At 36.2% G+C, this 115,343-nt stretch carries 116 protein-coding genes and 1 tRNA gene (2 of these 117 cut by a window edge); 15 read left to right on the top strand and 102 right to left on the bottom strand.

The genetic code is table 11. The annotated features are described in order from the left end of the window. The 12 genes from hslU to ACFCT9_RS01855 form a co-directional block, all read right to left on the bottom strand. Positions 1-1,095, bottom strand: partial view of an ATP-dependent protease ATPase subunit HslU gene (hslU, locus tag ACFCT9_RS01910; protein WP_412520375.1) — the 5' portion only. It extends 312 nt beyond the left edge of the window; 1,095 of the gene's 1,407 nt are visible here — the first part of the coding sequence; it begins with the start codon at positions 1,093-1,095; its stop codon lies beyond the left edge, outside the window. Positions 1,096-1,173: 78 nt separating this feature from the next. Continuing rightward, complete coding sequence (hslV, locus tag ACFCT9_RS01905) at positions 1,174-1,713, bottom strand: ATP-dependent protease subunit HslV (RefSeq protein WP_412520374.1); 540 nt, start codon at positions 1,711-1,713, stop codon at positions 1,174-1,176. Between the two features lie 2 nt (positions 1,714-1,715). Beyond that, entirely contained in the window at positions 1,716-2,606 is an 891-nt protein-coding gene (gene xerC / locus ACFCT9_RS01900) for a tyrosine recombinase XerC (RefSeq protein ID WP_412520372.1), read from the bottom strand. A 121-nt stretch (positions 2,607-2,727) separates the two neighbouring features. After that, the gene (gene trmFO, locus ACFCT9_RS01895; protein ID WP_412520371.1) at positions 2,728-4,035 is read right to left on the bottom strand and encodes an FADH(2)-oxidizing methylenetetrahydrofolate--tRNA-(uracil(54)-C(5))-methyltransferase TrmFO; all 1,308 of its coding nucleotides are present in this window, start codon (positions 4,033-4,035) and stop codon (positions 2,728-2,730) included. Between the two features lie 83 nt (positions 4,036-4,118). Then, the gene (gene topA, locus ACFCT9_RS01890) at positions 4,119-6,185 is read right to left on the bottom strand and encodes a type I DNA topoisomerase (protein WP_412520370.1); all 2,067 of its coding nucleotides are present in this window, start codon (positions 6,183-6,185) and stop codon (positions 4,119-4,121) included. Between the two features lie 142 nt (positions 6,186-6,327). Then, positions 6,328-7,218 carry a DNA-processing protein DprA gene (gene dprA, locus ACFCT9_RS01885; RefSeq protein ID WP_412520368.1) on the bottom strand — a complete coding sequence of 297 codons (891 nt, stop codon included), beginning with the start codon at positions 7,216-7,218 and terminating at the stop codon, positions 6,328-6,330. Positions 7,219-7,442: 224 nt separating this feature from the next. Then, the gene (gene sucD, locus ACFCT9_RS01880; RefSeq protein ID WP_412520367.1) at positions 7,443-8,357 is read right to left on the bottom strand and encodes a succinate--CoA ligase subunit alpha; all 915 of its coding nucleotides are present in this window, start codon (positions 8,355-8,357) and stop codon (positions 7,443-7,445) included. Positions 8,358-8,377: 20 nt separating this feature from the next. Continuing rightward, positions 8,378-9,544 (bottom strand): ADP-forming succinate--CoA ligase subunit beta, encoded by a 1,167-nt coding sequence (gene sucC, locus ACFCT9_RS01875; RefSeq protein WP_412520365.1) that lies wholly within the window; start codon positions 9,542-9,544, stop codon positions 8,378-8,380. Positions 9,545-9,771: 227 nt separating this feature from the next. Beyond that, positions 9,772-10,542: a ribonuclease HII gene (locus ACFCT9_RS01870; RefSeq protein ID WP_412520364.1), complete on the bottom strand. Its 771-nt coding sequence runs from the start codon at positions 10,540-10,542 to the stop codon at positions 9,772-9,774. Beyond that, the gene (gene ylqF / locus ACFCT9_RS01865) at positions 10,542-11,411 is read right to left on the bottom strand and encodes a ribosome biogenesis GTPase YlqF (protein ID WP_412520363.1); all 870 of its coding nucleotides are present in this window, start codon (positions 11,409-11,411) and stop codon (positions 10,542-10,544) included. Before ylqF ends, ACFCT9_RS01870 begins: the two co-directional genes overlap by 1 nt. 137 nt (positions 11,412-11,548) lie before the next feature. Further along, entirely contained in the window at positions 11,549-12,037 is a 489-nt protein-coding gene (locus tag ACFCT9_RS01860) for a GyrI-like domain-containing protein (RefSeq protein WP_412520361.1), read from the bottom strand. Positions 12,038-12,169: 132 nt separating this feature from the next. After that, positions 12,170-13,024 (bottom strand): ABC transporter substrate-binding protein, encoded by an 855-nt coding sequence (locus ACFCT9_RS01855; RefSeq protein ID WP_412520359.1) that lies wholly within the window; start codon positions 13,022-13,024, stop codon positions 12,170-12,172. Between the two features lie 237 nt (positions 13,025-13,261). Here ACFCT9_RS01855 and ACFCT9_RS01850 point away from each other — a divergent pair, with 237 nt between their 5' ends. After that, positions 13,262-15,880, top strand: a complete 2,619-nt coding sequence (locus tag ACFCT9_RS01850; protein ID WP_412520357.1) for a YfhO family protein — start codon at positions 13,262-13,264, stop codon at positions 15,878-15,880. A gap of 177 nt (positions 15,881-16,057) precedes the next feature. After that, on the top strand, positions 16,058-17,689 hold the full coding sequence (locus ACFCT9_RS01845; protein ID WP_412520356.1) for a hypothetical protein: 1,632 nt from the start codon (positions 16,058-16,060) through the stop codon (positions 17,687-17,689). Between the two features lie 94 nt (positions 17,690-17,783). Here the strand turns inward: ACFCT9_RS01845 and ACFCT9_RS01840 are convergent, their stop codons facing one another. The 21 genes from ACFCT9_RS01840 to ACFCT9_RS01740 all read right to left on the bottom strand — a co-directional run bounded on the left by ACFCT9_RS01840 (position 17,784) and on the right by ACFCT9_RS01740 (position 38,527). Continuing rightward, positions 17,784-18,611, bottom strand: coding sequence for a metallophosphoesterase (locus tag ACFCT9_RS01840; protein ID WP_412520355.1), 828 nt, complete (start codon positions 18,609-18,611; stop codon positions 17,784-17,786). A gap of 146 nt (positions 18,612-18,757) precedes the next feature. Further along, the gene (locus ACFCT9_RS01835) at positions 18,758-19,072 is read right to left on the bottom strand and encodes a YxeA family protein (protein ID WP_412520354.1); all 315 of its coding nucleotides are present in this window, start codon (positions 19,070-19,072) and stop codon (positions 18,758-18,760) included. Positions 19,073-19,247: 175 nt separating this feature from the next. Further along, entirely contained in the window at positions 19,248-19,598 is a 351-nt protein-coding gene (gene rplS / locus ACFCT9_RS01830) for a 50S ribosomal protein L19 (protein ID WP_107605327.1), read from the bottom strand. 105 nt (positions 19,599-19,703) lie between these two features. Then, positions 19,704-20,441: a tRNA (guanosine(37)-N1)-methyltransferase TrmD gene (trmD, locus tag ACFCT9_RS01825; protein WP_412520351.1), complete on the bottom strand. Its 738-nt coding sequence runs from the start codon at positions 20,439-20,441 to the stop codon at positions 19,704-19,706. Beyond that, positions 20,438-20,941 (bottom strand): ribosome maturation factor RimM, encoded by a 504-nt coding sequence (rimM, locus tag ACFCT9_RS01820; RefSeq protein ID WP_412520350.1) that lies wholly within the window; start codon positions 20,939-20,941, stop codon positions 20,438-20,440. The genes trmD and rimM overlap by 4 nt, the downstream gene beginning before the upstream one ends. Before the next feature lie 112 nt (positions 20,942-21,053). Next, positions 21,054-21,332, bottom strand: a complete 279-nt coding sequence (gene rpsP, locus ACFCT9_RS01815; protein ID WP_412520348.1) for a 30S ribosomal protein S16 — start codon at positions 21,330-21,332, stop codon at positions 21,054-21,056. A 161-nt stretch (positions 21,333-21,493) separates the two neighbouring features. Further along, complete coding sequence (gene ffh / locus ACFCT9_RS01810) at positions 21,494-22,861, bottom strand: signal recognition particle protein (RefSeq protein WP_412520346.1); 1,368 nt, start codon at positions 22,859-22,861, stop codon at positions 21,494-21,496. 13 nt (positions 22,862-22,874) lie between these two features. Then, on the bottom strand, positions 22,875-23,207 hold the full coding sequence (locus ACFCT9_RS01805; RefSeq protein WP_412520345.1) for a putative DNA-binding protein: 333 nt from the start codon (positions 23,205-23,207) through the stop codon (positions 22,875-22,877). Beyond that, positions 23,194-24,438, bottom strand: a complete 1,245-nt coding sequence (gene ftsY / locus ACFCT9_RS01800) for a signal recognition particle-docking protein FtsY (protein ID WP_412520343.1) — start codon at positions 24,436-24,438, stop codon at positions 23,194-23,196. The genes ACFCT9_RS01805 and ftsY overlap by 14 nt, the downstream gene beginning before the upstream one ends. Continuing rightward, positions 24,438-28,004 carry a chromosome segregation protein SMC gene (gene smc / locus ACFCT9_RS01795; RefSeq protein WP_412520341.1) on the bottom strand — a complete coding sequence of 1,189 codons (3,567 nt, stop codon included), beginning with the start codon at positions 28,002-28,004 and terminating at the stop codon, positions 24,438-24,440. The genes ftsY and smc overlap by 1 nt, the downstream gene beginning before the upstream one ends. A gap of 40 nt (positions 28,005-28,044) precedes the next feature. Continuing rightward, complete coding sequence (gene rnc / locus ACFCT9_RS01790) at positions 28,045-28,752, bottom strand: ribonuclease III (RefSeq protein ID WP_412521605.1); 708 nt, start codon at positions 28,750-28,752, stop codon at positions 28,045-28,047. Positions 28,753-28,911: 159 nt separating this feature from the next. Further along, positions 28,912-29,145 carry an acyl carrier protein gene (locus ACFCT9_RS01785; protein WP_002480667.1) on the bottom strand — a complete coding sequence of 78 codons (234 nt, stop codon included), beginning with the start codon at positions 29,143-29,145 and terminating at the stop codon, positions 28,912-28,914. Between the two features lie 124 nt (positions 29,146-29,269). Further along, positions 29,270-30,007, bottom strand: coding sequence for a 3-oxoacyl-[acyl-carrier-protein] reductase (fabG, locus tag ACFCT9_RS01780; RefSeq protein WP_412520339.1), 738 nt, complete (start codon positions 30,005-30,007; stop codon positions 29,270-29,272). Beyond that, entirely contained in the window at positions 30,000-30,926 is a 927-nt protein-coding gene (gene fabD, locus ACFCT9_RS01775; RefSeq protein WP_412520337.1) for an ACP S-malonyltransferase, read from the bottom strand. The genes fabG and fabD overlap by 8 nt, the downstream gene beginning before the upstream one ends. Beyond that, the gene (gene plsX, locus ACFCT9_RS01770; RefSeq protein ID WP_412520335.1) at positions 30,919-31,905 is read right to left on the bottom strand and encodes a phosphate acyltransferase PlsX; all 987 of its coding nucleotides are present in this window, start codon (positions 31,903-31,905) and stop codon (positions 30,919-30,921) included. The genes fabD and plsX overlap by 8 nt, the downstream gene beginning before the upstream one ends. A gap of 7 nt (positions 31,906-31,912) precedes the next feature. Then, entirely contained in the window at positions 31,913-32,470 is a 558-nt protein-coding gene (fapR, locus tag ACFCT9_RS01765; RefSeq protein ID WP_412520333.1) for a transcription factor FapR, read from the bottom strand. 177 nt (positions 32,471-32,647) lie between these two features. Further along, positions 32,648-34,702, bottom strand: a complete 2,055-nt coding sequence (recG, locus tag ACFCT9_RS01760) for an ATP-dependent DNA helicase RecG (protein WP_412520331.1) — start codon at positions 34,700-34,702, stop codon at positions 32,648-32,650. A gap of 1 nt (position 34,703) precedes the next feature. Further along, positions 34,704-35,573: an L-serine ammonia-lyase, iron-sulfur-dependent, subunit alpha gene (gene sdaAA, locus ACFCT9_RS01755; RefSeq protein ID WP_412520329.1), complete on the bottom strand. Its 870-nt coding sequence runs from the start codon at positions 35,571-35,573 to the stop codon at positions 34,704-34,706. 18 nt (positions 35,574-35,591) lie between these two features. Next, the gene (gene sdaAB, locus ACFCT9_RS01750) at positions 35,592-36,254 is read right to left on the bottom strand and encodes an L-serine ammonia-lyase, iron-sulfur-dependent subunit beta (RefSeq protein WP_412520327.1); all 663 of its coding nucleotides are present in this window, start codon (positions 36,252-36,254) and stop codon (positions 35,592-35,594) included. Positions 36,255-36,493: 239 nt separating this feature from the next. Continuing rightward, positions 36,494-38,140, bottom strand: a complete 1,647-nt coding sequence (gene fakA / locus ACFCT9_RS01745; RefSeq protein WP_412521604.1) for a fatty acid kinase catalytic subunit FakA — start codon at positions 38,138-38,140, stop codon at positions 36,494-36,496. Between the two features lie 12 nt (positions 38,141-38,152). Then, positions 38,153-38,527: an Asp23/Gls24 family envelope stress response protein gene (locus tag ACFCT9_RS01740; protein ID WP_412520326.1), complete on the bottom strand. Its 375-nt coding sequence runs from the start codon at positions 38,525-38,527 to the stop codon at positions 38,153-38,155. Positions 38,528-38,873: 346 nt separating this feature from the next. Between ACFCT9_RS01740 and rpmB the strand changes: the two genes are divergently transcribed. Continuing rightward, positions 38,874-39,062 (top strand): 50S ribosomal protein L28, encoded by a 189-nt coding sequence (rpmB, locus tag ACFCT9_RS01735; protein ID WP_000517908.1) that lies wholly within the window; start codon positions 38,874-38,876, stop codon positions 39,060-39,062. Between the two features lie 212 nt (positions 39,063-39,274). On the opposite strand, the gene ACFCT9_RS01730 is transcribed toward rpmB, so the two are convergent. From ACFCT9_RS01730 to ACFCT9_RS01690, 9 genes are all read right to left on the bottom strand, one after another. Beyond that, the gene (locus ACFCT9_RS01730; protein ID WP_412520321.1) at positions 39,275-39,919 is read right to left on the bottom strand and encodes a thiamine diphosphokinase; all 645 of its coding nucleotides are present in this window, start codon (positions 39,917-39,919) and stop codon (positions 39,275-39,277) included. A gap of 14 nt (positions 39,920-39,933) precedes the next feature. After that, positions 39,934-40,596: a ribulose-phosphate 3-epimerase gene (gene rpe / locus ACFCT9_RS01725; RefSeq protein WP_412520320.1), complete on the bottom strand. Its 663-nt coding sequence runs from the start codon at positions 40,594-40,596 to the stop codon at positions 39,934-39,936. Continuing rightward, the gene (rsgA, locus tag ACFCT9_RS01720; RefSeq protein WP_412520318.1) at positions 40,596-41,471 is read right to left on the bottom strand and encodes a ribosome small subunit-dependent GTPase A; all 876 of its coding nucleotides are present in this window, start codon (positions 41,469-41,471) and stop codon (positions 40,596-40,598) included. The genes rpe and rsgA overlap by 1 nt, the downstream gene beginning before the upstream one ends. A 134-nt stretch (positions 41,472-41,605) precedes the next feature. After that, a complete protein-coding gene (pknB, locus tag ACFCT9_RS01715) occupies positions 41,606-43,600 on the bottom strand; it encodes a Stk1 family PASTA domain-containing Ser/Thr kinase (RefSeq protein ID WP_412521603.1) in 1,995 nt (664 codons plus the stop codon). After that, on the bottom strand, positions 43,600-44,343 hold the full coding sequence (locus tag ACFCT9_RS01710; RefSeq protein ID WP_412520316.1) for a Stp1/IreP family PP2C-type Ser/Thr phosphatase: 744 nt from the start codon (positions 44,341-44,343) through the stop codon (positions 43,600-43,602). Before ACFCT9_RS01710 ends, pknB begins: the two co-directional genes overlap by 1 nt. Positions 44,344-44,349: 6 nt before the next feature. Next, on the bottom strand, positions 44,350-45,444 hold the full coding sequence (rlmN, locus tag ACFCT9_RS01705; RefSeq protein WP_412520314.1) for a 23S rRNA (adenine(2503)-C(2))-methyltransferase RlmN: 1,095 nt from the start codon (positions 45,442-45,444) through the stop codon (positions 44,350-44,352). A 3-nt stretch (positions 45,445-45,447) separates the two neighbouring features. Beyond that, positions 45,448-46,752 carry a 16S rRNA (cytosine(967)-C(5))-methyltransferase RsmB gene (rsmB, locus tag ACFCT9_RS01700; RefSeq protein WP_412520312.1) on the bottom strand — a complete coding sequence of 435 codons (1,305 nt, stop codon included), beginning with the start codon at positions 46,750-46,752 and terminating at the stop codon, positions 45,448-45,450. Next, the gene (gene fmt, locus ACFCT9_RS01695) at positions 46,752-47,684 is read right to left on the bottom strand and encodes a methionyl-tRNA formyltransferase (protein WP_412520311.1); all 933 of its coding nucleotides are present in this window, start codon (positions 47,682-47,684) and stop codon (positions 46,752-46,754) included. The genes rsmB and fmt overlap by 1 nt, the downstream gene beginning before the upstream one ends. After that, positions 47,677-48,165, bottom strand: a complete 489-nt coding sequence (locus tag ACFCT9_RS01690; protein ID WP_412520309.1) for a peptide deformylase — start codon at positions 48,163-48,165, stop codon at positions 47,677-47,679. The genes fmt and ACFCT9_RS01690 overlap by 8 nt, the downstream gene beginning before the upstream one ends. Before the next feature lie 188 nt (positions 48,166-48,353). Here ACFCT9_RS01690 and ACFCT9_RS01685 point away from each other — a divergent pair, with 188 nt between their 5' ends. Further along, the gene (locus ACFCT9_RS01685) at positions 48,354-48,644 is read left to right on the top strand and encodes a hypothetical protein (protein ID WP_412520308.1); all 291 of its coding nucleotides are present in this window, start codon (positions 48,354-48,356) and stop codon (positions 48,642-48,644) included. A 52-nt stretch (positions 48,645-48,696) separates the two neighbouring features. Here ACFCT9_RS01685 and ACFCT9_RS01680 read toward each other — a convergent pair whose 3' ends face one another. The 17 genes from ACFCT9_RS01680 to coaBC form a co-directional block, all read right to left on the bottom strand. Then, positions 48,697-49,899 carry an O-antigen ligase family protein gene (locus ACFCT9_RS01680; protein WP_412520306.1) on the bottom strand — a complete coding sequence of 401 codons (1,203 nt, stop codon included), beginning with the start codon at positions 49,897-49,899 and terminating at the stop codon, positions 48,697-48,699. 10 nt (positions 49,900-49,909) lie between these two features. Next, positions 49,910-51,103 (bottom strand): lipopolysaccharide biosynthesis protein, encoded by a 1,194-nt coding sequence (locus ACFCT9_RS01675; RefSeq protein ID WP_412520304.1) that lies wholly within the window; start codon positions 51,101-51,103, stop codon positions 49,910-49,912. After that, positions 51,100-52,215: a glycosyltransferase family 4 protein gene (locus ACFCT9_RS01670; RefSeq protein WP_412520302.1), complete on the bottom strand. Its 1,116-nt coding sequence runs from the start codon at positions 52,213-52,215 to the stop codon at positions 51,100-51,102. Before ACFCT9_RS01670 ends, ACFCT9_RS01675 begins: the two co-directional genes overlap by 4 nt. Continuing rightward, the gene (locus ACFCT9_RS01665) at positions 52,212-52,793 is read right to left on the bottom strand and encodes a CatB-related O-acetyltransferase (protein WP_412520301.1); all 582 of its coding nucleotides are present in this window, start codon (positions 52,791-52,793) and stop codon (positions 52,212-52,214) included. The genes ACFCT9_RS01670 and ACFCT9_RS01665 overlap by 4 nt, the downstream gene beginning before the upstream one ends. 10 nt (positions 52,794-52,803) lie before the next feature. Continuing rightward, a complete protein-coding gene (locus ACFCT9_RS01660; protein ID WP_412520299.1) occupies positions 52,804-54,030 on the bottom strand; it encodes a glycosyltransferase family 4 protein in 1,227 nt (408 codons plus the stop codon). A gap of 12 nt (positions 54,031-54,042) precedes the next feature. Then, positions 54,043-55,233, bottom strand: coding sequence for an ATP-grasp domain-containing protein (locus tag ACFCT9_RS01655; protein WP_412520297.1), 1,191 nt, complete (start codon positions 55,231-55,233; stop codon positions 54,043-54,045). 2 nt (positions 55,234-55,235) lie between these two features. After that, the gene (locus ACFCT9_RS01650) at positions 55,236-55,754 is read right to left on the bottom strand and encodes a GNAT family N-acetyltransferase (protein ID WP_412520296.1); all 519 of its coding nucleotides are present in this window, start codon (positions 55,752-55,754) and stop codon (positions 55,236-55,238) included. Beyond that, positions 55,726-56,349 (bottom strand): sugar transferase, encoded by a 624-nt coding sequence (locus ACFCT9_RS01645; RefSeq protein ID WP_412520294.1) that lies wholly within the window; start codon positions 56,347-56,349, stop codon positions 55,726-55,728. The genes ACFCT9_RS01650 and ACFCT9_RS01645 overlap by 29 nt, the downstream gene beginning before the upstream one ends. 2 nt (positions 56,350-56,351) lie before the next feature. Then, complete coding sequence (locus tag ACFCT9_RS01640; protein WP_412520293.1) at positions 56,352-57,566, bottom strand: DegT/DnrJ/EryC1/StrS family aminotransferase; 1,215 nt, start codon at positions 57,564-57,566, stop codon at positions 56,352-56,354. A gap of 22 nt (positions 57,567-57,588) precedes the next feature. After that, entirely contained in the window at positions 57,589-58,872 is a 1,284-nt protein-coding gene (locus ACFCT9_RS01635; protein WP_412520291.1) for a nucleotide sugar dehydrogenase, read from the bottom strand. A 105-nt stretch (positions 58,873-58,977) separates the two neighbouring features. Next, on the bottom strand, positions 58,978-59,748 hold the full coding sequence (locus ACFCT9_RS01630) for a tyrosine-protein phosphatase (RefSeq protein ID WP_412520289.1): 771 nt from the start codon (positions 59,746-59,748) through the stop codon (positions 58,978-58,980). Continuing rightward, positions 59,748-60,440, bottom strand: a complete 693-nt coding sequence (locus ACFCT9_RS01625; protein ID WP_412520288.1) for a polysaccharide biosynthesis tyrosine autokinase — start codon at positions 60,438-60,440, stop codon at positions 59,748-59,750. The genes ACFCT9_RS01630 and ACFCT9_RS01625 overlap by 1 nt, the downstream gene beginning before the upstream one ends. 18 nt (positions 60,441-60,458) lie before the next feature. Beyond that, positions 60,459-61,130 carry a Wzz/FepE/Etk N-terminal domain-containing protein gene (locus tag ACFCT9_RS01620; protein WP_412520286.1) on the bottom strand — a complete coding sequence of 224 codons (672 nt, stop codon included), beginning with the start codon at positions 61,128-61,130 and terminating at the stop codon, positions 60,459-60,461. Positions 61,131-61,375: 245 nt separating this feature from the next. Beyond that, positions 61,376-61,693, bottom strand: coding sequence for a hypothetical protein (locus ACFCT9_RS01615; protein WP_412520284.1), 318 nt, complete (start codon positions 61,691-61,693; stop codon positions 61,376-61,378). A gap of 188 nt (positions 61,694-61,881) precedes the next feature. Further along, complete coding sequence (locus tag ACFCT9_RS01610; protein WP_412520283.1) at positions 61,882-62,514, bottom strand: NAD(P)-dependent oxidoreductase; 633 nt, start codon at positions 62,512-62,514, stop codon at positions 61,882-61,884. A gap of 293 nt (positions 62,515-62,807) precedes the next feature. Next, the gene (gene priA / locus ACFCT9_RS01605; protein ID WP_412520281.1) at positions 62,808-65,216 is read right to left on the bottom strand and encodes a primosomal protein N'; all 2,409 of its coding nucleotides are present in this window, start codon (positions 65,214-65,216) and stop codon (positions 62,808-62,810) included. Next, positions 65,216-66,427 carry a bifunctional phosphopantothenoylcysteine decarboxylase/phosphopantothenate--cysteine ligase CoaBC gene (coaBC, locus tag ACFCT9_RS01600; protein WP_412520279.1) on the bottom strand — a complete coding sequence of 404 codons (1,212 nt, stop codon included), beginning with the start codon at positions 66,425-66,427 and terminating at the stop codon, positions 65,216-65,218. The genes priA and coaBC overlap by 1 nt, the downstream gene beginning before the upstream one ends. Positions 66,428-66,643: 216 nt before the next feature. Here coaBC and ACFCT9_RS01595 point away from each other — a divergent pair, with 216 nt between their 5' ends. Beyond that, positions 66,644-66,961 (top strand): thioredoxin family protein, encoded by a 318-nt coding sequence (locus tag ACFCT9_RS01595; protein ID WP_412520277.1) that lies wholly within the window; start codon positions 66,644-66,646, stop codon positions 66,959-66,961. 72 nt (positions 66,962-67,033) lie between these two features. On the opposite strand, the gene rpoZ is transcribed toward ACFCT9_RS01595, so the two are convergent. Both rpoZ and gmk read right to left on the bottom strand, forming a co-directional pair. Further along, a complete protein-coding gene (rpoZ, locus tag ACFCT9_RS01590; protein WP_412520275.1) occupies positions 67,034-67,264 on the bottom strand; it encodes a DNA-directed RNA polymerase subunit omega in 231 nt (76 codons plus the stop codon). Next, the gene (gmk, locus tag ACFCT9_RS01585; protein WP_412520273.1) at positions 67,264-67,887 is read right to left on the bottom strand and encodes a guanylate kinase; all 624 of its coding nucleotides are present in this window, start codon (positions 67,885-67,887) and stop codon (positions 67,264-67,266) included. Before gmk ends, rpoZ begins: the two co-directional genes overlap by 1 nt. A 168-nt stretch (positions 67,888-68,055) precedes the next feature. Between gmk and ACFCT9_RS01580 the strand changes: the two genes are divergently transcribed. After that, entirely contained in the window at positions 68,056-69,774 is a 1,719-nt protein-coding gene (locus tag ACFCT9_RS01580; RefSeq protein ID WP_412520272.1) for an NFACT family protein, read from the top strand. Positions 69,775-69,824: 50 nt separating this feature from the next. Here the strand turns inward: ACFCT9_RS01580 and ACFCT9_RS01575 are convergent, their stop codons facing one another. Together ACFCT9_RS01575 and ACFCT9_RS01570 are read right to left on the bottom strand one after the other, a co-directional pair. Then, positions 69,825-70,589 (bottom strand): tyrosine-protein phosphatase, encoded by a 765-nt coding sequence (locus tag ACFCT9_RS01575; protein WP_412520270.1) that lies wholly within the window; start codon positions 70,587-70,589, stop codon positions 69,825-69,827. Between the two features lie 148 nt (positions 70,590-70,737). Continuing rightward, positions 70,738-71,139: a VOC family protein gene (locus ACFCT9_RS01570; protein ID WP_412520268.1), complete on the bottom strand. Its 402-nt coding sequence runs from the start codon at positions 71,137-71,139 to the stop codon at positions 70,738-70,740. A gap of 274 nt (positions 71,140-71,413) precedes the next feature. Here ACFCT9_RS01570 and ACFCT9_RS01565 point away from each other — a divergent pair, with 274 nt between their 5' ends. Further along, positions 71,414-71,632, top strand: a complete 219-nt coding sequence (locus tag ACFCT9_RS01565; protein WP_412520266.1) for a DUF6007 family protein — start codon at positions 71,414-71,416, stop codon at positions 71,630-71,632. A gap of 321 nt (positions 71,633-71,953) precedes the next feature. Here ACFCT9_RS01565 and ACFCT9_RS01560 read toward each other — a convergent pair whose 3' ends face one another. From ACFCT9_RS01560 to bshC, 34 genes are all read right to left on the bottom strand, one after another. After that, a complete protein-coding gene (locus ACFCT9_RS01560) occupies positions 71,954-72,145 on the bottom strand; it encodes a hypothetical protein (RefSeq protein ID WP_412520265.1) in 192 nt (63 codons plus the stop codon). 26 nt (positions 72,146-72,171) lie between these two features. Then, positions 72,172-72,783 (bottom strand): orotate phosphoribosyltransferase, encoded by a 612-nt coding sequence (gene pyrE / locus ACFCT9_RS01555; RefSeq protein WP_412520264.1) that lies wholly within the window; start codon positions 72,781-72,783, stop codon positions 72,172-72,174. A gap of 1 nt (position 72,784) precedes the next feature. Beyond that, positions 72,785-73,489, bottom strand: a complete 705-nt coding sequence (pyrF, locus tag ACFCT9_RS01550) for an orotidine-5'-phosphate decarboxylase (RefSeq protein WP_002480623.1) — start codon at positions 73,487-73,489, stop codon at positions 72,785-72,787. Then, the gene (locus tag ACFCT9_RS01545; protein ID WP_412520262.1) at positions 73,489-74,406 is read right to left on the bottom strand and encodes a dihydroorotate dehydrogenase; all 918 of its coding nucleotides are present in this window, start codon (positions 74,404-74,406) and stop codon (positions 73,489-73,491) included. Before ACFCT9_RS01545 ends, pyrF begins: the two co-directional genes overlap by 1 nt. Then, positions 74,403-75,167 carry a dihydroorotate dehydrogenase electron transfer subunit gene (locus ACFCT9_RS01540; RefSeq protein WP_412520260.1) on the bottom strand — a complete coding sequence of 255 codons (765 nt, stop codon included), beginning with the start codon at positions 75,165-75,167 and terminating at the stop codon, positions 74,403-74,405. The genes ACFCT9_RS01545 and ACFCT9_RS01540 overlap by 4 nt, the downstream gene beginning before the upstream one ends. 57 nt (positions 75,168-75,224) lie before the next feature. Beyond that, a complete protein-coding gene (gene carB, locus ACFCT9_RS01535; RefSeq protein WP_412520259.1) occupies positions 75,225-78,398 on the bottom strand; it encodes a carbamoyl-phosphate synthase large subunit in 3,174 nt (1,057 codons plus the stop codon). Further along, entirely contained in the window at positions 78,391-79,491 is a 1,101-nt protein-coding gene (locus tag ACFCT9_RS01530; protein WP_412520258.1) for a carbamoyl phosphate synthase small subunit, read from the bottom strand. Before ACFCT9_RS01530 ends, carB begins: the two co-directional genes overlap by 8 nt. A 6-nt stretch (positions 79,492-79,497) precedes the next feature. Then, a complete protein-coding gene (locus tag ACFCT9_RS01525; protein ID WP_412520257.1) occupies positions 79,498-80,769 on the bottom strand; it encodes a dihydroorotase in 1,272 nt (423 codons plus the stop codon). Continuing rightward, a complete protein-coding gene (locus tag ACFCT9_RS01520) occupies positions 80,756-81,664 on the bottom strand; it encodes an aspartate carbamoyltransferase catalytic subunit (protein ID WP_412520255.1) in 909 nt (302 codons plus the stop codon). The genes ACFCT9_RS01525 and ACFCT9_RS01520 overlap by 14 nt, the downstream gene beginning before the upstream one ends. Positions 81,665-81,694: 30 nt before the next feature. Next, the gene (locus ACFCT9_RS01515; protein WP_412520254.1) at positions 81,695-82,996 is read right to left on the bottom strand and encodes a uracil-xanthine permease family protein; all 1,302 of its coding nucleotides are present in this window, start codon (positions 82,994-82,996) and stop codon (positions 81,695-81,697) included. Positions 82,997-83,220: 224 nt separating this feature from the next. Next, a complete protein-coding gene (gene pyrR / locus ACFCT9_RS01510) occupies positions 83,221-83,748 on the bottom strand; it encodes a bifunctional pyr operon transcriptional regulator/uracil phosphoribosyltransferase PyrR (protein WP_412520253.1) in 528 nt (175 codons plus the stop codon). A gap of 478 nt (positions 83,749-84,226) precedes the next feature. Beyond that, entirely contained in the window at positions 84,227-85,060 is an 834-nt protein-coding gene (locus tag ACFCT9_RS01505) for a hypothetical protein (RefSeq protein ID WP_412520251.1), read from the bottom strand. Positions 85,061-85,329: 269 nt separating this feature from the next. Further along, a complete protein-coding gene (locus tag ACFCT9_RS01500; protein WP_412520249.1) occupies positions 85,330-86,292 on the bottom strand; it encodes an exonuclease domain-containing protein in 963 nt (320 codons plus the stop codon). A 163-nt stretch (positions 86,293-86,455) separates the two neighbouring features. Next, complete coding sequence (locus ACFCT9_RS01495) at positions 86,456-87,373, bottom strand: RluA family pseudouridine synthase (RefSeq protein WP_412520247.1); 918 nt, start codon at positions 87,371-87,373, stop codon at positions 86,456-86,458. Between the two features lie 12 nt (positions 87,374-87,385). Further along, positions 87,386-87,868, bottom strand: a complete 483-nt coding sequence (lspA, locus tag ACFCT9_RS01490; RefSeq protein ID WP_412520246.1) for a signal peptidase II — start codon at positions 87,866-87,868, stop codon at positions 87,386-87,388. Between the two features lie 129 nt (positions 87,869-87,997). After that, the gene (locus ACFCT9_RS01485; RefSeq protein ID WP_412520245.1) at positions 87,998-88,483 is read right to left on the bottom strand and encodes a CHAP domain-containing protein; all 486 of its coding nucleotides are present in this window, start codon (positions 88,481-88,483) and stop codon (positions 87,998-88,000) included. 6 nt (positions 88,484-88,489) lie between these two features. Beyond that, the gene (locus tag ACFCT9_RS01480; RefSeq protein ID WP_412520243.1) at positions 88,490-89,284 is read right to left on the bottom strand and encodes a VOC family protein; all 795 of its coding nucleotides are present in this window, start codon (positions 89,282-89,284) and stop codon (positions 88,490-88,492) included. Between the two features lie 177 nt (positions 89,285-89,461). Next, positions 89,462-92,209 carry an isoleucine--tRNA ligase gene (gene ileS / locus ACFCT9_RS01475; RefSeq protein ID WP_412520241.1) on the bottom strand — a complete coding sequence of 916 codons (2,748 nt, stop codon included), beginning with the start codon at positions 92,207-92,209 and terminating at the stop codon, positions 89,462-89,464. 233 nt (positions 92,210-92,442) lie between these two features. After that, complete coding sequence (locus ACFCT9_RS01470) at positions 92,443-93,057, bottom strand: DivIVA domain-containing protein (RefSeq protein WP_412520239.1); 615 nt, start codon at positions 93,055-93,057, stop codon at positions 92,443-92,445. 26 nt (positions 93,058-93,083) lie between these two features. Then, positions 93,084-93,809: an RNA-binding protein gene (locus ACFCT9_RS01465; protein ID WP_412520237.1), complete on the bottom strand. Its 726-nt coding sequence runs from the start codon at positions 93,807-93,809 to the stop codon at positions 93,084-93,086. A gap of 117 nt (positions 93,810-93,926) precedes the next feature. Continuing rightward, a complete protein-coding gene (locus ACFCT9_RS01460; RefSeq protein WP_412520235.1) occupies positions 93,927-94,220 on the bottom strand; it encodes a YggT family protein in 294 nt (97 codons plus the stop codon). An 11-nt stretch (positions 94,221-94,231) separates the two neighbouring features. Further along, a complete protein-coding gene (locus ACFCT9_RS01455; protein WP_412520234.1) occupies positions 94,232-94,834 on the bottom strand; it encodes a cell division protein SepF in 603 nt (200 codons plus the stop codon). A 5-nt stretch (positions 94,835-94,839) separates the two neighbouring features. Next, the gene (locus tag ACFCT9_RS01450) at positions 94,840-95,514 is read right to left on the bottom strand and encodes a YggS family pyridoxal phosphate-dependent enzyme (protein ID WP_412520232.1); all 675 of its coding nucleotides are present in this window, start codon (positions 95,512-95,514) and stop codon (positions 94,840-94,842) included. A gap of 19 nt (positions 95,515-95,533) precedes the next feature. Beyond that, positions 95,534-96,322, bottom strand: coding sequence for a peptidoglycan editing factor PgeF (pgeF, locus tag ACFCT9_RS01445; protein ID WP_412520230.1), 789 nt, complete (start codon positions 96,320-96,322; stop codon positions 95,534-95,536). 223 nt (positions 96,323-96,545) lie between these two features. Continuing rightward, positions 96,546-97,712 carry a cell division protein FtsZ gene (ftsZ, locus tag ACFCT9_RS01440; RefSeq protein ID WP_412520229.1) on the bottom strand — a complete coding sequence of 389 codons (1,167 nt, stop codon included), beginning with the start codon at positions 97,710-97,712 and terminating at the stop codon, positions 96,546-96,548. Positions 97,713-97,741: 29 nt separating this feature from the next. Beyond that, positions 97,742-99,160, bottom strand: coding sequence for a cell division protein FtsA (ftsA, locus tag ACFCT9_RS01435; RefSeq protein ID WP_412520228.1), 1,419 nt, complete (start codon positions 99,158-99,160; stop codon positions 97,742-97,744). Positions 99,161-99,262: 102 nt separating this feature from the next. After that, positions 99,263-100,192 (bottom strand): cell division protein FtsQ/DivIB, encoded by a 930-nt coding sequence (locus ACFCT9_RS01430; RefSeq protein ID WP_412520226.1) that lies wholly within the window; start codon positions 100,190-100,192, stop codon positions 99,263-99,265. Between the two features lie 14 nt (positions 100,193-100,206). Continuing rightward, complete coding sequence (murD, locus tag ACFCT9_RS01425; RefSeq protein ID WP_412520224.1) at positions 100,207-101,556, bottom strand: UDP-N-acetylmuramoyl-L-alanine--D-glutamate ligase; 1,350 nt, start codon at positions 101,554-101,556, stop codon at positions 100,207-100,209. A 3-nt stretch (positions 101,557-101,559) separates the two neighbouring features. Then, positions 101,560-102,525 (bottom strand): phospho-N-acetylmuramoyl-pentapeptide-transferase, encoded by a 966-nt coding sequence (mraY, locus tag ACFCT9_RS01420; RefSeq protein ID WP_412520222.1) that lies wholly within the window; start codon positions 102,523-102,525, stop codon positions 101,560-101,562. 80 nt (positions 102,526-102,605) lie between these two features. Further along, positions 102,606-104,759 (bottom strand): penicillin-binding protein, encoded by a 2,154-nt coding sequence (locus tag ACFCT9_RS01415; protein ID WP_412520221.1) that lies wholly within the window; start codon positions 104,757-104,759, stop codon positions 102,606-102,608. After that, positions 104,740-105,138 (bottom strand): cell division protein FtsL, encoded by a 399-nt coding sequence (ftsL, locus tag ACFCT9_RS01410; protein WP_412520219.1) that lies wholly within the window; start codon positions 105,136-105,138, stop codon positions 104,740-104,742. Before ftsL ends, ACFCT9_RS01415 begins: the two co-directional genes overlap by 20 nt. A 20-nt stretch (positions 105,139-105,158) precedes the next feature. Continuing rightward, positions 105,159-106,073, bottom strand: coding sequence for a 16S rRNA (cytosine(1402)-N(4))-methyltransferase RsmH (gene rsmH, locus ACFCT9_RS01405; RefSeq protein ID WP_412521602.1), 915 nt, complete (start codon positions 106,071-106,073; stop codon positions 105,159-105,161). Between the two features lie 35 nt (positions 106,074-106,108). Continuing rightward, positions 106,109-106,540: a division/cell wall cluster transcriptional repressor MraZ gene (mraZ, locus tag ACFCT9_RS01400; protein ID WP_412520217.1), complete on the bottom strand. Its 432-nt coding sequence runs from the start codon at positions 106,538-106,540 to the stop codon at positions 106,109-106,111. A 143-nt stretch (positions 106,541-106,683) separates the two neighbouring features. Further along, positions 106,684-108,297 (bottom strand): bacillithiol biosynthesis cysteine-adding enzyme BshC, encoded by a 1,614-nt coding sequence (bshC, locus tag ACFCT9_RS01395; protein WP_412520216.1) that lies wholly within the window; start codon positions 108,295-108,297, stop codon positions 106,684-106,686. A 149-nt stretch (positions 108,298-108,446) separates the two neighbouring features. On the opposite strand from bshC, the gene ACFCT9_RS01390 reads away from it, so the two are divergent. Continuing rightward, positions 108,447-108,893, top strand: coding sequence for an N-acetyltransferase (locus tag ACFCT9_RS01390; protein WP_412520215.1), 447 nt, complete (start codon positions 108,447-108,449; stop codon positions 108,891-108,893). A gap of 90 nt (positions 108,894-108,983) precedes the next feature. On the opposite strand, the gene ACFCT9_RS01385 is transcribed toward ACFCT9_RS01390, so the two are convergent. Further along, a complete protein-coding gene (locus tag ACFCT9_RS01385; protein ID WP_412520214.1) occupies positions 108,984-109,664 on the bottom strand; it encodes a YjjG family noncanonical pyrimidine nucleotidase in 681 nt (226 codons plus the stop codon). Positions 109,665-109,849: 185 nt separating this feature from the next. Here ACFCT9_RS01385 and ACFCT9_RS01380 point away from each other — a divergent pair, with 185 nt between their 5' ends. The 3 genes from ACFCT9_RS01380 (at position 109,850) to ACFCT9_RS01370 (ending at position 111,633) form a co-directional block, all read left to right on the top strand. Continuing rightward, on the top strand, positions 109,850-110,743 hold the full coding sequence (locus ACFCT9_RS01380; protein ID WP_412520213.1) for a hypothetical protein: 894 nt from the start codon (positions 109,850-109,852) through the stop codon (positions 110,741-110,743). 133 nt (positions 110,744-110,876) lie between these two features. After that, positions 110,877-111,056, top strand: a complete 180-nt coding sequence (locus ACFCT9_RS01375) for a hypothetical protein (protein WP_412520211.1) — start codon at positions 110,877-110,879, stop codon at positions 111,054-111,056. 73 nt (positions 111,057-111,129) lie between these two features. After that, a complete protein-coding gene (locus ACFCT9_RS01370) occupies positions 111,130-111,633 on the top strand; it encodes a hypothetical protein (RefSeq protein ID WP_412520209.1) in 504 nt (167 codons plus the stop codon). Between the two features lie 40 nt (positions 111,634-111,673). On the opposite strand, the gene ACFCT9_RS01365 is transcribed toward ACFCT9_RS01370, so the two are convergent. Next, positions 111,674-111,747 (bottom strand) — tRNA-Arg (locus ACFCT9_RS01365). A gap of 313 nt (positions 111,748-112,060) precedes the next feature. Between ACFCT9_RS01365 and ACFCT9_RS01360 the strand changes: the two genes are divergently transcribed. From ACFCT9_RS01360 to ACFCT9_RS01350, 3 genes are all read left to right on the top strand, one after another. Then, a complete protein-coding gene (locus ACFCT9_RS01360) occupies positions 112,061-112,195 on the top strand; it encodes a beta-class phenol-soluble modulin (protein ID WP_412520207.1) in 135 nt (44 codons plus the stop codon). A gap of 252 nt (positions 112,196-112,447) precedes the next feature. After that, complete coding sequence (locus ACFCT9_RS01355) at positions 112,448-113,110, top strand: PolC-type DNA polymerase III (RefSeq protein ID WP_412520206.1); 663 nt, start codon at positions 112,448-112,450, stop codon at positions 113,108-113,110. Positions 113,111-113,124: 14 nt separating this feature from the next. Beyond that, positions 113,125-113,523 (top strand): YkvA family protein, encoded by a 399-nt coding sequence (locus ACFCT9_RS01350; protein WP_412520204.1) that lies wholly within the window; start codon positions 113,125-113,127, stop codon positions 113,521-113,523. A gap of 99 nt (positions 113,524-113,622) precedes the next feature. Here ACFCT9_RS01350 and ACFCT9_RS01345 read toward each other — a convergent pair whose 3' ends face one another. Then, complete coding sequence (locus tag ACFCT9_RS01345) at positions 113,623-114,066, bottom strand: VOC family protein (RefSeq protein WP_412520203.1); 444 nt, start codon at positions 114,064-114,066, stop codon at positions 113,623-113,625. 121 nt (positions 114,067-114,187) lie between these two features. Between ACFCT9_RS01345 and ACFCT9_RS01340 the strand changes: the two genes are divergently transcribed. Beyond that, positions 114,188-114,562 carry a VOC family protein gene (locus tag ACFCT9_RS01340; protein WP_412520202.1) on the top strand — a complete coding sequence of 125 codons (375 nt, stop codon included), beginning with the start codon at positions 114,188-114,190 and terminating at the stop codon, positions 114,560-114,562. A gap of 63 nt (positions 114,563-114,625) precedes the next feature. Here ACFCT9_RS01340 and ACFCT9_RS01335 read toward each other — a convergent pair whose 3' ends face one another. Continuing rightward, positions 114,626-115,141, bottom strand: a complete 516-nt coding sequence (locus ACFCT9_RS01335) for a YfcE family phosphodiesterase (protein ID WP_412520200.1) — start codon at positions 115,139-115,141, stop codon at positions 114,626-114,628. After that, on the bottom strand, positions 115,138-115,343 hold the end of the coding sequence (locus ACFCT9_RS01330) for an XTP/dITP diphosphatase (RefSeq protein WP_412520198.1). The gene runs 382 nt beyond the window's last position; the window shows 206 of its 588 coding nt (coding positions 383-588); its start codon lies off the right edge, out of view — the gene reads right to left on this strand; it ends in the stop codon at positions 115,138-115,140. Before ACFCT9_RS01330 ends, ACFCT9_RS01335 begins: the two co-directional genes overlap by 4 nt.

Here is a 115,343-nt window from a genome sequence, read left to right as displayed (position 1 = left end):
GAAATCTTCAACTGATAAACTTTCAAGTTCAACACGAATTGGGAAACGACCTTGTAATTCTGGGATTAAATCACTTGGTTTAGACACATGGAAAGCACCTGCTCCGATAAAGAGCATGTGTTCAGTGTTAACACTGCCATATTTCGTTTGAACGACACTGCCTTCGACAATCGGTAAAATGTCACGTTGTACGCCTTGGCGTGACACGTCTTGACCGCCTGCTTGATTATTGTTGGCTACTTTATCAATTTCATCGATAAAGATAATACCCATTTGCTCTGCTAACTCTAATGCTTCTTGGTTCGCTGTTTCATGATCAATCAATTCATCTGCATAGCCATCAGCTAGAATTTTACGTGCTGTTTTCACTGGCACTTCACGTTCTACTTTCTTCTTAGGCATTAATTGATTCATCATGTCTTGTACTTGTTGGTTTTGATTGGTACCCAACATTCCCATTGCGCCTGGGTCTTGGTCGACTTTGATGCGCACTTTTTCTTCTTCTAATTCACCGTTTAACAATTGGCGGCGAATTTCAGAACGTTTTGTTTTCACATCTTCTGTCGGCGGCTCTTCGTCTTCATCATCTTGATTGCCAAAGTTCGGCATCATTCCGCCGAATAATGATTCAAAAGGATTGCCTGTATTTTGATTCGCTTTTTTCTTCATACTCGGTACGAGCAATTTAACTAATTTTTCATTCGCTTTTTTAACCGCTTCGTCTTTAACTTGTTCTTTTCTACCTTCTTTAACAAGTCTGACTGCTACATCAACCAAGTCACGTACCATGCTTTCGACATCACGTCCGACATAGCCTACCTCTGTGAACTTAGTTGCCTCAACTTTAATAAATGGTGCACCGACGATTTTAGCCATTCTTCTTGCAATTTCAGTTTTACCCACACCAGTTGGACCAATCATCAAAATGTTTTTCGGAACGATTTCTTGTTTTAATTCTTCGTCCAACTGACTTCGGCGGTATCTGTTTCTCAAAGCAATGGCTACTTTCTTTTTAGCGTCATCTTGACCGACAATGTATTCATTTAAACGGGATACAATGTCTTTAGGGGTAAGTTTGATTGCGCTAGCATCCATTCGTTGATCAACCTCCAATATATTATTTACCTCTTCCAATAATTTGGAAAAATAATGTCGTCTAAATTTTCGTTGTTCTTATAATTCTTCGACAATAATGTTGTCATTTGTGAAAACACAAATTTCTGAAGCGACTTTCAAGCTTGCGTAAGCCATGTCTTTCGCTGACATATCTGTATGGCGTTTTAAAGCACGTCCAGCACTTAAAGCATAGTTGCCGCCTGAACCAATCGCAATCAACTCATCATCAGGTGCGATAACTTCACCTGTACCGCTGACGACTAAAATTGCATCTTTGTCCATCACAATCAGCATTGCTTCAAGTTGTCTTAGTTGCTTATCGCCTCTCCACTCTTGTGCAAGTTCAACTGCAGCACGTTCTAAATTACCGCTGAATTCTTGCAGCTTAGTTTCGAATTTTTCGAAAAGTGTAAAGGCATCTGCCACACTTCCAGCGAAACCAGCTAAGACTTTACCATTATACAATCTGCGGACTTTTCTCGCTGTTTGTTTCATGATGACTTGTTGTCCTAATGTCACTTGACCATCGCCTGCCATTGCAGCATGACCATTTTGTCTGACCGCAAAGATTGTTGTCGCATGAATTGAATTATTCATTCTTATTTCTCCTTTTTAGCTCGAGGATGTGCATTTAAATATACCTTGCGCAATTGCTGGTTAGAAACATGTGTATACCGCCCTGTCGTTGACAAATTGACATGACCAAGCAAAGATTGCACCGTTCTTAAATCCGCACCTTCATTCAACATATGAGTCGCAAAGGTATGTCGTAATTTATGCGGATGAATATCCGTCACGCCCGCTGTGCGTTTAACAATGTCATTCAGCACATATCGGACACCTCGTTCAGTAATCGGTCGTCCATTCATATTTACAAGTAAATAATCATGTGACGCTTTTTTGAGCGGAGGAAATTCTGAAAGATAACGTTCAATACTTTCTCTGCACATATTACCAAAAGGAATAAAACGTTCTTTGTTCCCTTTACCAAGCACCTTAACACCTGGTGAATTTAAATCTAAATCCTCTAACTTAATGTTCACTAACTCTGAAACACGAATGCCCGTACCATACAATATTTCTAATATGACACGATCACGCATCCCTTTATGTTCATCTTCTTCAACTGTTTCAAACAATGCAGTCATTTCTTCTTCATAGAAAAAATGAGGCAAATATTGTTCTTTCTTTGGATGTACAAGTTGAACAAAAGGATTGACCACTGTATCATCTTGCGTCATCCAGTATTCATAAAAAGACCGTAACGTTGAAATTTTACGAGAAACTGTTGTTCTTTTCAAGCCTTTTGAATATAAATAAGATAAATAATTTCTTGCATCCTTATATTCAAATGATTTTAATTGTAAATGCTCCTGTTCTAAAAAAGAATTAAACTGCATCAAATCATCGTGATACGATTTCAAAGTATGTTTAGAAAAAAAGCGTTCTACCTTTAACATGTATAAAAAAGAATCTTGGATTTTATTCAATAAAAACCCCTCCATCATTTGCATTGTAGCATATAGACAGAGGGAGCTGCAGTGATTTAAGTCTCGAAACCGCAAACGTTTTCTAAACACAAATCCATTTTATCAAAATATTCATAATTTATCACAATGTTTGCTTAAAGTTTTCTAAATACGTTAAAGCACGATTTGCTTGCTGCTCATATCGTTCTTTTTTATCTTTAATTCGTTTCTCAAGAGATGGCACCAAACCGAAGTTCGCATTCATCGGTTGGAAGTTTTTATTGTTATTCGCATGTGAAATATAATAAGCCATACTGCCGATCATTGTTTCTCTCGGGAAAATCACTTCTGCTTTACCTTGTAATTTATGTGCAACGTTGATACCAGCGACTAATCCGCTTGCTGCACTTTCCACATAACCTTCTACACCGGTCATTTGACCAGCGAAGTATACTTGGTCATGCCCTTTAAGTTGATATGTTTCACTTAATACATCCGGTGAGTTGATAAATGTATTACGGTGCATCACACCATAACGTACGATATCAACATTTTCTAAACCAGGGATTAAACGGATAACTTCTTTTTGTGCGCCCCATTTTAAATGTGTCTGGAATCCGACAATATTATAAAGGGTTCCAGCTGCATCATCTTGTCGTAATTGCACGACCGCAAATGGACGTTTGCCTGTTTTAGGATCTTCTAAACCAACAGGTTTCATCGGTCCAAATAATAATGTTTTACGTCCGCGTTCTGCCATTACTTCAAACGGCATACAGCCTTCGAAATATTTTTCTTTTTCAAATTCATTGACTGGTGCTACTTCCGCTTCTAACACTGCATCGTAAAAACGGTCGAACTCTTCTTCTGTCATTGGACAGTTTAAGTAAGCCGCTTCACCTTTATCATAACGAGACTTCAAATATACTTTATTCATATCAATTGAGTCTTTTTCAATAATAGGTGCCGCTGCATCATAGAAGTAAAGTTGGTCTTCACCTGTAATGTCTACAATTTCTTTCGCAAGTCCTTCAGTAGTTAATGGACCAGTCGCAATAATCGTATAACCTTCAGGAATCTTTTCGATTTCTTCATTGATAACTGTAACGTTTGGATGTGATTTCAAAGTATCTGTAATATAGCCTGCGAAATCATGTCTATCTACTGCTAACGCACCACCTGCTGGTACACGTGCATTATCAGCTGCTTTAATAATCAATGAATCTAAACGACGCATTTCTTCTTTTAATACACCTACTGCATTTGTCAGTGCGTTGCCGCGTAATGAGTTCGAACAAACTAATTCCGCGAATTTATCTGTATGGTGGGCAGGTGTTTGTTTCACTGGACGCATTTCGATCAAATTCACTTTGATACCTCTTTGCGCAAGCTGATAAGCAGCTTCTGAACCAGCTAAGCCGGCACCGACCACGTTAACTGTCTCTGTCATAAATAAATCCTCCTTTTTCAGATGAAAAGAGGCGAGACGCAAGCAGCGTTGTGCTTTTTGTGTCCAACCTCTCAGCTCTTACTTTACTTTTGTACTTCTTCTTTATAATCACAGTTCGAACATACAACTTGGCTAGAACGTCCTTTTTTACGTTCCACTAAGTGATGATCACATTTCGGACAATCTCTGCCGACTGGTTTATCCCATGAGATAAAGTCACAATCAGGATAATTTGAACAGCCGTAGAAAATTCTGCCTTTTTTCGATTTGCGTTCTACAACTTCGCCATCTTTACATTTCGGACATTTAACACCGATTTCTTTCACAATCGCTTTCGTGTTTCTGCAATCTGGGAAATTTGAGCAAGCCATAAACTTGCCATAACGTCCCATTTTGATGACCATTGGTGAACCGCATTTTTCGCAATCTTCACCAGCCGGTTCATCTTTAATTTCTATTTTTTCCATTTCTTTTTCAGCACGTTCTACATCATGTTTGAAGCCATTGTAGAAGTTGCCGACCACATTACGCCAGTTTTCATCGCCTTCAGCTATTTTATCGAGCAACGTTTCCATGTTTACTGTAAATTCTACGTCGATAATTTCTGGGAAGTATTCTTTTACTTGCTCATGTACAATTTCTCCTAATTCAGTAGGAACGAAACGTTTACTTTCTAACTTCACATAATTACGTTTTTGAATCGTATCAATCGTCGGCGCATACGTAGATGGTCGACCGATTTTCAATTCTTCTAATGTTTTAACTAAACGTGCTTCTGTATATCTTGGCGGCGGTTGTGTGAAATGTTGAGAAGGTTCAATATCTGTTGCGATAACTGTTTCGCCTTCATCAATAATCGGCAAGCGTTTATTTTGTTCTTCTTCTTCATCTTTAGATTCTACATATAATGTCATGAACCCTTTGAATTTGATTGCTTGGCCGTTTGCACGGAACTTAATGTCACCTTGTTCAACATCCATCGCAACTGTGTCAATCACAGCAGGTGCCATTTGACTTGCGACAAAGCGTTCCCAGATCAATTTATACAAACGATATTGATCTTTCGTTAAGTATGACTTCATTTCATCAGGTGTACGCAATGTTTTTGTAGGACGAATCGCTTCGTGCGCATCTTGGTCCCCTTGTTTACCTGTTTGTTTACGATGAGATACATATTCTTTACCGTACTTTTCAGTGATAAAGTCTTTTGTTTCTGCTTTGGCATCTGCAGACACACGTGTAGAGTCTGTACGCATATACGTAATCAGACCAACTGTACCTTGGCGCTTTAAGTCAATACCTTCATAAAGTTGTTGTGCTACCATCATTGTCTTTCTTGTCTTGAAGCCTAATTTTCTTGAAGCTTCTTGTTGTAAAGTAGACGTTGTAAATGGATTGGCTGGATTACGTTTCTTTTCTTTACGTGTCACTTTAGTGACTTCAAACTCATTACCATTCAATTGGTCTGTGATGAATTTTACATCTTCATTCTTTTGAAGTTTGTATGGTTTGTTTTTATAATGAAGGAATTTCGCAGTAAATGTTGATTTTTTATAGCGGAATTTCCCTTCAATTTTCCAGTATTCTTCTGGTTTGAAATTACGGATTTCATTTTCACGATCAATGACCAAACGAAGTGCAACAGATTGTACACGTCCTGCGGAAAGTCCTTTTTTAACTTTTTTCCATAATACAGGTGAAATATTATAGCCCACTAATCGGTCTACAATACGACGTGCTTGTTGCGCATCCACTAAATTGATTTCAATACTTCTCGGCGTTTTAAAGCTTTCTTTAACTGCATCTTTCGTGATTTCATTAAATACAACTCGGTTTTTCGCATGTTCATCTAATTTCAAAATGTTTGCTAAGTGCCATGCAATTGCTTCACCTTCACGGTCCGGGTCACTTGCTAGAAAGATTTTCTTTGCTTTTTTAGCATGTCTTTTCAATTCTTGAACGACTGGTCCCTTACCACGAATCGTAATATATTTGGGTTCAAAATCATCTTCAACATCTACGCCCATTTGGCTTCTCGGCAAATCTCTGACATGCCCCATTGAAGCGATAACTTTATATCGTTTCCCTAAATATTTTTCAATTGTTTTAGCTTTTGCAGGCGACTCAACGATGACTAAATTATCTGCCAAAGTTAATCCCCCTCTGCTTCAATAAAATGTTCCTTGTTACAAAGATAAATGATAAACGGTTTATTTTACATTTGTCAATATTTTAATTTACCTGAAAATGAACAGACATCATTTCTTTTAGGACATTATTTCATTTTTTCAATCATTTTAATGTCCCGTAATCTTCTAGTATATCTTGTGCGTTTAAGACAATTTTCGCACCTTCTTGCGCACGCTTTAAATTGCCTATCGTCAACGTTTGAAATAAACTGCCAGGCAGCACATATACATTTCTTCCTTGTTCTAAAGCTGAATCTATTGTAATTTGTGCGCCGCTTCTTTCCCTAGATTCGGTAATCAGTACACCTTGGGATAGACCGCTGATAATACGATTACGTTCTGGGAATTTATATCTGGCAGGTCTCTCTGTCGGAATATATTCTGAGATGGTTAAACCTGTTTGTTCAATGCGTGTTCTTAATGCACGTGTCTCTTTCGGGTAGTGATGGTGATGACCAAATGCTAAAACACCAATCGTCGCCATATTATAGTGTAAAGCGGCTTCATGTGCAAATGCATCTCCGCCTTTTGCGACACCTGAAACGATCACTAAGTCATGTGTAACTTCATCTTTAAGCAGCAGTTCTAAAGCATTTTGGGTATAACGTGTCGCTTCTCTAGAACCGACAATACTTAAATAGTGCTGTGCTTTTAAACAAGATAAATTGCCTTTATAGAAGAGTAATAATGGAGGGGCATAAATATGTTTGAGTAAATGGGGATAATCAGGATGAAAAATAGAGAGTAAGTGAATATTCTGGTCATCCAAAGATTGATAAATAGTGAGAGAATCTGTTGCACAATAGGTTTGATAATGTCGATGCATCGGTTTAGAGGTGGTATTTTGTGAAAATTGTCGAAGTTTTGTCATTTTTTCATGTGGTTTACCTTCAAAATAATCCGGATACCTGATTAAAAGCGCATAAATTTTCTTTGTGGAATAACCTGCGTAGCGTAGTCTGAGGAGTTCTAAATCTAAATCTTTGAGGTTCAATGTTTTACCTGCTTTCTTGTGGGGTTTTTCGTCATTATACGCCTCTTTATAGATACGAAACAATATTTTTCTGTGCAGATATACTTATTCAGAGTTTCTTCTATTATATACTGTGATTCAGTTAAGCATGAATGTCTTATGTGAATACTCAACAATGAACATAGAAAAAGGCATAGACTTGTACCGCAGTACAAATCCATGCCTCATTTATAGAACGCAAGTGATTATGCGTCTTTTTTAACTGTTAATAACTCTTCGTAGATACCTGCTTCTTTAGCTGCTTCAATTAATGTTGAACCAATTTCAGAAGGTGTATCTGCAGTTTTAACACCATTGTCATTTAAAGTTTTGATTTTTTCTTTCGCAGTACCTTTACCGCCAGAAATAATCGCACCAGCGTGACCCATACGTTTTCCTGGAGGTGCTGTTTGACCACCAATGAATCCTACAACTGGTTTTGTCATATTTTTATTAATCCATTCAGCCGCTTCTTCCTCAGCAGTACCGCCGATTTCACCGATCATTACGACAGCTTTTGTTTCAGGGTCTTTATTGAATGCATCTAATACATCGATAAAGTTTGTACCGTTGACAGGGTCGCCACCGATACCAACTGCTGAAGTTTGACCAATGCCTTCTTCAGTTAATTGATGCACTGCTTCGTAAGTTAATGTACCTGAACGAGATACAACACCTACATGGCCTTTTTTGTGGATATAGCCAGGCATGATACCGATTTTACAATCATCTGGTGAAATAACACCTGGGCAGTTTGGTCCGATTAAACGTGTGTGTTTATCTTCTAAATAACGTTTAACTTTAACCATGTCTAATACAGGAATGTGTTCTGTAATACAGATAGCTAAATCTAATTCAGCATCCGCACATTCTAAAATTGCGTCAGCCGCAAATGGTGCTGGTACGTAAATAACTGATACGTTTGCACCTGTTTCTTTTTTCGCTTCTTCTACAGTATTGAATACTGGTACACCTTCAACCACTTGACCGCCTTTACCTGGAGTTACCCCAGCAACGATTTGAGTACCGTATTCAAGCATTTGTTTCGTATGGAAAAGGGCTGTAGACCCAGTGATACCTTGTACAATTACTTTTGTGTTCTTATCTACATATACGCTCATCTTAGTGTCTCATCCTTTCCTTAGACTTCTTTGACAAGTTTGACAATTTTTTGAGCGCCTTCAGCCATAGTTGCTGCTGGCTCAATTGCTAAACCTGAATCTTTTAAGATTTGTTTACCGATTTCAACATTAGTACCTTCAAGACGAACAACTAAAGGTAATGTTAAGTCGACTTCTTTAACTGCTGCTACGATACCTTCTGCGATAACATCACAACGCATGATACCACCGAAGATGTTTACAAAGATACCTTTAACATGCTCATCACCTAAGATGATTTTGAATGCTTCAGTAACTTTTTCTTTCGTAGCGCCGCCGCCTACGTCTAAGAAGTTAGCTGGATTTCCGCCAAAATGATTGATTGTATCCATAGTCGCCATCGCTAAGCCAGCACCGTTAACCATGCAGCCGATGTCGCCATCTAAAGCGATGTATGATAAATCATATTTAGAAGCTTCGATTTCTTTTGGATCTTCTTCTTCTAAATCACGTAATTCTAAAATGTCTTTGTGTCTGAATAATGCGTTATCGTCAAAGTTGATTTTCGCATCTAATGCTAATACGTCTCCGTCACCAGTTGTAACTAATGGGTTGATTTCAACGATTGAAGCATCTTTTTCGATAAATACATTGTATAAAGCGATTAAGAATTTAGCCGCTTTGTTGATTGATTCTTTAGGAATATTGATGTTGAACGCAATACGACGTGCTTGGTATGGCGCTAAACCAACAACAGGATCGATTGTTTCTTTGAAGATTTTTTCAGGTGTTTTAGCCGCTACTTCTTCAATTTCAGTACCGCCTTCTTCAGAAGCCATTAACGTTACACGGTCTGTAGCACGGTCGATAACGAAACCAACATAATATTCTTTTTGAATATCGCAGCCCTCTTCAATGTATAAACGTTTAACTTCTTTACCTTGTGGACCTGTTTGGTGAGTTACAAGTGTTTTACCTAATAATTCATTAGCGTAAGCTTCCACTTCAGATAATGACTTAGCGATTTTAACACCGCCAGCTTTACCTCTACCCCCAGCGTGGATTTGTGCTTTTACAACATAAACATCAGTGTCTAATTCTTTAGCTTTTTCAACTGCTTCTTCCGCAGTGAATGCTACACGTCCTTCTGGAACTGGAACGCCCATTGAACGAAAGATTTGTTTTCCTTGATACTCGTGGATATTCATTCTCCATCCTCCTGTTTCTTAGGTTAAGTACACTGTTAATTATAGAAAATGAAAGCGCTATTGTAAACTGAAAGCGGCTATTTTTGTCAACTTTGTTAACTTTTCGATTTTTCTCAAATTCTGGTACATGTGAGTTTGTAACTAATGTGGTACTTTTTCAAATAACTCTGAATATTACACAAGGTTGGAAACAAATTTTACAATTTGCACCAACCTTGTTTTTATTCCTATTTTGTTGTGAGAGATTTAATCGGTTCAAATGATTTACGATGTTCTGGAATCACACCTAATTTATCAATACCGGCTAAGTGTGCTTTCGTCCCATAACCGACATTATGTTCAAAATCATAACCTGGATACTGCTTTGCCAATTCACGCATATAAGCATCACGATACTCTTTTGCCATAATACTTGCTGCTGCGATAGATACACTTTTCGCATCACCTTTAATAATAGAAGTCTGTTCAATCTCTAACGGTAATTCCATCGCATCAATCAACAAATGTGTAGGTTTGATAGGTAATGCATCTACTGCACGCATCATTGCCACTTGTGTAGCCTGATAAATATTTAAATCATCGATTTCTTCAGGTGTCGCAACGCCATATGCATAGGTAGCTTCCGCTTCAAGTGCAATTTTCAATTGTGCTCGTTTGGATGCAGACACTTTCTTTGAATCATTCAAACCATAATACGCATGGCCTTCATTTAAAATCACAGCACACGCTACTACAGGGCCTGCTAATGGGCCTCTGCCAACTTCATCAATACCGCAAATGATTGCCTTATTGTCCTCAGCTAAAATCTGATTTTCAAAAGTCGACATCTCTTGATACTGATCTACCAGTGCCGCTTCTTTTTCTAATTGTCTTTTACGGCTTAATAACGCTTGCTGTACACCTTTTCGTTCATCTTGTTGCCATTCAAGTGTTGAAAGCTCTTCTAAAGACGTCACAGACTTCAACGCTTCTTTAATTGCTTTGATTGACTGTCCCATTATTTAAGTTCATCTTCCATCTCTTTATAAATATCGAAGCTTTGTGTGCCAAGTTTCGCATTTCTAATATCATTAATAATTAATTCAATTACAGATTCATAATCCACTTCATTACCGCGTTGTAATAAACCACGTCTGCGTCCAATCGCATCAAACCATTCAATATTTTCGGCTTCATCATCTAAATCGATATTATAGTGTTTCTGTAATGCTTCTAATGCATGCGCTTTATAAAATTCTAAACCAAAGATAGCTACATCATCTAAATGCACAATACTATCTTTAATCGCACCCGTTAAACTTAATTTCTTGCCGACTGTCTGATCTTCAAACTTCGGCCATAAAATTCCGGGAGTATCTAATAATTGGAGTGATTTACCCACTTTAATCCATTGTTGTTGTTTCGTTACACCTGGTGTATTACCTGTTTTCGCAATCGCTTTATTTGCTAATTTATTAATTAAAGTCGATTTACCTACGTTTGGAATACCCACAATCATGGCACGGATCGCACGTGGTTTTAAACCTTTGGCTTTATCACGCTCAAATTTTTCTTTTGTCGCTTGCATAGCAGCTTGTTCTACTGATTTCAAACCTTTGCCATGCTTCGCATCCACTGAAACCGGGAAATAACCTTTACTTCTAAAATAGTCTTCCCATTTTGCTGTTTCATTTAAATTCGCCATATCTTTTTTATTTAAAATAACCACACGCGGTTTATTTTGAATCACTTCATCAATCATCGGATTTCTTGAACTATAAGGAATACGTGCATCTACTAATTCAAAGACCACATCCACTTTCTTTAACTGTTCAGACACTTCACGTTTGGCTTTTGCCATATGTCCTGGATACCATTGAATAACCATGTTTCATCACCTTTCATCTATCACTTTACTCTATTTTACATTCTCTCTATTATACTATATTTTGTATGTGTTGAAAAAATGAAAAAAGAAACTCAAACAGCTAAATATGTGTTTGAGTTTCTTAATTAGAATTTATATTATGCGTTATTATCTTCTTGTTTTACCACTGGTACATACACTTCTGATTCATAATCTGGTGCGTATACATCACCATATGGGTAGAATTCAAAGGCAGGTCCTTCGGCCATTTGGTAACCTTCACTGGCTAAGAAGTGTGGGTTGAATACTTTTTCACACACTTGTTGAATGGATTCAGGTACGCGCCCTTTAGCTTTTGCGACTAAATAATCACCTTCTGGTAATGCATAAGGATGCAATCCTGCACCTGATTGATTATCAGAGGATACTGCGATTAAATAGTTCATTTCTGCTTCTGTCGGTACAATAACGCCTAAGTACCCTTCTAATTGATGGTTGCTTAATGCATTTAATGTTCGATCATCACCTTTTTCAAAAAGCGCTTCCCATGCTTTAGGTAAATTTTGTTGCGCATCTTGCATCGTCGCATACTTACTTAAATAGCCGATGACTTTTATTTCATTTAAATGTTTTACTTCGTATTCCATATTCGTCACTCCCAATATTTCGAATTAATTTAATTACTGTTTATTACCCTGTTTCAGTTATAATAAGGCATAAAAAATACAAGCTCCGAAAAAGGTAGAAGGTTTCGGGGCTTGCATTGAAACGTTTATGGCTTATTCTTCAAATTTAGCTAAGTCTTCTGCGATATATTCAGAAGCAACCAATCCACGTGATTTTGCCCATAATTCACGATTTACGAAATGAATGCGTCCGTTTTTCTTCGCATTAATTGAATTATAAACTTCTGATTGACGTAATTTTTCTAATGCATCCGCATTTTCATCATCAACCATTAGGATTAAACGTTCTGGGTTCAATACTTTTAATTGTTCATCTGTTAATTTTAGATAAGGACCATCTTTATATTCCGGATACGTTCTTGAATCCGCTTGTGTAATAGCCATTTTGAAGCCAAGACGTTTTAAGAATTGACCTACATAACTGTTAGCGTCATGACCAACGATATAATTGTCAGTGACAACTGCAGCTAATGTACCTAAATGTTTATCTAATGTGATATTTTCTTCAATTTGTTTGATTTTCTGTTCATGCACAGCGACACGTGTTTTCGCTTTTTGTGCTTTAGATACAGCTTGTCCGATAAGTTCAAATGATTTTAAGTTTTGTTTATAATTACCGTCAAAACTTTCAAGTAAAATGGTTGGCGCAATTTTTTCTAAATCTCTATAGATTTTATGATGACGTTCACCATCCGCGATAATTAATTGCGGTTCTGCATCGCGTAATGCATCTAAGTCAGGATTGTTTCGATCTCCTAATGATACATAATTACCGACTTGATCTCTCACCGCTTCAAATAAATTTTCTTTACTTCCATCATCAGCAATCGCAGCTGGTTTAATATCTAACGCTAATAAATCATCTACGAATGAAAATTCTAATGCGGCAACTCTGTCCACATTCTCCGCAACTTGAGTGATGCCTGATTCATTCTTAACTTCAACCATTAAATAAGACCTCCAAATTGATTTGTTATATTTAATACTCCCATATACTTGTTACCGCTTATTATATTCCCTATCTCATGGACATTATGCATATTTAGTTAATATCAAAATTTACAAAATTTTAATAATAGTTGCTTTAATTACCTTTATATTAGCGTTACTGCTAAAATTAAAATGGGTATATGTAGTATATTACCTAATTCTACATATGCATTTTAATTTCAGGAGAGACATAAAATGAAATTTAACATTAAACATAATTTATTACGCTTTTTTAAGATTGCAGGAATTGGCACATGCATCATGCTGATTATTTTCTACCCTGCGATTCGTGCGTACTATAAGCATCAAATTGTATTCAGCGGTGCAGGAGATGGTTTCAGACAAATGATGCCATTTCAAAAATATCTTTATACGCATGTTACACATCTCGCAAGTTTCTATGATATTTCTTTCGGCTTAGGCGGAGATTATATCGCTGATTTAGCTTATTATTATTCAACCTCTCCACTAACCTATTTAAACTTTTTCTTTGTATGGTTAGGAGAACATCTCTTACATATGAACCCAAGCAGTATTGAATTTTGGCCAGGTAATCAACTCTTCTTTGCGATTATCAAAGCCATTTTAACGTTTATTGCTGCTTATTATATGATGCGTTACTTTAACTTAAAACGTTATACCGCACTTATCGGCACAATACTCTATACGGCTTCTAACGTTATGATGTATTTTAATTTCACATGGTCATTTTATGGCGATGTCATGATTTACTTGCCATTAACGATTTTAGGTGTGGAGAGATTATTCAGAGCGCGAAAAGCCGGTTTGTTTATTATCGGTATCGCCTTAACACTACTGTCGAACTTTTATTTCAGTTACTATGAAGCGATTATTATCGGCGCCTATTTAATCTACAGAACTTGTGTCGTATACAAAGAGGATATTTTAAATCGTGTACAGAAAATTTATATCACAGTTATAGCGACATTACTCAGCTTGATGATTGCTAGTTTTGGATTTTATACAGGTGTCAGCTCATTCTTGCATAATGATCGTAAACAAAATCCTTTATTAGAATATCCGTTCATTGTTGATTTATTAAATTCAGATAAACAAACATTTCTATCTGGATTTCACATTTTGTTATCCATATTAGTCTTGATTGCATTGCTTCAATTTAGATTATACAAACATTATTTCTATCGTTTGTTTGCGGTGATGACTTGGATATTCTTGAGTGGTTCATTTACCAACCCATTTGATAGTTTCTTTAACGGATTTTCAATTCCACAACGCAGATGGGTATATATGTTAGCGATGAGTGCTGCGATTTTAGTTGCTTTAATGATTCAACATCTGGCAGAGATGTCTATTGTTTCTTTGATGTTCGCAACGATTCCAGCAATCATAGTATTGCTCTTTTCTTCACGCTTCGCTGAAGGTGAATGGCATTGGTGGATCAGTACCATGATTATAATTGTATTCATCGCAATTATCTTAGTTGTGTATAAAGGTCAAACCAAATATTGGATGAAACTCTGTTTAGTCGCCTTAATTTTAGTTCAACAATTCTGGCAGTTAAAAGAATATAAAGAAAATGTCTTGTCAGAATATGAAACGACTGTAAATCAAGTCACAAATTATGATTACTTCAGTCATCCTTTAAATAAAAAAATCAAAGCCATTCAAAAAGAGAGACACGATGACTTAATGCGTATAGATTATATGAGTATCTTTGGTTTAAACTCTCCACTAATCTATGACTATAACGGTATTTCACTTTATTCAAGTATCTTTGATGGAGATATCTTAAATTATTATGATAACGTTATGCAGATAAATATGCCGATAGATAAGAACAGTACGTACCGTCTCTTTAATAACCGTGCGAACTTAATGGCCTTATGGGATGTGACAGACCGTTTTAAAATGGAATCTGACAAAAACATGCCTTATGGCTTCAAACATCAAGATAAAATCAAGGACGGTAAAAGAGTATTTGTGCATTCAGACAATCAAATTGATTATCCAAGCGCACATATCACAAATAAGACATTTGATATGAGTCAGTTAAAATCACCTTTAGATCGTGAACAAGCCATGTTAGAAGGTGTAGTCTTTGATGATAAAAAAGGAAATGCGACATTCAAAAATAATCCTAACCTCTTATCAAAGGCACATACGTCTCTTCGCGATGCAAAACAGATAGATAAGAAACATATACAAGTCCAACAAAATGATGGTGGCGTAACAATGAAACTACCTGAAGCTCTCGCAAACCGTTATCAAGATATGTATGTAGAAATGGATGTTGAACGTATAGCACCCGCTTCAAAACATTACGTCAAAATCAATGAATATAGTCAAGATAGAAATCGTTTAGATTATAAATACCGACGCTTTGTCACGCCTGTAACAATGCGTGTTAAAGCTTCACCAGAATTAAAATTACAATTGCCTAAAGGCAAATACCGCCTGCAGCTTAAAGGCATTTACGGTGAAGACTACAGTACATTAAACCGTACAAAAGATGCATTAACACCCGTCAAAGTAACCAAGAATGACCGTAACTTGCACATTCAAAAACCTAAATCAGCACATGGTTATATCGTATTACCCGCAGCTTATAGAAATGGTATGTATGCGTTGATTGACGGTAAGAAGCATGAAGTGAAACAAGGCAATGGTATTATGACCGTTATTCCAACTGAAAAAGGTCAAACAGATATTTATTTAAAATACGAACCGCCATTCCTAAAACCATTAATCGTCATAACTGGCTTAGGTATTGTCCTCAGTATCTTTTGGTGTCGTGCTTTAAATAAACGAAATAAAAATAAAAATAAATTATAAGATAAGTACTGCGTATCTCAAAGCTACTTCAGATACGCAGTACTTTTTTATTGCACTATTTTTACCAATGACTGGTGCTTTTTTTACTGTCTGTGATTATACATATACAACTAAACAACACCTTACTATACTAGCTTTATATCTATTCACTCACCTAGAAAGGTCTGATAACACAACATGAAAGAACCAAGCTATCAAATCACGAATGCCGCATACTTGATGCATATCATCTCAAAATTGAATCCCCGCCTCACATTAGAAGAACTTCAATCTGAGCATCTCACCTATGCCACTTTAATGAATTACTTAAATCATCTCTTAAACTCTGAAGAAAAAGCATTGATTGACACCCTATTAAATGCCACAGTATCCATCATCACACTAACAAGAAAAGAATATCAAGCACTTACCCACTTGAAAGAAACACGTTATATCTTTCCTATCGGTAAAAACCGCTATTATGTCACACCCGAATTTTTAAATGACTATAACCAGTTTTGTTTAAATCATAAGTATAAACCTTTACCTATCTTAGACCATTGGACACATAACCAACTCATTTCATTGTCCAAGTTAGAAATAACACGCAGATTTTATGATACGAAAGACTTTGAAACATGTTTGTCTGATGCCTATGATACTAAGAATCTAGACTTTATTTGTGTCATGGCGAATATCCCAAGTTATGATCAACTTTCAAATTCTGAAAAGTGTAGATTAATTGCGGAGAGAGTGAAGAAAGATTATGGCCTGTTTGAAAAATTAATTCAACTTGTGCCACCGTTACGCATCCTATTCTCATATATGGTTTATGAAGATAGAAATAGTTTTGTAGGTGCTGAACTTCCCGGTGATAATATCGCTATCTTTATTTTATTTAGTGACAAAGATCTGAACATGCTGTATTTACCTTGTGATTTATTTGAACATTTAAAGCATTACTTTAGCTTACGCGGGCTACAACCAGAAGAAATCCTCAAACAATCTATTGAAGATTTTACAGACCAATCCTTAGAGTCACAGCAACAACACGCATTAATACAAGCTGTATGTCATAATGAATTAACTATCGAAGAAGGCAAAATGGTTATCCCCGCATTGATGCATGATACGATTCCTAAAAATATTCTTTCGCAATTGAATACAGATACTAAAACCAAATTCTTTGAAGCATTAGTCAATTTATTTGGCTTTATACCAATTAAAATAGTAGTGAAACTGTACAACCGTTATTTTGAGACACACGAAACCATTGAATCGATTAGAAAGTTGATTAACGAAGATTTTAAAAGTCCAACCACCATGATAAATCAACATTATCTGACTCATGTTACTTTAAAAGATGCGTATCAAACCCTAGATACTTTATACGAAACCGTTCCTTACTATTTACCTGAAACACTTAAAGCGTTATTTAAAGCAGCTGCTAATGAAAATTGGATAGCAAACAAGAAATTTAATGACAGTTTTATTTTCTTGAAAAGTCATATCAACCTTCAAGGTGCATCATTTGATATCCCTGTTGTAATGGTAGAAGCAGCTATATTTGAAGATGTCATTCTACCAAATATTAAAATGGTGCCGCATGAAGATGACTTAAAAGATGCGGTTCAAATGTGGAAAGCACAAGGTTTATATAATCAAGTGAAAAGCAGACAAGTTTTAAAGCATGTGAAAATCATTTACTCCATGCTTAGACTTTGGGTTTATCGCGGTCATACTAAAAGAGAATACAATGAAATGATTCATCAATACCATACGCATTCAACAAGTAATATTGAAGATTGGCATACTGACACATCTCACTAAATTATTAAAATAACGCCTATTAAAAATGAAGAATCGCCCGCTCCATGAGCAAGGCGATTCTTTTAGTTTTACTATACTATTTATGATTTTAAACTTATGCTTCTGTTGACACTGGATCGTCATCAGCTTCAACAATATATGTTTTTCTATTTAATTTGTCATCCCACTCAATCATACGTGCACCACGTTTTAATAGGCCATAAGAATTTTCACCTGTGACTCTACCGTAATTAAGTTGAATGCCATAATAATTAGACGAAAAGTCGTTATTATGGTCATGACCGCAATAAACCGCTTTGATGGTTGTATTATAGAACAATTTATACCATAAACCACTATTGATACATGGCACAGAAACAGGTTCGTTATGATTGCCTACATAACCTTTTTCAGCAGCATCCGCATATTCTGGCAAAGGCATATGCATAAACAATTGGTCTGGTAATGTACGGTTTTTCGCACGATTTACAAGCCATTTTTGTTGTTCACAAGTAACGAAAGCGACACCTTCAAATGGTGATCTTGCGTAGTCTCCTGCATCTAACATGTAAATTCTAATACCATTTTCTAAAGTATAGAAATAAGAATAACAGTCGTTAAGAACTGCACCGCCTTCTCGTTTAACATGCATTTTAGATTTATCGATAATTTTCCATAAATCAGCTCTATTATAATCAGCTTCACTATCATGGTTGCCTAATGTAACCGCAAACGGTACATTCAGTTGATCAAAGAAATCAATGACCTTTTTAAATGTGTTTAATGAATCTGGTTCTTTACTTGAAATTAAATCACCAGTAATCACAATAATGTCAGCTTTATATTTTTCTACTAGATTTTCAATAATTTTAAACGTTTGTTGATCCTCTTCACTAAATGGCTGACTACCGATATGCAAATCTGTTAATTGCATGATTTTCATTGTTGTTCACTCCTAGTTGACTATTCACTGCGTCTTCAACAGCTTCGCAGCATGAATTATATAACTTAAACTACTTGTATTGTGTCACATATTGATTGAAATGTATAGAAAAACAGAACACCTTTTTGTGTGGAAATCTATACTTTTTATTCTTTTATACTGTTAGGAAGTGCATCAAGATAATGAATTTCTTTCACATACTTGCCTTTATGGAGAATCACGACATATTCCCTTTTGGAATCAAACCCTAAGAATGTCAATTTATACGGTAATCTCTCTCCATCTTTTGAATAAGCTTGCACATTTTCATAGCGTTGTGTCCCTTTTTCCACTTTCGCATAGGATTTTTCCATCGTCATAAACGGATTAAAACGGTCTGTGTATTCATTTCTGACAATACTGACTGCGACAATCGCAAAGAATACAATGACGGTAACAATAAATAAACTTTTCTTATTCATACACTGCTACTCCTTCTATGATGTTGTTCTTGTTGTATTATTAAAATGTGTACTTCATTAACAAGATTTTTATATTATACCTAATTTTTCTGAATATTCATATATCTGTGTATAAAAAAAGACTGCTCCTTGATTAGGAACAGCCCTGTCTACTCGTATGTCTATCTGTCTAAAATTAGCGAATTTCTTTAATTCTAGCAGCTTTACCACGTAAGTTACGTAAGTAGTAAAGTTTAGCACGTCTAACTTTACCGCGACGAGTTACTTCGATTTTTTCAATTTTTGGTGTGTGTAATGGGAATGTACGTTCCACACCTACACCTGATGAAATTTTACGAACTGTGAAAGTTTCTGAAACTCCGCCACCGCGACGTTTGATTACTACACCTTCAAAGACTTGGATACGTTCACGTGAACCTTCGACGATACGTACGTGTACACGTACTGTGTCACCGGCACGGAAGTTTGGTAAGTCTGTGCGTAATTGTGATTTAGTAACTGCTTCGATTAATTTGTGATTACTCATTAGTATATTCTCTCCTTCAAACTATGTTCTTGCCTCGACAACTAAATAGCAGCGGATCATAGTGATTTTTCGTGCTTAGCACACTTAAATAATATTAGCACACTGCTATTTTGTTTTCAATCGATTTTTGTAGTTTTCAAGTATTTTTTCATCTTCTGATGTTAAAGGATACTTGGTTAGTAAATCGGGTCTTTTGACAAATGTTCGGATTAACTTCTGCTCATGTCGCCATGCATCAATGTTTGCGTGATTGCCTGACAATAAGACATCTGGTACCTTCATACCTTCAAATTCACGTGGGCGTGTGTATTGCGGAAACTCTAATAAACCATCAGAGAATGAATCATCTTGATGCGACTGTTGATTGCCAAGTACACCTGGAATCAAACGTACAATCGCATCTGTCATGCTCATCGCAGGCAGTTCTCCGCCTGTTAAGACATAATCACCAATAGAGATTTCATCTGTAACTAAATGTTCTCTGATACGTTCATCATAGCCTTCATAATGACCGCAAATAAACACTAAGTGTTCTGCTTGGCTTAACTCTTCTGCCACTGCTTGGGAGAAAGGTTTGCCTTGTGGACACATTAAGATAACACGTGTGTCTTCTGTTGTCTCAAGGTCTTTCATCGCATTAAAGACAGGTTCTGGTTTCAACACCATACCTTGACCGCCGCCGAATGGATAATCATCAACTTGATTATGTTTATTTATCGCATAATCTCTGAAATTGACGGTATTCACAGAAATAATCTCTTTCTCTTGTGCACGTTTCAAAATAGAATGATTCAATACGCCATCAAACATTTCTGGAAATAGCGTTAAATAATCAATTTTCACTCGTCGAACATTCCTTCCAATGGCGTAATTTGAATACGGCGCCCTGTGACATCAACATCTTGTACAACGTCTGCGATATAGGGAATCAAGTATTCTTTGTCACCTTGAACGACCCATACATCATTGGCACCTGTTTCAAAAATTTCTTTCACACGACCAATGGGTGTTTTCCCATCAAACACTGTGCAGCCGATAATGTCGGAATAGTAAAACTCATGTTCATCCAGTTCGATTGCTTCATGATCACGTTCTTGTGTCAGAATATCACCTTTAAAGTGTTCCACATCATTAATGTTATTGAAACCTTCAAATGTCAACATATGGAACCCTTTATGCATGCGATAGGATGCGACTGTTAAATCAATTGCTTCGCCTTTATGATTCAATGTCAAAACTTCACCAGGTTGAAAACGTGTTTCTGTAAAATCTGAGTTAGATTTCACACGTACTTCCCCTTTGATTCCATGTGTATTTACAATTTTGCCGACTTCTACTTTCATGCACATTGCCTCCAATATTTGGTCTCGTGAAAAAAGCTCCAATACTTAACAATAACCCTAAGACAAGTGTATTGTCTCAGGGTTATGAGATTAAAGCAACTTATAGCTTAAATTACTTAGAATGACGTTGTTCGTCGAATTTTTTCATAATACCTTCTTTAGATAAGATATTGTGAACTGTATCAGTTGGTTTCGCACCGTTAGCTAACCATTTAAGTGCTAACTCTTCGTCGATTTTAACTGTTTGTGACGCATCTTTAGTAACCGGATCATAAGTTCCGATTTGTTCGATGATACGACCATCACGTGGCGCACGAGCATCTGCTGCTACGATACGGTAGAATGGATTTCTTTTTGAGCCTAAACGTGTTAAACGAATTTTAACTGCCATGTATAATTCTCTCCTTTGAGTTCTTTGTTTTCTTTTCTACAAGAAATAATAATAACAGGTATCAGAAACTTTGTAAAGAGGTTTCTCTTTACCAATTTTATTTTTATTTCCGATTCACAATAAAAGGTGTTGTAAGTCGCTGCTCACAACACCTTTTTCAATTAGAATGGCAAGTTCATGCCTTTCATCATATTTTCAATTTGACTGCGTTTGCCTTTTTTACCTTTGCCTCCGCCAGTAAATTGTTTCATCATTTTCTTCATGTCATTGAATTGTTTCATCAAACGGTTCACTTCTTGAAGTGAGCGACCTGAACCTTTTGCGATACGTTTCTTACGAGAAACATTTAAGATTTCTGGTCTTTCACGTTCAGCTAGTGTCATAGATTGGATAATCGCTTTAATATGATCAATTTGTTTATCGCTCATATTAAGTTTATCCATACCTTTCATTTTACCCATACCAGGAATCATCTTCATGATTTCATCTAATGGGCCAAGATTTTTCACTTGGTCTAATTGTTCTAAGAAATCATCTAATGTAAATGATGCCGTACGCATTTTCTTCTCTAAATCTTTTGCTTTAGATTCATCAACATCTTGTTGGGCTTTCTCAATTAAACTTAACACATCGCCCATACCTAAGATACGAGAAGCCATACGTTCTGGGTGGAATAATTCTAATCCATCTAATTTCTCACTGACACCAATGAATTTAATTGGTTTTTGAGTCACAGAACGGATAGATAAGGCTGCACCGCCTCGTGTATCCCCATCAAGTTTAGTTAATGTAACACCTGTTACCCCTAATTGATCATCAAATGATTGGGCAACATTAACCGCATCTTGACCCGTCATCGCATCGACCACTAACATGATTTCGTTTGGTTTAGAAATTTCTTTGACTTCAGCTAATTCATTCATCAGCTTTTCATCAATATGCAGACGACCTGCCGTATCGATAATCACAAAGTCTAAATGTTCTTCTTTGGCATGTTTCAATGCATTGTCAACGATTTGTTGCGGTTGAACTTTGTCGCCTTCACTATAGACTGGAATGTCTAATTGTTTACCGACGGTTTGAAGTTGGTCAATCGCTGCTGGACGATAAATATCTGCCGCAACCAATAATGGTTTCTTATTATATTTCTTACGCATCAATAATGCTAATTTACCTGCAGTTGTCGTTTTACCTGCACCTTGCAGACCCACCATCATCACAACTGTCGGCGGTTTATTTGCCATATTTACCGTCGCATTTTCGCCGCCCATTAATTGTGTTAATTCATCTTTAACGATTTTGATAACCTGTTGGCCAGGTGTTAAAGATTGCATGACATCTGAACCTAATGCACGTTCAGAGACAGTTTTGATAAATGATTTTACAACTTTAAAGTTAACATCGGCTTCAAGCAATGCAAGACGCACTTCACGCATCATTGCTTTAATATCCGCTTCAGTCACTTTCCCTTTTCCTCGGATTTTCTGCATGGTCGCTTGTAAACGATCGGATAATCCTTCAAATGCCATCCAAGTGACCTCCTTATTCTAATTCTTCTAGTTTCTCAATATATTGTTTCAAGGCATCCGGATCTTCAATAGATGCTTTCATTTGAGTATAAATTTCACGACGTTGTTCAAATTTTGAATAAAGCGCTAATTTCGCTTCATAATCTTCTACTAAATCACCAGTTCTTCTTATGTTATCATATACTGCTTGACGACTCACATCAAAAGTATCTGCGATTTCACTCAAAGAATAATCTTCAAGATAAAAGAGTTCCAAATAATTACGTTGTTTATTCGTCAGTAAAGACTGATAGAAATCAAACAAGTAATTCATACGCAATGTTTTAACTAAATCATTTTTGCTCATCTGGTGTGTCACCGTCGTTCTCTGTTGTATCTGCTGCTTCTTCTTGATGTTCTTCCACTGTTTGTTCAATCATGTCCGCAAACAAGCCGTAAACGTAGCTTTCTGGATCGAATGGTTGTAAATCATCCAATTGCTCGCCTAAACCAACGTACTTAACTGGAATATGCAATTCATTACGGATTGCTAAGACAATACCACCTTTGGCAGTACCATCAAGTTTTGTTAATACAATACCTGTCACGTTTGTGACATCTTTAAAGTTACGTGCTTGTGATAACGCATTTTGTCCAGTTGTCGCATCAAGACAAAGTAACACTTCATGCGGTGCTTCTGGGACTGCACGGCCAATCACACGTTTCATTTTTTCTAACTCATTCATTAAGTTTGCTTTGTTTTGTAAACGGCCTGCAGTGTCACAAATTAAAATGTCGACACCTTGGTGTTTCGCCGCATTAATCGCATCATACATCACAGCTGCCGGATCTGATCCTTCACTTTGGCTGATGACATCGACACCCACACGTTCGCCCCATACTTTCAATTGGTTGATTGCGCCGGCTCTGAATGTATCACCTGCAGCTAACATCACTTTCTTGCCTTCTGCTTTATAACGGTGTGCCAATTTACCAATTGTTGTTGTTTTACCAACACCATTGACACCGACCATTAAAATGACATTTAATCGGCCATCTTCTAAGTTCATCAATTCAGAATTGTCATCTTCTTGTTGATAAATCTCTACGATTTTTTCAACGATAACTTCTTTTAAATCTTCTGTTTCTTTAATATTGCGACGTTGTGCTTCTGTACGTAATTCATCTACTAATTCCATCACCGTATTGAAACCAACATCCGCTGTAATTAACATTTCTTCTAACGCTTCGAAGAAATCTTCATCCACTGTACGATAACGCGCAATCAAGTTATTTAATTGCTCTTGGAAGTTTTCGCGTGATTTCTCTAAACCTTGTCTGAATTTCGCACCCAATTTTTGTGATTCAATTTCTTCAAACTCTTCAATTGAAATTAAACCATCGTCAAAATCGAAATCATCTTTTGGTTGTTCTTTCGGTTCTTCTTTTGGTTTCGTTTCAGGCAACGTTGATTTTTCTTCTTTGGCTGGTTTCTGGTCATCCTCTGATGATTCCGTCTGGTCTAAGTCTTGAAGTTCTTTTTCTTCTTCAGTTGGTTTGCCCGCAAACTTATCTTTTAGTCGTTTAAAAAAGCTCATTATTCTTCCTCCTTCAACACTTCATCTATCGTATTTAAATTCACACTCACAAGTTTTGATACACCTGATTCTTGCATCGTAATACCATAAAGTCGGTCAGCCGCTTCCATTGTCCCTTTACGGTGTGTAATCACAATAAATTGTGTCTTCTCAGATAATTGTCTCAAATAATTCGCATAGCGAATCACATTAGCTTCATCTAATGCGGCCTCTACCTCATCTAGTATAACAAATGGTGCTGAACGCACTTTTAATAACGCAAATAATAATGCGATTGCGCTTAATGCACGCTCTCCGCCGCTCAACAATGAAAGATGCTGCAGCTTTTTGCCTGGCGGTTGCACTATGATTTCAACACCTGCTGTTAAGTAATCATCATCCGTTAACTTCAACTCAGCTTGTCCGCCGCCGAATAACGATTTGAACACTTCTGAGAAATGGCCTTGTACCGCATGGAAGGTCGTTTTAAAGCGTTCCATCACAGCTTGGTCCATCTCATGAATAATTTGTTCTAGCGTAGCTTTCGCCTCTCTTAAATCTGTACGTTGCTCATCTAAGAAAGTAAAGCGCTCATTTACTTCTTCAAATTGTTCAATCGCATTCAAGTTGACTGGACCTAATTCTTCAATCGACATTTTCGTTAATTTCACTTTCTGACGTAGCGCATCAATCGGTTCATCTTGTTCATAGAGGTCTTTCGCCGCTTCATAAGTTAAATGATAATCCTCATTTAAATGATCCATACTATGTGAAATCAATACATCTAATTTAGATTGTTCAGCTTTGATATCTTGATAGCTGTTTTCAATCGACAAGATATCGCGATGTGTTTCTTGCAACTTGTCATCAAACGTTTCAATCTCTGCGTTTGTTTCTTGTCTTTTACCTTTTAACACATCTAAACGCTCATTTAAATCCGCTTTTTCTTGTTGCTTCACTTCAATATCCTGTTGAATCGTCTCAAAGGCTTTTTGTCCCGTCACTTCATCAGAATTAAACAGTTCAATATCTTCAGCTAATTTTTCTTGTTGAAGTTGATTTTGTTTAATTTGATTTTCAATGCGTTCTAATTGCTGATGTTGTGTTTTACTACGTTCTTTTAACACCGCTAAATCGGATTGTTTTTGATGAAGTTGCTGTTGTAGTTGAGCAGTGCTGGCTTTACCTTCTTTAGATAACTGCGTTAAGCTTTCAATTTGTTGCTCTAAGTCTTTCAACTTATGTGCTAACTGTTCTTTTTGTTGCTGCTTCGCTTTTAACGTTTCTCGACTCTTCTCACTTTGATAACCGTCATTTTTCTCAAATTCAAACTCTTCATGCTCACTCTTAATATGTGCTTCGCTCTTTTTTAAACGATCGAGTTCTAATTCGATATTATGCACGGCTTGTTTCGTTTCATTATAGTCTTGACTGATTTTTAAATACGTTTCGCTTAATTGATTCGCTTCATCTTTAACAGCTTGGACTTGTCTTTCAAAATCAGCCGTCTGATGTTCGAATTGTTTCAACTGTTCACGCAACTGCGTTAATTCATCACGCTGCGCTAAAATACTTTTCGTCTGACGTTGACCGCCACCTGTCATCGAACCACCTGGATTCACGATATCGCCTTCAAGCGTCACAATACGTGTACGATAACGAATGGCTTGTGCTAATTCATTCGCATGTTTCAAATCATCAACAATAATGGTATTACCGATTAAATTATAAATAATCGCACTATATTTAGCATCTACACCGATTAAATCCGCTGCCACACCAACAAAGCCGGTTGCTTGTTGTGCGGTATGCATAATCTCTGATTGCAAGCGTCTGGGTTGAATGACATTTAACGGTAAGAAGGTTGCTCTGCCTAGGCGATTTTGTTTTAAATAAGCAATTGCTTGGCGTCCATCCTTTTCATTATCCACGATAATATGCTGCATAGATGCCCCTAATGCCGTTTCAATGGCTGTCGTTAATTCAGATGGTACATCGATGACTTCAGCCACGGCACCATGGATACCGTTCAACGGATTATTTTTAGCTTTTAGGACATGTTTAACCCCATTAAAGAAATATGTGTAATCTTCTTCACGGCTCGTCAAACTCTCTATTTTAGCTTTTAATTGATCAGTATAACGATAGGCTTGGTATAACTTTTCTTCATATTCATTTTGTTTGTTTTTCGCTGCTGTCAATTGTGCTTCATTTTCTTTTTGTTTGTGCTCTAATGCAGCTAACTGTTGTTGTTTCTCTTTTTGTTGTGCTGTAATTTGATTAATTTCAGACTGAATGGATTTTAATTGATTGAACGCTTCTAATAAACGACTGTCTAAACGATTTTGTTTTGCTTCATTTTCTTCAATCGTACGTTCTAAGAAACGAATGTCATTATTGACCTCTGACTGTTCAGACATTAAATCATAGTAGCTGTTTTTAATCTCTTCTAGTTGCGCTTCATGGTCTGCATCTGAAACATATAACTGATCTTCAAGCTGTTTGACTTCTGCAGCTATAGTTTGTTGTTTTTCTTTCAGTGCTGCTTTATCTGCTTTTGCTTGTTTTTGATCTTCAATCAACTGCGCATATTGTGCTTTCAATGCTTCTTGTTCTTCTTCATAGCGTGCATTGGTTTGAGATTGGTTACGTTTACGCTCTTCTAAGACATTCAGCTGGCCTGATAGCTTTTCTGCCGCTTCAGTCGCCTGTACTAACTGATAATTCAAACGTTCAATCTCATCATTTTGTTGATTTAACTCTGCTTTATAATTTGAAAGCGCACGAGAATAGCGTTTTTGATCTGCTTCTTTTTGTGCTTGCTGACTCTTTAAGATATTTAAACGTTCATCTGCTTTACTGATTGCTTCGTTATATTCATGAATATCATGAACCGTGACCAACACATCACTTTTCTTCATCTCTTTTGATAAATGTTGGTACTCTTTCGCAATCGCCGCTTCTTCTCTTAAAGGTTCGACGCGTCCTTCTAAATCATATAGAATATCTTCAACACGATTTAAGTTTTCTTCCGTTTGGTCTAACTTTTGAACGGATGCTGCTTTACGCTTTTTATACTTTAATACACCTGCAGATTCTTCAATGATTTGACGTCTATCAGCAGGTTTCGCATTCAAGATTTCATCTACACGTCCTTGTGAGATAATACTGAATGCTTCTTTACCCAATCCTGAATCTAAAAAGAGATCCGTGATATCTCTTAAACGGGCACGTTCGTTATTTAAATAATACGCACTTTCACCGCTGCGGTACAGCCTGCGTGTGACGATAATTTCATCTTCTTCAACGTTTAATTGATGTGCATGATTATCTAATTTTAATCGAACTTCCGCATAGTTTTGTGCTTTGCGGTGTTCTGCGCCGGAAAAGATAATATCTTCCATTTTCGAACCGCGTAAAGATTTCGCAGATTGTTCACCTAAGACCCATTTGATGGCATCTGTTACATTACTTTTACCGCTGCCGTTCGGACCTACAATTGCTGTCACACCTTGGTCAAAGTGGACTTCAGTTTGCTGGGCAAACGATTTGAATCCGACTGCATTGATTGATTTTAAATAAACCATACTTCACTCGATCTCCCTATCACTGTTGAACACAGCTTGTTCATTGTTTCTGATTCATCACTTTATAAGCCTTTTCTGCGGCTTTTTGTTCTGATTCTTTCTTCGTTCTGCCTTGGCCTTCTGCCACAGCTTTGCCTTCTAATAATACTTCAGAAGTAAATAGGCGATGATGTGCCGGTCCTTCTTCATGGACTAAATGATATGTGACACTGCCTTTATTTAAACGATGGATATATTCTTGGAATTGTGTCTTGAAATCAACGACACCCATTAATGCATCATCTTCAACATATGGGAAGATAACTTCTTGCGCAAATTGCCATACAACATCTAAGCCTTGGTCTAAATATAATGCACCGACAAAAGCTTCAAAGGCATCTGACACTAATGAAGGACGTGTGCGTCCGCCTGTTTTTTCTTCGCCCTTGCCTAATAGAATTAATTCATTCAATTTGATTTTATTCGCAAATATTACAAGTGAGGGTTCACAAACGATGGTTGCGCGCATTTTTGTCAGATTTCCTTCAGGCAAACCTGGATATTTATCATATAAATAGCGTGAAACCGTCAATTCTAATACCGCATCTCCTAAGAACTCTAAACGCTCATTGTGCGCAAGTCGGTCCATATTAAAATCGTTGATAAAACTTGAATGTGAAAATGCTTGTTGATACAGAGGTAAATGATCATAAGTGAGATGTAGCATCTCCATTTTTTGTGCAAACTTCTTATTAAAAGTCTGCAGCATTGCTTCTTTCTTATGCTTGGTCAAAAGATGACCTCCTTTTAATTTTACAGAATACAACATCGCGCCATAAGCGCTTATGTGTCTCATTTTACGTGAATTTTATGCAAAACAAAAGAAAAATCTGAGTCGCTGTATAAGACGACTCAGATAATATTGTTATTATTTTTCAAGGTTGTTGATGAAGTTTACTGCGTCACCAACTGTATTGATTTTTTCAGCTTCTTCATCTGGAATTTCAGTACCAAACTCGTCTTCTAATTCCATCACTAATTCTGCGATATCAAGTGAGTCAGCGCCTAAATCATCTTTGAAAGATGCATCTTCAGTTACTTTGTCCGCATCTACACCTAAACGGTCAACGATGATATCTTTAACTTTATCGAAGTTTTCCACGTCGATTCACCTCCTTTAAAAAGCCTATACGACTCTATTATTTTCCCATTTTATCATCAAGAATACAAGTAGGATAACCTTATAAAATAGTGTAATCCCACTACTTCTCAAGAATTATGGGTGATTATTCCATGAACATTCCGCCATTGACATGAATTGTTTGGCCAGTAATGTATTTTGCTTTGTCAGAAGCTAAGAATGCGACTGTGTTCGCAATATCTGTATCTTCACCGAAGCGACCTAATGGAATTTGTGATTTCATTTGATCTTTAAGCTCGTCATTTAACGCATCTGTCATATCAGAAACGATAAAGCCTGGTGCGACCGCATTCACTGTAATACCACGTGATGCAAGTTCACGCGCAGCTGTTTTTGTTAAACCGATAACGCCTGCTTTCGTCGCTACATAGTTCGCTTGACCTGGATTGCCGACAGCACCAACTACACTAGATAAGTTGATAATCGCACCGCTTCTTTGTTTCATCATTTGACGCGTTGCTTTTTGGATACAGTTGAACACGCCTTTTAAGTTCGTGTTGATCACGTCATCCCATTCTTGTTCTTTCATACGCATTAATAAATTATCGCGTGTGATACCTGCGTTATTCACTAATACATCTAAAGAACCGAATTGTTTTACGACTTCTTGAATCATGTCTTTGACTTCATCAGGATTTGCGACATTGGCTTGAATCGCAAAGGCTTCGACACCTTTATCCTTGATTTCAGCTACCACTGCTTCTGCTTTGTCTTTATTACCTGCATAGTTAACTGCGACATTATAGCCTTCTTCAGCTAACTGTAACGCAATACTGCGTCCGATACCTCTTGAAGCTCCTGTAACTAATGCACTTTTACTCATGTTCATTCCATCCTTTAACATCTTCGAGTGTTTGAATCGAAGTTAATTTAACATCTCTGTTGATTTTTTTAATTAAGCCCGATAAGACTTTACCTGGTCCGATTTCAATAAAGTGATCGACACCTTGTTCAATTAAATATTCTGTTGACTTAATGAATTGAACCGGTGAATACAATTGTTTCACCATATTTTGTTTGATGACTTCAGCATCTGTTTCAGCTTGTGCATGATAGTTTTGAACCACTGGAATTTCAGCATCATGCCATTCGAATTGATTGATGTAAGCTTCGAAGTCTTTTTCAATGACTTGCATCATTGATGAGTGGAAAGGTCCTGACACTTTTAATGGTAAGACACGTTTCGCACCTAAGCTTTTGCCTTCTTTCACAATACGATCAATCGCTGTTTTATGACCAGAAACCACAACTTGACCCGGTGAGTTGATGTTCGCTGGTTCAATGATTGAACCTTCTTCAGATAAATCTTCACAGATTTTTGCGACATCCTCATAATCTAAGCCAAGTACTGCAGCCATACTGCCGACACCGCTCGGGAACGCTTGTGCCATTAATTCGCCTCTTTTACGGACGATTTTAACCGCATCTTCAAACGCTAAGACTTTTGCGGCAACTAAGCTTGAATACTCACCCAAGCTATGTCCCATTGTATAGTCTGCATTGATATGATCCAACGCATTTAACAATGCGATACTATGTGTTAATAAAGCAGGTTGTGTATTTTCAGTTTCACCTAGTTTGCCTGCTTCATCTGTAAACATAGTTTCTAACAAATCAAATCCTGCCGCTTCTTGTGCAGCATCTAAGATTTCAGTTGCTTTTGTATCTTGTTGATACAAGTCTTCTGCCATCCCTACTTTTTGTGCACCTTGTCCTGGAAAAATAATCGCTGTTTTACCCATTTTGTTCACCTACTGTCTCTTTCATTACTTCAACAATACGTTGTTCTCCTGCCACTTTCGCTTGGCGAATCGCAGAATAAAACGCTCTCGCATTGGAACTGCCGTGTGCTTTCACCACAATACCATCTAAGCCAAGTAATACTGAACCGCCATACTCAGCGTAATCCATTTGTTTTGTCATGTTGCCTAAATCTTTCTTCAATACTAAGGCAGCTAATTTATTCTTAAAGCTTGCCATCAATGTAGACTTTAACATTTTACCGATAGATTTTGCAGTACCTTCTAAGTTCTTCAAGACCATATTGCCTGTGAAGCCGTCAGTGACCACCACATCTGCCGCATCTTCCATCAATGTCTTCGCTTCAACATTTCCTGAGAAATGGAATGATGTATCAGCTTTCATCAAATCATAGGTAGCTTTAGTTAAGCTATTACCTTTTTTCGCTTCCGTACCGATATTTAATAAAGCCACTTTCGGAGCACCGATACCACGGATTTTCTCAGCGTATATATTGCCGAGTTGTGCATATTGTAATAAATGTTCTGGTTTCGCATCCGCATTTGCGCCGACATCTAAGAAGACAAAGCCTTTACCAGAAATGGTTGGTAAAGTTACCACAAGTGCTGGACGTGCAACACCTTTAATACGACCGACAATAAATAAGCCTGCTGACATCAACGCACCGGTATTCCCAGCTGAGACACAGCCCGCTGCTTCACCGTCTTTGACTGCTTGTGCAGCTCTGACCATTGAACTGTCTTTCTTACGTTTAATGGCACGTACCGGTTCATCTTCCATTTCGATTTCTTCTGTCGTATGACGGAAATCCAAACGGTCATGTTTCAAAGTACACTGTGCTTCATCTCCGAATAAAATTATATGTAAATCTGGGAAGTCCTTCAACGCTTGTTCTACCGCTTCAAGTACGATACCCGGTGCGTCATCTCCGCCCATCATATCAATGGCTAATGTCACCATTTCGTGATCACTCCTCGTCATAATAATACATTTTAAATGTACCTCTAAATACACATTTATCTTTCACATAAGACGAAACTGCTACAGTAATATATTTCGAACCGAAATCTACCACTTGCGCAAAGGCATGGACTGTATCATGCAGTTTCACTTGCTTTAAAAACGTTACCTGGCAATCTCTTGTCAGCACCATATTCTTTTGAATCAAAGCGACACATAATGAATTCGCTTGCGCAAACAAAATATGGCCACGTGCAATGTCATTACGAGTGAAGACGGAATCTTCCGTAATATAGATTAAAGATTCTGCGGTCACATCTGGTTCTACCCGGATTAAATCCCCGATAATCTCATTACCTTCAATCGCACGGATATGCTTATAGTTATGTTCAGCAACAGTTTTAATACGTTTACGTAGTTCTGGAATCTTCAAATACGTTCTATCTAATCTGATGGTTTGAATACTGACAGAAAATAAATCACTGAGTTCATTATCAGTCATAAAGGGGTTTTCCTGCAGTCGTTGTTTAATCGCTTCTCGTCGTTCTTGTTTCTTCAACTTCATCGCCTTTACCCCCTAATTAGTACCAAGTCTTAAGACTACCTACATATCATATCATTTTCTCTTAAATTTGCTCAACAAAAAACACAACAGCCTCATTAAGTTTAGTGTATCGAAATGAGTCTGTTGTGTCATTTATTGTTATACGGCAGGCTTTGTAGCCCTTTATTCTATGGTCGTTTAATCAAAACTTGTATGCAAGAGATTTTGTTCTACGAAGTTGCGCAAAATGGCATATTCATCCGTAAAGAACGTACCAGATTGAATTAATTCCGCCGCTTCATCTCTCGCAACTTCTAACATACGATAATCTTCGACAATATTAGCGACTAAGAAATCAGGCAGACCACTTTGTTTTACGCCGAAGAAATCTCCGGGTCCACGCATTTCTAAATCACGTTCACTCAATTCAAAGCCATCTGTCGTTTGTGTCATAATCGTCATACGTTCAATCCCTGTTTCTGTTTTAGGAGATGCGATTAAGACACAGTAACTTTGATGGTCGCTTCGTCCAACACGACCTCTTAATTGGTGTAGTGTAGACAAGCCGAAACGATCAGCATCATAAATCATCATAAACGTCGCATTCGGTACGTTCACACCTACTTCGACCACTGTCGTTGATACTAAAATATCAACCTCATGTCGATTAAAGCGCTGCATCACGTCATCTTTTTCATCTGCCGGCATTTTACCATGCAATAATCCAACACGACCCACGCCATAATGCTGTTCTAGCGATTCATATAATTCAACTACGTTTTGTACATCTTCTAAGTGCTCAGAACTTTCTATCAGCGGACAAATCACATAAGCTTGTCTGCCTTTATTTAATTCAGCAGACATTTGATTCAATACCGAATCATAGGCTTCATGTTTAGCCCACATCGTTTTAATAGGTTTACGTCCTTTCGGCAATTGTTTGATAGACGAAACATCCATTTCACCGAATACCGAAATCGCCAATGTTCTTGGGATAGGTGTAGCGGTCATAAAGAGGACATTGGTCATCGCACCTTTTTCACGTAAAGCTTGACGTTGATTGACCCCAAAGCGATGTTGTTCATCGGTAATTACTAAGCCGACATTTTGGAAAGAGACATCATCTTGAATCAAGGCATGTGTCCCGATTAAACAATCAATCGTGCCGTTTTCCAGCTGTTCTAATAACAGCTTTCTCTTTTTGCCTTTGACTGAACCTGTCAGCAATGCCACATTCATGCGCTCGCCAAACAAGTCTGTTAAGCTTTCCGCATGTTGTTCTGCCAGAATTTCAGTAGGAACCATTAATGCAGATTGATAGCCTGCTGTTTTTAAAGCATACATACATAATGCGGCTACAACTGTTTTACCTGAACCTACATCCCCTTGAAGCAGACGGTGCATGCGCAGCGGCGCTTTCAAATCTCTGAAGATTTCATTAACCGCTGTTTTTTGCGCATCTGTTAATTCAAACGGCAAGCTGTTAATAAAGTTTTTGACCTTAGCTAAATCGTAATCAATTTCAATCGCTTCATCACTGGATTTCTCTAAACGGTTCAGCCACTGCATGCGTAATTCAAATAAGAAGAGTTCCGTAAAGGCATAAGTTCTTCTCGCCTTTAATAACGCACGCTTATTATCCGCGTAATGCAATGTTCTGATTGTTGAAGCAAGTGATTCTAATTTATATTTTTGTCGTAATGCTTCAGATAACCATTCGTTAATTTCAATATCATCTAACACCTTACGAATAATATCTCGCAGTGTCTTTTGTTTAATACCTTCTTTAATACGATAGACGGGTTCTAACTGTTCATTGTCTTGTGATTGTTCTGGTTGATTCGTCGTAAAGAGACGTGTACCGTTAATTTCTTGTTTGGCACGGTTCCATTTCCCTTTAATCGTCACATGATCATGCAGATTAATTTTCTTTTTCAGATACGGTTGGTTAAAGAACACTGCTTTAACAGCAATATTATTGACCATTAAATGGACGGTTACTTTTGAACGGTTTCTGCCAAAAAAAGCGACAGTGGGCGTAGTGTAAACTTCGCCGACCACTGTCACCGTTGATTGATCTTCTGCTTCATTTAAATCAATGACACTATTATCTTCATAGCGTACAGGTAAATAAAGCACTAAATCTTCTACGTTATAAATATTCAATTCATTTAACACCGCAATCCGTTTCGGACCTAAACCTTTGATTTGGTCTAACGTATACGGCTGATCAATGAGGTTTACTTTAGACATGTTAATCACCAAATATTTGTTGTTTTAAGCGTTGGCCGGTTGGTGTTCCAGCGAGGCCGCCACGTCCTGTTTCACGCAGTGCAGAAGGCATCGTCTGCCCGATACGATACATTGCTTCTATCACTTCATCTGTCGGAATACGCGACGTCACGCCCGCAAGTGCCATATCCGCTGACACAAGCGCATTAGAAGCCCCTGCCGCATTTCTTTTTACGCAAGGCACTTCAACTAATCCCGCGACCGGGTCACATACTAAACCTAGCATATTCTTCATGCAAATTGCAAAAGCTTCAGCCGATTGCTGCGGGGTACCGCCTGCCATTTCAACCGTTGCAGCGGCAGCCATCGCAGCAGCAGAACCGACTTCCGCTTGACAGCCGCCTGATGCACCTGAAATTGAGGCATTGTTCGCAACCACAAATCCAAAGGCCCCTGCCGTCAACAAGAAGTTCAACATGTCACGTTGTGTTGGATTAAAACGCTGTTTAATCGCAAATAATACGCCCGGTACAACACCAGCTGAACCCGCAGTCGGTGTCGCACAAATTTTCCCCATCGCTGCGTTGACTTCATTTGTTGCTACGGCTTTGCTGACCGCATCTAATAAAATAGGACCAGATAAAGCTTGGCCGCTTACTAAATAGCGTTTAATCAACACCGCATCGCCACCTGTTAAACCTGTCGTAGAGGTTACCCCGTTCAATCCCTCTTCTAAAGCATTTTCCATTGTTTTAAAATGATGCGACATCCCCGCATACACTTCTTCAGCTGTGACACCTGTCACATCCATTTCTTGTTCTAACATAATTTCATGAATCGCTTTGCCTTCTGTTTCACATCTCTGCACTAATTCTTCTACTGTTTGAAACATTTGAATCCCCCTCTCTTTTTATTCTTCCATTAAGGATACAGCTGTGACATCATTCACCAATCTAATTCGATCTAAGACCGCTTCATCCGGTCTTTCATCCAATTCACACGTCATTAAAGCTGAATCTCCTTTTTCTTTACGCGCCACTTGCATCGAACCAACATTAATACTTGCTTCGCCTAAAATATTCGTTACACGACCGATAGTTCCAAAAGTATCTCGGTGAAAGACTAAAAGTGTTGGATAATTCCCAGAGATACTAATTGGGAAACCGTTGATGGCTACGATTTCAATTTTACCGCCGCCGATAGACACACCCTCTACTGATAATGTCTGATCATCTTTAGTCATACTTAACACTGTAGTATTTGGGTGCGGTTTATCTTCATGCATCGAGATAAAGTTAACTGTCATCCCTAATGCTTCTGCTGTCTGCAGACTTGTTATGATACGATCATCGTCGGTATCATATCCAAGCAATCCTCCGACTAATGCCACATCTGTCCCATGACCTTGATACGTTTCCATAAATGAACCATACAGATAAATATCTACACGTTCTGGTAACCCCCCGAAAAGTTCACGTGCGACCATACCGATTCTCACTGCCCCTGCTGTATGAGACGAAGAAGGTCCGACCATCGTCGGTCCGATAATTTCAAAAACACTTTTAAATTTCATGCCAATTCCCCCTTACCACTTTTTTGATTATTGCAACTATTTTAAATATTATAACAATTATCCGCGTAAATAAGCACTTATTTTTACACTAATCTTACAAAACTTTTTTATTTACTCATTTTAGCCACATGCAAACTATAGCTTTTGCATCTTTATGCTTACACACAGAAAAATTCACTTAGAGCTTATTTCGTCTAAGTGAATTTTTTATAATACGATGCTTTATATGATTTTCAACATTATTCTACAGAGAATAAATAAGGGTAAATCGGTTGATCACCGACTTGTTCATCGACTTCCGCATCTGGATATGTTTCTTCTAACCATTCTGTTAATGCTGAAGTTGTGTCTGCATCCGCATCTTCACCTGTAATGACTGTGACAATTTCAGTATCGTCATCCATCATATCAGATAATAATGCTTTTGCTGCTTCTAATTGCGTCTTCTGACTTGAAACAATTTTACCTTCTTTAAGGCCCATAAATTCGCCTTCTTTGATTTCCACGCCATCAATTGTCGTATTACGTACCGCATTCGTAATAGAACCAGATGTTACATCCTCTAATGCTTGTGTCATATTAGCTTGATTATCTTCTAATGACGCATCTGGCACATATTGGAACATTGCCGCAATCCCTTGTGGAATAGATTTCGTTGGAATGACAATTGTTTCTGCCTCTACAATCTCAGCTGCTTGATCACTTGCCATTTGAATATTTTTATTATTCGGCAAGATAATTGCTTTTTTCGCACCAGATTGTTCAATAACTTTGACAATATCTTCTGTTGATGGATTCATCGTTTGGCCACCATTGATAATGGATGTCGCACCCATTGATTTAAAGATTTCGGAAATACCTTCACCCATAGAAATCGCAATAATCGCAGTTTCTACTTGAGAAGTTTGATTGTCTGATTTTTGTTTTTCTTTATTTACCACATTACGGTGTTGTTCACGCATATTTTCAGCTTTGACTTTGATTAATTCACCATACTCTTGGCCATAGTTGAAAACTTCACCTGGATGTTCAGAGTGCACATGCACTTTTACAATTTCATCATCGTTGATGACAAGTAAAGAATCGCCGAATTTAGACATATCTTCACGGAATTCTTTTTCATCAAATGGACGTTTATGTTTATCGAAGCGGACCATCATTTCCGTACAATAACCGTAAATGATATCTTCTGTATTAATGACACCATGGAAATCATGTTCGTCATTCACGAACGTTTCTGTGTCTAATTTAGGTTTTGTGGCTTCGATTGTTTCACCTTTCATTGCTTTTAAGAAACCTTCATAAACACACATTAAACCTTTACCTCCACTGTCGACAACGCCGACTTCTTTTAATACCGGTAATTGGTTAGGTGTGTTCTCTAAAGCAATTTCACCATTCGCAATAATGGCTTCTAAAACTTCCATACAATCTTCTGTCGTTTGTGCTTTCTCTACACCTGCTTTAGCCGCTTCTTTCGCAACGGTTAAAATTGTCCCTTCGACAGGTTTCATAACTGCTTTATAAGCTGTTTCAATTCCTGCTTCAAAGCTTTCAGCGAAAGCTTTCGCATCTAATGATTCTAGGTCTTCCATATTCTGACAGAAGCCTCTAAAAATTTGCGATAGAATAACACCTGAGTTCCCGCGGGCACCCATTAATAAGCCTTTAGAGAATGTCTTCCCTAAGGCCCCGATGTGATGTGAAGCATTTTGTTCGACTTCTTCTCTCCCAGAAGTCATTGTAAGGTTCATGTTCGTCCCTGTGTCGCCATCTGGCACGGGATAAACATTTAATGCATTGACTAGCTCTGCATTATTCGATAAATTTTGTGCCCCTTGGATCACCATGTCGGCAAATAATTTACCATCTATTTTGCTGATCATCATGTCTTCCTCCTAATGTTTCTTGCCATAATTATTTATACGTACACCCTGTACATAAATGTTGATTGAATTTACTTTTAAGTTTAATGTTTTTTCTAAAGTATATTTAACAGTCGATTGCACGTTATTCGCTACTTCAGAAATCTTAATGCCATAACTTACTATAATATACATATCAACGTCAATTGCTTTGTCATTTGAACGCACCACGATGCCGCGTGCATAATTTTCATGACCTAAAATTTCCGCAATGCCGTCTCTGACTTGTTGTTTGGATGCCATTCCGACAATACCATAACATTCTACGGCTTTCCCGCCTACTACTGAAGCGATCACTTCATTGGAAACGTCAATATTGCCGTATTCATTGGTAATTTCTAATGTCATTATGAGTTCCTCCTTAAATATAGGTCTAATCAGTTATGATTTATGATGGGTAATCATTACTTTCTATTATATAATGATTACTATAATTTTGCCTTTTATATGCCGGATTTTACTCTTGGCTTATCCTATAAAAATCATTGCGTGGTTATCGTCCACATTGTTTCGTTTTAACAAAAACGCATACATAGACATCTACAAATTATAACACAATTTTGTTCCTAGTTTAGAATAACTTAAAATATTCTTGAATGCCATAATTTTTGGTTGCCAATTCGAAAAATGTATGCTAAATTAGGTAAGTATATCATAAGTCAGTGTGTTTATATTTATTAAAGGAGGTACTTTCATGGGTAAACAATGTTTCGTAACAGGTCGTAAAGCTTCGACTGGTAATCGTCGTTCACACGCTTTAAACTCTACTAAACGTAGATGGAATGCTAACCTTCAAAAAGTTAGAATCCTAGTAGACGGAAAACCTAAAAAAGTTTGGGTTTCTGCACGTGCTTTAAAATCTGGTAAAGTAACTAGAGTTTAATAAATATTAAGCACATGACAAAAACGACTCGTATGTGGCGGGTCGTTTTTTTCTTGTCTTCAAACCTAAATCATCTGTCACATACATCGTATTGTGAAAAAACAAGCAGTTGTTGGTGCCTTTGCATCATCAGCTGCTTGTTCTGTTTCTATTTATTTACGTATGCTTTATTAAAACACATCGTTATTCTTTCATGCGTTTTATTCTACTCCTTAATGTTTAGCATCTCTGCTTCTGATGGCTAAGATACCGCCAGATTCTACTTCAATCGTACCGCGGTAAGCTTCAATTTCGTTAGAAATGGTTAATGTTGAGCCTTGGTAGAGTGTTTGGTGGTGAAGCGGATATTTAAAGCCTGTCAGTGAAATAACCGTATTGGCTTTCTGTGGTACAAAAGATACATAAGGCAAATGCTTATCATACATCATATGATATTCACCTTTCTCTAAATAAGAGATTTCATTATTTGTATCAATAATACGTACGACAATACCTGCTTCTACATATTCAGGCACTTGAAGTAACTGTACCGCCCCTAAAAAGTGATCTAATCTGCCGCCTGTAGCACCATAAATATTAATCTCATCAAAGCCGCAATCAACAGCTTCTTTCACACCTAATCCTAAATCTGTATCAGCTTTTTCAGCTTTAACTGGTTTAATGTCCAGTTTATTTTTTAATTCTGATCGTTCCTCATCCGTTACAGAATCAAAGTCACCTAATGAAAATATCGGTTCAATTTCATGTTCAATCAGAATCAAAGCCCCGCGGTCTATACCGCCCCACTCTTCGTCTGATTTATCTTCTAATAAATGTTTCGGCAAATGACGATCGCCGCATAATAAGTTGATTTTCATAACTTTATCCTACCTTATTCTGAAGGTTGTACTGTCGATTTTAATGTATCGACTACAGCTTGATAGCTGGCTTGTTTAAAGAAATAAGAACCTGTCACAAGCATCGTTGCGCCTGCTTCGACACATTTTTTGCCAGTAATCGCATTAATACCGCCATCCACTTCAATGTCAAAATTCAAATTGAATTTCTCTTTAAACGCTTGGAGTGCCGCGACTTTCTCTACACTGTTTGAGATAAAAGCTTGACCTCCAAAACCTGGATTAACTGTCATAATCAACACATAGTCTACATCATGCAATATCGGTTCAATCGCAGCGACGGCAGTCCCTGGATTAATAACCACTCCTGCTTTTGCGCCATGTGTATGAATGAGTTGAATCGCACGATGAATATGCGGTGTTGCTTCATAATGTACAGAAATCATATCTGCACCTTTAGACGCGAATTCTGGGATATATGCCTCTGGATTTTCAATCATCAAATGTACATCAATCGGTAAATGCGTACCAGCATTCACAGCCTCTAAAATCGGCAAACCAATCGAAATGTTCGGCACAAATTGACCATCCATGACATCAAAATGTACACCGTCTACACCTGCTGCTTCTAAGTCTTCTAATTCTTGTTTTAAATTTAAAAAGTCCGCTGATAAAAGGGATGGAAATACTTTAACCATTAATATCTTTCCTTTCGTGCTGCAATCTCTTCAAACAATTGTACATAGTGCGCATAACGAAATTGTGCAATATTGCCCGCTTCCACCTGCGCTTTAACATTACATTTCGGTTCTTTCATGTGATTACAATTTCTGAACTTGCAGTTTTGTCCGTATTCTTGAATCTCTAAGAAATAATCTTTCACTTCATCCTTTTGAATATGATCAAAATCAAGTGCACTAAACCCAGGCGTATCTGCCACAAAGCCTCGATTTCGTTCAAATAACTCGACATGACGTGTCGTATGCTTTCCTCGATTTAATGATTTTGAAATTTGATTCGTTTCTAATTGCAAATCAGGACGATATGCATTTAATAGTGTCGATTTACCTACACCGGATTGACCGCTCAATACTGCTAAACCATCGCCCCATGCATCGAATATCGCTTCGACATCATCATCTTTACCGACAAATTGCGTTTGATACCCAATCGCTTGATAAACCGCTAAATCCTTCTCTATTTGTGCGATTTGCGCTTCTGACGCCATATCCTTTTTCGTTACCACAATACGTGGTCTAAGTTCATAAGAATGCGCAATCACTAAAAAGCGATCGACCAATTGCGTCGAAAAGTTCGGTTCGACTGCACTCATCACAATAATTAAATGGTCAATGTTGCTGACAGGGGGTCTTTTCAATTCATTTTGACGTTCATGTACGTGATGAATATAGCCTTCTGTCACATTTTCAATTTCAAAATCTACAATATCTCCGACAATCGGAGAGAATTTTTTCTTTCGGAATAGGCCGCGCGGTTTCGTGTCAAAGAGCTCACCATCTGAGTCCACACGATACACACCGCTGATCGACTTGATTATACGTCCTGTTCTCACCGAGACACCTCTCTTATTTCGTTCATTTTCACTAATACATTATACCAAACGTTGCCTTATTAGACGAACGGATTGAAACGAAGAAAATCCCATCTCAATTCAACTGAATGAATGAGATAGGATTTTTAAATGTTTTAGTCATATGCGATGTCTTTATCAGCGACAATTTTGTCATCGACACGCACGGTATAACCGGCTGTTTTGCCTTTTTCAATTTTTAAAGGAATTGAAACTGAACGATCGCTAGTGATATGGAAAGTTTGAACTGCAGATGCGCCGTCATGATCCTTATCTCGGACATAGACTTCAACTGTTTGACGTTCTTTATCTTTACCAGAGTAAGGAACTTGTACAGTTTGTGTCACATCTTTTACAGATTTACTTTCATCTGATTTATCTTTATCATCACTATCATCTTTTCCTAATGACACCACAAATGTCACGGTAGAATCTTCATCAATAGATTTACTCTTAGGTGATTGTGAAATGATCTTACCTTTTTCTACTTTATCACTGTGTACTTCTTTTTCTTTCACTGGCTTCAAGCCTTTTTCACTTAATTCTTTTTCAGCTTTATCATAGCTTTCACCAGTATAGTCTTTGACGTAAACTTGTTTCACACCAAGTGATTCTGTTAATACAATATGCGTATCATTAATCGGTACTTCCGTATCAGCCGCAACGTTTTGATTTTCAATCAAGCCGCGGTCTAATTTTGTTTTAGAATACGCTTGTTCTACGGAAATATGTTTGAAGCCGAGTTCATCTAATAACTTTAATGCTTCAGCTTTGCTTGTACCGTATAAATTAGGCATTTGTGCTTTTTTTGGTCCTTTAGATAACACGATATTCACTGTACCATGTTCTTCGACACGCTCACCTGGTGCAGGGTCAGTCGTAATAATTTGATTTTCTTGATACTTATCACTATAAGCCCGTTTCGTCTTGCCGACTTTAATATGATGTTCTTTTAAAATTTGTTGTGCTTGTGCTTCAGTTTTACCGCGCAAGTCTGGGGTTTCAATGTATTTATTTCCTAATAAACCATAGGCAATGAAGCTGATTAAACTGATCAGCAGCAAAGCGAAAATCAAACTATAGAAGAACTTTTTCTTTTTAGAACGTTTCTTTTTAGGCACTTCATAAACAGGGCCTTCTGTACTTTGGAAACGTTGATGATTCACAATTGGAATTTCCATTGTTTGATGAATCGGCTCATTTTGTTTTGTTTCTTTTGCGATAGCATCTTTATCAATCGCAATTGTTTTTGTATCTGCTTCATCAGACACATAAGGCGTTTCATCTTCCCGACATTTTTCTAAAGCGCTGCTTAAATCCCGCTTCATGCTTTCAATATCTTGATAGCGATTATCTCTATCCTTCTCAGTTGCCTTTAAAATAACATTGCTCAACGCTTGAGGAATATTATCGCGGATATCTGTCGGGTTCGGCATTTGGTCTTGAATATGTTTGATTGCGATGCTGACTGCCGTTTCACCTGTAAATGGCGGTTCGCCGACTAACATTTCATATAAGACAATCCCAATAGAATAAATGTCTGTACGTTTGTCTGTCGCTTCCCCTTTGGCTTGTTCTGGTGACAAATATTGCACTGTACCTAGCACATGGCTAGTTTGGGTCATGGCTGTTTCACTTAACGCTTTAGCAATACCGAAGTCCAAGATTTTCAATGTCTTGTGACGGTCTACTAAAATATTTTGAGGTTTAATATCTCTATGTACGATACCCATTTCATGTGCATGTTGAATACCTTCAAGTATTTGTTGTGCGAAATTAACTGCGGTTTCAATACTTAAAGGTCCATGTGTTTTGATATATTCAGAGAGAGTCGGCCCTTCAATATATTCCATAACTAAGTAGAAATATTCATGGTCTTCTCCAACATCTTTGACACTGACAACATTATCATGGGAGAGACGAGAGGTGTTATGTACTTCACGTTCAAATCGTCTCACCATGTCTTCTTTTTCATGTGGCGCTATATGAATCATTTTCACAGCAACTTTACGTTCTAAAATCAAATCTTCAGCAAGATAAACATTACTCATGCCGCCTCCGCCGAGGAATTCGACGATTTTATAACGTTCACTAATCGTTGAACCAATCATCATACGCGGTCACCTTCTATCTCTGCCAATACGAAGCTGACGTTATCGGTTGAATCATAAGCTTGCGCTAAATCTAACAGGGCTTGTCCTTGTGTTTCAAGCGGTAAACTTTGATTCAATTGTTCTTGGATTAAATGTGGACGGACGAAATCGGATAAGCCGTCTGAATTTAATAGTAAGTAATCATTAAAGTTTAAGCGTTTGACATAAATGTCTGCGACTACGAATTTATCTGTACCCATCACTTTCGTAATGATATTACGTTGCGGATGTGTAAAGGCTTCTTCTTCTGTAATTTGTCCTGTCATCACGAGATGATTGACAAATGAGTGGTCGCTTGTAATTTGTTCGATTTCACGGCTGTTAATGAGATAGGCACGCGAGTCGCCGATGTTTGCGATGATGACACGTTTATCATAAACGAGCGCAACGACTGCAGTAGTGCCCATGCCTTTGAAATCTTCATTAGCTGCGGCGTAGTTATAGAGTTCGCGGTTGATGAGCTGCAGGGTGCTGCGCAACCATTCTTCGGCTTGAGATTCTTCGACAAGGTTCTCTTGTTCGAAGATTTCTTGGAAGCGGTTGACGACAAATTGACTCGCAACTTCCCCTGCTTTATGACCACCCATACCGTCGCATAATACCAACAGCTGTTGATCAGTCATGTTGTAGAAGATGCCACCGGCATCTTCGTTCTTTTCCCTATGGTGTCCTGTGTCTGTAAAAAATTGTGCATTTAACATAGGTCCCTACCTCGTTTCTACTTGACGTTCCTTCGCTCGTAATTGACCGCAAGCGGCATCGATATCTGAGCCTTGTTCACGTCTGATTGTCGCATTGATACCTAAACGTTTGAGTTCTTTTTCAAACTTGAAGATATCCTCTTTCGGTGTTTTCACATAATTTCTTTCAGGAACATGGTTCACTGGAATCAAGTTGACGTGACAGTTTAAACCTTGGATTAAATGTGCCAGTTCTCTTGCATGTGTAAGCTGATCGTTTACACCGCCGAATAAACCATACTCAAACGTAATACGACGATTTGTTTTTTCTTGATAGTATTGGATTGCTTCCATTAATTTATCAATAGAATATGCACGGTTGATCGGCATTAATTTAGAACGGATTTCGTCATTTGCCGCATGCAGGCTGACCGCAAAATTGATTTGAATTTCTTCATCTGCGAAATCATAAATTTTAGGAATAATACCTGATGTTGATACCGTGATATGACGTGCACCGATATTTAAACCATTGTCGTGATTAACGATTTTTAAGAAATCCATCATTTCATCATAGTTCTCAAACGGTTCACCAATACCCATGATAACGATTGAAGAGACACGTTCATCTGTTTCATCTAGGGCTTTTTGAACAGTTAAAACTTGTGAAACAATTTCACCTGCTTCTAAGTTACGTTTCAAACCGCCAAGTGTAGACGCACAGAATGTACATCCGATACGGCAGCCGACTTGTGTTGTTACACAGACAGAATTACCGTATTCATGACGCATTAATACCGTTTCAATCGTATAACCGTCTTGTAATTCAAATAAGAACTTGATTGTCCCATCGCGACTTTCTTGTTTTACAACGGTTTCTAAAGTCGTAATTGTAAAGTTGTCTTTTAATAATGCGCGCAAGTCTTTAGATAAGTTCGTCATTTCGTCGATCGTATCGACACGTTTCTCATAGAGCCATTCAAAGATTTGTTTTGCTCTGAATTTCTGTTGGCCATATTCGACTAGCCACGCTTGCATCTCTTCATAGCGTAGTGAATAAATTGATTGCTTTTCAAAATCAGGAAGAAAACGATTCTTTTTCTTCTTTTGAGGTGTAATCATGAATTAACTTTCCTTTCTTCTAATCTTTGTAATAAAGAAACCATCTGAATCAAAGTCTTGCGGTAAGATTTGTAAGGTCTTTACTTCCTCTCCTGTTCTAGGATGTGGGAATGGTTCAAATTCAAAGTCTTTGTTTTGTTTTAAAAATGTATAGATTACATTTTCATTTTCCATCTGTTCTATTGTACATGTTGAATAGACAATCACGCCACCCGGTTTTACAGAATCTTTAATATTATTCATAATTTCTAGCTGTAAATCAACTAATCCATCAATAGATTCAGGGCTTTGTGTATATTTAATTTCTGGTTTATGGCGTAACACACCTAAACCACTACATGGCGCATCCACTAAAATTTTATCATACTTTGCGTCATATGGCTTTGTCGCATCGTGTTGAAACGCTGTGACATTCTTCAAACGCAGCTTGCGAATGTTATGTTCAATCAAATCAATTTTGTGTTCGTGAATATCTGTCGCATCGACATGACCACTGTCTTTCAACAATTCAGCAGTCTGACATGCCTTACCGCCAGGTGCACTGCATGCATCTAAAATCATTTCACCTTCAGCAGGTGCTAAGATTTCAGCCACAAACATTGAACTTTTATCTTGAATTGATACATAACCATCTTTAAACGCACGGCTGTCCACTACAGGACGACCAGATACATGGAGACAATAAGCAATATCATGGTCTTGTGTCACTGTATAATCTTCTTTTTCTAAGCGTGCAATCGCATCTTCAATTGTTGTTCTATGCGTATTCACACGAACAGTTTGACCTGGGCGTTCAAGTAATGAAGACGCAATGGCTTCTGTTGTTTCTAAACCAAAGTGTGTCACCCAATGTTTCACAATCCATTTCGGTAAGCTGTACATAATCGCAAGACGTTGTTGATCATTTTCGATATCCGATGGATTCGGTAATTCACTGCGCATCATATTACGCAAGATACCATTCACTACTTTACTGTTATGCAGCCCTCCACGTTGTTTTGTGATTTCTACTGCTTCGTTGATAATCGCATGGTCTGGAATTTTATCTAAATATTGATATTGATAAATGCTCATCCAAAGTAAACGGCGCATCCAACCTTTTATTTTCGTTTTCACAAAAGGTTTCAAATAATAATCTAATGTATATTGATGTTTCAATGTGCCATAGACTAATTCAGTTAATAAGCCTTTATCAGCACGGCTCAATTCATTTTCTTTTAAAACTTCATTAATTTTCAAGTTACTGTACGCTTTGTCTTGGATAATTGCTTGCAACGTGTCAAATGCGAGTGTTCTCACTGTCTGCATTAATTTAATTCCTTCCCAACTAAGTCATCTTGGTAGCCGCTTAAGAAGTTTGCGGTCGGCATACGCTTTTTGCCTGATAATTGAATCTCTGTTAAGGCAATCGCATCAGATGATCCTGTTCCGACAATAATTGCTTTCTTAGTTGTTTCAATAATTTCACCAGGGTTGCCTGCTTTTCCTTCTACTATATGTGCTTTAAATAACTTCATATTTTTATCTTCTAATTTTGTATAAGCAACTGGCCATGGTGATAAACCGCGAATGTGGTTGTAGATCGCTTGTGCCGATTTTGACCAGTCAATACGTTCATCTTCACGACTGATATTTGACGCAAATGTGGCTTCTGCTTCATTTTGTTCGATTCGATCGTTTGTGCCGTTAATAATGTCTGGTAATGTTTTCGCCAGTAAATCTGCACCTAAGAAACTCAATTTATCGTGCATTGTACCGACATCATCATTTGATTCAATGTCGATAGCTTGTTGTGAAATGATATCACCTGCATCTAATTTAGGTGCCATATACATAATGGTTACGCCTGTTTCTTTTTCACCATCAATAATCGCTTGATGAATCGGTGCACCGCCACGGTATTTTGGTAATAATGACGCATGTACATTAATCGCACCTAAACGCGGCGCATCTAATAACTTTTTAGGTAAGATTTGGCCGAAGGCTGCTGTGACGATTAAGTCTGGCTCCATATCAATTAATGTTTGTAAATCTTCTGATTGTGATATCTTTTCAGGTTGATAGACATCAATGCCATGTTCCATTGCGACTTCTTTAACCGGTGGCGGTGTCATGACACGTTTACGTCCTACTGGACGATCAGGTTGTGTCACAACCGCAATCACATCTTCTTTTGCGATTAACATTTCTAATACTTTTGTGGAGAAATCTGGTGTTCCCATAAATATAATTCTACTCATCTTCTAAATACGCCTCCAATTCTTCCTCGGTCAATTGCTTTTCCATCTTATCCGTAAAAGGCACGCCGTTTAATTGATCTATGATATGAAGAATCATGCGTGCAATATCATCATATGCGGTTAATTCTACTGTATTACCTTCAACATCATTACTTTGAACCACAATCATTTGGCTGCGTGTCACTGTTCCAAATACATCTGGAAACGACACATCACCTTCTAATTCAGTCACTTTAGTTTCTGATTCACTGATAATACTTGGATTGATTAATTGAAGCAATCCATCCGCTTCCATATCGATAATCGCTGCTTGTTGTGAAACCCCGATTTGCGGTGCACACAAAGCAGATGCTTCTGTATCATATAAAGTATCCTCTATATCTAATAATAACTGTTTCAACTGACTATCAAACGTTTTAACATCCTTTGCTTGTTGACGCAAGATTGCGCTTGATGCAGACACTAAAGGTTTCACTGCCACATTCATCGACTCCTTAAAAAATTCATCTAATCATTATACCGTAAAACACTGAGAAAAGCGATACATCTACAAAATCAATCAACAACTTCTAAATTAATTCAAGATTTAAAACAAAACTAAAAGGGTAAAGTATTAATATTGTATAAATTTAGGGTTTATACGCGTTTTGATAAAGGTGGTGAATATTCTTGGATGATATCACACGTGATCAGGCATTCATCGTTGCAGTACTCTATAAATATTATACAGAAAAGCGCAACGCTGAGATGACACCTGAACAAGCGAATGATTTCAAGGATTCTTATTCATTACAAGAAAACTATTTCTGTGATAAGGATCGAGACACATTCTTAAACGATTTAAAAGTCGTATTTGATAAAGGCTATGTAGATGGAAATTGGGACGGAACTAAAATCAATAATGTTCGCTTATCAGACAAAGGCTTTCATGAAGTAAACACAAACTTACTAAGTAAATAAGACAATAGTAAAGCACATCTCAAACGGATGAGATGTGCTTTTCATTATATTATTAAATTTTTTTAACTGATTCTGATCCCTTTACAGAAAGCAATGGACTTAAACCGATTCCGATAATTGCCCATTGAAATAGACCTATTGACAATTGATTTTGAATCAAAGTAATTTCAAAGATTTGGTGAGTTAAAATGGCTATGAAAAATGCTGAACTTAATCTAGCTACCACTGATTTATTAGTTTTTATCATCATCATAAATATAAAATACAGCAGTAATATGAATATAATCAACCCTATTATACCCACTTGCAAAGCTATATTCATATATAAATTATGTGATGAAGCTTGCATACCTATCAAATCAGATGCTACTGTACTCGGACCGTATCCAAAATATGGTTTTAAAGATAAGTAGTTATTAAGCATCGACCAAATTTCTGCACGACCTGACATTAAACTTTTTCCAGTATGATTTCGCATCCATGTTTCAACTACAGAATAATATCTCCATTTAGGTAAACTTGGATATAAAAATATCACTAAGAAAATAAAGGAAATAAACGTACCAAAAAACAAAGTGCCAGACATTAAATTTTTTGATATAACTCTCCAAAAAACAAAAACTAACAAACCTACAAACATTGATAATAGTATTGATCTTGTATCACTTGCTAAGAGTACCATTATGCCTAATAACAAGATCACTGAAGCAAAAAGTTTCTTTCTAGTTGTAATCAATTTCAATAGTATGAAGTATATAGCAATAAACATATATGGCCCTACTAAATTTGAACTAGGATAGATACTTTTAAATTGCGACGGCATCCCTTGTATTATCCATACTATAAAATGAAATGTAATAAACAGAGTTGAAATCCAAAAAAGCTTGTTTATAAAAGAAATAGTTACTTTAGAAAATGAAAAAGCACAAAGTACCAAAATACAAGCCAAAAATTGTATTGGATTTATTAATTCTTTCATTAAACTGCCATCTCTACCAGAGAAAATAGCTATAATTAAGTATAAAAACGAAATTAACAATATAACTAGGTGTGCTACTCTAAACTCTTTTTTTCTTGAAACTGAAAATATAAAATTTAATCCTGATAAAGCAACACTTAATGCTAATGCAATTAATCCTACTTTCGAAGTATCAATCGCATTCAAAGTACCAATGTATAACAATACCATTATAAAAACTAATACTATGGACTGAAAACGCATATGTGAGCTGCTTGGGTGGGTTGATAATTGCATAAAAACTCTCCTAATTGTATTTAATAGCTTTTGAAATTTTTAAGTTTGTATAAATAAGTTTAATAACCATGGCAACAATTGTAGCTATGCAGAAGCCTACTAAATTATAATTAATACTTCCAATCACTGCCAAAAGTAGATAAATTAATGCATAACCAAGTTGGATGAATAGTAGTAATCTAGAATTTAATACTTTCATCGCAAACGGATGAATAATGCTGTTTAAAATAGAAACTAAACCAATCAATGTGATCAAATCTATTATTGACAAAACTCTATCAAAATAGTTTCGATAAATAATATATATCACTAATAAGGAAGCGTATTTAATCACAAAAAAACATGGCAATATTATAATTAGTAAAAAGTTTAATAATTTTTTAAAGTTTTTTGCACTTACGCTATCTGTTCTCAAAGATAGATACGATAAAATCACATTATTCATTGGTGTAGTCACCAACGAAATCATCTTGCTAGCAGTAGATCCAATAAAATAAACGGTTACTGCTGCAGGTCCAATAATAGGCAATAATATCAATCTATCCAGGTAATTTAATACATTTATGATTAAATTAATGGAAGAAAAGTTAATATAATCTTTAAGTATCCCATTAGCTGTGATTTTCACTTTGTTTTTTAATTGGAACCTTACTTTAGTTTTAGTTATAAGGTAAATAAAACCAAAAGTTTCACCTATAAAAAATGGCAAAGCATAAAAAGAAATAACAAAGTAATATATTGCTACTCCTACTGTATAACCAAGAACCACATAAATATTTGTCATTAAAATACTTATATATCTTAGATCTTCTCTGAAATATACTTGCAAATAATAACGTGACGTCAATAACATTGCAAAAACACAAAAAACTAATTGATTAATTCCCAGACCATTATCGCTAAACAAAAACATTATTAAGAAAAAAATTAAGTTAAAAATTATTATCCAACTGAAATATTTTGAGAATACTTGATTCTTTATATTTTCTTCTAGGTTTGGGTTATGTAATAGTCTTACGTTATTTAACGTATTTCCAAAAGTAGTCGCAAAAATTAAGACAATACCATAATAGACTATTAATTCAGCAAAATCTCGTTCATTCTCTATTTTAGAAACAAGTGGAAAAGTAACTAATTGAATAATTGCAACAATGATTAAATTAGAAATTATGTTGATTGAGGAATCGTGTAAAAATCGTTTCATTGTGAAGATTCCTTATAAAGATCATTATATATCTCACCAATTTCATTCCATCTAAACTCATTCAGAAATTCCTTATCTTTAAGGTTTCTTTGAAATTCATCATAATTTTCTAAGATGTGTAAAATATTTTCTTTAATTTCATTACTATTTTTATAATCAGTTGCCTTACCATATATACCATCTTCAAAATAATCATATATACCTTCATTTTTTGTATAAATGATTGGTAAATTTTGACTCATTGCCTCAACAAAAACTAATCCAAAAGTTTCGCTTTTGGATGGCATTGTAAATATATCAATTCCATCCATAATTTGTTTGATTTCGCTTTTATCTCTTACACCGTAATATTTAAAATCATTCACTTTTTTTAATTCTTCAAAATATTTTTCACTTATTATCTTACCTACAATATTCATCTTGATAAAATAATCACCTTCAGCATTAATAGTACATATAGCATCTAATACACGGTGAATATTCTTATTACTGTATATTCGTCCAACATACAATAATTGAATTTCTTTTTTACTATTGCGTTCTTTTTCTCCTACTCGAGCATTTTCCAACCAAAATGAATCTATGCCATTTGGAATAACAATAGATTTTTCTAACTTGTCCACTATATCTTTGTCATTTTTAAAAAAAGAAAGCACCTTATTTTTATAATTGTGATTGGGGAAGATCAATACTTTTGCTTGCTTCAATGCATTTTTAAATACACCTCTTAAATGAATTTTATAAGGCAATGAAAAATTCACATCTGTTCCTCTAATTGTTAAAATATATGGAACCTTATACCTTTTATGTAATGCGTATGCTAGCAGTCCATCATTTGTTAATGTGTGGGCATGTATTAGATTCACATCTTTCATATTTATTGATTTATTAAGGTATTTAAGAGATTTATTCTTCCTATTTAGACTGAATAAGCTATCACTTTTTTTTATAATTTGAGGTGCATGAAGTTCATACTTATAATCCGAATTAAATTTAACCGATTTTTTTACTGGATTATAAATTACATGTTCAAAGTCATTTGACATATTTTCAATCTGATTTCGATATATTTGTGTGAATATAAAATTTGAATTCAAGTGAAGAATTTTCATTTTACCCCACCTTTACTATTTGGTTGAAATTGCTTCAATATTTTTGATGCCTCATCAGGTGATTTATCAAACCATCTTGTATCTAAAAGTGCATCTATAGTTGGTTGATCAAATCGATATTTAATTACTTTTGCAGGTACTCCTACAGCAATAGCATAATTAGGAATATCATTTGTTACAACTGCTCCAGCACCTATTATTGCTCCAGTACCTACTTTCACTCCCTGTAAAACTATTACATTAGCAGCTAACCAAACATCATTTTCAATTAGTGTTGGTTCTATATTAAGTGAGTGATTAATATTTTTTTTACTTATTAACTGAGAAGTAGTCCAATAATTTGTGCTGTGTTCAGCTTGTCCAATTTTTACTCCTGGACCTATAGAACAATAATTAGCGATGGTACAATTATTAACCATTACTTGTGGTCCAAAATAATTATAAGACCCAATAACAGCTCCTTCTGAAATAAATGTATCTTTACCGAACTGATTACCATAGCCTATTCTACCAAATACAAAGCTTTTATATTTAAGCAATCGACTTATTCTTTTAAGTAATTTCAAAAGTTTTTTCATTAATTGCACCTCACTTATTTACAATATTCTCCAAGTATTCTGCGAATCCAGTATAAACTGTATCAACTTTAAATTGTTTTTCATATAACTCTCGTGAAGACTTAGACATTTTTTTTAACAAATTGAAATTTTGATGTAGCTCAATTATTTTATTGCGTAATTCATAAGCATCTTTATAATAATAGCCATTTTTATTTTCATTCAATTTTTCTTCCATCATGCCTGGTACACTTACTAATACTGGTAAAGAAGCTGATAAATATTCACCAAATTTATTAGGCATATTCAGACGGAAATTCACACTATCAATATAAGGCGCAACTCCAACTGAAGAAAGTTTTAACAATGATGCTATTTCCTGTTTTCCTACCCAACCTGGCATAATTACTTGTGCATTATTTTGATATTTATCATGATAGAAATCAAATTTTTCACCCACACCGCAAAGCACAAATTTAATTTTCTTGTTATCTATTAAATCAATTGCTTTAAAGAGTGTTTTTAAATCAAATTGTTTACCAAAGTTACCAACAAAGGTTACGATAAAATCTTTTTTTTCTATACCTAATTCTTCCCAAAACTTTTCTGCACTTTCATCAGATCCAAGTATTTCAGGATACGCAGTATGAAAAACAGAATCGTCACTTCTTTTTGGTATTTTTGCTATGTTTAGGCCATATTCAAGAAATTTCTCTGTAACCCCTACTATTGAGGTGCTATTTTTCAATACTTTTTCTAATGTCTTTTTATTTTTTTTAACTAATATCTTTACAAGTGGATGTAGTATCTTAGGTGTTACTTCATAATAGATTTCAGGCCACAAATCTCTTATATCAATTACATAAGGTACTTCATTTTCTGCAGCGTATTGTTGTACAGCTTTTGAAGCTTGAATTGGTGCCATTGTTGATAAAATAATGTCAGGTTTATTCAATTGAGAGGCGATTCTTAAAAATTTATCTGAAAATGTTTTAAAATGCAATAAACGATCTAGTGATACGTTTTTTCTATATCCTTTTGTTTGTGACAGAACAATCTTATAATTAGATTTTATAGATTTCACTTCATCTTGATCAGTTCTAAATTGCTTATTATAGTGTTCAAAATTAGAAGAAAACCAAACTACTTCGTTTCCTCTTTCACTTAATATATTTGCTAAATTTCCCATTCTCCGTAGTCTAACATTCTCATTATCTGTAGGAAGTGGTTCACCATCAGAGACAATCCAAATCTTCATATATACACCTTCTTAAACCTTTTTAGTGATAATATTTATCATGTCAACATAACTATCACACAATTCAATTGCTTTTTTTACAGTTTTCCCTTTGCAAATTATATAACCAAAACGTTCACTACTACTCTTTATCTTTTCTACTTTGTCCCCAACGCTATAATTAAACTCTAATTCAAGAACATTGTTGTTTTTAGTAATTTCTTCTGGGATTTCTATACTTTGTACAATTCCTGGTGTCACCTGAAAATACCTTATCGCTGCACCGTAATATTCTATCTTATTTTCTAAAGATTTCAGTTCACCTAAACTTTGTAAAATATGTTGTTTGATTAAATCGATACTAGTTCCATTTTTTACTAAATGACTAGTTATAAAGTCCCCACCTAGTCGAGCTCCTATTTCCACTATTTTTGGCCCTGTTTCTGTAACTATTATCTCTGTATGAGCAGGACCATTTTTTATTCCTATTGCTTGAATTGCATCAATTGTAATTTTTCGAATCTTTTTTTGAATATTGCTATCTAATAAGCTAGGAATATGATGTCCAGTTTCTATAAAGTGTGGGGCTCCTGATGTTAATTTATCAGTAATTGCAACTACCGATGTTTTACTATTAATAGTCATTGTTTCGACACTAACTTCTTTGCCTATCATGCACTCTTCCACTAAAATCTTTTTATCTCGTGAATGATTCATTGCATGATTAAATGCATCATCATTTTCTAGTTCATTATTTAATAAAAATATTCCTCTACTACCCGAAGAATCAATTGGCTTGATAATTTTTGGGCCTGTAATTTTATTAATAGCTAAATCATACTCACTTTTATCTGTAACAAGAATAAATTTAGGAACTGGTACTCCAGCTTCTTTTAGAGCATTTCTCATTAAATATTTGTCAGTTGCTTTCAATGATGTATCATAAGAAATTGTGTTATATCCTAGTTGTTCTCCAACCTTCGCGATTGTTCGCATAGGCATATCTGTTGCCGCCGTTAAAATCGCATCCGGCTTAATTTGCAATGCTAACTTCATTATTTTATCAGTATCTGTTGTACTTACAATATATTTTTCATCAGCATATTTAAATCCTACAGCATCAGGGTTCATATCAATGATGATAACGTAAAGCCCCATGTCTTTTGCTGTTTTTATTAGCGGTACTTGTAATGCGCTAGCACCTAATATAAAAACTTTTTTCACAATTACCCCTCATTCATTTTAAAGATTTTTGACATTAGGATATTGTCATAGTATTTCCCATTTAAAAATTTGCTTTCCCTTAAAACTCCATCAACATGAAATCCCATTTTTTTATATGCATTAATGGCTCTACTATTAAATGAAAAAACTTGAAGATAAATCATGTGCAAATTCATTCGTTCAAAAGCAATATACTCCAATTCATTAATTGCTTTTGAACCAATTCCATTTCCCCAAAGATTCTTATCTCCGATAAAAATGAAGATCTCAGCATTGCGATTTATCCAATCTACATTATCAAAACCTACCATTCCAACTGCTTTTTTCTCATATTCAATAATAAAATGCTTATTAGACTGTTCTAACATTTTATTTTCGAACCATCTATGGTGTTCTAATTCAGAAATGGGATAAACAGTTCCTAATAATTCCCTAAGTTGCTTGTCGCTTTTCCAATCAAGAATTAACTTTTCATCATTAAATTTAAGTCCTCTAAGCGTTACTTTCTTCTCTGTTTCCATTTGTAATCACCTTATTATTGATATTGCTCTTTGCTAAAACACTTGTTATTGTTTTTAAAATTATTTTAAAGTCAAAAATAAAGTTCAAGTTATCAACATAAAAAACATCATTTTTAAACTTTTCTTTTTGTGGTATAGAGTTTCTAAAATATGCTTGGTTATACCCAGTGATACCTGGTTTAACTTCAAGCTTTCTTGATTCTTCTCCAACATAAATTTTTAGAGCTTCTGGTGTATCTGGTCTAGGTCCAATCAAACTCATATCGCCTTTTATAACATTAATAATTTGTGGAATTTCATCAACACTTGTTTTTCTAAGAACACTGCCAATACTAGTTATTCTGTTATCGTTTTCAGAATTGAATGTTGATCCATCCTCATTACGTATATCTGGTGCATTCACCTTCATTGACCGAAATTTATATATTTCAAACATTCTTTGATTTTTACCTAATCTCATGCTCTTATAAAAAATAGGACCGTTATCTTCTTTTTTTATAAGAAAACTTACTATTATAAAGACCCAAAAGAAAATCGGTAAAAATGTTAAAGACAACCATAAATCAATAATTCTTTTAAAATATCTTTTATACATGATTAAAGCACCTCATTTATTACATCAATGAAACTTTGAGCAACAAATCTAACATCTTCGTTTGATAGTTTTGTGTGAAGTGGAAGTGAAATTTCATTTTTATATAATGAGAACGCATTAGGAAATTGATCAATATCGAAACCTAAATCAATATATGCAGTTAACAAAGGAAGCGGTTTGTAGTGAACATTACATGCAATCCCTCTTTCACCCATTCTTTTTATAATTTCATTTCTTGTTTGTAACCCAATACCTTTAACTCTTGTTAAAAGTAAATGGCCTGAAGAAAGAACTTGTTCTCCTAAATGATTTAACATAGTGATATTTATATTATCTTGAAACTCTTCTTGATATAACTTAATAATTTCCCTTCTTCTATTCAAGATTTCATTATATCGCTGAAGTTGACTTCTACCGATACTTGCTTGAATATCAGTCATATTGCATTTATAAAGGGGAGCTATTATATCATATTCCCATTGGCCTATTCCTGATTTTGAGAGAGCATCCTTTGATTGTCCGTGCAAACTTAATAACATATACTTCTTATATAGAAGTTCATTATCCATTTTTTCTCTAGAAACCCATGTAACAGCTCCACCTTCACCAGTTGTTAAATTCTTAACAGCATGGAAAGAAAAACAAGTGAAATCTGCTACTTGTCCAACATTTTTACCTTTGTATTTTGCCCCAAATGAATGTGCAGCATCTGCAACTACAATAATTCTTTCAAATTGGGCTTGTAAACTGTTATTTGGTTTAAATAATTCCTTTTTCTTCTTGACAATTTCAAATAATTTATCGTAATCAATTGGTTTACCTGCAATATCAACAGCAATAATTACCTTAGTCTTTTCAGTAATATTTTCTGCAAGTTTTTGATAATCCATTTCTATAGAATCACGCTGAGAATCCACCATTTTTATAGTTGCTCCAGTGTGATACACTGCTGCTGCAGTAGCAGTGTAAGTGTATGCGGGCACGATGACTTCATCACCCTGCCCAATACCTAATGTTCTAAGAGTCATTTCTATCGCTGCCGTACATGAGTTTAAACAAACTGCTTTATCTGTACCTACATATTTTGCAATTTCGTTTTCGAAAGTTTTCGTTTGAAGTCCAGTGGTAATCCAACCAGACTCTAATACTTCAATAACATTTTTTATATCATCTGAGTTAATGTCAGGTGGTGAGAAAGGTATGTTCCTTTTTTTCAACAATATTACCTCCAGTCTGTTTCTATAATGACCAATATTTAAGCGTTTCACTTTCAAAATCTTTAAAACGATTTTTCAAGTCTACAATTACAGCTTTTTCTTTTTTCAATTTATTAATAATTCCGTCACTACTAATTTCTTTAAACTCTTTATGGTTTACTCCATAAACTAACAAATCGATATCATCACTAACTTCTGATAACTCCTTATAAGTCGTAGCATTGATGTCACTGTTAAATGACTCGATATAAGGATCAACAATGATTGGTTCAATTCCATATTCATTTAATTCTTCTACCACATTAATAATTTTAGAGTTTCTGAAATCAGGTGTATCTTCCTTGAAAGTAAGCCCCATGATAACTACTTTCGCATTATTAATAATTTTATTTTTCACTAATTCTTTAATAATGTTAGCAGCTACAAACGTAGACATATAATTATTGATTTTTCTTCCTGCAGAAATTATTTGTGAGTGGAACCCTACATTTTCTGCTTGGTATATAAAGTAGTAAGGATCAACACCTATACAATGACCTCCCACTAAACCAGGATAAAAACCAAGTGCATTCCACTTAGTGTTCATTGCATCAATTACTTCATTAGTATTAATATCCATTAAATCAAACACTTGTGATAGTTCATTCATAAATGCAATGTTAATATCGCGCTGACTATTTTCTACAACTTTTGCACTTTCGGCCACTTTAATGTTTGAAGCACGATGAACACCCGCTGGTATTGCTGCTCCATAAACATCAGCGATTGTATCAAGGGCCTCATCATCGATGCCAGAAACAATTTTAATGATATTTTTAACTGTGTTTTTCTTATCACCAGGATTAATTCTTTCTGGTGAGTAACCTACTTTGTAGTCCTTTATACATTCTAATCCTGATAAATCATCTAATAGTGGCACACATACATCTTCTGTAACCCCAGGATATACAGTTGACTCATATACTACAATATCTCCCTTAGAAAGATATTTTCCTACTAATTTAGTAGCTTCTTCAATTGGAGTCAAATTAGGAGTGTTATCTTGTTTAATTGGTGTTGGTACTGTAATTATATAAAAATTTGCTTCTGTTAATCTTTCAGGGTCAGCTGTAAATTCCATTGTTGTATTCTTTAATACTTCAGAACCTACTTCTCCAGTAGGATCGATATAGTTGTTATATAAATCTACTTTCGCAGCATCAATATCAAACCCAATAACATCAAATTGTTCTGCAAAAGCAATTGCCAATGGCATACCAACATATCCTAATCCTATTACCGCTACTGTTACTTCTTTTCTTTCCATTTTTTACACCTCAATTTTTAAATTAATCCTTAAGTATTTATCTTTGACATATTCTAAGGTGCACTAAATCATAAAAGCTTGTTTTTTATCTATTCAGTTGGAAAATTATTTTGAAAACATGCTAAGAAATTTGCTTTTTTTATACTCTATAGGTCTGCTTATTTTGATCTTTTTATCATTAAGAAGCATTTCATTGTTACTAATCAAGCTTTCTATTTTATCTTTCAAGTAAGCATGTTTTCCTTTCGAAAATACCTTATCAAATCCAAATGGTCTGTTCTCAATATTATGTGCATCAGATGCGATAAAGTGCGTTAAATTATTTTCTATCATTAGCATAGAATTCTTTTGTGTCTTTCTACCTAGTTCTCCAGTTAAAGAAGATGCTGTTATTTGGCTCAAAGCTCCTATATTTACCAAACCAAATAATATGTTTATATCTTGAGCAATTACCTTATTTCTTTCTGGATGTACAATTATGGGAACATAACCCCTGATTTGTATTTCATAAATCAAATTTTGACAATAACTAGGGACTTGATTCGAAGGTAATTCTAGTAATAAATACTTTGAATTGTTAAGTCCTTTGATTTTTCCATTATCTAAATCTACTAGTAACTGGTCAGTTATCCTAATTTCTTGACCTGGATATACAGTTACACCCAGCTCTTTTACTTTTTCATTCTCGTTTATTTTTGCAACTTTATTTGCAACTTCTTCAAATTCGTTATTATATCTGTAATGTAAATGGTGAGGAGTTGCGATTATACCTGTAATATTTTGTTCTGCAGCTTGTTTTATTAAATCAATCATACTTTTTTCGTCTACAGGACCATCATCTACTCCAGGTATTATATGGTTATGAATATCTATCATTATTTATCTTCTCCATAATATGCATAATAGCCAGATGACTTATCTGGAGTAGTTTTGTTAAGAATAACACCTAAAACTTTGGCTCCTGCTTTTTCCACTAACTCTTTAGCTTTCTTCACTGCATTTCTATCATTTTTTTTGACATCAATAACCATAGCAACATATCCACAGATTTCTGCAAAAAGCTGAGCATCTGTCACTGTATTAACAGGAGGAGTATCAATAATGATAATGTCATACATTTCATATAACTCTTCTAAAATACTTTGACATTGTGAAGAGCCTATTAATTCTGAAGGATTGGGTGGAATTGGTCCTGAAGTTAATAAATCTAAATTTTCAACTTCAGTTTTTTCAACTGCTTTACTTAAATAAGATTGATTAATAATCAAGTTAGAAAAACCATCTATATTTGGTACGTTAAATAAGTAATGTTGTGTTGGTTTTCTCATATCACCATCTATTAAAAGAGTATTATATCCTGCTTGTGCATAGGTAACTGCTACATTGGCAGAAACTAACGATTTACCAGCCGATGGTTTCTCTGATGTAAATACAATCGATTTTATATCATTATCAGCTGTTGAAAACATAATATTTGTTCTGATTCCTCTAAATTTTTCACTAATGACAGATTTAGGATCACTAAACGTAATTATAGGGTTTTGCACTGCTTCATCTTTTTTTGTCATATGACATTTCCTCCTTTATTATTTCTTTTTATTAAACTCTGAAATAGATCCGAGTACAGGTAAACCTAGAGTTTCTTGGACATCTTTTTCAGTTTTGATTCTTTTATCTAGTAATTCTTTCAATGTGATAATAATCAATGCAATTATTAAACCTAATAATAAGCCAACTAAACCATTAATTATCGGTTTAGGCGCAACTTTTTTCGCCTCTTCAGCTTTAGATAGTGTTGAGACGTTATCAATATTCATAATTTTATTTGCATCCTTGCTAAATACTTTAGAAACCGTATTTGCTATTTTTGATGCATCTTTTTTGCTACTACTCTCAATTGTAATGTTCATTATCTGAGATTCAGCTTGGTTGTTGACTGTTAACATGTTGAAAATTTCTTTTTCTGAATATTTTCCATCTAATTCTTTCGAAACCTTATCCAAAATTCTTGGGCTTTTAATAATTTCTGAATACGTTTTTACAAGTTGAATATTTGACTGAACCTGTTGTGCCATTATTTCATTATTTGTTTCATGCTGACTCACTAAAACTTGTGATGTAGCTGCATATTTTGGTTGAATTAAGAAAAAGCTTATTAATAGACCAAAAACAAGAAAAAGTAATGGTAAAATAACTAGTAATTTAATATTTTTCTTTAAAGCAGCAAAAAAGTTGCTTAAATCAATTGTTTTTTCCATAGTAACCTCCATTGTATGTATAGTACATATTAATTAACGTATATTTTACATTATATAGGATAACAAGATGCTTTTGAAACAATTTTTAAATATTTTTACAATCAAAATCAGATTGTAATATTCATTAATAAAGTCTTTAAAATTATAGCAATAGCACCTCTAAAACGTCTTAAAAGCGATATGCCTATGCTTTGATAGCAATAAAATAAGCATCTACCAAGTTATTTCTCAGTAGATGCTTTAAACTATTGTAAAATTATAAAGAAAACAATTACAAATACGCTTACAATAAACCGTACGCTTTGTGCTAAAAAGATAATTTTTCCGAAAGTCTTCTTTTGATAGATACCTATACCGACTTGAATCATCGCAAATGCTGTGATTAACATGATTAGAGCCGGTACAAAATTGGAAATTAATGCTCCGATGTTTAACAATAAACTTCCTACTATTAAGAGGATCATAGTAATTTTAGGTGTTTTCGGATTTCTTGCTAACATTAATATTGCAGATAAAAATGTGAAGACAGAAAATGCTATGATAAATGTTTTAAGCAGAATCATAAAATCACTCCTTGATTACCTATTATACATGAAAATGTATAGTTACTATATCAAAAATGAAGTCTTTTGCTTTTAGTGCTTAATAGAAATATCAATCTTTCACGTATTTATGTATAACTAATCATAAAAACCCTCATTATAAGCAGCTGTATTTATCACTGCTCATAATGAGGGTTCATTTAATTGTATTATCCTGAAACAACTGTAATACCTTGATTTGGGTATTGATCATTTTCAGCTTCATCTATGAATGCATTACTGAAATCCTTGTAGGATACATATGATTTGTTTTGTGAATTATAAATAATCGTATCAGTACCTAATTTATAATCGTTTGTTTCTGGGCCATTAAAATCAAACATACTTGCCGGACTGACAAACGTCCAGTCTTTTAATTTGTCTTGCGCTTCTAAAATATCATAAGCCTCAGCCATTTTTATGGCTGATTCTTTTACTGCCTCTGGAATATTTGGATTATCCGCCACTCTTGTTGTTTTACTTTCGTCGATATACAATCTTCCAGTTCCACCTACAAACATCAACTTTACATCGACACCTGCGAGTATATCGATAAAGTGATTAACCATTTGTATATATAGCTCTTCTCTGCCTCTTGGTGCACCGAATGCGACCAATACTGCATCAAATCCTTCTAAGTCTTCACGTGTAATATCTAAAATATCCTTTTCTATATAAGGCACATCAAATTGTAATTTATTACGATTTCTTACAAAGGCAGTTACTTCATGATTTCGTTCTAAAGCTTTTTCAGTTAGGATTGTCCCTTGTTTGCCTGTTGCGCTAATGATTGCTATGTTCATGTTGTTTGTCATCCCCTTTTGAAAATTAATTATAACTATGATTACCAGTTCACACTTTCCAAGTATTTCTTGTTACGTTCACTTTTCTTATATCTATCCACACGCATAAACAGATAAGCATTTATAATTTAATTCATTTTACACTACCTTTTGTGTAGTGCGCAACTATAAAAGACTTTTCAAAGATATTGAGTGTTTACCCTTGAAAATTTGAAATAAAAAAGGATAAGCAATGATTTACTAACTTAAACAGCATTCTAAATCATCACTTATCCAAAATTTTTAATTTATTCCTACATCATGACATATGGATTAATATCTATCTTTAATGACAGTTTATCTTTTTGATAACGTTCATGATAGTAATCATCTAAATATTGAAGTGCTTTGTGTAACTCTGGTTCGCTTTTGTATTTAACTAGGACTTGGAAGCGAAATTCTCGATTAATTCTTGCGATAGCTGCTGGTGATGGTCCAAGTATTAAAGCACGATCAGTAAGATGTTGCAGTAATATTTTATGAACATGTGATGCTGCTTGCATCACTTCTTTCATATTTTGATGTGAAATCGTAAAGTTAATCAAGAAATAATACGGTGGGTATTTACCGATTTGTCTGTACTTCATTTCTTTATGATAGAACGATAAATAGTCATTAAGCTGAACATCTTGTATCGCATAGTGATCAGGATTATATGTTTGAATAATAACCTTACCTTCTTTCTCATGACGTCCTGCACGTCCAGCTACTTGGGTCAGTAGTTGGAAAGTACGTTCGCTAGAACGGAAGTCAGGTAAGTTCAACATAGTATCCGCATTGAGCACTCCAACAAGCGTAATGTTTGGGAAATCAAGCCCTTTCGCAATCATTTGAGTGCCAAGCAAAATATCACCTTTACCTTCTCCGAAGTCATTCAATAACTTCTCATGTGCGCCTTTACGTGACGTTGTATCTGCATCCATACGTATAATCTTCGCGTCTTCAAACTCACGATTTAGTAATTCTTCAACACGTTGCGTACCTGTCCCCATTTGACGAATATGTTCACTTTCGCAATTAGGACATTTATTAGGTGGTGTTTCTTCATAACCACAATAATGACATTTCAATTTGTCGCTAGATTTGTGATAGGTCAATGAAATATCACAGTTCGGACATTGCGGCACATGGCCACAATCTCTACATAAGATAAATGAAGAATATCCACGTTGGTTTAAGAACAATACAATTTGTTCATTCCGAGATAATCGGTCTAAAATTGCTTCTCTTAATTCAGTAGAAAACATAGAACGATTGCCATTCGCTAATTCCTCTCGCATATCTACGATATCTATTGCAGGTAGCGGTTGATTGTTTACACGATCAGGTAAGCTGAGTAAATGATAAACACCTTTTTCAGCACGTGCATAAGACTCAAGACTCGGTGTCGCACTACCTAAAATTAATGGACATTGATGATATTTAGCACGCCATAATGCAATTTCTTTCGCATGGTATCGAGGATAATCTTCTTGTTTATACGTAGCCTCATGTTCTTCATCAATGATAATCATACCTAGATTTTTAAATGGCGCAAATACACTAGAACGTGCACCCACACTGACGCGTGCACGACCATCACGAATTTTCTGCCATTCATCATAGCGTTCACCTTTTGAAAGACCAGAGTGCAAAACTGCGACTTCGTCCCCAAATCTACGTTTAAATCTTAGGACCATTTGCGGTGTCAATGCAATCTCCGGCACTAACATCATCGCTTGTTGCCCTTTTGCGAGGACAGCATCAATTGTTTGAAGATAAACTTCCGTTTTCCCTGAACCTGTTACACCATGTAGTAAGAATGTTTCTTGTTTTTCTTCATCGATGACCTTTTTAATTTCATCATATGCGATTTGCTGACCAGCTGTTAGTTGTCTTTTTTCTTCTTGTTCAAAGACTCTTGAGGCATATGGATCACGCTCAACGATAGCATCATACTTTTCTACAAATCCATTACGTTCTAAAGTTTTCGCACTTGATGCTGATAAACCGACCTCTTCCAATTCTTTTAAAGGAACATCTCTATTTTGTGCATCTAACAAGTAAGCATAAACATCATATTGTTTTGGGTAACGTTCCAGCATGCCAAGTACTTCATCAGGATTATGATCTTCTCTAATTCGAATCGCACGTTGTGTCTTTTTCTTTGTATTTTGAGACAATAACGTTTCTTCTCTAACAATACCTTCTTCTAATAATGGTACGATGTGTTTTAAATCACCATTTTGTTGTGCAGCTTTATATGCATAATGACCTTCTTTATTGAAACGTTTTAATAAACCCTCTGGTATGGATTCATCTTCTACAATTTCAAACACCTTGGTATATCTTGCTTTGATAGCACTTGGCAACATAGCCTCTAAAATAGAAATACGCTTTGTGACATGATATTTACCATACCATGCACTTAAATCAACTAATTCTGGTGTCAGCTCTGGTTTGATATCTTGAATTTCTTGAATCTCTTTAAGTTTAGATAAATCTAATTCTGGATCTGGTTCCTCAGCTATTTCCATGACGTATCCTTGTATAGTTCTGTACCCAAAGGGTACAACGACCCGTACACCAACTTGGATGATGGGTACGAGTCGCTCTGGAATTTTATAATCAAAGGTAAAGTCTACGTTTTTAGCCGGGACATCTACAATCACCTTTGCATACATTATTTCCACCTACGTTCTAATTCTTCTAAGATTCTTCCAGCAAGTTGCTGTTTCTTGCCTTTCTCTATATTCACTGCTTCGTCATTTCTGAAATATAATGTGACTTCGTTATCATCAGAACTAAAGCCGATAGATGTGTCACCTACATTATTCGCAATAATCACATCAGCATTCTTTTTCTCTAATTTTGCTTTAGCATATTTTTCAACATCTTGTGTTTCAGCTGCAAAGCCAATTAATTTTTGATGTGTTTTGTGTTCACCTAAATATTTCAATATATCTTTTGTACGTGTAAATGCAATCGTCAAATCGCCATCTTGTTTTTTCATTTTATGTTCAAGTTTTTCAGCTGGTTTGTAATCTGAAACTGCAGCTGTTTTAAAGACAAAGTCTTGTTGATCAAAACGCTCAACAACAGCATTAAACATATCTTCTGCACTTGTAACTTGTACAAAGTCTACATTTTCAGGTGGCACTATACTTGTCGGACCGCTCACTAAAGTCACTTTAGCGCCTCTTTTTTGCAATGCATCAGCTAGCGCATAACCCATTTTTCCTGAAGCTCTATTGGACACAAAACGTACAGGATCAATGACTTCGACAGTCGGTCCTGCAGTAACTAAAGCATGTTTGCCATAGAACCAATCATTGTTATTTATAACAGTTTGATTACTCTCTTGTTCCATAATATGATGCACAAAAGCAATAATATCTAATGGTTCCATCATGCGCCCTTTTGCTACATAGCCGCAAGCTAAGAAACCTTCACCAGGTTCAGCGAAATGATAGCCATCTTCAGTTAACACTTGCATGTTTGCTTGTACTCTTGGATTTTCATACATATGCACGTTCATAGCTGGCGCAACAAACTTAGGTGCTGTTGTTGCTAATAAGGTTGAGGTAATCATATCATCTGCAATACCATTTGCTAATTTGCCAATAATATTAGCAGTCGCTGGCGCAATAATAACAGCATCTGCCCAATCTCCTAGTGCAATATGTTGAATTTCAGCTGGATCTTCTTCTTTAAATGTACTTGTGTATACAGGATTACGACTGATTGCTTGGAAAGCAAGCGGTGTCACAAACTCTTGTGCATGTTCAGTCAACATCACACGTACGTCATAACCTGCTTGTGTTAATTTACTTGTTAAATCAATCGCTTTATAAGCTGCAATACCACCTGATACTGCTAATAAAATATTCTTCATCGCAATCTTTGCCTCCAAGTTTATTCTCTCTTTATGTATACGGCTTAATAATAAAAAATGAGTCCAAACACAATGGCCTCACAATTCCTCAATCATTTTATATTTTAACACTCTAGGTCAAAAAAGTCCTTAGCTTTGCAAAGCAATAAAGTTGATTCTTTACCCTTGTCGACGTATGATAACTTTCGATACAGACAACAGAAAGAAGGTTTGAAGATGGAGACTTTAAAGCAATTTGATGAAATTACACAACTCATTGAAAATGAAGATAAATTCTTGTTATATGTCATGGCAAATGGTTGCTCAGTCTGCCATGCAGACCAACCCCGAGTAGATAAACTCGTAAAACAATTAGAAATACCTGCAGCACAAATGATTGTTAACGATATTCCTGAAGCTGCTGGCCAACTCTCACTCTTTACTGCGCCTGTCGTCATTCTCTTTAACAAAGGCAGAGAATTTCATAGACAAGCACGCATTATAGATTTTGATCAGTTAGAACGTTCCATGGAACAATTAAAAATGTCTTATTAAGCAAAACAGCCTTCAAAGTAAGTATTTCTTACTTTGAAGGCTGTTTTCATTTTATATAATTGTTTTATAAACTCAGTCTTTTGTTTCGAATTCACTTTCGTTTAATTCTGGTTCGATTGGAGTGATTTTGCCGTCGGCAATTTCTTCTAGTGCTTCTCCAACTGTTTTAACTGAGTGATAGTTTTCTAATAACGCAGTGTCTTTTTTATCATATAATTCACGTGCGCGTTTGGCTGCCACTGTTGCGATTAAATATTTTGATTTTACTTTTGAAGTTAATTGATTAAGCGGTGGGTATAACATTATTTTTTGGCCTCCAATATCATTTTTCTATACTTTGCTTCTATACGTTCGCGTTTTAAATGTTCGGCTGCAACGATTGCTTGAATGCGTTCTTTAGCTAGTTCTACTTCGTCATTTACCACAACGTAGTCATAAAGATTCATCATTTCTACTTCTTTACGTGCTTCTTTCACACGACTTTGAATCTTTTCATCTGATTCTGTACCGCGCCCGACTAAACGCTCTCTTAAGTGGTCTAAACTTGGCGGTGCTAGGAAGATAAATAATGCATCAGGGAATTTCTTGCGTACTTGTTTCGCACCTTCAACTTCGATTTCTAAGAAGACATCATAGCCTTCATCCATAGTGTCTTTTACATACTGTACAGGAGTTCCGTAGTAATTACCTACATATTCTGCATACTCAATAAATTGATCTTGTGCGATAAGTTGCTCAAACTCTCTTTTTGTCTTGAAAAAATAATCAACGCCATCTTGTTCGCCTTCACGTTTTTCACGTGTTGTCATTGAAATTGAATATTTGTATGATGTCTTCGGATCATCAAATATTTCCTTGCGGACAGTACCTTTGCCGACTCCAGATGGACCTGATAAGACAATTAGTAAACCTTTTTCATTATCCATGCCTTACGACCTCTCTAAGCTATTGTTGTATTATATAATGATACCATATTCTAAATAAAATTGTATAGATGCCAATAATAAAATCTTAATTTGGAAGTTTCCCATATACACATGGTACAATAATAAGAACGTAGCACAAGAACGAAAATAAAAAGGTAGCTGATAATTATGGCATTTGATGGCCTATTCACAAAGAAAATGGTAGAAGAATTGTCCTTTCTTGAAGGTGGACGCATTCATAAAATCAACCAACCTGATAACGATACAATTATAATGGTAATTCGTCAGAATCGAAAAAACCATTCCTTGCTGTTATCTATCCATTCTAATTTCTCGCGTATGCATATTACACAAAAGAAATACGATAACCCATTTGAACCACCTATGTTCAATCGCGTCTTTCGTAAACATTTAGATGGCGGTATTATACAAGCAATCCGCCAAATTGATAATGACCGTCGCATCGAAATCGACGTTCAAAGTACAGATGAACTCGGCGATAAAATCTATCGTACTGTTATTTTAGAAATCATGGGTAAACACAGCAACTTGATTCTTGTAGATGATAATCGCAAGATTATCGAAGGTTTCAAACATTTAACACCAAATACAAACCATTATCGTACCGTTATGCCGGGCTTCCAATATGAAGCACCACCAACACAAAATAAAATCAATCCTTATGAAGTTTCAGGTCAAGATTTATTGAAATATATCGATTTCAATCAAGGAAATATTGCGAGACAACTCTTACAAACATTTGAAGGTTTTAGTCCTTTAATCACAAAAGAGATTACAGAACGCCGTCAATTTATGACCACAGAAACATTGCCTGCGGCATTTGATGAAGTCATGGAAGAAACCACATTGAAACCTGTGCCAATCTTCCACAAAAACCACGAAACAGGTAAAGAAGATTATTACTTCATGCGTTTAAATCAATTTGATGATGACAGCGTCACTTACGATTCACTCGCTGAATTATTAGATCGCTTCTACGATGCTCGCGGCGAACGTGAACGCGTTAAACAACGTGCTAATGATTTAGTACGTTTCGTTCAACAACAACTACAAAAGAATCGCAATAAACTCGTTAAATTAAATGATGAGTACGAAGGTACACAATCAAAAGAAGACATGCAGTTATACGGTGAACTCATCACCGCAAATATCTATCGTATTAAACAAGGCGATGAATCCTTAACGACAGAAAATTACTATACAGGTGAAGAAGTAACGATTAAGTTAAACCCAACTAAATCCCCTTCCCTGAATGCGCAATATTACTACAAACAATACAATCGATTAAAAACACGTGAGCATGAGTTAGAACACCAAATTCAATTAACTGAAGAAAACATTGCGTACTTCGAATCTATCGAGCAGCAATTAGCTCATATTACTGTTGAAGATATCGATGAAATCCGTGAAGAGCTTGCAGAACAAGGCTTTATGAAACAACGTCAAAATCGTAAGAAAAAGAAACAGCCGCAAATGCAGCTACAAACTTATCTTTCAACAGATGGCGCAACTATTTATGTTGGTAAAAACAATAAACAAAATGATTATCTGACAAATAAAAAAGCACGTAAACATCATTTATGGTTCCATACTAAAGACATTCCAGGTTCTCACGTTGTCATCTTTGAAGATGAGCCAAGTGATAAAACCATTGAAGAAGCTGCGATGTTGGCTGCTTACTTCTCTAAAGCAGGAAACTCTGGTCAAATTCCAGTAGATTACACAGACATCAAAAATGTACACAAACCTTCTGGCGCAAAACCAGGCTTTGTGACATACGATAATCAAAAAACATTATACGCAACACCAGATTATGATCATATCCAATCCATGAAAAGTGATTCAGAAAAAGTGAAATTAAAATAACAGATTAACTTTAAAGCACTCGCGGACAAAATGTCTTCGAGTGCTTTATTTTAAAATATTAAATCTCTTATATATTGAATATTTGGTACAAGCGGTTCATATTTTTCAATTTCCTTATTTTCAATAACCACTTTCGCATTCCTTATTAATTTCTTCATTTGTCCATGTAGACCTAACAACATATTATCTTCAAACAACGATTTCATCACAAAAGGTCTTGCCTTTATATCATGGGCATCTGATGCAATAAAATGTACAAGCTTACAATTCATGAGTTCAATAGATACCTCTTGAATTCCTTTACCAAAATGACCAATCAATGAAGTTGAAGTCAATTGACTTAATGCACCTTGTTTAACTAAATCATATAGAACACTCATATCCTTTAATAATGCGAGATTTCGTTCAGGGTGCGCAATAATCGTAATGTAACCTAATACTTGTAATTCATTAAACATTCCAAAAGTATAGTCAGGGATGTCATTAGGTGGAAACTCAATTAGCAAGTATCTTGAGCTGTTTAAACCACGTACTTTTCCAGACTTAATGTCATCAATTAAATTCTGATGGAATCTTACCTCTTGTCCTGGATACATAGAAATCCCTAAATCATTAACTTCTTTTAATTTACATAATCTTTTTATTTTTAACTTTACTTTCTCAAAAGAATTATCGTATTTATTTGTATAATGTGGTGTCGCAATAATTTCGTTAATATTTTCTTTATTAGCTTGTCTTAACAATTCGATAGCCGCTTCTTCATCCCTCGGCCCATCATCCATATCCATTAATATATGATTATGCATATCTATCATTGGACTCACTCCAAATCTCAGTCTACCTATCTATTTAATTGATGTTTACTCATTCTTCACCCCTATTATATTCCTATTTTATACACTGCTCTAGCAATAAAAAAACAACCCACCTATCAAGTGAGTTGTCATTAAAACGTTTATTCTATTAATCCATTAATGCCAGTTGGAAATTCACACCGAAACGATCTTGTATCCATGCAAATTCTCTGTATGGTCCAAGTTCAGTTTTAGCCATTAAAATCGCACCGCCGCTTTTTAATCCGCTGTATAAGCGTTCCATTTCCATTGCGTTATCTACAGTCACAAATAAAGAAATAGATGGATTCATAGGTATTTCAGTTCCATTAGAATTATCAATGGCCATAATGATTTGGTCCTTTAAGCGAACAATCGCGTGTTGAACAGCACCCGCTTCTCCGCTTCCAAACTCATCATACTTCACCATAGAAACGACTTCACTATCTTCAAATACTGATGTATAGAGTTCAATCGCTTCCTCTGCTTCATTATTAAACATTAAAAATGGTGTTACTTTTGGTATATGCACACTATCCCCTCCTCATATACATACTATTTACGAATCATATAGTCATTTTAAAAATCACTATTTTGACACTTAAAACGATACAGGAATGATGATACAAAAGCAACTCAACCCATACGCAGAACTACATCACACGTAGGCTGATATTATTTTCAGACCCTTACTTAATTACATTCAAAAGTTAATAGCTAACTAATTGTATTCCCGCCTCTTCAAAAGAATATGATACGCTAAACATATCATTACATACTCAAATTTCTATTGGGAGTGACTACTTATGAAAGATGATAAGCAACTAAATGAAGTGTTAAATACAATAGGCTTATTAGATATTATTTGTTTCATCCCCATGTTATTTCTATTTAGCTACTTGCCTTCTGCACATTGGTGGCAGATTCTAATCAATTTTCTTATCATTAGCTTATGTGCTATAGGTACAACTCGAATGCTATATTTTTTCAAAGATAAACTTAGCTCTAGTATTAACAAACATTAATGTACCAAATCCTAATCCTTAAATTTCATAAGCGATTCAAGCAGTACCTTTTTCTATATGTATGACACAATTCATAGTATAATAGCTGTATTCCAAAACAATAAGTAAATCTGAACAAGATGATTGAATGAATGGAGGGCTATGATGTCTCATTTTATCTTACCTATTTTAGCAATGTTAGCAGTGATTATTATTGGCTATATCTTTATTAAAATATATTTACGTTAGACGATGTGTCTGACTTAGAGATGTTATTGAATATTAAAAATCCGCAATCATGTGTACTCTTTTTGAGTTGATGATTGCGGATTTTTGTTCGTTTTAAATTAAGCCTTTTTCTTTTATATCTGTTTTACATTTCTTGAATATGTTTTTTTCATGTTCATTTGATAACCATTGATTTTCATATTGATCATGGTTGTTAGCTGGCTCACGATAATCTTCATTTGCGGATAAGAACTTATTTAAGTGGGCAAATGGTTTATGAGCAGCATGTGCATGTGTATTGGACATGGTTCATCCCTCCATCCAATTCCATCTTATGCTAAATTGTCTCTCCATTCAACTAAAGACTGAATATCTGATTCAGAAATTTTACCTTGTTCTTTAGCAACGTCGATTAATTCGTTATAGTCACTTAATGTATAGAAAGGAATTTCAGCATCTTTAAACATTTGATCTGCTTTCGCAAGACCATACGTAAAGATTGCGACTACACCTAGTACTTCAGCACCAGCTTCTCTTAATGCTTCAGCTGCTACTAATGAAGAACCGCCTGTTGAAATTAAGTCTTCAACGACTACGATTTTTTTACCTTTACTTGGTGCACCTTCGATTTGGTTTTGTTTACCATGGCTTTTACTTTTAGAACGTACATAGCTCATTGGCATATCTAATTTTTCAGAGATGAATGCTGCATGAGGAATGCCCGCTGTCGCAGTTCCTGATACGATTTCAGCATCTTTGAAATGAGTTTGGATTAATTCGATTAATCCATCACGGATTGCGTTACGCACTTCAGGATAACCTAATGTAACACGGTTATCACAATAAATCGGAGATTTAATTCCTGAACTCCATGTAAATAAATCATTCGGTGATAGTGCAACTGCACCAATATCTAATAATGATTGCGCAATTTGTTTTGACATCTTAACCTAACCAACTTTCTTTAATATGATGATAACTTTCAACCGGATTGTCACTTTGTGTGATTGGACGTCCGACTACGATATGTGTTGAGCCCATTTCACGTGCTTTGTCTGGTGTTGTAATACGTTTTTGATCGTCTTGTGCATAATGTGCTGGACGAATCCCTGGTGTTACTTTTAAGAAGTCTGAGCCTAATTCTTTTGTTAGTAATTCTGCTTCTAATGGTGAACATACCACACCATCTAAGCCAGCTTCTTTTGTTAAACGTGCATAGTTTAATACAGCCTCTTCAATTGAAGTTTGGATGTTTTGTTCTTTTTGCAGCATTTCTTCTGTTGTTGATGTTAATTGTGTGACCGCAATAATTTTAGTATCTTTGTTGACACTGCGTAAGCCTTCTACTGCTTGACGCATCATTTCAGTACCGCCTGCGGCATGAACGTTTACTAAGTCTACATTCAAGCGTCCTAAGCCAGCCATGGCTTGTTTTACTGTATTTGGAATATCATGCAGTTTTAAGTCTAGGAAGATTTGGTGGCCGCGTGCTTTAATTTTGTTAATTAATTCAGGGCCTGTTTGATAATAAAGTTCCATTCCGATTTTGATGTATAAAGGTTCATCAAATAAATCTAAGAAATTTTCTACTTCTTCAGCCGTCGCAAAGTCTAATGCGATAATCGGTAAAGGTAAATTACGATTTGCCATTATTTAGTCACCTCAAAAGTCCTTTTGTACAATTCATGAATATGGTTGACACCTAAGTCGTCGAGTAATGCAGGTAGTTCATCAATGATTTCCTTACAAACCATTGGATTTTGGAAGTTGGCTGTGCCGACTGCTACCGCATTCGCACCCACTGAAATATAGTCTATAACATCTTGCGCGTTTTGAACACCGCCCATGGCGATAATTGGAATATCCACCGCTTGTCTCACTTGGTAAACCATACGCATCGCGACGGGTTTAATCGCTGGACCACTTAAACCGCCGACTGTGTTGGCGATAATCGGACGCCCTGTTTTCGCATCAATGCGTAAGCCGACTAATGTATTAATCATTGTTAAACCATCTGCGTATTGTGCAATCGCTTTGGCCATTGCCACAATATCCGTTACATTCGGTGAAAGTTTTACATAGACTGGCACTTCAGATACGGTTTTAACTTTACGTGTTAATTCAGCCGCAACTTGCGGATCTACACCAAACTGCATACCGCCTTCTTTAACGTTCGGACAAGAAATGTTTAATTCTAATGCTTTAACATTCGGTGCTTTTGAAATATGTTCAGCCACATAAACATAGTCTTCTTCCGTAGAACCAGCAACGTTAGCGATAATCGGTACATCGTATTGTTCTAACTTTTTAAGTTCGTGTTCAATAATGTGATGCACACCCGGGTTTTGTAAACCAATCGCATTAATCATACCGCTATCCGTTTCAGCTACACGTGGTGTTTCATTCCCATAACGTGCTTCTTTCGTTGCTGCTTTAATCATAATCGCACCAAGTTCACTTAAATCATAAAATTGACTGAACTCTGCACCGAAAGCGAAACAACCACTTGCTGGCATAATTGGATTCTTTAAATCTAATCCTGGGATTTCTACATTTAATCGACTCATAGGATGACTGCTCCTTTCTCAAATACAGGACCATCTGTACAAACTTTGACATAACTTGTTTCAGATTGAGGTGTATGGCAGACACATGCGTAGCATGCGCCGATACCGCAACCCATACGTTCTTCAAGTGATAAGAAACCTTCAACATCTGCTAATTTCTCATGTTCTTTAATCGCTTTTAACATCGGTTTAGGTCCACATGTATAGTAAATATCATAATCTACCGGCAACTCAGAAATCACATTGGTCACAAAGCCTTTTGAGCCCATTGTACCGTCTTCTGTCACAATATGTGTTTCACCTAACTGCGCAAATTCATCTGCATAGAAGACATCTTTTTTACTTCTGAAACCTAATACATGTACTGTTTCAATCCCTTGACGGTTCAGTTGTTTAGATAGTTCATATAAAGGAGGAACACCGATACCGCCGCCTACTAATAGTGCTTTACGTTCCGCTTTTTCAACAGGGAAGCCATTACCTAATGGTGCGATAATATCAATCGCATCATTTTCACGCATTTGAGACAGACGTTGTGTCCCAGCACCTTCTGCACGATATAACATCGTAAAGGTTTCAATTTCAGGTTCAATATGACAAATTGAGATCGGACGTCTCAACATATGCAGTGAACCTTCACCTACTTTAATATGAACGAATTGTCCAGGTTGCGTCATTTTGCGTGTCACAGGTCCTTTTACTTTAATTTCAAAAATGCGGTCCGCAATTTCTCGATTGGATACGATAATGTTTTGTTCCACTGTTAAATCCTCCTTTTAATCTTGACTCTATCTTCATTATAGCCACTTTAACTATAATTACATACTTCTCATTGTAAATGTCATACTTTCCATCACATTTGTCAACGCATTCGCTGTATCTAGTGATGTTAAGCAAGGCACACCATTTTCTACTGAAGCACGTCTGATTTGGAAACCGTCTCTTTCAATCGTTTTCCCTTTTGTCATTGTGTTAATGACAATTTGTACTTCACCATTTTGAATTCGGTTCAATAAATCATCTTCACCGCCGATTTTACCCACTGTTTCAACCGGGATATGATTTTCTGCTAATTTCGCAGCTGTACCTGATGTTGCGAGTACTTTATAACCCACTTCATGTAATCGTTTAGCAATTTTAACCATTTCATCTTTGTCTTTATCACTGACCGTAATCAATACAGTACCATGATCTTTTACTTCCACACCGCTCGCAGTTAAACCTTTGAACAATGCTTTTTCTAACGTTTGGTCTTTACCCATAACCTCACCTGTTGATTTCATTTCAGGTCCAAGCGTAATGTCGACGTTTTTCAATTTATTGAAACTGAAAACTGGTGCTTTGACATAAACGCCTTCTGAATAAGGTTGAAGCCCTGGTTTATAACCTAAATCGCTCAATTTCTCACCTAAGATGGCACGCATCGCAAGTTGCGCCATCGGGATATCTGTAATCTTGCTTAAGAATGGCACCGTACGGCTCGATCTTGGGTTAACTTCTAAGACATAGACACCATCATGCGCTAATACAAATTGGATATTGATTAATCCGATAATATCTAAACCTTTGGCTAGTTTCGTTGTATAAGCTTCTAAAGTTTGAACCACTTCATCTGATAAAGTTTGAGGCGGATATACAGCAATCGAGTCACCTGAGTGTACACCGGCGCGTTCGATATGTTCCATAATACCTGGAATAATCACTGTTTCACCATCTGAAATAGCATCCACTTCAATTTCTTTACCTGTTAAGTAGCGGTCGACAAGTACTGGATGTTCCGGACTTGCTTTCACAGCTTCTCGCATGTAGTTTTCTAACTCTGCATCATTATACACGATTTCCATCGCACGGCCACCTAATACGTACGATGGACGTACAACAACTGGATAACCGATTTCTCTGGCATTATCTAACGCCTCTGCAGGAGATGTGGCAGTTTTACCTTTAGGTTGCGGTACATCGATAGTATTTAAGAGTGCTTCGAACTCTTTTCTGTCTTCTGCACGGTTTAAATTCTCTAATGATGTGCCAAGAATTTTCACACCGTGTTTCGCAAGTTTGTCTGCTAAGTTGATCGCAGTTTGACCACCGAATTGAACGACCACACCTTTTGGTTGTTCTAAATCAATAATGCTCATGACATCTTCTTCAGTTAATGGTTCAAAATAAAGTTTATCTGAAATTGAGAAGTCTGTTGAAACGGTTTCAGGGTTGTTGTTGACGATAATCGCTTCATAACCGGCATTTTGGATGGCCCATACTGCATGCACTGTCGCATAGTCGAATTCAACACCTTGGCCAATACGAATTGGACCAGAACCAAGTACAATCACTTTTTCTTTATCTGTTACGATGGATTCGTTATCTCTTTCATATGTTCCGTAGTAGTACGGTGTCGCAGATTCAAATTCTGCAGCACATGTATCTACCATTTTGTATACTGGTTTAATATCATTTTCATGGCGGAGTCGATAAACGTCTGCTTCTTCCATACCAAATCTATGCGCAATGACTTTGTCGCTGAAGCCATAGTCTTTCGCATATTTAAGGTATTCGATATCACCTTTGTGTGCTTTTAACTCACGTTCGATATCGATAATGTGTTGGAATTTGTTAAGGAAGAAGTAATCGATTTTAGTCATCTCGTGAATTTCTTCGAGTGTTGTACCTCGTCGAATGGCTTCACCGATGAAGAAAAGACGTTCATCATCTTGTTGTAAGATACGTTCTTTTATGTAGTCTAAATCGTAACTTTCTCCATTTGGTAATCCTAAGTGATGTACACCATATTCTAATGAACGAATCGCTTTCAGTAATGATTCTTCGTACGTACGGCCGATTGCCATGACTTCACCTGTGGCTTTCATTTGTGTGCCAAGTACACGTTCACCTTTTTCGAATTTATCGAATGGGAAACGTGGAATTTTAGAAATCACATAGTCTAAGGCTGGTTCAAATGCCGCATAAGATGTACCTGTGACTGGATTCAACATTTCGTCTAATGTTAAACCAACCGCAATTTTCGCTGCTAATTTCGCAATAGGGTAACCTGTGGCTTTAGATGCTAAGGCTGATGAACGTGATACACGTGGGTTAACTTCAATAATGTAATAATTCATTGAGTATGGATCCAGTGCTAATTGTACGTTACAACCGCCTTCAATACCTAATGCACGAATGACTTTCAATGAGACATCACGCAACATTTGATATTCGACATCTGTCAATGTTTGACTTGGTGCGACTACGATAGAGTCACCTGTATGAATACCGACAGGGTCAATATTTTCCATGTTACATACTACAATGGCATTATCATTTTTATCGCGCATAACTTCATATTCAATTTCTTTAAAGCCTGCGATGGATTTTTCAATTAAACATTGTGTAGCTGGACTATAATGCAGACCATTGGTCACAACTTCTTTTAATTCTTCATCATTATGACAAATACCGCCGCCTGTACCACCCATTGTGAACGCTGGACGTACGATTAATGGATAACCGACTTGTTCTTTGAATGCAAAGGCTTGTTCTACTGTGTGCACGATGTCACTTTCAGGAACGGGTACTTCTAAATCATTCATTAAACTTCTGAATAATTCACGGTCTTCTGCTTGTTGAATTGAGCTTAATTTTGTACCAAGCAAACGCACATTATTCGCTTCTAATACGCCACTATCGTGTAATTGAATTGCCATATTCAAACCTGTTTGTCCACCAAGTGTTGGTGAGAGTGCATCAGGTTGTTCTTTACGAATGATACGTGCGATAAAGTCATGTGTTAAAGGTTCGATATATACTTTATCCGCAATTTCTTTATCAGTCATAATAGTAGCTGGGTTTGAGTTTACTAGGATAACGCGGTAACCTTCTTCTTTTAAGGCTAAACACGCTTGTGTACCGGCATAATCAAACTCTGCAGCTTGGCCGATGATGATAGGTCCTGAACCAATCACTAAAATGGTTTTGATGTCATTATTTCTAGGCATTGACTGTACGCTCCTTCGCTTTGAATTCTTTCATCATATCTATGAATTGATCGAATAAATAATTTGAATCAGTAGGTCCTGGACATGCTTCTGGATGATATTGTACTGAAAAAGCAGGCAGCGTTTTATGTTTTAATCCTTCCACTGTGCCGTCATTTAAGGCAAGATGTGTCACTTCTAAATCTGTTTGCGCAACTGAAGCTTCATCAATCGCATAACCATGGTTTTGACTTGTTAATGCAATTTTGCCTGTTGCCAAGTCTTTCACCGGATGGTTAGCACCACGGTGACCGAATTTCATTTTGAATGCTGTGGCACCTTGTGATAAAGCGAACAATTGATGGCCTAAGCAGATGCCGAAGAAAGGAATTTTACCTAAAATACCTTGAATCATTTCTACTGCCTCCGGCACATCTTCAGGGTCTCCTGGACCATTTGATAACATGACACCGTCAGGTGACATACCAAGAATAATTTCAGCTGGTGTATTATATGGCACGACTGTCACATTACAACCGCGTGCATTGAGTTCTCTAACGATATTTTGTTTCTTTCCGAAGTCTACTAATACGACGCTTAAATCTGAGCCAGTTGATACATAAGGTGTTTTCGTCGATACCATCGGTACTTCGTCACGAGAGAGTTCAAATTGTTTCAGTTCTTCTATGAATGCCGGAATCTCTTCTGCATGATCTGTAAATCCTGCTTTAAGTACCCCGTGTTCACGTATTTTACGTGTGATACTGCGTGTATCTACACCTGAAATACCTGGAATATCATATTGAACTAATACATCGTTGAAAGTCTTTTGTTGACGGAAGTTGCTAGGATGCGTACTCGCTTCTTTTACGACCACACCGCTTAGTGTCGGTACTAAAGATTCAAAATCATCTCTGTTGATGCCGTAATTCCCGATTAATGGATAAGTGAATGTGATGATTTGACCTGTGTAAGACGGGTCAGAAATGGTTTCTTGGTAACCCGTCATAGCTGTATTGAAGACAATCTCACCTTTTGTCAGATTGTCTGATCCTAACTTTCTTCCTTCGTAAATTGAACCATCTTCAAATACAAGATATCGTTTCTCTAACATTGTTGTTTATTCCTCCTTGAATGCCACTTCTCCAGCTACCATTGTTAATACAGGATTGCCGTATACTTTATAACCGATGAATGGTGTATTGCTTGCTTTTGAATGGAAATCTTCTGCTTTGATTTCTCTCTCTTCTTCTAAATCGATTAATGTTAAGTCTGCTGTTTTGCCTTCTTCTAGGATGCCGTATGGCAAGTCAAAGATTTCTGCAGGTTTAATTGTTAAATAGTCCACTAATTGTTGTAATGACCAATCTCCATTTTTCACAAAGTGTGTGTAAAGTAATGGGAATGCTGTTTCACTTCCGACAATACCAAATGGTGCTTTAGTCATCGGTTGAGCTTTTTCATCAGCTGCATGTGGTGCATGGTCCGTTGCGATACAATCAATTGTGCCGTCTAACAATCCTTCAATCAGTGCATCTCTGTCTTCTTTACTTCTTAAAGGAGGATTCATTTTGTACATTGCGTTGTCGCCAGGTACATCGTCTTCTGTCATTAATAAGTGATGTGGTGTAACCTCAGCTGTGACTTTAATACCTGCTGCTTTTGCATCACGGATGGCACGTACACTTTCTTTTGTTGAAACGTGACATACATGATAGTGACAATCTGCTGCTTCAGCTAATAATACGTCACGTGCAATTTGTACTGCTTCACAAATATTTGGAATACCTGGAATACCTAATTCTTTACTGCGTTTCCCCTCGTGCATAGCGCCGCCGTAAATCAAGCTGTTATCTTCACAGTGTGCAACCACTGCTTTGTTTAATTTCGCTGCTTGTTGCATAGCTTCATACATTGTGCCGGCTGTTTGTACCCCTACACCGTCATCTGTGAAGGCGAATGCGCCATGTTCAGCTAACCCTTTGAAATCTACTAATTCGCTGCCTGCTTGTCTGATTGTAATTGAAGCGTATGGTAAGACACGTACACGTGCGTTATCTTCAATTAATTTGTTGAGATTATCTAAATGTTCAACTGTATCTGGTACTGGACGTGTATTCGGCATTGGACATACTGTAGTGAATCCGCCGCGTGCTGCTGCTTTAGTACCTGTTTCAATTGTTTCTTTATGTTCGCCGCCTGGTTCTCTTAAATGTACGTGAACATCGACTAAGCCAGGAGCTGCGAAGCGACCTTTAGCATCGATCACTTCGACTTCTGAACCTACTGTAATTTCTGGTGCGATTTCTTTTACTTTGTCGTCTTCTACTAAGATAGAAGCCTCTGTTAATTTACCGTCTTTTAATACTTTTGCATTCTTAATTAGCAACATCTATAAGAACCCCTTTCTGTTGGTCCGCAATAATATGACTGATGACTGACATACGTAAGTACATGCCGTTTTTCATTTGTTTGAAGATACGTGCCTTCGGCGCTTCAACTAAATCTGTATCAATTTCAACGCCTCTGTTTACTGGTGCTGGGTGCATTACAATTGCGTTTGGTTTCATGCGGTTGTATCTTTCTTTCGTTAAACCATATTTCTCATGGTATTCCTTTGGATCAAAGCTTAATTCTCCGTCATGTCTTTCGTGTTGAACACGTAATAACATCACAATATCCGTTTCTTCGATAACGTCGTCAATTTTGACATAAGGTGCATCTAGTGAATCATCTACCCATTCGTCAGGTGCTGCGAACTTAACGTTAGCACCTAATGCAGTTAATGCTTGGTAATTACTGCGTGCTACACGTGAGTTTTTGATATCTCCGCAAATTAATACGTTTAAGCCTTTGAATTTTTTGTATTCTTCGTAGATTGTCATGATATCAAGCAAGCTTTGTGTCGGGTGTTGACCGCTGCCGTCTCCGCCGTTGATAACTGGAATGTTTAAGCCTTCAAGTTCTTTGTAGTAATCATTTTGCGGGTGACGGATAACTAATGCGTCTACACCGATGCTTTCTAATGTTTTGCATGTGTCATATAATGACTCACCTTTTTTAACAGATGAAGTACTAGTTTCAAATGGAATTTCTTGCATACCTAAGCGTCTTTCTGCCATTTCGAAGCTGCATTTTGTACGTGTTGAGTTTTCGAAAAATAAGTTTGCTACGTATGTGTCATTTAATTTATGAACTTTCTTACCTTGTTTATATTCGATTGCTGTTTCGATAAGTGAATAGATTTCTTCATTTGATAAATGTTCCATAGATACTAATTGTTTCATTGTTAATTCCCCCTAAGAATTGGATAAAGTTTATTTATTTGATGTTTCCGGTTTTGCTTTAGGTAAAATTAGGTTTAGTACGATACCTGCTAAAGCCGCAAGTGCCATACCTTCAACTTTGACGCCGTGAATATCGAACATTAAGTTTCCGATACCCACTACCAGAATGACTGACGCGATAACTAAGTTACGGTTTTCCGAAAAATCCACCTTGCTTTCAACCAGCATTCTTAAGCCGCTTGAAGCGATGATACCGAATAAGAGAATGGATACCCCACCCATAACTGGTGTTGGGATAGATGAAATCAATGCTGTGAACTTTCCTACAAATGCTAGGATAATCGCGATTACTGCTGCACCGCCGATAACGTAGATACTATAAATCTTTGTTATCGCAAGTACACCGATGTTTTCACCGTAAGTTGTACTTGGCGGTCCGCCGATAATGCTTGCGAACATTGTTGACACACCGTCTCCGATGATTGATCTATGTAGACCCGGTTTCTCGAAGAAGTTTCTGCCGACAATTTTATTAATTACCATTTGGTGTCCGATATGCTCACTGACTGTGACGAACACAATCGGTAACATCAAGAGCACCAGTCCGAAGTGGAAACTTGGATGATAATCTACAAATGGCAGATAGATGTGCGGCCAGTCAAACCATGATGCTTTCATAACTGGCTTGAAGTCTACAATGCCTAAGACAATACTTGCGATGTAGCCTACTATGATTCCGACTAAGACTGGAATCAGTGAGAAGAACCCTTTCATGTAGCCTTGAACGACGAGTGTTGTGATTAATGTAATCATTGCGACAATCAAGTATGTGACATTGTAACCTTTCATGTCTGCCGTGTTTTCAAACATTGCCATGTTTGCTGCTGTCGGCGCAAGACTTAATCCGATAACCATGATGACTGGGCCTACTACAACGGGCGGTAACAAATGCATCAGCCAACCGATTCCGCTTAATTTGATTAAGATCCCGATGATGACATACATAACACCACTCATGAAAAGTGCTATCAGCATATCGCCTAAGCTGTGTGTGCTTAATCCTGTGATAATCGGTGTGATAAAGGCGAAGCTAGAACCTAAGTACGCTGGAATCATTGCTTTCGTAATTAAGATGTAAAGCAGTGTTCCTATTCCTGATGCAAGCAATGCCGCTGAAATCGGCAAGCCTGTTAAGAATGGTACTAAGACTGTTGCGCCGAACATCGCGAAGAGATGTTGTAAGCTTAAGAAGGCCCATTGACCTGCTTTCGGCTTTTCATTAACATCCAGTACGGGTTTCACCGTTCGCTCAAACATTTGTTCATTTTCCATTTCTCTTTCTTCCTTTCATGAAAAAAATCTCTTTACAGCAATCAGCGTGCAAAGAGACATCGTTTGGGGGATAGATAAGAAGTTATTGTCAGGATGAGATACACGTGTATCTCTGTTAGAAGTTGTTTCTTACAAGTCTTGAGCCTCTCGTGCTATACATGCAAGTTGACAACAGTTCTTATCTAACCCTTTGTCAGTCTCTCGTACTGATTTAAAAGGGTAAGCTATTCAATTATAACTGCGTTGCGATGATCAATTTCGTCTACGTAGACTGAAACCTCTTCATCTTTCGCAGTAGGAATATTTTTACCTACGAAATCAGCGCGTATCGGTAACTCACGATGTCCGCGATCTACCAATGTCGCTAATCCGATTTTTTGTGGTCGAGAATGTAGTAAGATTGCATCAAGTGACGCGCGTACAGTTCGACCTGTATAGAGCACATCATCAATGATGATAACAACTTTGTCTTTAAGGTCTACATCAATGACATAAGACTTCTCAGACATTTTTGGTGTTGGTAACTCTAAGTCATCTCGAAATTGCGTAATGTCTAATGTTCCGGTAGGAACAGTGACATCTTCAATTTGTTGAATCTTCGTTTGAATACGTTTCGCTAGAAACTCTCCTCGAGTCTTTACACCGAGTAAAACCAAATCTTCAGTTCCTCGATTATACTCTAGAATTTCATGTGCGATACGTGTTAAAGTCCGCTGCATCCCTGCATCATCTAATACAATACGTTCCGTCATTCCCGCACTCACCTTTCCATAAAAAAATCCCGCATCTCAATTGAGAGACACGGGATTATGCAGAACATGCGAGATTTACTATCTCCACTATTTATACCAGTAACTGTTTTGTCGGTTACTTTACTAAATTTGTATGGCAATCAGGGTTGGTGAATTGCGTAATCATACAAAATGACCTCTTAATAAAGCATTTACTCAGTTACTTTCTCTAGTTTCAACATGTAAAAAACATCTGCCTTTGGAGCATCTCTGTACTCTCAATTAAAGACTTACGATTTCTTTATTAAACTGTTATAAGTTTAACACAGATACATGAAAAGTCAAAGGTATTTCGGTAATAAATTTGAAGTTATTGAACTTCAAATAATTTTTTCTTTCTAAAATAATTACCATCATATCATGTGTTAAATACAGCTCCATATTTAAACTTTAATTATCACTAGATTAACCCAGTAGGTTTAGTTGAAATTGTCTTATTTTATTGCCACAATTTCTCACGGATAAACCTACTCTTATATTTATTGTTATCACTTAAAATATTATTAAAAATCCACATTCTAGTTACTATCGCAATCAATGAAACGAAAAGCATATAAATAGTGACAACTAAATAATTATTACCTAAAACACTATCTCCATAAACCACTGGCACTATATATAATATATATGACAGTATGAAAAGTATCCATAAAACATAAGGAACTTGCTTATCAAATACTGCCCAGTATTTGTTTATTGAGAACCAAGCCCTAATTAAATTTCTTCTACTTATTTTATACACAGTCACCTGATCTTTTTTATCTATTAAATACTCAGCTTTCTCCAAATAATAAACATCCTTATGTCTTTTGCTATTTAAAATTCTAAAGTTACTGGTGTTGCCATCATAGGAATTTCTTGGTGCCACTTGTACAGTATTTTTAAAAAGATTTTTATGTTTTTTAACAATAAACTTGATATCGTCCTGATTGAAAAGTACATAAAACTTATTACTAAGAATGATAATCATGAGCATATCTAAAATGAAGTTAAAAATCGGTAAATACAATACAATACTTAGTATAAACACTTGGTAATCAATGTTGAATACCTTTTTAAATGTAATCCAAGCAACAATATTAATTGCTATTACTATAATATCTAAAAATTCTATTGGAAACATTGGTGCTATTACATCTATTGCAAACTTATATTGTACGTCTAAGAATTTTTTATAGAATTTTATTGCTAGTTGAATTATCAGTGTTGTTAGTAAAGTTATAATTAACTTGCTAGAATTATCCTCTAATAGTGTTGAAAAATAATCCCACATATTCTCACCTCTCCATATTACTCGCTATTTATTCAGCATGGTCAATCACTTAGTTTTACAATACCTTTTTCTAAATATGGTGGACAACCATATTGTTTTATAAGTTATTTATTGGTGACCGAATTTTAGCTTTATTATCATATAACATATCACACATATATTAAAACTAACTGAAATTCTAATAACTAACTATAACGATTAGACCCTCTTCGAAAGTTATATGATATTACATAGCTAAGAAAGGACAAATTCAGACTATTCCTACCTTCTTACATTTTTATACTTATTAAATCATAGAATGCATTTTCTGATAGGATTTGCAAATCTTGACCCTCTAAGATATATTTTTCTGCTTTCTTCATTTTTGCACTCTTATTACCTTTAATATTTGTACTATAATCGAAGTTACCCAATATTAGATAGTTAGTTTTCTTAGTAACACCATTAGCGTTAATTCCACCAATATTAGCTATTGTTTGCATTGCTTCTTTTCTTGTCATATATTCTAATTTTCCAGTTAAAACACATACTTTATCATAAAGTAAATTATCAACTTGAATTTTACCCTTATCCCCTACTATATCTTTTGCATTTAAACTTGATGACCTTTTACAAAACTCTTTAAAACCTTGAATTGATCCATATTCTTTTATTGCGACTTCTCTAAGACTCTCATAAATTCTATAGGTTAGTTCTGCATCAAATTCTGCTCTATGTGCATTGTCATATGCAAAATTAAAAAAAGTAGCTATATCTATTAATTTATGACTCTTTAATTCAGATAATAACCTTCTAGAGATTCTCAATGTATCAACAAAATCATTTTTAAACTTAACATCATGATTTTTTTGCAAACTATCATATATAAAGTTAATATCAAAATGAGCATTATGAGCTACTACTGTCGAATCTCCAACAAAACTATAAAAATCACTCATTACTTCATTTTCAAAACGTGCGTCTTCCAACATTTCATTTGATATGCCCGTTAGTTCATAAATAAAATTATTTATTTGATATTGCGGATTTATGAGCTCTTGAAACCTTTCTTTCTCGATACCATCTGCATATCTAATGCCTGCTACTTCAATGATTGAATCATATGTGGAATCAAGCCCTGTTGTTTCAATGTCAATAACAACATATTCGTTAGGAAATTCTAATAAATTCCTTCCTTTTTCTCTCTGTATTTTTTCTTTTTTAAGTCTGCCACCTATTGTAATTTCTAACATAAAATTCAACACCTTTCTTTATATCTAATTTAAAGTAAGTAAGTTATTTAAGCCAGAGAAATTTACATCTATATAACCTAATTATAAATTAAAAAAATCCCTTGAAATGCTTCTTCATTTCAAGGGATTTTCTATTTATTATTGAGTATTGAGTTGGTATTACTTATGCGTCTCTTTTACGGATATCTTCAAGGATTTCCTCAAAGTAATCTGGAAGCGGTGCTTTTCTTTCGATATATTCACCAGTAACTGGGTGAGTGAAGCCGATGACACCTGCGTGTAAGGCTTGACCACCGATGTCCATTGTTTTCTTTGGTCCGTATTTCGGATCGCCGACTAATGGATAACCAATGTATTTCATGTGTACACGGATTTGGTGGGTACGTCCTGTTTCAAGTTCACATTCTACTAATGTGTAGTTGTTGAAGTGTTCTAATACATTAAAGTGTGTAATGGCATCTTTACCATCATCAACCACATCCATAGCTTGACGGTCTACTTTATTTCGGCCGATTGGCGCATCAATTGTACCGTAGTCATGTGGGATATTGCCGTGAACTAAGGCTGTATATTTACGTGTCACTGTTTTAGCCATTAATTGTTCAACAAGACCTCTATGTGCGATATCATTTTTCGCAACCATTAATAAACCAGATGTATCTTTATCAATACGGTGGACAATACCGGGTCTGATTTCACCGTTAATACCGCTTAAATCTTTAATTTGGTACATTAAACCATTTACAAGTGTGCCACTGTAATGACCTGGCGATGGATGCACAACCATACCTTTAGGCTTGTATACGATGGCCACATCTTCATCCTCATAATAAATGTCTAAATCCAAGTTTTCAGGTTGAATATCCGCTTCAACCGTCTCCTTCTCCGTCACTTGAACTTGATCATTCTTCTTCATTTTATAATTTGCCTTCACAACTGTATGGTTCACTTCAACTAAGCCTTGTTTAATCCAATCTTGGATTTGGCTGCGTGACCAATCAGAATTCTGTTCAGGCAAGTATTTATCGATACGTTGTCCAACGTGTTCGTCTTCTGTAATCTGAAAATCAAATTGAGTCATTTCAACACTCCTTTACTTCACTTTATTTTTCTTCGAATCAAACAACAACAAGATTAAAATTAATATCACACCAACCGTCAAACTAGAATCCGCAACATTAAAGATTGGGAAATCATAACCAAAGATATACGTATCAATAAAATCGACAACTTTTCCATTTTTCATACGGTCGATGAAATTGCCTAATGCGCCCGCAAATAATAAGCTAATCGCAATCTGCATCCAAAAGTGGCCTCTTGCCTCTTTAATATAGAAATAAACGAGCAGTCCTAATACAACAATCGTAACTAAAAAGAAAAAGCCCATTTTGCCGCTGAGTATTCCCCAAGCTGCACCTGTATTACGATGAGATGTAATGTTTAAAAAACCGGGGATAACTGAATACGAATCTCCGACTGACATAGTTTTAACAATATATGCTTTGGTGATTTGGTCTAAAATCAGTACCGCTAATGTCACAAATAACGATGCACTGATGAAATATGATTTTCTCATGTCTTCCTCCTTGAAGCAGTCAGATCATTTCTTGTTTCTATACAATAATTCCTTCTGACCTTTCACTTCTTCATAACAACATTGTATATTATAACAAATTGCCAGAAGAACAGATACTAAAATTATCAATTAAGCTTCTTTAGTATCTTGTGCTTTTGGATTCTCTTTTGGATGAATATAATGATAGTTTTGAACTTGCTCGGGCTGAATTGTACGTGAAGTCACTTTATGCGGCGCAACGTAATTCATTTCAGTCACATATAGTGAACCATCTTCATTGATATGTTCAATATAGGCCACATGTCCTTGTTCACCTCTTGGTGATTGTAAGAGTGCTGAAGCTTTTGGCTGTTGGTTCACAGTATAACCCGCTTCTTTCGCTTGTTTTGCCCAGTACTTCGCATCTCCCCAACTTTTGCCAATCATCTTACCGTCAGCTTTCACTTTCTCAAACACATAATCCGTACATTCTCCATCATCATAAGGATTAAATGCCATCGGATCTGGTTTCAACTGTTCGATATAATGTTCAAGATCCGCTTGGTGATTGACTGCCACATAAGTCGCACCGCCAAGTACCACTAGCAATAAACTTGCTGAAATTAATTTTTTCAAAGCTTATCAAACTCCTAGATAATTAAATCGAAATGCGATGCCATCTGGCCCTTTCATCCAAGTATGTGTGGTTTCTGGATAATGATAATCGACTAACGTTAAACCATACGTCTCATCATTTTCCATTCTCTGCATACTAGACATCCAATGATTGACAGCTAAAGTATGATGATAACCGTTTGATGACATAAAGAGTGATGATTTATTCACAAAAGAAGATTCTTCTAATCCAAAGTGTGCTAAGTAATAATCTTTCACTTCAGAAATACGTACTGTCTTCAAATGTAAATTGCCAATCATACTATCATCTGGAATCCCTTGCCAACCGTCACGTGATCGTAAATTCATTAATTTAGAGGCATATAAATGTCTCGTATCCATAATCACACGATTCTCTTTATCAAAATCCCATGTTTCTTCAGGTTGATCTGCATAAAACTCAAAACCATTACCTTCTGGATCTTTAAAATAAAGCGATGTACTGACATTGTGTTCAGCCCCATTGATTGTGATTTCATGTTCAGTTAAATGTGCCATTAAATCCGCTAAATGCGCATGTGAATTTAAGCGAATGCCGATATGAAATAAGCCTGCTTCTGACACTAATGGCTCTCTGCCATCATCTATTTGATGCAAGGTAATGCGATGTTTTGAAGTGCCGACTTCATATTGAATCGAGGTATACGTTTCATTAATCACATTAAATCCTAATATATCTTCATAAAAGTGTTTTAAATTTTCTTTATCTCTAACATTTAACGTCACACCATTGACGTAATGTTTTTCTCCAAATTGACGCAACGCCGTCTCTCCTTTCTGTCTGTGTGCTTTGACGTTCTATAAGCGTATTACTCATTATACCGAGTTTTAACGTGAATTACTTGGGATTGGCTCATTGTGAAACCATTAAAAAAAGCACTCTGAAAAATTTATCAGAGTGCTTCATTTTTGCTTAATCATTCAATTTAACATTGTGAATTAAAGTGTTTCTACGACTGCTTGGCAACGTGGGCATAAGTGGTCTAAGCCGTTAGCTGAACCAAGTTCTGTGCTGTAGTTCCAACATCTTTCACATTTTTCACCGTCAGCGTGAACCACTTTGATATCGCCGTGATAGTATTCTGTACCATCCTCAACTTTATCTTCAACTTCCACTTGTGACACGATGAATAATTGATGCAAGTTATCGAAGTCTTTTAAGAAGCTTGTCGCATCGAAGTGTTCATTGCTTCCGATGATGACTTTCGCTTCTAATGATTTACCGATAACTTTGTCGTTACGTGCACTTTCTAAAGCACGGTTGACATCGTCACGTAATTTCATGAATGTGTTCCATTTTTCAAGTAATGCGCTGTCTGGTTCAACCACTTTAGGCATATTCGCTAAATGTACACTTTCTTCTTCAACATGAGGAATATATGACCAAACTTCTTCTGCAGTATGTGCTAAGATTGGTGCTAATAATTTAGTCATGTCGACTAAGATTTGGTATAACACCGTTTGCATACTGCGACGTTTTGGTGAATCTTGTTTTTCGATATATAAAATATCTTTACCATAGTCTAAGTAGAAGTTACTTAACTCAACGTTGATGAAGTTTTGAACTTCTTGATAGATATTTAAGTAGTCGAAGTTATCATAATGTTTAATGATATTCGCAGTGAACTCACGTAAACGATTTAATAAATAACGATCTACTTCTAATAAATCAGCTTCTGCTAAAGCGTCTGTACTTGGGTTAAAGTCATTCACGTTACCTAACATGAAACGTAATGTGTTACGGATTTTACGGTAAACATCCGCTGTTTGTTTTAAGATTTCATCAGAGATACGAACGTCAGCTAAGTAGTCTACACTGCTCACCCATAGACGTGCGATATCTGCACCTTTTTGTTTAACGATTTGATCAGGCACGATAACGTTACCTAATGATTTACTCATTTTCTTACCTTCGCCGTCCATTACGAAACCATGTGAAAGCAAGAATTTATATGGTGATTGACCACGTGTCGCAACAGCTGTTGTGATAGAAGAGTTGAACCAACCACGATATTGGTCACTACCTTCTAAGTAAAGGTCAGCTGGGAATGATAATTCCGGACGTGTTTCTAATACACCGCGGTGAGATGAACCTGAGTCGAACCATACGTCCATAATGTCTTCTTCTTTTGTGAATTCACCATTTGGACTGCTTGGGTGTGTAAAGCCTTCAGGTAATAAATCTTTCGCTTCACGTTCGAACCATACGTTTGAACCGTATTTTTCAAATAAATCTGCCACATGATAGATGACTTCTTTATCCATGATGATGTCACCATTTTCAGCGTAGAATACTGGAAGTGGAACACCCCATACACGTTGACGAGAGATAACCCATTCGCCACGGTCACGGATCATGTTGTAGATACGTGTTTTACCCCAATCAACTTTGAAGTGAGTCTCTTCAATTGCGTCTAAGATATCTTGACGTACTTTACTGATTGAAGCGAACCATTGTGGTGTCGCACGGAAGATAACCGGTTTTTTCGTACGCCAGTCATGTGGGTAACTATGTGTGATGAATTGTAATTTTAATAATGAACCATTTTCTTTAAGTAAGTCTGTCACTGCTTTATTTGCTTTGTCATAGAACATACCTTCAAATTGGCCGCCTTCTTCTGTGAAGACCCCTTTATCATCTAATGGGCTAATAACAGGTAAACCATATTTTTGACCGACAATATAGTCATCTTCCCCGTGTCCAGGAGCGGTATGAACGGCACCTGTACCAGCATCAGTTGTAACGTGTAATCCGTTGATGACTAGTGATACACGGTCGATAAATGGATGTTGTGTTTCCACATATTCTAATTCTTTACCTGTGAATGTTTTTTGTAGTTCAATCGCATCTTTATCCCATTCTAATGCTTCAGCTACAGCTTCAACTAAGTCCGTACCAATCACATATTTTTCACCGTTCACTAAATATTGACCGTATTTTAAGTCAGGGTGTACTGTGATCGCAACGTTTGATGGTAATGTCCAAGGTGTAGTTGTCCAGATAATGAATTTCGCATCTTCATCTACGACACCTTTACCGTCTTTAACGTCAAATGCGACATAGATAGATGGTGAACGTTTATCATGGTATTCAATTTCCGCTTCAGCTAATGAAGATTCACTTGATGGTGACCAATATACTGGTTTTTTACCTTTGTAGATTAAACCACGGTCCGCCATTTCACCGAATAAACGAATTTGTGCTGCTTCATATTCAGGTTTTAATGTGATATATGGATCATTGAAGTCACCATTCACACCTAAACGTTTGAAGTCTTTCTTTTGAAGTTCGATTTGTTCTAAAGCGAATTCCTTACATAACTCACGGAATTCAGAAACAGGCATTTCTTTACGTTTTACGCCTTTTTTCGTTAATGCTTGTTCAATTGGTAAACCATGTGTATCCCAACCTGGAACGTATGGTGAATAGTAGCCTTGCATTGATTTATAACGTACGATAAAGTCTTTTAAAATTTTATTTAAGGCATGTCCCATGTGCAAGTTACCGTTCGCATACGGTGGACCATCATGTAAAATAAATGTGTCATTTCCCTTATTTTTCTCTAAGATTTTGTGGTATAAATCTTGTTCGTCCCATTGTTTTTGGATTTCCGGTTCTTTCTTTGGTAGTCCGCCGCGCATTGGGAAGTCTGTTTTCGGCATCAATAGCGTTTCTTTGTAGTTCATTAATTTTCACTCCTTAAAATATAAAAAAGAACTCTAAGTTCAATTAACAGGGACGAACAACCGCGGTACCACCCTGATTAACTCAACTTAGAGTTCTCTTCATTCTTACCTATATAATTAGATCAAACAGTGATATAAGAATTAAACATATATTAGGCTCGCACCATCCCTAACTCGCTGTTATGTTGATATGTTCACTTAATTCTTACGCGTCTGTTTTCAAAATTTAATCTTTATTTTTGTTTTTTATCTGCTTTGTCTTGTGCTGGTGTACCTTCTTGTGCTTCAGCTTGTTGTGCTTGCGCTTGTTGCTTTTCTTGTTCAGTCACATCATTTTGATGTAAATGTTGGAAGTTTTCTTCTGTAACTTGTTGTGCATCTAAGTCATAGTTCAACAAGTAATCCCAATCATCATTTTTCAATAAATCCAACTGAGCTTCCACTAACATGCGGAAACGAGAACGGAAAATTTTAGATTGACGTTTCATATCTTCTGTTTGGAATGATAAACGTCTTGCTTTTTCCACACCATCATTCACAATACGATCTGCTTCAGCTTTGGCTTTCGCAACAATCGCTTCTGCTTCTTTTGTCGCAGCCGCTTTTGTTTCTTGGCTTGCTGCTTGTGCTTGAACTAAAGCGTCACTCACTGATTGTTGTACTTCTTTGTACGCTTTTAAGTTATTGTCTTTCTCTGCAACCACTGTTTCAAGTTGTTTGTTTTGTTCTTTTAAATGTTCAATCTCTTGACTGAGTTGGCTTAAATAATCAGCGACTTCAGTGGGTTCAAGGCCATTCTTAATTCTAGAAAATTCTTTGTTTTTAATTTCATTCGGTGTAAAAGACATCTTATATTGTCCTCCTTAATCATACACTATTTGAATAAAGTTTCATATACTATGCGCAGTTTGTCTTTCTTTGTTTTATGACCGATTTCAGTCACTCTCGCACGGCCATGTCCTTGTATCGACAGCAAATCTCCAGGTTCTAGTTGGAAATCTGGACGTTCAATAATTGTATGATTCACTTTGATACGTTTCTTTTCAATATATTGTTTCGCAATTGAACGTGATTTACGAATCATTTCCTTCAATACAACATCTAAACGCATGGCGCTGACCGTTGCTTGATGAAGCGTCCAATCCTCTTTTGATTGTATCATATCTTCTAGTGGTACTTCATGCAGTTTGACCGGTACACCCTTGATTCGCTTTAATTCCAACATTATATACGATTTAATATTCTTTGTCAAAATAAACTGAATTTTATCGCCTACAATAATATCGCCAAGTTGATCACGTTCAATACTTAATGACATCAATGTCCCAAGCACATTACGATGATCAATCGACGCAAACTTCTCAGGATACGCTAAATCAAACAACACGAGTTCAAAGTCTTCCTCTGTCGCTTCGAAATACTCTGGCGCAATCACAGCACGTTTACGTTCACTAGATGGACTGCCGCCATTAAACGTTACATGCAAATCATCAAAACTATTCACAATGACTTCTAAAATATATTGTGCTCTCGGATCTAAGAAATGTGTTAAGACCGGCGCATAATTACGCTCTGCTTGTTGAACTTTATCCATCAACATCGTAATGATGGGTTGTTCTTCTCTTCTAAAGTGTTGATATATATCTATGTGAATTCACCCCTAACAAAAGAAAAAGGCAGCCTGATTCAATGAACACGGCATACCTTTCATGATTTATTAAACTAATTGTTGCAGAATCAATACGAATATCGCATGTAAGCCTCTTTGGAAGAAAATCAACACAAAGATAGCGGCTAAACTTGAGATATCGATCATACCGATAGGCGGGATAATTTTACGAAACGGTGCTAAGAACGGTTCGTAAATCTTATGCAGGAAACGTCCAAATGCTGAACCTTGTGCATTTGGTATCCATGACATAAAGAAGTAAATAATCATACCCCAGTAATAAACGGTTAACAATAGCTCTATCCCTTTAAATAAGAGCGCTAATGCATTAACTAAACTCATATCATGTTACCTCATTCATAATCAAATTCTGACGTATCCATATCTTCTGTAATACTGCCAGCCACTTCTACGTTATCTGGTGTACATAAGAAAATATCATTACCGACACGTTGGATGTCTCCGCCAATCGCATAGACTGTTCCGCTTAGGAAATCAATAATGCGTTTCGCAGATACATTGTCAATACGTTGTAAATTGACAAGTGTCGCACGTCTATTTTTCAACTCATCCGCAATATCTTGCGTATCTGAGAAGACACGAGGTTCAAATAAACACATTTTTGAACTTTCGTGCAGATTGCCAGCGTTCATATTGACCACATTTCTTGTAGAATCATTGTTTGTATGATTAGCCATTTGATACTTCCTTTCATTGGAAGACGTCTGCAATCGATTGCTTTGTGTTTGACGTTTCGGGACAGTCTTAATTGCACGCTGTCTTTCATTGTAGTAATTATTATTGTTGTTTGATTGCGTTTGCTGCGCTGTTGTAGTAGCTTGTGTTTGAGGTTCTGGTTCAGCTTGTGCAGTATTTTTTGCAGGTTGCTGACGTTCGTCAACTTCCTCTTCTTCTTCTATGACAAAAAAATTGTTAAATAGGTCTTTTAAAGCCAATTGGCTCACTCCTCTTTCCCTACTAGTTTAGTACCGATTCGTACGAAGGTTGCGCCTTCTTCTGCAGCAATTTCATAATCATTACTCATGCCCATTGATAATTCAGTGCATGGCGCATAATCTAATTGTTTTGCTTGAATTTCATCACGTTTATGTCTTAATGTTTCAAAAATCTCTCTGATTTCTGCTTCATCTTCAGTATAAGGTGCCATTGTCATCAGACCTACGACTTGAATGTTTTCATATTGTCCAAGTAATTCGATAAAAGCATCTACTTCTTCTAAAGCAAGACCGTGTTTGCTTTCTTCTTCAGAAACATTCACTTGAACAAAACATTTCACGACATGTGATGCACGTTTATTGATTTCTTTTGCTAAACTTTTTCGATCCAATGCATGTAAGTAATCAATGTCATCAATGACTTCTTTCACTTTACGTGATTGCAATGTACCGATAAAGTGCATCACCACATCATCTGGTAACGCTTCGCGTTTCGCTTGAAATCCTTCTAAACGATTTTCCCCAAAATGTCTGATGCCAGCATCATATGCTTCTTTAGCTCGCTCTATTGTAACATATTTTGTTACAGCAATCACGTTCGGTCTGGTGTCACGATGGACTTTCTCAAGACTTTTCGTAATATGTTCGTTGATTTGTTCTAGATTTTGTTTCACATTCATTGCTATTACTCCTTACTTCTTACTGTCCGATAAATGCCAACATACGGCCAGTCTTACTTTTTTCTACCCTATATGAAAAGAATAAGTCTAAATTCTCTGAAGTCGCATAGTCTGTCACATCAATATTTTCACTTGGTACACCGGCTCGAATCAATAACTGACGATTGGCTTCTTTTAAATCGATGCCATGTCGGTCTTCGCCACGTGTTTCGATAAACGTCGATGCGTCGACAGGTAAAGCTTCAAATTTCGCTTTAATGTCATCATTAATTTCATAACTATTTGATGTAGCAGGTCCAATCACGACTTGTAAATCTTCTAAGTCAAAAATAATATGCTCTAATATTTCTTCTGAAATACGTCCGACCGTTCCCTTCCATCCTGCATGTGCTAACGCAATAAAATGGTGTTTCGGACTATAGAAATAGACCGGCACACAATCGGCATAGCACATCGTCAATAAGAGATTTGAATCATATGTGTACATCCCATCTACACCATGCAGTGCATCTGTTAATGTATCAATATTAGTATTCGCATCATCCATTGTGACTTCCACTACATTGTTACCATGTGTTTGAATCGGGAAGACCCATTGCTTTCTGTCATAGCCGATGGCTTCAGCGATGATATGTTGATGTGCATGGACATTTTCAGCCGCATCATCAATATATAATGCCATATTAAACGCATGTTCTGGATACGGACTTTGTCCGCCTTCTCTTGTCGTGAATCCTAAAGTAACCCCTTCTGATTTTGCATCAGTATGTGCTAAATAATGTGGTTGCTTGATAAATTTCTCTGGCATAATAATCTCTCCTATTTATAGATGGATGCCTTTTTGAACTAGGTTGTTAATTTAATATTAAAGCTAATTGCGTATAGATTCAAATATATAAAAAGTGTCATCAGATCAATCGATCTGATGACACTTTAGATTATTGTTCTCACTAGACCACTCGATGACCTGTTGCATCTAATCTTGCGTGATACTATGGTTGATTGCTCAATGCAAACTTTATAGAAAGAGATTAACGTCTAGTTCTTCTTGAACGTCTTTCTTCTCTGTTTCTGATGAAGCTTGGAATATCATCTTCTTTTGTAGTGTGTGTTCTTGATTCGCTTGATGATTCTGAACTATGAGATCTTGGCGCATGACCGATACCTTCATCACTTGAAGTACTTGTGCTTGCTGCGCTAGATCCGAAACCTGTATTAGATTGTTTACGTGCATGTGTTGCTGGTTTGTCTTCGAAACCAGTTGCAATGACAGTCACTACGATTTCATCTTGCAATTCAGGGTTGATTACAGTACCGAAGATCATGTTTACATCTTCATCTGCTGCATCTTGTACGATGTCAGCTGCTTCTTGTGCTTCGAATAAAGATAATGATTCTCCGCCTGTAATGTTCATTAGGACACCTTGTGCACCAACGATTGATGTTTCAAGTAATGGAGATGAAATAGCTTTTTTAGCTGCTTCAACTGCACGGTTTTCACCTGAAGAAACACCGATACCCATTAATGCAGAACCTTGGTTAGACATGATTGTCTTAACGTCTGCAAAGTCAAGGTTTACTTCACCAGACACTGCGATTAAGTCTGAGATACCTTGTACACCTTGGCGTAATACGTTATCTGCTTCTTTGAACGCTTCCATCATTGGTGTTGATTTATCAACGATATCTAATAAGCGGTCGTTTGGAATAACGATTAATGTATCTACAGCTGCTTTCATTGATTCTACCCCTGCAGCAGCTTGTGTTTGACGTTTACGTCCTTCGAAACTGAATGGGCGTGTTACAACACCTACTGTTAATGCACCCATTTCTTTCGCGATTTTAGCAACAACTGGTGCAGCACCTGTACCAGTACCGCCACCCATACCAGCAGTTACGAAGACCATATCAGCACCTTGGATTGCATCTTCGATTTGCTCGCGAGATTCTTCAGCAGCTTTTTTACCGATTTCTGGGTTCGCGCCAGCACCTAAACCACGTGTTAATTTTTCACCGATTTGGATTCTGGACTCAGCTTTAGATAAGTTTAATGCTTGACCGTCAGTGTTGATTGAAATAAATTCAACATTGTTCATTCCGTGGTCAATCATTCGGTTCACAGCGTTGTTACCTCCGCCGCCGACACCAATGACTTTTAACGTCGCTAAATGATTAAATCCTTGTTCAAATTCTAACATTTAAATTTCCTCCTAGTTTTAATGGGCAATCAATCAAATAGAGATTTCAATAATTTTTTAAATTTACTTTCTTCTTGTTTCTCATGAGATTGGTCTGAGTTATAATCAGTTTCTTGCTTAGTAGTATGTGTTTCTGGTGTTTCAGAAACTTCTTCTGTTTCAATTGATTCACCTGAATCAAGTGTTTCATGAGTCTGTTTGTTTTGTTTTTTCTTGAACCAGTCGAAACCGCCTGCTTTTTCAGTGTGCGGCTTAGGTTCTGACTCAATCACTTCTTCTTCAAATTCTTCATTATCATGATTATTAATTGTAACATAATCTAATAATTCATCAAAAGTGATACTGCTAGAAATTGTAGAAATGGCAGATGAGAATTCAGGTTTTCTGATTCCCATTTGTGAAGGTGTATGTATTCTTACCTTCTCATTGACCATATCTTGCAGTAATTCACGAACGCCTAAAAGGTTTGCTGAACCGCCAGTAACAACGAATCCGCCGTTAACTTTCGTTAAGCCTAATTCTTGCAGTAAATCAAAGACATTGAAGAAGATTTCTTCTACACGTGCTTCGATCACATCTGCTAAGTCTTTTTGCGTGAATTGTGCATCTTCATCACTATCAATTTGTTCAACAGAGAATACATCTTGATCTGATGCTGAGTTATAGAACGCATGACCATATTGATGTTTCACTTTTTCTGCTGTCGCAAATGAAGTGTTCAGACCTTGCGCAACATCGTCCGTGATATCACGTCCACCCATTTCAAATGAGTCGGCATCTACTAGTTCACCACGTTCGTAGAATGCAACTTGCGTTAAATCTTGACCGATGTCAATCACACAAGCGCCTAACTCTTTTTCAGTCGGCGTTAAGATTGAACCGTAGTTATATGCATCAGAATAAACATCTAATACATCCACGCCGCAAGCTTCCACACATTTAATTAAGTTAACAAGAATTGATTTTTGAATCGCGATAACACCCGACTCAACTTTCAATGAATGTCTTGCCATCAATTCTTTCGGATCAGAAACTTCATTGTCTCCATCTACGATGAAGCGAATTGGGAAAGTATCCACCACTTCAGTTTCTTCAACGTCATTTTTGTCTCTGATGCCTTCTAACACTGTTTCAATGTGTCTTCCGTTTATTTCAGTATCTTCATAAAATTCGATTTCATTGGTTTCATCATAAACTTCAGTAGCGACAATCGGCAATTTCAAGAATACTTCTTTGATATCAACGCCAGACGCGATTGAAGCTTTCTTAATTGTATCTTTAACAGCTTGTTTCGCTAAATCGAAATCATCGATTAAGCCATTCTTAATTCCGCTTGTATAGGTTTGTCCTGTACCTATCACATTAATTCCATTATGAAATTTTTCGCCTACTATTGTTTTTACACTAGATGAACCAATATCTACACTTATATAGTAATGTTCCTCCATAGATAGGCACCTCCTGACAATTTCTTTAAAAAATACACTATAGTTAGTTTACAATACGTTTCTATGGTTGTGAACTATAAACACATGATATTCAAGACTTTTTTAATTATTTGTACTACTTTCTTTCTGAGTTTTATCTTTTGTTGTCTTATCCTCTTTCATTTGGTCACTAATTTTGTTTAAAGTGTCCTGCAAATCATCTTTTGCTTTATCTTCCATCGCTGTACCTTCTTTTAATTTCACACTACTGTCTGATGACGTAGATGAAGAAGATTTGTATGGAATAAATGAAGCACCGACATATAAATCAATGAAACCTGATTTTTTCAATTCACCAGATTCATCACGCTCTAATGCATTGACCATTTCAGGATAGTATTTTAATTTATCCGCGATTGTACGTATATTGCCGATGACTTGAATTCCATCTTTCATATACAGTTTGATTTTATTGCGATTATCTTTATCATCCGCATATTCCACTTCAGAAATCGAGTGTCTGATGTCTGTTGGCACTTCTGATAAAGCTTGAATCATTTTTTCGCGGCGTGAGTCACTAAATCCTGAAATCACTGGCGCATCATTTGGAACTTGGCCTTTATAGTCTTTTAAAATGTGATCATTTGAAAGCACTGGATGATACTTGCCCTTTTCTTCTAACAAACCGACCAACTGATACTCAGAAACATTCACTTCTAAATCATTCGGCAATTTTCTCTTGATTTGTACGTCTTTAACGAAAGGATTTTCTTTCATTTTGTTGATGGCTTTCCCTTTGCCGAACATGTAGATTTTAGTATCTTTCTTTAAATCTAAAGCTTGTTTCGCTTCCTTATCAGAAAGATAATGGTTGCCTTTCACCTCTACATGGTCAATATTACTAATTGGCGTGAACATATACAATACTATCAGAATTATTAAAGTTATGAGTGTTCCAAAGATTATAAGTTGAACGCGCCGTTGTTTTGCTCTGCGTTTTCGGCGTTTTTCTTTTAAGTACTCTGAATCAATTTTTGGTACTTTGTCTGCCATCCATCATCACCCTCCTACTTCGAAGGGAGATGTGAACGAAAACTGTCGATAAAAACATCTCCTCGTTCTTCAAAAGTATTGTATTGATCCCAACTTGCACATGCCGGCGATAATAAAACAACATCATTCGGTTCAATGATATTCTGTACTTTATTCACCGCATCTTTAACATCTGTAGCACGAACAACATACTTACCTTGGCTTTCACCAAGTTTCGTCAACTTATCTTGCGTTTCACCGAACGTTAACATCACACGCACATTCTTCATGTATGGAATCAATTCATCAAATCCATTGCCGCGGTCTAGTCCGCCGCATAACCAAATAATCGGTTGTTCGAAAGAATTTAACGCAAATTGTGTTGCTAATGTGTTTGTAGCTTTAGAATCGTTGTAATACTTGTTCGTTTTATTTGAACCAATATACTGCAAGCGGTGTTTGATACCTGAGAATGTCGTCAACGTATGAATAATAGCATCAATAGACACACCCGCTAAGACTGCTGCTAAAACAGCAGCTAAGATATTTTCTAAGTTATGTTCACCCGGAAGCACGATATCATCTTTATGAATAATGCGTAAACCGTTCAAGACAATGTAGCCATCTTTCATATAAATACCGTCAACTTCTTGATTCGTAGAGAAATAATACGTCTTCGCTTTTAAATCTTCTGTTTCAATCAAATGACGTTGACAATAATTACAGATTAAGTAGTCATCTTCTGTTTGATTTTTATAAATACGACGTTTCGCATCACGATAATTTTCTAACGTACCATGATAGTCTAGATGCGCTGAATAGATATTTGTGATAATCGCAATGTGTGGGCGATACGTATCAATTCCTAACAATTGGAATGATGACAACTCAGTGATTAAATAATCATCCGCTTTTGCTTCTTGCGCAACTTTAGATGCCACAAAACCAATATTCCCTGAAAGCAATCCTTTTTGTCTGCTGTTGTCAAACATATCACCGATTAACGATGTCGTTGTTGTTTTACCGTTAGTTCCTGTCACCGCAATAATCGGTGCTTCTGAAATTAAATAACTGAGTTCTACTTCTGTTAAAATCTTCAAACCGCGTTTTTCCGCTTCTTCAATCAACGGCACAGAATATGGAATTCCTGGATTCTTCACAATGATTGGATCGTCATCCAATAAAGATAATGGATGATGTCCCCCGATGACAGTTAAACCCATTTCTTTTAAATCTTTCGCATGCGGATCTTTGGAAAGGTCCCCGCCATCATTGACAGTGACTTCTGCACCAAGATGGTGTAGTAATTTAGCCGCTTCATATCCGCTCTTCGCTAATCCAACTACTAATACATGTTTTCCTTCTAATCCTTTATATTTAAGCATTGATTAATGCACTCCAATCCATAAACCTATCAAGCCTGTAATGAGTCCTGTAATCCAAAATACTGTTACAACTTTCCATTCATTCCAGCCGCATAATTCAAAGTGATGATGCAATGGACTCATCTTGAAAATACGTTTGCCCGTCAACTTGAATGAAGCGACTTGTAAAATGACTGATAACGTTTCAGCAACAAATACAAATCCGATGAACAATAATGAAAGTTCCGCATTCAACATAATTGAAACGGTTGCGATAATACCACCTAATGCTAAGCTGCCTGTATCACCCATGAATACTTTTGCCGGGTTCACATTGTAGAATAAGAAACCTAATAATGCGAAGACCATAATGATACAGAAAGTACCTACTGCGTGGTTACCAAGCATAAAGCTCATAATCGCATACATAGAAAATGCGATAATCGATAAGCCTGTTGCTAAACCATCTAAACCATCTGTTAAGTTAACTGCGTTAGAGAAGCCGACTTGCCAGAAGACGATGAACACGACATACGCAACAGAAAGCGGAATTTGCACGGTTGTAAACGGAATGTGAATTCCTGTCGCAAAATGAATCATGTTGAACGTATCACTTAAGATAAAGAAGATGACCGCGATTGCAATTTGCGCTAAGAATTTTTGTTTACTTGTTAATCCTTGGTTATTCTTCTTCACAACAATGATGTAATCATCAATAAAGCCGATTAATCCGAAACCGACTGTCACAAATAACAATAGAATAAATGGATTTGGATTATCAGAGAAGATAATCGCAATCAGCGTTGCGACAATAATACTGATTAAAAACGTCAAACCACCCATTGTCGGTGTACCTGTTTTCTTCATGTGGCTTTTCGGGCCTTCTTCACGGATACTCTGACCAAACTTCATCCTTTTCAATGTTGGAATCAGTATTGGCACTAATACTGCTGTAACTAAAAATGCGACAATTGCTAAAACATAAACCATATTGTTCTCCTTGTATATCTTAATTTAATTTCTTATGTAAGGTGAGGCATGGATACAACTGTATCCATAACCTCTATAGATTATTCTGCTTGTGGTGCGGACAATTTCACTTCGACTTCTTTTTTATCTTTCAGTGACGTATTCGGACTGATGGATTGTTCAGAAACAAAGCCGTTACCTTTCATTTTAACACGAATACCTGTTAATGATTCGAAAGCTAAGACATCATCTTTGCTCCAATCTTTCATATCAGGCATTGTCATGTCACCATCTGTTTTCATAAAGACTTTACTATGCAAGAGTGTCTTTTCATCAGCTTGCGGCAATTGTTGTGCAACAGTATTGCCTTCACCGATCACTACAGGTTTCAAGTCTTTGCTTTTCACAGCTTCTTCAGCTTTATCAATCGTTTGTCCTGACACATCAGGTACTTTGCCGAATGAATTTTTCGTTGCTTTTTCATTATCTTTACCGACATTTAAATACTTCAATGTATTTTCCATGATTGGATTAAATGCCGAGCTGACATTCATCTCATAAGCTTCTTGTTTGTTTTTCTGAGCTAAACTCATCCCAGCATAAACAATGATTTCAGGATTTTTGCTTGGCGCATGTCCAATAAAGCTTGAGAAGTATGGATAAGGTCCTTTAACATAACCGCCGTTTTCGTTGTCAGCCACTTGGGCTGTACCTGTTTTACCGCCGATACGATAGCCTTTAACTCTAAAGTTTTGCGCATGACTTTTCTTGCTGTTAACAACTAAGTCTAATTGTTCTTTCACTTTATCCGCTGTATTTTCCGTAATCGGTTTACCGGCAATATCTTTTTTACCTTTATACAAGGTATCGTTTTTAACTGGATTATCGACACTGCTGACAAACCAAGGTTTGACCATGTTCCCTTTATTAAAGAACGCCGATTGTGCTTGCAGCATTTGGATAGGAGTGACTGTTGTAGATTGTCCGAATGCTGTCGTTTTTTGTTGTAATTCATTATCCCAAGCAATACCGCCTGCTGCTTCACCGTCAAACATACCGCCTGTTGGTTTACCGAAACCGAATTTTTCATACCATGACTTCATCTTGTCCGCGCCGACCATATCTTGAAGCTGCATCATCAAGGTGTTAGATGAATACGTAAAACCAAGACTCATTGGGATTTTACCCCAACCTGTGTTATTCCAGTCAGAGATTTCAGATCCCATAATTGTTCGATGTCCTGATTTATATTCTTTATCTGGTTTGAACTTGCCTTCTTGAATCGCGGCAGCTAAACCATACGTTTTGAATGTTGAACCTGGTTCATACGTATTTTGGTATAAATCATTCGCCCATTTCTTACCGAAGTCTTTACCCGTTTCAGGGTTGAATGTCGGGCGTTGACTAAACGCTAAGATTTCACCAGTATGCGCATCCATGACAACCGCAAAGGCATCTTTAGGTGCGAAACGATCATCAAGTTTATTCAAGGCTTCCTCTACAAAGACTTGAATATTGGAATCAATCGTTAAATGGACATCATCACCACGTTGCGGTGCCACTTCTTGTTTAGAATTCGGTGCGATATAGCCCCAAATATCATGTACATAAGATAACATACCGCGTTTACCTGCTAAATAACTATCAAAGATCTTTTCAACACCCATGGCACCTTTTAATTCTCCATTATCTGGATTCTTTTGTGCCATCCCAATTAAATGAGAAGCAAAGTTGCCATTAGGATAGAAACGTTCTGTTTCAGGATATAACGCAACGCCAGGCAATTTCATTTTTTCAATTTTATCTTTTTGTTGATACGTTAAGTTGCTGCCCTTACGGCCGAACTCAACTTGGAACGCTTTTTTGTTATCTAACATTTTTTCAATGTCTTTTTCTTCCATATCGATGACAGTCGCAAGTTTCTTAGCTGTTTCTTTTTTATCTACCACGTGACGTGGTTTGTCTGAACCTTCATCAGCTTTCTTACTTACAACAGCCGTCAGTTTAAAGCGTTCCACATCCTCTGCGAGAACCTTGCCGTTTCGGTCATAAATCTTCCCGCGCTCCGGCTGTTGCTGGGTCTGAACTAAATATTTTTCATTGGCTTTCATGACTAAGTTCTGTCCTGAAGAATGCCCTGTCAACATGACAAAGGCATACCTTAAAACCAATAGAAAAAAGAGCAGTCCGAACAAGCTGACGAGGAGGACTGCCCCTATTTTATTTTTTTTAATTTTAATTTTTCGCTTCGGCATTATTACGCACTACCTTTACATTATCGTTCTTTAAGCTCATGCCTTGTTTTTGAGCTTTATCGTAAATGCGTTCATAAGAAGAGTTCTTTTTGATTTCTGATTTTAATGCGCTGTTCTGACTTGATTGTTGTTCAATTTTATAATCTAAATCAGCAATTTTACCCTTAGTATCATAAGCATCCATTTTTAATGAAAGTATATAAATACTGATCATTGCAATCACTGCGACTAAAGATATGTATAATACCTTCTCAAATTTAGTGAGTTGTACAACAACTTTGCGCTTTACTTTCTTAGTCGGCGATGGATTAACTTCTGGGGTTTGTCTGGCAGGTTCGTATTGTTCGGTATAAGGTTCATAGATTTTTTCTACAGCCATAGCAGTTTGTCACTCTCCTATCATTTTAAAATCTCTGCTACACGCAATTTAGCACTGCGAGCGCGGTTATTTTCTGCTAAATCATCATCTGTTGCTGTAATCGGTTTGCGGTTAACACGTTTAAGTTTCGGTGTATATTCCTCAGGAATAATAGGTAAACCACGGGGAACTTCAGGGCCTTTTTCGTATTCTTGGAAGATTTGTTTGCACAAACGATCTTCCAACGAATGGAAAGTAATCACTGAAATGCGTCCGTGTACTTTGACTCTTTCAATTGCTTGCTCTAATGAGTCTTCAAACGCTTTCAACTCATCATTCACAGCAATTCTGATTGCTTGGAAGACACGTTTTGCAGGATGTCCGCCTTTACGTCTTGCTTTAGCGGGAATTCCTTCTTTAATCACGTCTACCAGTTGTAAAGTTGTTTCAATAGGTTCATGTTCTCTTGTTTTTTCAATTCTTCTGGCAATTTGTTTAGAGAATTTCTCTTCACCATAACGATAGAAGATTCTGACTAAACTTTCATAAGGCCAGTCATTCACAACTTCATAAGCTGATAAAGGTTGTGTCTGGTCCATACGCATATCTAATCGAGCATCTTGGTGATAACTGAATCCTCGTTCCGGCACGTCTAACTGCGGGCTTGAAACGCCTAAGTCATAATAAATGCCGTCTACTTTGTCAATGTTCAAATCATCAAGGATTTGATTGATTTCTCTGAAATTGCTGTGCACAAATGTGACACGATCTAAGTGGTCTTTCAAGACCTCTTTCGCATTTTCAATTGCTGTCATATCTTGGTCAATCGCAATCAAATGTCCTTCGTCATTGAGTTGATTTAATAAATAAAGGGCATGACCTGCTCCACCAAGTGTACAGTCTACATACACACCATCTTCTTTTATATTTAATTCGTCAATGGTTTCTTTTAACATGACACTTACATGATGAAACACTTTCATTCCTCCATTTAAAAATCAAAATCTATCAAATCTTCAGCGATATCTTCGAAACTGTCTTCAGATTCTTCATAGAAATCATTCCATGTCGCTCTGTCCCAAATTTCGATGCGGCTAGAAACACCGATCACTGTACATTCTTTAGTTAAATTCGCGTACTCCCTTAAATTTTTAGGGATATTAATACGCCCTTGTTTATCAAGTTCCACTTCAACAGCACCTGAGAAGAACATACGCATGAACTTACGTGCATCACGTTTTGTCATTGGCAATGACTTCATTTTCTCCTCAATATTCTGCCATTCTTCCATAGTGTAACCGAACAAACATTTATCAAGGCCTCTGGTAATAATAAAACGTTCATTCAATTCATATCTGAATTTAGATGGTACAATCATGCGTCCTTTTGCGTCTAATTGGTGTTCGTACTCACCCATGAACATTCATATCACCTCACCTTATTTATAATTTACCACAACTCACCACTATCCTCCACTATTTATATGAACATATCAAAAAAAATTCATTTTTAGCATAAAAATAGCCCATGCTCATAACTGTGAGCATGGGCTTAAGCCTTGATTCTCTAAGGTTTGATGATAATTTGATTTAAAGTGTAACGAAGTGGTGGATAGGTGGAGGGACTGAACACATCCATCCCAAAATCGTTCATCATTTGCAACGCATTCCAAATTCTTTCTTGAAGACCGCCCATTGGGTGGAGGGCATCGTTAATTTCTCTGAAATGTTTCATACTGATTGCATTTTCTCTCTCAATATTATGGAAGTAACGTTTTCTAAGATAATCATACTGCGTATGATGAATTTGATTATTTTTAATCACCAAATTCTTATTATCTTCATTATCTTTTACTTCAGCTAATAATTGCTTATAGACTTCTTGCTGGTTTTCTTGCAAAGCGTCTAATTGTTCTAAGAAGCTGTCAGAGGCATGTGCTCTAATAAACTTATTCTTCTCATCATCAATACCGTCTGTGATAACATCTTCAACTTGAATGTGATAACGATTCAATAATTTCTCAACACGCTTTGTTAAATACGTAATTTTCATTCGTGGCAAGACAATTGGCATGTCTACTTCTAAGACATCAAACGCCCCTTTTAATTCTGCCCAGTATTTAATCTCACTCGGACCACCGATAAAGCTGAGTGTGTTGAACAGCCATTCTTCCATAATAGGTCGTGTAACAACATTATTTGAAAAGCGTTCAGGTTCTTGCGCTATAATCTCTAGCAGTTCTGCCTCTGTATAAGCAGTTTGTGACTTGCTGGTATAGAACTTGCCGTTTTCAAACGTCAATAACTGACGCATCTCATCTTCATGTAAAAACAAATGCACATTCGTATCCGTTTGAATCATTTGATTGAACCCTGCATCTACTGTGCGTGCTTGTGTTTGTCTAAAAGCTTTATCCACTGCTTTATGTTGTTTCAACATTTGTTTTAAAATCGGCTGCTCCAACTGGCGAAGCTTCTGATCTTGTGCATCTATTAACAACACACCATAATCCTTGAAGACCGTATGCAGTAATGCTTTAAAGATATCTGTCCATGTGTCATATTGTTGAATAATAGACAACATTGTCTCATGTAATACCTTTGTATGTTGCGTTTCTTGAAGCTGTCCCATAAATTGATCTAATGCTTCAATTAACGCTTCTTTATCAGGTACATAGCGTGAAACGTTACTTTCAGGCGGTGTCATCGTATGATATTTCACCCTCTGCAACATTGCTTTTTGCTGATTAAAGACATATGTGTGATTCACTTCATCGAAGTCGTGGTCCTCTCCGGCAATCCAAAAGACCGGCACCACTTCTTTTCGATATTCATCTTCAACTTGAAGACTTAAATTAACAATTGATAATATTTTATGAAAAGTATACAGCGGTCCCCCGAACAACCCTGCTTGTTGTCCACCGATGACTACTTTAGCTCCTCGACTTAATTTATCAATATTCTCTCTCTGTTGATCAGATAATTCTAAATCTGACATATAATCACCAATAATAGCGGCTAAAGCTTGTTCCCTGCCGTTGCTCGGCTGATTTAAAGCTTCTTTGAAGCTTTCAGGAGACATCGCATCATATTGGTAAAATGAATTAAGCACTGAATCGCTTTGTTTCAAGTTTGTCAGAAACTGATCGTTTTCATTGATATTTGCGGTTAAACAATCCATACACTTTTCTCCTTAACTACTTGTGTTTTCTCATTCATAGTATAATGTCTATTTCTATATAACACAATTTAACGGCTTATCGTATTCAATGCGTGTAAGCGCTATTTATTATATAATATACATAAGAAAACAAAAGGGGGAGAAATAAAATGGGCAGCATTAAACACTTAGATATTAACTATAAGACGGATGAATTGTTTGAAAACTTTAGAGAAACAAGCAATCCTAACCTCGCCTTTATCGATGAATTTGCGGGTGAAATGATTGACGCAAGTTCAGAATCACCATTTTACGGCATTTTTGTCGGGGAAAAAATTGCAGCGAGAATGGCACTGTATGAAAATGGCGAAGTTGAAGAACAATACTTCCCTGACTACGATCATTATTTAGTATTATGGAAACTGGAAGTCCTTCCTGATTATCAATCAAGAGGACTCGGTACAGAATTAGTGAACTTTGCGAAAGAAAAACACTTGCCAATCAAAGCCATCGCAAGAAACCAATCTAAAGATTTCTTTATCCGACATGGTTTCAAAGATGTAGAAGCTAAAAATCCAGAAGGTTATGACGTATTAATCTGGGCTCCTGCACACTAATATAAAATCGATTCATTTATCTCATTAACAATTAAACACTTAATCATAATAATACGGTCTGACATGTGGTGATGTCAGACCGTATTATTGTTATAAAATCGATTGAATCTCACTTAAGTTTTTAATTTCATAGTCCGGTTGAATCTGAGTTGAATTTTCTTTCCCTCTATAATTAAACCAGCACGTCGCAACACCCGCGTTCTTACCACCTTGGATATCAGATGTTAACGAATCACCGATAATCAACGTTCGTTCACGATCCGCTTCTATGCGATCAAACACATAATCAAAGAATTCCGGCATCGGCTTTTGATAACCTGTCACTTCAGAAATAAAAATATCATGAATCATCGTTTCAAGCGGTGTTTGCGTTAATCTGCGTAACTGCGTATCTTCCACACCATTTGTCACAATATAAAGCTTCGCATGTTCGGCCATATATTGAATCGCTTCTAATGTATCAGGAAAATATTTCACAGGTGCAGTCGCAAGTCCATCACGAAACATGACATCCGCTTCATGCCCATTCACCTGCATCCCAAAACGATTGAAATAATTGATAAAGCGTTCAGTCAGCACTTCGTCCTTTGTCAGTTTATTTTCCTGAAATGCTTCCCAATGTGCTTGGTTAACTTCTTTAAATAATGCTAGATTTTGATATGTCGGATCAAGTTGATAGTGTTTTGCTAAATGAAAGAATGCTTGATCTTCTGCATCATGAAAATCCACGATAGTATCATCAAAGTCTAATAATATCGTTTCATACTTCATTGCTTCACCCCCATTATTCCCCATGGTAGTTGAATTCATGATAACTTGCAATAGAACTATACTTTTATCCCTAAACTTCAGCAATTAACTCAACTAACAATTAATTGTTAAACTAAATTTTGTTAGATATACTAAAGATTATAAACAAACATCAATCATCGACTTGGGGACAGGAGGTTATCATTATGACCATTAATGCCACGACATTTTTGACACTTTGGTTGCTTTTCACACTACTATTTATAGTTTTTTTATTTTTAACGCTTAACGCTTTAGGCAAACAAAACAGATACAAATTCAAACTGTCCGTCACACTCACTGCTTTAATTCTAGGACTTGTCTGTTTTGTCGGTATCTTTACGGATCAATCACTCTATAAACACAGCTTTCCCAATTTTTCTTTTAAAGATAAACTGTCCTTCTTAGACAACAAAGATAAACCAAAACCTGCAGCTCAGCCAAAACAAAACACAAATCAAAATTCAAAACATCATTATTCTCCTAAAGAAGTTAGATCTAAAGGCTATGAGTATGAATACGATCATTTTCCTGCAGGTTTCAAACCTACTGCCGACGTAGGAAATTCCATCAGTTCAAGCGCGGAAACATTAAAAGTAGGTCATGATATCGATCCTGGTTATTACCGTATTATGCCTGCAACTAAAACCACTTCTGGTATAATCAGCATTCAAAATCCATTCGGTCATGACGTTGAAAGCCACTACCTTTCAAGAAGTTCTGGTCCCCCTTCTGTAACGACGTACCTTATCGATGGTCAAACGCTCGTATTAAATAAGAAAGACAGTGAGCATAAGACCAAATTTATTATGTCATCAGAAAATCATAAAACGCATAACATTATCTCTACAGGTACTTTCATCGTTGGCGTTGATGTTAAGCCCGGCAAGTACAAAATGCAAGCTGATAACAACGGGAACTTCATCGTACACAATCATAAAAGCGGTGGTCCTAAATATAATGAGATATTAAAGGATGACTTCACTAAGATCATTTCACTCGATAAAGGAGATATTATTTATATTAAGGGTGATACTATAGTGTCCTTCTTGCCGCGATAGGTTATTTGCCTAACATTAATGACTGACGTATAATTAAAAGGCATGTATATAAATTACTCGTTGCGATTAATAGCACATACAAGGGTAAATACATTATAAGAGATGTATTAATGTATAAAGGGAGTTGAATTCAATGAATCCACGTTTAAAACGCGCATACCAATCATATATTGAAAAATTTGGCGAACAACCACCAAAACCTTATATGAGTACTTTAAGTGAGTACGAACAAGAAGAAATTATCAACCAACGCATCAGAACTAACACAAAATTCTCTGAGAACAAGTACTTCCAAAAAGTAGCAGTTAAATAAATCCAATTAAAAAGATGTGCCGTGTTGGCACATCTTTTTTAAAATATATTCATAACAATTAGGAGGTATTAAGATGGAACAATTAGGATTTCGAGAAAGTTTTATTGAAGGAAGCATTCTTGCAGAACTTGATAAAAAACAGAAAAAACAATGGAAAGAATTGAGTATTGAAGATAAGCGCCACTTTATAAAGCTTTACAAGGAAATCTTTAAATTTAATAAAGAAAAGTTTTATCAAGACTTGGAACATATCTTTCAAGAAAGAGGAATTTTAGGCGAGGAAAAGACACCAGAACAAATACAACATGATAAATTGATTGATTTCTTTAGAACACAAGGTATACCTAATCCAACCGAAACTACATTAGAAGCATTTAAGTTCCAACAAATTTTCGCTAATTTCGATAACTTCTATCATGTAATGGGACAATTCACTTTCAATATAGAGAAACAAGCACAATTTAACTACTACATGTCTCAACAAAAGCAAAATTTTATACACATCGCGCAAAGAGACAAGATAATCAAACAAAATGATGAAATCATAGAATTACTTAAAAAAATTGCTGATAAATAAGAAAAAAAACCATAACCACAAAGGTTACAGGCTTTAGTGACGTCCTGGGAGGGATTCGAACCCCCGACCGATGGCTTAGAAGGCCATTGCTCTATCCAGCTGAGCTACCAGGACATGATTTTTTAACACAAGAATAATTATATCTAATTAAAGTATTTAAATCAATACCATTCATAATAATTTCTGTTATGATTTTTCACTTTAGAAGATGTATTGCACTTATCATGACAAGTATATCACTTTCTCGGTAAATAGAACAGTTAGGAATGCCTAACTGTCATGAATCTGTCAGAAACACCACGGGTATGAACCAAAGATTGTAAGTTAAGGAATTTTGCCCAATTTGATAACAATTGATTGTATAGTAGAACTATCAAAGGTTGGTATTCCACTTGACCTTAATTAAAACAATATAGGGGTGACAAACATGGAAGGATTATTCAAAGCAATCAAAGGCACAATTGACGCTGCACAAAGCGGTGACAATTTAGACCTAGGCTCTAACATCGTAGACATCATCACTAATGGCGCAAGCATCGTAAGTAAATTATTCGGCTTCTAATTTAAGCCTAATTCAGCATATGAGATAAAGAGAAGATCTTAACGGTCTTCTCTTTTTTTGTGCTTAATTATAAATTTGGATATCTTGATAGTATTGGAATACCCTCTCTCGTTCGAACGCCTAATAAAATATTGTGATTGAATTGCGTCGTCTTAGATTAATTTATTCTGTTGATAATGAAGCCTAATCTTATGCACCTACCTTCGCTTTACTGTAAAATAATTATAATCTCTAACGTATGGAGGTGGCACTGTGAACGAAGATGAAGCGCTCAAACGTTTGAAAACTGAAAATGAATTATTAGTAATGAAATTGCGTTTGAAAGAAAAGTATATTAAAGAATTGGAAGCAGAATTGAAACAACGTAAAAGACCGCCTGTCCACTATGTAAAATCACAAGAACTTGCGGATCATTTTGTTACGCTTAAAATAGAAACCACTGGTTTAAGTTCTGATTTTCACGATGCCTTTCAAATTGCGCTTATTGAATTTGATAACGGCAAAGTAATAAATCAATATATGAAATACTTTCGGCCTACCCGATTACTCACTAAGAAAGTTACACAACTGACAGGTGTCACAAACGACTTCTTAGAAGATAAAGATTTCATCGAAAAAGAAGACATAGAGGCCATCCGTGCATTCATAGGCGATAAACAAATCGTCGCACACGCCGCAACTTTCTCTATGAAATTCTTATTGCGCTACTTTGATGATTTCAATATAGAAGCACCAGAATTTACTGTACTAGATACGTTGCCGCTTGCGAGAAAAGTAGTCAAAGATTCACCTAATCATAAATTCGATACCTTAAAGTCACATTTTAACTTAGTCCCTAGTGAACCTGAAGATGCGTTGACAGATGCATTGGTGACAGGTCAACTAGCTTTGAAATTAAATCAACTAAAACAATAAAGAGAGTCTAAACAATGAATCTAAATATCCTACCTTCTTTAAAATCATTTGTCGCTAAAATGAACCGAGAATTGTTGGTCCTTTATTTATCATCTAAAGACAAACGCACACCACTAATGATTAAAGCCTTAGCTGTGTGTATTGTCGCATATGCCTTAAGCCCTATTGATTTGATTCCTGACTTCATACCAGTCTTAGGTTATCTCGATGATGTTATTATCGTGCCTTTAGGCATTGCCTTATGTTTAAAATTAATACCTGACCATATCATTGAAGATAATCGCCGTAAGGCTGCTGAACTCAACAAAAATAGCTTAAGTCAAAATTGGTATGCGGGGATTTTGATTATACTTACATGGATTATATTAATCAGCATCATCGGATATTTTATTATCCAAAAATTATTCGTATAAAACACTTAGTGAAATAGCTTCAAATAAAATAAGCCCTAAAGTCCTAAAATTAGGACCTTAAGGCTTATCTTTTATTTAATACGCTTAGCTATGCTTTACTTAGAGTTTTGAATGATCTTGACCGTGCAACATCCAACGCACGTTATATTTATCAGTAAATGAACCCATTTTACCGCCCCAGAATTGTTCTTCTAACGGCATATCTACATCAATTGAGTCATCGTCTTTCACTTTGTCGTAAAATGATTCTACACGCTGTACATCTGCTTCATCATTAATATCATAATCGATTAATAAAGAAATACCTTCATTGATTTGAACATCTTTGCCAAACGCATCTGACGCAAATAATGTAACACCTGCGATTGTAAATTGTGAATGCATTGTTTTATCGTCCGCTTCTTCTTTACTCACACCAAAGTTTTCTGCTTGTGATGGATCAACCGCTAAACGTTGAATATCAGTTGCGCCAAAAACCTCTTCATAATATTTTAATGCCTCTTTAGTATTGTTAAACGCTAAATATGGATATAATTGAGTCATAGTATTCCCCTTTTGTATTTAATGTATTACATTCTAATCATACCTTTTATTTGTTGTTTCAAACAACTAATAAGCGGGGATATGATGATAAGTTTTAAAATAGAAAATTCGAGGTGTTAAAATGATTCAACGATTAGACGAAGTAATGTTATATGTGAATGACCAAGAAAGTGCCAAAGCCTTTTGGACAGATAAATTAGGCTTTGTAGTCACTTCAGATACAGAACAACACGGTATGCGTACCATTGTTTTACGTCCATCCAGTGACGCACAAACTGCGATTGTCCTCCACAATAAACAAAAGATTCAATCTTTAGATTTAGGCATTAGTACACAAACCCCTTCTTTAATGTTTGCGACAAAGGATATTGATCAACTCTATCAAGACTACCAAGACAAAGGCATTACAGTCGGAGATTTAGTCGACATGCCTCAAGGCAGAGTTTTCAATTTTGCGGATGATGAAAATAATTATTTCGCAGTGAAACAAATTTAAATTAAAAGATGCGAAAGGATCACTGTTTCAATCCTTCCGCATCTTTTACGTTTATTCATATTTCTAGTTTGATACTTCTAATTCAAATTCAACCGTTTCAATACATTCATGTGCTCTGTTTCTGAAATTTAAAGTGGCCTTGTGACCTTCAATTAAAAGTTCCGCATAACTTTCTTCAGTCGCACTTCTTGATTGAGAAATACTGCCAGGATTAATCACATGTACCCCTTCAATGACTTCATAACGTGCAATATGAGTATGGCCATAAAAAGCTAGTTGACAACTTTCTTCTTTCGCTTTTTCAGCTAATAGTTGTCGTGTCGTATTCACTCTATATAAATGCCCATGTGTATAGAAAGCACGAACGCCTTCATCACTGATGACATTTTCATTTGGAAACTCTGGATAAAAATCACAGTTTCCTTTCACACGATGATATAAGCTTAATTCTGTATCGTCATATTGAAATTGTGAATCACCTAAATGTAACGCAACATCTACTTGATTATAATGATTAAAGACTTCAAATAAAATACCTGATTCTGTATGATTATCACTTACAATAATCCAGCGTCTCAAATTTGATCACCCTTTAAATAAGCTTTTAATTTATCAATCGCTTGACGTCTGTGGCTGATTTCACCTTTTTCTTGATCTGTTAATTGTGCCATTGTTTTATGCATTCTCGGTACATAGAAAATTGGATCATAACCAAAGCCGTGATCGCCTAATTTTTCCAATGTAATGACTCCGCTGACGGTTCCTTTAAACGTTTTAGTTT

This window comes from Staphylococcus simulans, from assembly GCF_047037175.1.
GTDB lineage: Bacteria > Bacillota > Bacilli > Staphylococcales > Staphylococcaceae > Staphylococcus > Staphylococcus simulans_C.
Note: the sequence above shows the minus strand (reverse complement) of the source record. Positions and strands in the feature narration are given on the sequence as shown.

Excerpts from the sequence above, each read along its gene's own strand:
- hslV (WP_412520374.1), bottom strand. The coding sequence starts at position 1,713 with ATGAATAATTCAATTCATGCGACAACAATCTTTGCGGTCAGACAAAAT.
- trmFO (WP_412520371.1), bottom strand. The coding sequence starts at position 4,035 with ATGACAGAGACAGTTAACGTGGTCGGTGCCGGCTTAGCTGGTTCAGAA.
- sucD (WP_412520367.1), bottom strand. The coding sequence starts at position 8,357 with ATGAGCGTATATGTAGATAAGAACACAAAAGTAATTGTACAAGGTATC.
- sucC (WP_412520365.1), bottom strand. The coding sequence starts at position 9,544 with ATGAATATCCACGAGTATCAAGGAAAACAAATCTTTCGTTCAATGGGC.
- ACFCT9_RS01870 (WP_412520364.1), bottom strand. The coding sequence starts at position 10,542 with ATGGGACAGTCAATCAAAGCAATTAAAGAAGCGTTGAAGTCTGTGACG.
- ylqF (WP_412520363.1), bottom strand. The coding sequence starts at position 11,411 with ATGGTTATTCAATGGTATCCAGGACATATGGCAAAAGCCAAACGTGAA.
- ACFCT9_RS01860 (WP_412520361.1), bottom strand. The coding sequence starts at position 12,037 with ATGGAATACGAAGTAAAACATTTAAATGAAATAAAAGTCATCGGCTAT.
- ACFCT9_RS01855 (WP_412520359.1), bottom strand. The coding sequence starts at position 13,024 with ATGGTTGAAGTTAAGAATGAATCAGGCATCACTCAAGTTGCGGAGAAT.
- ACFCT9_RS01850 (WP_412520357.1), top strand. The coding sequence starts at position 13,262 with ATGAAATTTAACATTAAACATAATTTATTACGCTTTTTTAAGATTGCA.
- ACFCT9_RS01845 (WP_412520356.1), top strand. The coding sequence starts at position 16,058 with ATGAAAGAACCAAGCTATCAAATCACGAATGCCGCATACTTGATGCAT.
- ACFCT9_RS01840 (WP_412520355.1), bottom strand. The coding sequence starts at position 18,611 with ATGAAAATCATGCAATTAACAGATTTGCATATCGGTAGTCAGCCATTT.
- ACFCT9_RS01835 (WP_412520354.1), bottom strand. The coding sequence starts at position 19,072 with ATGAATAAGAAAAGTTTATTTATTGTTACCGTCATTGTATTCTTTGCG.
- rplS (WP_107605327.1), bottom strand. The coding sequence starts at position 19,598 with ATGAGTAATCACAAATTAATCGAAGCAGTTACTAAATCACAATTACGC.
- rimM (WP_412520350.1), bottom strand. The coding sequence starts at position 20,941 with ATGAAAGTAGAAGTCGGCAAAATTGTAAATACACATGGAATCAAAGGG.
- rpsP (WP_412520348.1), bottom strand. The coding sequence starts at position 21,332 with ATGGCAGTTAAAATTCGTTTAACACGTTTAGGCTCAAAAAGAAATCCA.
- ffh (WP_412520346.1), bottom strand. The coding sequence starts at position 22,861 with ATGGCATTTGAAGGATTATCCGATCGTTTACAAGCGACCATGCAGAAA.
- ACFCT9_RS01805 (WP_412520345.1), bottom strand. The coding sequence starts at position 23,207 with ATGAGCAAAAATGATTTAGTTAAAACATTGCGTATGAATTACTTGTTT.
- ftsY (WP_412520343.1), bottom strand. The coding sequence starts at position 24,438 with ATGAGCTTTTTTAAACGACTAAAAGATAAGTTTGCGGGCAAACCAACT.
- smc (WP_412520341.1), bottom strand. The coding sequence starts at position 28,004 with ATGGTTTATTTAAAATCAATCAATGCAGTCGGATTCAAATCGTTTGCC.
- rnc (WP_412521605.1), bottom strand. The coding sequence starts at position 28,752 with ATGCTGCAGACTTTTAATAAGAAGTTTGCACAAAAAATGGAGATGCTA.
- fabG (WP_412520339.1), bottom strand. The coding sequence starts at position 30,007 with ATGAGTAAAAGTGCATTAGTTACAGGAGCTTCAAGAGGTATCGGACGC.
- fabD (WP_412520337.1), bottom strand. The coding sequence starts at position 30,926 with ATGGGTAAAACAGCGATTATTTTTCCAGGACAAGGTGCACAAAAAGTA.
- plsX (WP_412520335.1), bottom strand. The coding sequence starts at position 31,905 with ATGGTGACATTAGCCATTGATATGATGGGCGGAGATGACGCACCGGGT.
- fapR (WP_412520333.1), bottom strand. The coding sequence starts at position 32,470 with ATGAAGTTGAAGAAACAAGAACGACGAGAAGCGATTAAACAACGACTG.
- recG (WP_412520331.1), bottom strand. The coding sequence starts at position 34,702 with ATGTCTAAAGTAAACCTCATTGATCAGCCGTATACGTTAGACCAAATC.
- sdaAA (WP_412520329.1), bottom strand. The coding sequence starts at position 35,573 with ATGTTTCAAACAGTAGAAGAATTAGTGCAGAGATGTGAAACAGAAGGC.
- sdaAB (WP_412520327.1), bottom strand. The coding sequence starts at position 36,254 with ATGAAATTTAAAAGTGTTTTTGAAATTATCGGACCGACGATGGTCGGA.
- fakA (WP_412521604.1), bottom strand. The coding sequence starts at position 38,140 with ATGATCAGCAAAATAGATGGTAAATTATTTGCCGACATGGTGATCCAA.
- ACFCT9_RS01740 (WP_412520326.1), bottom strand. The coding sequence starts at position 38,527 with ATGACATTAGAAATTACCAATGAATACGGCAATATTGACGTTTCCAAT.
- rpmB (WP_000517908.1), top strand. The coding sequence starts at position 38,874 with ATGGGTAAACAATGTTTCGTAACAGGTCGTAAAGCTTCGACTGGTAAT.
- ACFCT9_RS01730 (WP_412520321.1), bottom strand. The coding sequence starts at position 39,919 with ATGAAAATCAACTTATTATGCGGCGATCGTCATTTGCCGAAACATTTA.
- rpe (WP_412520320.1), bottom strand. The coding sequence starts at position 40,596 with ATGGTTAAAGTATTTCCATCCCTTTTATCAGCGGACTTTTTAAATTTA.
- pknB (WP_412521603.1), bottom strand. The coding sequence starts at position 43,600 with ATGATTGGTTCAACGATTAGTGAACGTTATAAAATCGTCGAATTCCTC.
- ACFCT9_RS01710 (WP_412520316.1), bottom strand. The coding sequence starts at position 44,343 with ATGTTAAATGCACAATTTTTTACAGACACAGGACACCATAGGGAAAAG.
- rlmN (WP_412520314.1), bottom strand. The coding sequence starts at position 45,444 with ATGATTACACCTCAAAAGAAGAAAAAGAATCGTTTTCTTCCTGATTTT.
- rsmB (WP_412520312.1), bottom strand. The coding sequence starts at position 46,752 with ATGCAGACAGTGAGAACACTCGCATTTGACACGTTGCAAGCAATTATC.
- fmt (WP_412520311.1), bottom strand. The coding sequence starts at position 47,684 with ATGAGTAGAATTATATTTATGGGAACACCAGATTTCTCCACAAAAGTA.
- ACFCT9_RS01680 (WP_412520306.1), bottom strand. The coding sequence starts at position 49,899 with ATGCAATTATCAACCCACCCAAGCAGCTCACATATGCGTTTTCAGTCC.
- ACFCT9_RS01675 (WP_412520304.1), bottom strand. The coding sequence starts at position 51,103 with ATGAAACGATTTTTACACGATTCCTCAATCAACATAATTTCTAATTTA.
- ACFCT9_RS01670 (WP_412520302.1), bottom strand. The coding sequence starts at position 52,215 with ATGAAAATTCTTCACTTGAATTCAAATTTTATATTCACACAAATATAT.
- ACFCT9_RS01665 (WP_412520301.1), bottom strand. The coding sequence starts at position 52,793 with ATGAAAAAACTTTTGAAATTACTTAAAAGAATAAGTCGATTGCTTAAA.
- ACFCT9_RS01660 (WP_412520299.1), bottom strand. The coding sequence starts at position 54,030 with ATGAAGATTTGGATTGTCTCTGATGGTGAACCACTTCCTACAGATAAT.
- ACFCT9_RS01650 (WP_412520296.1), bottom strand. The coding sequence starts at position 55,754 with ATGGAAACAGAGAAGAAAGTAACGCTTAGAGGACTTAAATTTAATGAT.
- ACFCT9_RS01645 (WP_412520294.1), bottom strand. The coding sequence starts at position 56,349 with ATGTATAAAAGATATTTTAAAAGAATTATTGATTTATGGTTGTCTTTA.
- ACFCT9_RS01635 (WP_412520291.1), bottom strand. The coding sequence starts at position 58,872 with ATGGAAAGAAAAGAAGTAACAGTAGCGGTAATAGGATTAGGATATGTT.
- ACFCT9_RS01630 (WP_412520289.1), bottom strand. The coding sequence starts at position 59,748 with ATGATAGATATTCATAACCATATAATACCTGGAGTAGATGATGGTCCT.
- ACFCT9_RS01625 (WP_412520288.1), bottom strand. The coding sequence starts at position 60,440 with ATGACAAAAAAAGATGAAGCAGTGCAAAACCCTATAATTACGTTTAGT.
- ACFCT9_RS01620 (WP_412520286.1), bottom strand. The coding sequence starts at position 61,130 with ATGGAAAAAACAATTGATTTAAGCAACTTTTTTGCTGCTTTAAAGAAA.
- ACFCT9_RS01615 (WP_412520284.1), bottom strand. The coding sequence starts at position 61,693 with ATGATTCTGCTTAAAACATTTATCATAGCATTTTCTGTCTTCACATTT.
- ACFCT9_RS01610 (WP_412520283.1), bottom strand. The coding sequence starts at position 62,514 with ATGAACATAGCAATCATTAGCGCAACAGGCAAACAAGGGACAATCCTA.
- priA (WP_412520281.1), bottom strand. The coding sequence starts at position 65,216 with ATGTATGCAAAGGTGATTGTAGATGTCCCGGCTAAAAACGTAGACTTT.
- coaBC (WP_412520279.1), bottom strand. The coding sequence starts at position 66,427 with ATGAAGAATATTTTATTAGCAGTATCAGGTGGTATTGCAGCTTATAAA.
- ACFCT9_RS01595 (WP_412520277.1), top strand. The coding sequence starts at position 66,644 with ATGGAGACTTTAAAGCAATTTGATGAAATTACACAACTCATTGAAAAT.
- rpoZ (WP_412520275.1), bottom strand. The coding sequence starts at position 67,264 with ATGTTATACCCACCGCTTAATCAATTAACTTCAAAAGTAAAATCAAAA.
- gmk (WP_412520273.1), bottom strand. The coding sequence starts at position 67,887 with ATGGATAATGAAAAAGGTTTACTAATTGTCTTATCAGGTCCATCTGGA.
- ACFCT9_RS01580 (WP_412520272.1), top strand. The coding sequence starts at position 68,056 with ATGGCATTTGATGGCCTATTCACAAAGAAAATGGTAGAAGAATTGTCC.
- ACFCT9_RS01575 (WP_412520270.1), bottom strand. The coding sequence starts at position 70,589 with ATGATAGATATGCATAATCATATATTAATGGATATGGATGATGGGCCG.
- ACFCT9_RS01565 (WP_412520266.1), top strand. The coding sequence starts at position 71,414 with ATGAAAGATGATAAGCAACTAAATGAAGTGTTAAATACAATAGGCTTA.
- ACFCT9_RS01560 (WP_412520265.1), bottom strand. The coding sequence starts at position 72,145 with ATGTCCAATACACATGCACATGCTGCTCATAAACCATTTGCCCACTTA.
- pyrE (WP_412520264.1), bottom strand. The coding sequence starts at position 72,783 with ATGTCAAAACAAATTGCGCAATCATTATTAGATATTGGTGCAGTTGCA.
- pyrF (WP_002480623.1), bottom strand. The coding sequence starts at position 73,489 with ATGGCAAATCGTAATTTACCTTTACCGATTATCGCATTAGACTTTGCG.
- ACFCT9_RS01545 (WP_412520262.1), bottom strand. The coding sequence starts at position 74,406 with ATGAGTCGATTAAATGTAGAAATCCCAGGATTAGATTTAAAGAATCCA.
- carB (WP_412520259.1), bottom strand. The coding sequence starts at position 78,398 with ATGCCTAGAAATAATGACATCAAAACCATTTTAGTGATTGGTTCAGGA.
- ACFCT9_RS01530 (WP_412520258.1), bottom strand. The coding sequence starts at position 79,491 with ATGTTAGAGAAACGATATCTTGTATTTGAAGATGGTTCAATTTACGAA.
- ACFCT9_RS01525 (WP_412520257.1), bottom strand. The coding sequence starts at position 80,769 with ATGTTGCTAATTAAGAATGCAAAAGTATTAAAAGACGGTAAATTAACA.
- ACFCT9_RS01520 (WP_412520255.1), bottom strand. The coding sequence starts at position 81,664 with ATGAAACAATTAGTATCTATGGAACATTTATCAAATGAAGAAATCTAT.
- ACFCT9_RS01515 (WP_412520254.1), bottom strand. The coding sequence starts at position 82,996 with ATGGAAAATGAACAAATGTTTGAGCGAACGGTGAAACCCGTACTGGAT.
- pyrR (WP_412520253.1), bottom strand. The coding sequence starts at position 83,748 with ATGACGGAACGTATTGTATTAGATGATGCAGGGATGCAGCGGACTTTA.
- ACFCT9_RS01505 (WP_412520251.1), bottom strand. The coding sequence starts at position 85,060 with ATGTGGGATTATTTTTCAACACTATTAGAGGATAATTCTAGCAAGTTA.
- ACFCT9_RS01500 (WP_412520249.1), bottom strand. The coding sequence starts at position 86,292 with ATGTTAGAAATTACAATAGGTGGCAGACTTAAAAAAGAAAAAATACAG.
- ACFCT9_RS01495 (WP_412520247.1), bottom strand. The coding sequence starts at position 87,373 with ATGACTCAATTTGATTTTCAGATTACAGAAGACGAACACGTTGGACAA.
- lspA (WP_412520246.1), bottom strand. The coding sequence starts at position 87,868 with ATGAGAAAATCATATTTCATCAGTGCATCGTTATTTGTGACATTAGCG.
- ileS (WP_412520241.1), bottom strand. The coding sequence starts at position 92,209 with ATGAACTACAAAGAAACGCTATTGATGCCGAAAACAGACTTCCCAATG.
- ACFCT9_RS01470 (WP_412520239.1), bottom strand. The coding sequence starts at position 93,057 with ATGTCTTTTACACCGAATGAAATTAAAAACAAAGAATTTTCTAGAATT.
- ACFCT9_RS01465 (WP_412520237.1), bottom strand. The coding sequence starts at position 93,809 with ATGTTGATGGATAAAGTTCAACAAGCAGAGCGTAATTATGCGCCGGTC.
- ACFCT9_RS01460 (WP_412520235.1), bottom strand. The coding sequence starts at position 94,220 with ATGAGTTTAGTTAATGCATTAGCGCTCTTATTTAAAGGGATAGAGCTA.
- ACFCT9_RS01450 (WP_412520232.1), bottom strand. The coding sequence starts at position 95,514 with ATGAATGTGAAACAAAATCTAGAACAAATCAACGAACATATTACGAAA.
- pgeF (WP_412520230.1), bottom strand. The coding sequence starts at position 96,322 with ATGCCAGAGAAATTTATCAAGCAACCACATTATTTAGCACATACTGAT.
- ftsZ (WP_412520229.1), bottom strand. The coding sequence starts at position 97,712 with ATGTTAGAATTTGAACAAGGATTTAATCATTTAGCGACGTTAAAAGTC.
- ftsA (WP_412520228.1), bottom strand. The coding sequence starts at position 99,160 with ATGGAGGAACATTACTATATAAGTGTAGATATTGGTTCATCTAGTGTA.
- ACFCT9_RS01430 (WP_412520226.1), bottom strand. The coding sequence starts at position 100,192 with ATGGCAGACAAAGTACCAAAAATTGATTCAGAGTACTTAAAAGAAAAA.
- murD (WP_412520224.1), bottom strand. The coding sequence starts at position 101,556 with ATGCTTAAATATAAAGGATTAGAAGGAAAACATGTATTAGTAGTTGGA.
- mraY (WP_412520222.1), bottom strand. The coding sequence starts at position 102,525 with ATGGTTTATGTTTTAGCAATTGTCGCATTTTTAGTTACAGCAGTATTA.
- ACFCT9_RS01415 (WP_412520221.1), bottom strand. The coding sequence starts at position 104,759 with ATGCCGAAGCGAAAAATTAAAATTAAAAAAAATAAAATAGGGGCAGTC.
- ftsL (WP_412520219.1), bottom strand. The coding sequence starts at position 105,138 with ATGGCTGTAGAAAAAATCTATGAACCTTATACCGAACAATACGAACCT.
- rsmH (WP_412521602.1), bottom strand. The coding sequence starts at position 106,073 with ATGTTAAAAGAAACCATTGACGAATTAAATATAAAAGAAGATGGTGTG.
- mraZ (WP_412520217.1), bottom strand. The coding sequence starts at position 106,540 with ATGTTCATGGGTGAGTACGAACACCAATTAGACGCAAAAGGACGCATG.
- bshC (WP_412520216.1), bottom strand. The coding sequence starts at position 108,297 with ATGGATTGTTTAACCGCAAATATCAATGAAAACGATCAGTTTCTGACA.
- ACFCT9_RS01390 (WP_412520215.1), top strand. The coding sequence starts at position 108,447 with ATGGGCAGCATTAAACACTTAGATATTAACTATAAGACGGATGAATTG.
- ACFCT9_RS01385 (WP_412520214.1), bottom strand. The coding sequence starts at position 109,664 with ATGAAGTATGAAACGATATTATTAGACTTTGATGATACTATCGTGGAT.
- ACFCT9_RS01380 (WP_412520213.1), top strand. The coding sequence starts at position 109,850 with ATGACCATTAATGCCACGACATTTTTGACACTTTGGTTGCTTTTCACA.
- ACFCT9_RS01375 (WP_412520211.1), top strand. The coding sequence starts at position 110,877 with ATGAATCCACGTTTAAAACGCGCATACCAATCATATATTGAAAAATTT.
- ACFCT9_RS01370 (WP_412520209.1), top strand. The coding sequence starts at position 111,130 with ATGGAACAATTAGGATTTCGAGAAAGTTTTATTGAAGGAAGCATTCTT.
- ACFCT9_RS01360 (WP_412520207.1), top strand. The coding sequence starts at position 112,061 with ATGGAAGGATTATTCAAAGCAATCAAAGGCACAATTGACGCTGCACAA.
- ACFCT9_RS01350 (WP_412520204.1), top strand. The coding sequence starts at position 113,125 with ATGAATCTAAATATCCTACCTTCTTTAAAATCATTTGTCGCTAAAATG.
- ACFCT9_RS01345 (WP_412520203.1), bottom strand. The coding sequence starts at position 114,066 with ATGACTCAATTATATCCATATTTAGCGTTTAACAATACTAAAGAGGCA.
- ACFCT9_RS01340 (WP_412520202.1), top strand. The coding sequence starts at position 114,188 with ATGATTCAACGATTAGACGAAGTAATGTTATATGTGAATGACCAAGAA.